Annotated in this window: 84 protein-coding genes and 1 other annotated feature; of the genes, 7 read left to right on the forward strand and 77 right to left on the reverse strand. The window is 47.5% G+C overall.

The genetic code is table 11. The features are described from left to right. Positions 1-108: 108 nt before the first annotated feature. From GX019_02715 to pcrA, 7 genes are all read right to left on the reverse strand, one after another. Positions 109-642, reverse strand: a complete 534-nt coding sequence (locus tag GX019_02715) for an SPOR domain-containing protein (GenBank protein ID HHT36069.1) — start codon at positions 640-642, stop codon at positions 109-111. A gap of 45 nt (positions 643-687) precedes the next feature. Beyond that, a complete protein-coding gene (locus GX019_02720) occupies positions 688-1,977 on the reverse strand; it encodes a bifunctional folylpolyglutamate synthase/dihydrofolate synthase (protein HHT36070.1) in 1,290 nt (429 codons plus the stop codon). Then, the gene (locus GX019_02725) at positions 1,970-4,621 is read right to left on the reverse strand and encodes a valine--tRNA ligase (GenBank protein HHT36071.1); all 2,652 of its coding nucleotides are present in this window, start codon (positions 4,619-4,621) and stop codon (positions 1,970-1,972) included. Before GX019_02725 ends, GX019_02720 begins: the two co-directional genes overlap by 8 nt. A 38-nt stretch (positions 4,622-4,659) precedes the next feature. Continuing rightward, positions 4,660-4,889, reverse strand: a binding site (T-box leader). Between the two features lie 47 nt (positions 4,890-4,936). After that, positions 4,937-5,377: a transcriptional repressor gene (locus GX019_02730; protein HHT36072.1), complete on the reverse strand. Its 441-nt coding sequence runs from the start codon at positions 5,375-5,377 to the stop codon at positions 4,937-4,939. 26 nt (positions 5,378-5,403) lie between these two features. Next, complete coding sequence (locus GX019_02735; protein HHT36073.1) at positions 5,404-6,210, reverse strand: hypothetical protein; 807 nt, start codon at positions 6,208-6,210, stop codon at positions 5,404-5,406. Between the two features lie 45 nt (positions 6,211-6,255). Continuing rightward, a complete protein-coding gene (gene ligA, locus GX019_02740) occupies positions 6,256-8,256 on the reverse strand; it encodes an NAD-dependent DNA ligase LigA (protein ID HHT36074.1) in 2,001 nt (666 codons plus the stop codon). Between the two features lie 19 nt (positions 8,257-8,275). Continuing rightward, positions 8,276-10,417 (reverse strand): DNA helicase PcrA, encoded by a 2,142-nt coding sequence (pcrA, locus tag GX019_02745; GenBank protein ID HHT36075.1) that lies wholly within the window; start codon positions 10,415-10,417, stop codon positions 8,276-8,278. Between the two features lie 286 nt (positions 10,418-10,703). Here pcrA and GX019_02750 point away from each other — a divergent pair, with 286 nt between their 5' ends. Further along, positions 10,704-11,333, forward strand: a complete 630-nt coding sequence (locus GX019_02750) for a hypothetical protein (GenBank protein HHT36076.1) — start codon at positions 10,704-10,706, stop codon at positions 11,331-11,333. A 34-nt stretch (positions 11,334-11,367) separates the two neighbouring features. Here the strand turns inward: GX019_02750 and GX019_02755 are convergent, their stop codons facing one another. The 18 genes from GX019_02755 to GX019_02840 form a co-directional block, all read right to left on the reverse strand. Beyond that, positions 11,368-12,024, reverse strand: coding sequence for a bifunctional phosphoribosyl-AMP cyclohydrolase/phosphoribosyl-ATP diphosphatase HisIE (locus GX019_02755; GenBank protein HHT36077.1), 657 nt, complete (start codon positions 12,022-12,024; stop codon positions 11,368-11,370). Between the two features lie 2 nt (positions 12,025-12,026). Beyond that, positions 12,027-12,749, reverse strand: coding sequence for a 1-(5-phosphoribosyl)-5-[(5-phosphoribosylamino)methylideneamino]imidazole-4-carboxamide isomerase (hisA, locus tag GX019_02760; protein ID HHT36078.1), 723 nt, complete (start codon positions 12,747-12,749; stop codon positions 12,027-12,029). A 19-nt stretch (positions 12,750-12,768) separates the two neighbouring features. Beyond that, the gene (gene hisB, locus GX019_02765; protein ID HHT36079.1) at positions 12,769-13,368 is read right to left on the reverse strand and encodes an imidazoleglycerol-phosphate dehydratase HisB; all 600 of its coding nucleotides are present in this window, start codon (positions 13,366-13,368) and stop codon (positions 12,769-12,771) included. Continuing rightward, positions 13,361-14,728, reverse strand: a complete 1,368-nt coding sequence (hisD, locus tag GX019_02770) for a histidinol dehydrogenase (protein ID HHT36080.1) — start codon at positions 14,726-14,728, stop codon at positions 13,361-13,363. The genes hisB and hisD overlap by 8 nt, the downstream gene beginning before the upstream one ends. Then, entirely contained in the window at positions 14,715-15,359 is a 645-nt protein-coding gene (locus GX019_02775; GenBank protein ID HHT36081.1) for an ATP phosphoribosyltransferase, read from the reverse strand. The genes hisD and GX019_02775 overlap by 14 nt, the downstream gene beginning before the upstream one ends. After that, positions 15,353-16,561 carry an ATP phosphoribosyltransferase regulatory subunit gene (hisZ, locus tag GX019_02780; protein ID HHT36082.1) on the reverse strand — a complete coding sequence of 403 codons (1,209 nt, stop codon included), beginning with the start codon at positions 16,559-16,561 and terminating at the stop codon, positions 15,353-15,355. Before hisZ ends, GX019_02775 begins: the two co-directional genes overlap by 7 nt. A gap of 12 nt (positions 16,562-16,573) precedes the next feature. Beyond that, positions 16,574-18,007: a glutamine-hydrolyzing GMP synthase gene (guaA, locus tag GX019_02785; GenBank protein ID HHT36083.1), complete on the reverse strand. Its 1,434-nt coding sequence runs from the start codon at positions 18,005-18,007 to the stop codon at positions 16,574-16,576. A gap of 6 nt (positions 18,008-18,013) precedes the next feature. Next, positions 18,014-18,553, reverse strand: a complete 540-nt coding sequence (gene hpt, locus GX019_02790; protein ID HHT36084.1) for a hypoxanthine phosphoribosyltransferase — start codon at positions 18,551-18,553, stop codon at positions 18,014-18,016. Between the two features lie 143 nt (positions 18,554-18,696). Then, entirely contained in the window at positions 18,697-20,313 is a 1,617-nt protein-coding gene (gene groL, locus GX019_02795) for a chaperonin GroEL (protein ID HHT36085.1), read from the reverse strand. Between the two features lie 25 nt (positions 20,314-20,338). Then, positions 20,339-20,626 carry a co-chaperone GroES gene (locus GX019_02800; GenBank protein ID HHT36086.1) on the reverse strand — a complete coding sequence of 96 codons (288 nt, stop codon included), beginning with the start codon at positions 20,624-20,626 and terminating at the stop codon, positions 20,339-20,341. A 233-nt stretch (positions 20,627-20,859) separates the two neighbouring features. Beyond that, positions 20,860-21,879, reverse strand: a complete 1,020-nt coding sequence (gene tsaD, locus GX019_02805; GenBank protein ID HHT36087.1) for a tRNA (adenosine(37)-N6)-threonylcarbamoyltransferase complex transferase subunit TsaD — start codon at positions 21,877-21,879, stop codon at positions 20,860-20,862. Then, entirely contained in the window at positions 21,845-22,345 is a 501-nt protein-coding gene (gene rimI / locus GX019_02810; GenBank protein HHT36088.1) for a ribosomal protein S18-alanine N-acetyltransferase, read from the reverse strand. The genes tsaD and rimI overlap by 35 nt, the downstream gene beginning before the upstream one ends. Further along, positions 22,329-23,030: a tRNA (adenosine(37)-N6)-threonylcarbamoyltransferase complex dimerization subunit type 1 TsaB gene (gene tsaB / locus GX019_02815; protein HHT36089.1), complete on the reverse strand. Its 702-nt coding sequence runs from the start codon at positions 23,028-23,030 to the stop codon at positions 22,329-22,331. The genes rimI and tsaB overlap by 17 nt, the downstream gene beginning before the upstream one ends. Further along, positions 23,027-23,491 (reverse strand): tRNA (adenosine(37)-N6)-threonylcarbamoyltransferase complex ATPase subunit type 1 TsaE, encoded by a 465-nt coding sequence (gene tsaE, locus GX019_02820; GenBank protein ID HHT36090.1) that lies wholly within the window; start codon positions 23,489-23,491, stop codon positions 23,027-23,029. Before tsaE ends, tsaB begins: the two co-directional genes overlap by 4 nt. Next, positions 23,488-24,510: an asparaginase gene (locus tag GX019_02825; protein HHT36091.1), complete on the reverse strand. Its 1,023-nt coding sequence runs from the start codon at positions 24,508-24,510 to the stop codon at positions 23,488-23,490. Before GX019_02825 ends, tsaE begins: the two co-directional genes overlap by 4 nt. Positions 24,511-24,534: 24 nt before the next feature. Beyond that, positions 24,535-25,251, reverse strand: coding sequence for a gamma-glutamyl-gamma-aminobutyrate hydrolase family protein (locus tag GX019_02830; protein ID HHT36092.1), 717 nt, complete (start codon positions 25,249-25,251; stop codon positions 24,535-24,537). Between the two features lie 45 nt (positions 25,252-25,296). Then, on the reverse strand, positions 25,297-25,683 hold the full coding sequence (locus GX019_02835; GenBank protein ID HHT36093.1) for a type II toxin-antitoxin system PemK/MazF family toxin: 387 nt from the start codon (positions 25,681-25,683) through the stop codon (positions 25,297-25,299). Next, complete coding sequence (locus GX019_02840; protein ID HHT36094.1) at positions 25,655-25,924, reverse strand: CopG family transcriptional regulator; 270 nt, start codon at positions 25,922-25,924, stop codon at positions 25,655-25,657. Before GX019_02840 ends, GX019_02835 begins: the two co-directional genes overlap by 29 nt. A 185-nt stretch (positions 25,925-26,109) precedes the next feature. Between GX019_02840 and GX019_02845 the strand changes: the two genes are divergently transcribed. Next, positions 26,110-26,811, forward strand: coding sequence for a helix-turn-helix transcriptional regulator (locus tag GX019_02845; GenBank protein HHT36095.1), 702 nt, complete (start codon positions 26,110-26,112; stop codon positions 26,809-26,811). A 78-nt stretch (positions 26,812-26,889) separates the two neighbouring features. Here the strand turns inward: GX019_02845 and GX019_02850 are convergent, their stop codons facing one another. The 6 genes from GX019_02850 to GX019_02875 form a co-directional block, all read right to left on the reverse strand. Then, on the reverse strand, positions 26,890-28,047 hold the full coding sequence (locus GX019_02850) for an ABC transporter ATP-binding protein (protein HHT36096.1): 1,158 nt from the start codon (positions 28,045-28,047) through the stop codon (positions 26,890-26,892). Positions 28,048-28,507: 460 nt separating this feature from the next. Further along, on the reverse strand, positions 28,508-29,830 hold the full coding sequence (locus GX019_02855) for a hypothetical protein (GenBank protein ID HHT36097.1): 1,323 nt from the start codon (positions 29,828-29,830) through the stop codon (positions 28,508-28,510). A 488-nt stretch (positions 29,831-30,318) separates the two neighbouring features. Beyond that, the gene (locus GX019_02860; protein ID HHT36098.1) at positions 30,319-31,137 is read right to left on the reverse strand and encodes an HAD family phosphatase; all 819 of its coding nucleotides are present in this window, start codon (positions 31,135-31,137) and stop codon (positions 30,319-30,321) included. A 29-nt stretch (positions 31,138-31,166) separates the two neighbouring features. Further along, on the reverse strand, positions 31,167-31,514 hold the full coding sequence (locus tag GX019_02865) for a hypothetical protein (protein ID HHT36099.1): 348 nt from the start codon (positions 31,512-31,514) through the stop codon (positions 31,167-31,169). Further along, positions 31,501-32,673: a DUF4097 family beta strand repeat protein gene (locus GX019_02870; protein HHT36100.1), complete on the reverse strand. Its 1,173-nt coding sequence runs from the start codon at positions 32,671-32,673 to the stop codon at positions 31,501-31,503. Before GX019_02870 ends, GX019_02865 begins: the two co-directional genes overlap by 14 nt. Positions 32,674-32,688: 15 nt before the next feature. Beyond that, a complete protein-coding gene (locus GX019_02875; protein ID HHT36101.1) occupies positions 32,689-33,054 on the reverse strand; it encodes a DUF2089 domain-containing protein in 366 nt (121 codons plus the stop codon). A 192-nt stretch (positions 33,055-33,246) separates the two neighbouring features. Between GX019_02875 and GX019_02880 the strand changes: the two genes are divergently transcribed. Continuing rightward, a complete protein-coding gene (locus GX019_02880; protein HHT36102.1) occupies positions 33,247-35,100 on the forward strand; it encodes a S8 family serine peptidase in 1,854 nt (617 codons plus the stop codon). A 23-nt stretch (positions 35,101-35,123) separates the two neighbouring features. Then, positions 35,124-35,885: a hypothetical protein gene (locus GX019_02885; GenBank protein HHT36103.1), complete on the forward strand. Its 762-nt coding sequence runs from the start codon at positions 35,124-35,126 to the stop codon at positions 35,883-35,885. A 44-nt stretch (positions 35,886-35,929) separates the two neighbouring features. Here the strand turns inward: GX019_02885 and uvrC are convergent, their stop codons facing one another. From uvrC to uvrB, 3 genes are read right to left on the reverse strand one after another with little or no spacing between them, the layout of a single operon-like run. Beyond that, complete coding sequence (uvrC, locus tag GX019_02890) at positions 35,930-37,768, reverse strand: excinuclease ABC subunit UvrC (protein ID HHT36104.1); 1,839 nt, start codon at positions 37,766-37,768, stop codon at positions 35,930-35,932. Next, a complete protein-coding gene (gene uvrA, locus GX019_02895; GenBank protein ID HHT36105.1) occupies positions 37,746-40,601 on the reverse strand; it encodes an excinuclease ABC subunit UvrA in 2,856 nt (951 codons plus the stop codon). The genes uvrC and uvrA overlap by 23 nt, the downstream gene beginning before the upstream one ends. Then, complete coding sequence (uvrB, locus tag GX019_02900; protein ID HHT36106.1) at positions 40,598-42,589, reverse strand: excinuclease ABC subunit UvrB; 1,992 nt, start codon at positions 42,587-42,589, stop codon at positions 40,598-40,600. The genes uvrA and uvrB overlap by 4 nt, the downstream gene beginning before the upstream one ends. Before the next feature lie 159 nt (positions 42,590-42,748). Between uvrB and GX019_02905 the strand changes: the two genes are divergently transcribed. Then, a complete protein-coding gene (locus tag GX019_02905; protein ID HHT36107.1) occupies positions 42,749-43,225 on the forward strand; it encodes an inorganic diphosphatase in 477 nt (158 codons plus the stop codon). Here the strand turns inward: GX019_02905 and GX019_02910 are convergent. The 40 genes from GX019_02910 to GX019_03105 form a co-directional block, all read right to left on the reverse strand. Next, the gene (locus GX019_02910) at positions 43,194-44,435 is read right to left on the reverse strand and encodes a divergent polysaccharide deacetylase family protein (protein HHT36108.1); all 1,242 of its coding nucleotides are present in this window, start codon (positions 44,433-44,435) and stop codon (positions 43,194-43,196) included. The two genes, GX019_02905 and GX019_02910, sit on opposite strands and share 32 nt — an antisense overlap. Positions 44,436-44,440: 5 nt before the next feature. Further along, a complete protein-coding gene (locus GX019_02915) occupies positions 44,441-45,694 on the reverse strand; it encodes a PDZ domain-containing protein (protein HHT36109.1) in 1,254 nt (417 codons plus the stop codon). A gap of 48 nt (positions 45,695-45,742) precedes the next feature. Then, positions 45,743-46,948 carry a S41 family peptidase gene (locus GX019_02920; protein ID HHT36110.1) on the reverse strand — a complete coding sequence of 402 codons (1,206 nt, stop codon included), beginning with the start codon at positions 46,946-46,948 and terminating at the stop codon, positions 45,743-45,745. A gap of 113 nt (positions 46,949-47,061) precedes the next feature. Then, complete coding sequence (locus GX019_02925; protein ID HHT36111.1) at positions 47,062-48,174, reverse strand: peptidoglycan DD-metalloendopeptidase family protein; 1,113 nt, start codon at positions 48,172-48,174, stop codon at positions 47,062-47,064. After that, entirely contained in the window at positions 48,162-48,683 is a 522-nt protein-coding gene (locus GX019_02930; GenBank protein HHT36112.1) for a hypothetical protein, read from the reverse strand. Before GX019_02930 ends, GX019_02925 begins: the two co-directional genes overlap by 13 nt. A 109-nt stretch (positions 48,684-48,792) precedes the next feature. Then, positions 48,793-49,635 (reverse strand): YitT family protein, encoded by an 843-nt coding sequence (locus GX019_02935; GenBank protein ID HHT36113.1) that lies wholly within the window; start codon positions 49,633-49,635, stop codon positions 48,793-48,795. Further along, on the reverse strand, positions 49,628-50,374 hold the full coding sequence (locus GX019_02940; protein ID HHT36114.1) for a WecB/TagA/CpsF family glycosyltransferase: 747 nt from the start codon (positions 50,372-50,374) through the stop codon (positions 49,628-49,630). The genes GX019_02935 and GX019_02940 overlap by 8 nt, the downstream gene beginning before the upstream one ends. Before the next feature lie 12 nt (positions 50,375-50,386). Continuing rightward, the gene (csaB, locus tag GX019_02945) at positions 50,387-51,460 is read right to left on the reverse strand and encodes a polysaccharide pyruvyl transferase CsaB (GenBank protein ID HHT36115.1); all 1,074 of its coding nucleotides are present in this window, start codon (positions 51,458-51,460) and stop codon (positions 50,387-50,389) included. Next, entirely contained in the window at positions 51,418-53,064 is a 1,647-nt protein-coding gene (locus GX019_02950; GenBank protein HHT36116.1) for a hypothetical protein, read from the reverse strand. Before GX019_02950 ends, csaB begins: the two co-directional genes overlap by 43 nt. 2 nt (positions 53,065-53,066) lie before the next feature. Beyond that, positions 53,067-53,756, reverse strand: a complete 690-nt coding sequence (locus tag GX019_02955; GenBank protein ID HHT36117.1) for a DUF2993 domain-containing protein — start codon at positions 53,754-53,756, stop codon at positions 53,067-53,069. A 24-nt stretch (positions 53,757-53,780) separates the two neighbouring features. Next, positions 53,781-54,809, reverse strand: a complete 1,029-nt coding sequence (locus tag GX019_02960) for a peptide chain release factor 2 (GenBank protein ID HHT36118.1) — start codon at positions 54,807-54,809, stop codon at positions 53,781-53,783. Between the two features lie 88 nt (positions 54,810-54,897). After that, positions 54,898-57,420, reverse strand: a complete 2,523-nt coding sequence (secA, locus tag GX019_02965) for a preprotein translocase subunit SecA (GenBank protein HHT36119.1) — start codon at positions 57,418-57,420, stop codon at positions 54,898-54,900. A 22-nt stretch (positions 57,421-57,442) separates the two neighbouring features. Then, on the reverse strand, positions 57,443-58,570 hold the full coding sequence (locus tag GX019_02970) for a hypothetical protein (protein ID HHT36120.1): 1,128 nt from the start codon (positions 58,568-58,570) through the stop codon (positions 57,443-57,445). A gap of 15 nt (positions 58,571-58,585) precedes the next feature. Further along, positions 58,586-59,140, reverse strand: a complete 555-nt coding sequence (gene raiA, locus GX019_02975) for a ribosome-associated translation inhibitor RaiA (GenBank protein ID HHT36121.1) — start codon at positions 59,138-59,140, stop codon at positions 58,586-58,588. 142 nt (positions 59,141-59,282) lie between these two features. Beyond that, entirely contained in the window at positions 59,283-59,480 is a 198-nt protein-coding gene (locus GX019_02980) for a cold-shock protein (GenBank protein ID HHT36122.1), read from the reverse strand. Between the two features lie 127 nt (positions 59,481-59,607). Next, positions 59,608-60,111, reverse strand: a complete 504-nt coding sequence (locus tag GX019_02985; protein HHT36123.1) for a hypothetical protein — start codon at positions 60,109-60,111, stop codon at positions 59,608-59,610. After that, positions 60,108-60,476, reverse strand: coding sequence for a flagellar export chaperone FliS (gene fliS / locus GX019_02990; protein HHT36124.1), 369 nt, complete (start codon positions 60,474-60,476; stop codon positions 60,108-60,110). The genes GX019_02985 and fliS overlap by 4 nt, the downstream gene beginning before the upstream one ends. A 15-nt stretch (positions 60,477-60,491) precedes the next feature. After that, positions 60,492-60,875 (reverse strand): flagellar protein FlaG, encoded by a 384-nt coding sequence (locus tag GX019_02995; GenBank protein ID HHT36125.1) that lies wholly within the window; start codon positions 60,873-60,875, stop codon positions 60,492-60,494. Between the two features lie 16 nt (positions 60,876-60,891). Further along, positions 60,892-61,155: a carbon storage regulator CsrA gene (gene csrA, locus GX019_03000; GenBank protein ID HHT36126.1), complete on the reverse strand. Its 264-nt coding sequence runs from the start codon at positions 61,153-61,155 to the stop codon at positions 60,892-60,894. A gap of 55 nt (positions 61,156-61,210) precedes the next feature. Then, the gene (locus tag GX019_03005) at positions 61,211-61,675 is read right to left on the reverse strand and encodes a flagellar assembly protein FliW (GenBank protein ID HHT36127.1); all 465 of its coding nucleotides are present in this window, start codon (positions 61,673-61,675) and stop codon (positions 61,211-61,213) included. A gap of 6 nt (positions 61,676-61,681) precedes the next feature. After that, on the reverse strand, positions 61,682-62,188 hold the full coding sequence (locus GX019_03010; GenBank protein ID HHT36128.1) for a hypothetical protein: 507 nt from the start codon (positions 62,186-62,188) through the stop codon (positions 61,682-61,684). A 12-nt stretch (positions 62,189-62,200) separates the two neighbouring features. Further along, positions 62,201-63,148, reverse strand: a complete 948-nt coding sequence (flgL, locus tag GX019_03015; protein ID HHT36129.1) for a flagellar hook-associated protein FlgL — start codon at positions 63,146-63,148, stop codon at positions 62,201-62,203. A gap of 14 nt (positions 63,149-63,162) precedes the next feature. Further along, entirely contained in the window at positions 63,163-64,617 is a 1,455-nt protein-coding gene (flgK, locus tag GX019_03020) for a flagellar hook-associated protein FlgK (protein HHT36130.1), read from the reverse strand. 4 nt (positions 64,618-64,621) lie between these two features. Continuing rightward, positions 64,622-65,068, reverse strand: a complete 447-nt coding sequence (locus GX019_03025; GenBank protein HHT36131.1) for a flagellar protein FlgN — start codon at positions 65,066-65,068, stop codon at positions 64,622-64,624. Between the two features lies 1 nt (position 65,069). Continuing rightward, on the reverse strand, positions 65,070-65,345 hold the full coding sequence (locus GX019_03030) for a flagellar biosynthesis anti-sigma factor FlgM (GenBank protein HHT36132.1): 276 nt from the start codon (positions 65,343-65,345) through the stop codon (positions 65,070-65,072). A gap of 61 nt (positions 65,346-65,406) precedes the next feature. Beyond that, entirely contained in the window at positions 65,407-65,799 is a 393-nt protein-coding gene (locus GX019_03035; GenBank protein ID HHT36133.1) for a hypothetical protein, read from the reverse strand. Positions 65,800-65,819: 20 nt separating this feature from the next. Next, entirely contained in the window at positions 65,820-66,470 is a 651-nt protein-coding gene (locus GX019_03040; GenBank protein ID HHT36134.1) for a ComF family protein, read from the reverse strand. Then, positions 66,467-68,215, reverse strand: a complete 1,749-nt coding sequence (locus tag GX019_03045; GenBank protein HHT36135.1) for a DEAD/DEAH box helicase family protein — start codon at positions 68,213-68,215, stop codon at positions 66,467-66,469. The genes GX019_03040 and GX019_03045 overlap by 4 nt, the downstream gene beginning before the upstream one ends. Before the next feature lie 108 nt (positions 68,216-68,323). Beyond that, complete coding sequence (locus tag GX019_03050) at positions 68,324-68,620, reverse strand: response regulator transcription factor (GenBank protein ID HHT36136.1); 297 nt, start codon at positions 68,618-68,620, stop codon at positions 68,324-68,326. Between the two features lie 35 nt (positions 68,621-68,655). After that, positions 68,656-69,000, reverse strand: a complete 345-nt coding sequence (locus GX019_03055; protein HHT36137.1) for a DUF192 domain-containing protein — start codon at positions 68,998-69,000, stop codon at positions 68,656-68,658. Between the two features lie 27 nt (positions 69,001-69,027). Further along, positions 69,028-69,909 carry a type II secretion system F family protein gene (locus GX019_03060; GenBank protein HHT36138.1) on the reverse strand — a complete coding sequence of 294 codons (882 nt, stop codon included), beginning with the start codon at positions 69,907-69,909 and terminating at the stop codon, positions 69,028-69,030. 10 nt (positions 69,910-69,919) lie between these two features. Continuing rightward, the gene (locus GX019_03065) at positions 69,920-70,813 is read right to left on the reverse strand and encodes a secretion system protein (protein HHT36139.1); all 894 of its coding nucleotides are present in this window, start codon (positions 70,811-70,813) and stop codon (positions 69,920-69,922) included. 98 nt (positions 70,814-70,911) lie between these two features. After that, complete coding sequence (locus tag GX019_03070) at positions 70,912-72,231, reverse strand: CpaF family protein (GenBank protein ID HHT36140.1); 1,320 nt, start codon at positions 72,229-72,231, stop codon at positions 70,912-70,914. Between the two features lie 4 nt (positions 72,232-72,235). After that, positions 72,236-73,420: a MinD/ParA family protein gene (locus GX019_03075; protein ID HHT36141.1), complete on the reverse strand. Its 1,185-nt coding sequence runs from the start codon at positions 73,418-73,420 to the stop codon at positions 72,236-72,238. Next, positions 73,407-75,812: a BON domain-containing protein gene (locus GX019_03080; GenBank protein ID HHT36142.1), complete on the reverse strand. Its 2,406-nt coding sequence runs from the start codon at positions 75,810-75,812 to the stop codon at positions 73,407-73,409. Before GX019_03080 ends, GX019_03075 begins: the two co-directional genes overlap by 14 nt. Then, on the reverse strand, positions 75,802-76,683 hold the full coding sequence (cpaB, locus tag GX019_03085; protein HHT36143.1) for a Flp pilus assembly protein CpaB: 882 nt from the start codon (positions 76,681-76,683) through the stop codon (positions 75,802-75,804). The genes GX019_03080 and cpaB overlap by 11 nt, the downstream gene beginning before the upstream one ends. Positions 76,684-76,701: 18 nt before the next feature. Next, entirely contained in the window at positions 76,702-77,604 is a 903-nt protein-coding gene (locus tag GX019_03090) for a pilus assembly protein (GenBank protein HHT36144.1), read from the reverse strand. Positions 77,605-77,614: 10 nt separating this feature from the next. Beyond that, a complete protein-coding gene (locus tag GX019_03095; GenBank protein ID HHT36145.1) occupies positions 77,615-78,004 on the reverse strand; it encodes a pilus assembly protein in 390 nt (129 codons plus the stop codon). Between the two features lie 15 nt (positions 78,005-78,019). Beyond that, positions 78,020-78,538, reverse strand: a complete 519-nt coding sequence (locus tag GX019_03100; GenBank protein HHT36146.1) for a prepilin peptidase — start codon at positions 78,536-78,538, stop codon at positions 78,020-78,022. A gap of 101 nt (positions 78,539-78,639) precedes the next feature. Further along, the gene (locus GX019_03105; GenBank protein ID HHT36147.1) at positions 78,640-78,822 is read right to left on the reverse strand and encodes a Flp family type IVb pilin; all 183 of its coding nucleotides are present in this window, start codon (positions 78,820-78,822) and stop codon (positions 78,640-78,642) included. Between the two features lie 158 nt (positions 78,823-78,980). Here GX019_03105 and GX019_03110 point away from each other — a divergent pair, with 158 nt between their 5' ends. After that, positions 78,981-79,691 carry an HD domain-containing protein gene (locus GX019_03110; protein ID HHT36148.1) on the forward strand — a complete coding sequence of 237 codons (711 nt, stop codon included), beginning with the start codon at positions 78,981-78,983 and terminating at the stop codon, positions 79,689-79,691. Here the strand turns inward: GX019_03110 and GX019_03115 are convergent. Together GX019_03115 and GX019_03120 are read right to left on the reverse strand one after the other, a co-directional pair. Continuing rightward, positions 79,688-80,371, reverse strand: a complete 684-nt coding sequence (locus GX019_03115) for a response regulator transcription factor (GenBank protein ID HHT36149.1) — start codon at positions 80,369-80,371, stop codon at positions 79,688-79,690. The two genes, GX019_03110 and GX019_03115, sit on opposite strands and share 4 nt — an antisense overlap. Further along, a complete protein-coding gene (locus tag GX019_03120; protein HHT36150.1) occupies positions 80,355-81,536 on the reverse strand; it encodes a histidine kinase in 1,182 nt (393 codons plus the stop codon). Before GX019_03120 ends, GX019_03115 begins: the two co-directional genes overlap by 17 nt. Before the next feature lie 246 nt (positions 81,537-81,782). On the opposite strand from GX019_03120, the gene GX019_03125 reads away from it, so the two are divergent. After that, positions 81,783-82,580 carry a hypothetical protein gene (locus GX019_03125; GenBank protein ID HHT36151.1) on the forward strand — a complete coding sequence of 266 codons (798 nt, stop codon included), beginning with the start codon at positions 81,783-81,785 and terminating at the stop codon, positions 82,578-82,580. A gap of 44 nt (positions 82,581-82,624) precedes the next feature. Here the strand turns inward: GX019_03125 and GX019_03130 are convergent, their stop codons facing one another. Next, complete coding sequence (locus GX019_03130) at positions 82,625-83,311, reverse strand: hypothetical protein (GenBank protein HHT36152.1); 687 nt, start codon at positions 83,309-83,311, stop codon at positions 82,625-82,627. Positions 83,312-83,435: the final 124 nt, after the last annotated feature.

Consider the following 83,435-nt stretch of genomic DNA (forward strand, 5'->3'; position numbering starts at 1 on the left):
TGCACCGCATTTGATACATTCCTCACTAATTACATGAGCCATGTTCTCCCCTCCTTGTCCCCTACTAAATCTAACCATCGTTAAATCTATCACACCACTATATGGTTGTCAAGGACGAATTACTGCTGCTTCGAACCCCTCTGCCTTCAGCTCATTGGCATACCGCTCCGCGTTTTCTAAAGTAGAGAAAGCTCCGGTCTGCACCCGATAAGGCGGTCCGGGCGTGATAAATGCCTCAAACCCCGCATCCCTCAGCAGCGCCACCTGCGCCTCCGCGTTGCTTAAGTGATTAAACACTCCGGCCTGCACCCGATAAAACCCGCCAGCCTGGCTGGAAGCTGTCTGTGCCGGCGGAGATTCGGTCTGGGAGGACTGGGTTTGCCCACCCACAGCCGTATCTGCACCCGTTTGAGAGTTAGGCAGTTCTAAGTTCTCCAGCTGACTGTTAATAGAATGGTTCAAAGCATCCATTTGGTTCTGGCTGACCGATGTAAATGGACTGTTCAGCCATTCCAGCGCATATTGACCAAGCAGATAACCAACAAATATGCAGATTACACTCACTGAAATCAATGAAATCACAAAAGATAGACCTTCACCTGCAAAAAAACCGCGCCGTTTTTTACTTTGCTTGCGTCCCATTTTACCTGCCTCCTTGCCAAAACCAGACTGATTGCACTGTATTATTTAGGTTTTTATCGACGGATGTCCTCTATTTTCCTTCAGAACAGCAGCTTGAAGATCGCCAATTAAATATAACGAGCCGCAGACACAAACTGGATCATATTCAAAAATAGTATTAGGCAGATCTGCAAATGCGATTATTTGGGCTTCAATCCCGCGGTCCGCAGCGTAATCCCTTAATTCAGCAGCAGATTTAGCTCCTAATCTGCTGTTTTCAGACTCGGTAAACAGTATCCGCTCCGCAAGCGGCAGTAAAGGATCAATAATACTCGGATTTTTATCAGCCGACATACCAATTACAAAAGTAAGCTTGCGGTGGACTAACTCATCCAAAGCATCTGCCAAGGCTAGAAAGCTCTCTCGGTTATGGGCACCATCAAAGATAACCAGCGGTTCCCGGGAAACAGTCTGCAGCCGTCCCGGCCACTGAGCTGCGGCTAATCCGTTTCTAATCAACTTTGGATTTAACCTCAACCCTCTTTCCCCAAGCACCTGCAGAGCTAAAAGCGCAGCAGCTGCATTGACTAACTGATGCCTGCCCAAAAGCTGAACCGAAAATGGATGGGAGTCCAATGCCGGATAGATTAACTCTCCGCCAAAAAGATTCCATTTATGAGGCTGCCAGTCCACGTCCTTAAGACTGAAATAAGGTGCTTCCTGGTCAGCGGCTGCTGCTTGCAGCACTCGCTCCACTTCGGGAAGCTGTTCACTAACACAAACAGGCACCCTGCCCTTAATAATCCCAGCCTTTTCGCGAGCAACATCAGCCAGTGTTGGTCCCAGGCGATCCACATGATCATGTCCAACCGGTGTAATCACACTGATTTCCGGATGCAGGATATTGGTAGCGTCAAAACGGCCGCCCAATCCTACTTCAATAACGGCCCAGTCAACATTTTGGGCGGAAAAATACAGAAAAGCAGTTGCCGCAGCGCCTTCAAACATTGTAAAAGTACCGTATTCAGGAAACTCAGCCTCTATTTTGCTCATGAGCTCATTCACTTCAGCGCTGATTGCTGCGAGTTCTTCCGCCGAAATCAAATCGCCGTTAATCCGAAACCGCTCTCGGTAATCTACAAGATGGGGTGATGTAAACAAACCAACGCGATATCCGTGATGCTCAAGCACGCTGGCTAAGTAAGCAGCTGTGGAGCCTTTGCCATTCGTTCCGCCAATGTGAATAGAGCGAAATTGGCGGTGAGGATCACCGAGCCTTGAACACAGCTCGGTGATCCGTTCTAATCCTAGATGAGCGCTGAAGCGCTGCTTTTGAAACAGATTATCTTTATTCACTGACAATCTCCTTATACATTGCAGTAAGTTTTGCAACTGTATCGGCAAGCAGGGCCAGCTTCTCCCTTTCTTTCTGCACAACCGCTTCCGGCGCCTTGTTAACAAAGCCGGGATTGCTGAGTTTCTTCTCAGCCCGCTCCAACTCCTGCTTGGCTTTCGCCAATTCTTTTTCAATCCGCTCAGCTTCCGCTTCCAGATCGACCATTCCGGCTAAAGGCAGATAAATCTCAACCCCGTCGGTTACTGCAGCAGCGCTCCGCGCCGGCTTTACGCCTGCTACCCCGATTTCCACCTCATCCAATCCTGCCAGAGTCTGCAGATATTGGACATTGTCCTTAAGAATCTGCTGCAGGGCTGGATCGGTCTGGAAAATCGCGGTAATTTTGCGTCCCGGCGGCACCTGCTTCTCACTGCGGATGGTGCGGATTTCGGTAATAACGTTCATCAGAACTTGCATAGTCTTTTCAGTTTCTTCATCTCTATAACCAGTTTCAACCGGCCAGGGAGCCAGCATAATAGTTTCTCCAGTCATCGGCAGCTTCTGCCAGATCTCTTCGGTAATAAACGGCATATACGGATGCAGCAGCTGCATGGTGTTTTTGAACACATACCATAACGTGTACTGGGATGCATAGCGGGCTTCTTCTCCCTGTCTGCCGTAAAGCCGCGGTTTTACCCACTCAATATACCAGTCGCAGAGTTCGCTCCAAATGAAGTCGTAGAGCACGCGAGCTCCCTCACCGATATCATAGCGCTCGAGATGGCGGGTAACCTCCTCAGCAGCGTGCTGATAGCGGCTTAAAATCCACTTATCTGCAACTGATAAACCTGACTCAGGTTTACCCTGCCCCGGATCAAAATCCTCAAGATTCATCAGCGCAAAACGGGCTGCATTCCAAATCTTATTGGCAAAATTGCGGTAAGCCTCTACTTTTTCCGGAATGAAGCGGAGGTCATTACCGGGAGCGACCCCGATCACAAGGTTAAATCTGAGCGCGTCGGCGCCGTACTCCTCGATCACCTTGAGTGGATCGACACCGTTTCCGAGGGACTTACTCATTTTCCGCCCCTGCTCATCTCGCACCAAGCCGTGGATCAGGACATCTTCAAATGGCCTCTCGCCCATAAATTCTAAGCCCATAAAGATCATGCGGGCAACCCAAAATGGAATAATGTCGAATCCTGTTACTAATACACTTGTCGGATAGAAATGCTTCAATTCGGGGGTTTCGTCTGGCCAACCTAAAGTTGAAAACGGCCACAGTGCTGACGAAAACCAGGTATCTAAAACATCCGGATCCTGCTCAATATCCTTGGAACCGCATTTGCGGCATTCTGCAGGATCTTCAACTGCTGCAAAACTCTCGCCGCAGTCTCCACAGTACCAAACCGGAATGCGGTGGCCCCACCACAGCTGGCGGGAAATGCACCAGTCTCGGATATTCTCCATCCAGTTCAAATAGTTTTTGCTGAACCGTTCCGGAACGAACTTGATATCACCATTCTTGACTGCTTCAATTGCCGGCTCAGCCAACGGCTTCATTTTCACAAACCACTGTTTAGAAACCAGGGGCTCAACCACTGTACCGCAGCGGTAGCATTCACCGACAGCATGGACATGGTCCTTGATTTCAACCAGCAGTCCCAGCTTCTCTAAGTCCTCAACAACCAGCTTGCGGCAGGCGTAGCGATCCATACCGGCGTACTTGCCTGCTGCTTTGGTCATGTGAGCGTCCAGTCCGATCACAACTACCTGCTCCAGATTATGGCGCAGTCCGATTTCAAAGTCATTCGGATCGTGAGCCGGGGTAATCTTAACCATACCGGAACCAAAGCTTGGATCGACATAATCATCAGCGATAATCGGAACTTCGCGGTCAACCAGCGGTACGATTACCATTTTACCGATGATGTCCTTGTACCGTGGATCATCTGGATTTACCGCGACAGCAGTATCCCCCAGCAGGGTTTCCGGTCTGGTTGTAGCGATTTCAATATGTCCGCTGCCGTCAGCAAAAGGATATTTAATGTAATAAAGTTTGCCGGCATCTTCTTCATGATCAACTTCAATATCAGATAATGTCGTACTGCAGTTTGGACACCAGTTTACACTATAGTTACCCTGATAGATCAAGCCTTTTTCATAGAGGCGAACAAAAACTTCGCGCACAGCTCGGGAGCATCCTTCATCCATAGTAAAGCGTTCCCGATCCCAATCTGCAGACGAACCGAGCTTCTTCAGCTGAGTAATGATGCGGCTGCCGTACTTTTCTTTCCAATCCCAGACACGCTTTAGAAACTCTTCGCGGCCTAAATCATGGCGGGTGAGTCCTTCGGTTTTTCTGATATGGTCCTCTACCCGTGCCTGAGTAGCAATACCGGCATGGTCTGTGCCGGGAATCCAGAGGGCATTGTAGCCCTGCATCCGCTTCCAGCGGATTAAAATATCCTGATAAGTTTCATCCAAAGCATGACCCATATGCAGCTCACCGGTAACATTCGGCGGCGGGATCACGATACAAAACGGTTCTTTATCCGGTTCAACTTCAGCGTGAAAATAGCCATTTTTTTCCCAATGCTGATACCACTTGTCTTCTACTTCCTGCGGATTGTAAGTTTTCGCAAGCGTTTTGGTTTCACTCATCCTTGTTCAACTCCTTCTAAAAAATAAAACCTTTCCATCCAAAGGACGAAAAGGTTATTTCGCGGTACCACCTTTATTCTCAAGCAGCACAAAAAAGCTGTTGAGCTCTTAATAGGCATAACGCGCCTGAAACGGCCGGAACTACTTGTAACTTCATCCCGACAGCTCACGAGCGACCTTCGCCAGCCCATACTTAGGAAATCTTCCACCAAATGATTTCCCTCTCTGCAAGCGGTACACAGCTACTCCTCTCGATCATCGCCTTTAACTTTTAAATCGCTAACATCGTACACCAATAGCAGCAAATTGTCAATATTACTTTTTCCTCTTCCTGCACTTCCTGCAGTAACCAAAAATCCGCAGACTGTGGTCAACTATTTCAAAATCCCGTTCTTTAGCGATCTTTGCTTCCAGTTTTTCCAGCAGGTCATCGTTAAACTCACTGATTTCTCCGCATTCCAGACAGATTAAATGATGATGGTAATGCTCTTCTTCTTTGCGCCCAAGCTCATAGCGGCTCTGTCCGTCACCATACTCGAAGCGGTATATAATACTGAGCTTCTCCAAAAGTTCTAAGGTTCGGTAGACCGTCGCCAAACCGATATCAGGCACAATTTTTTTTGTCATCATAAAAACATCTTCTGCGCGCAGATGGGCGTCTGTATTGTCGAGCAGGACCTGCACAACAGCTTCTCTCTGCGGAGTCAAGCGCAGATCATTAGCTTCCAGCTGCTCCCGAATCTCCGATAAACTCATGTGCCTATCCATAACACACCCCTTTGTTAAAAGCGAGAATAATAAAAGAGACACATGGCCACTGCCACAACTGCAAACAGCAAGAGCTGTACTCCCCAATAGCCTATGCTCCGTTTAGGCTTTTGTGTTTGAGGCGAATTAGCATGCCCAAGGCTCCACAGAGCAACCAATAAAATTCCAAGCAAAGGATAGAGCCAAAAGGCGGTTCGACTGCTTCCCTCCGATACGAACAGGAGCAGCCAGTGCAGCCAAACTGAAAGCGCTGCCGCTGCCACAAAAACCTGTCCCTCAAAACGCTGTGCCCGGCGTACCTGCACAATAATAAACCGGATTAAATAATACCCTAAAGCTGTGTATAAAGGCAGCGGATGGAGCTGAAACTCCCCCAGCCGTACCGCCCAGGGAACAGCGGCAGCTGTGCCAAACACATTCGAGCCTAAAGCCGCAAATAGTTTAATCCAAATTACGCCCGGTGTGATTGCATCCAAGAAATTCAAACCGAATATACCTTTGTGATAAGCAGACAACAGACCGTAAACCGCTGCGCAGACGAATCCGAATCCCAGATCAACACCAGTCGACAGTTCTGTTAGTATCTTCCATGGTCTTAATAAAGCTCCTGCTCCATACTGTCCCCATAAGACTGCAAATCTGCCTGCGGCAAAAAATACGAAAGCAGTACCCAAAATAAAGTCGAACATATTGGACCAGCCAATTCCTCGACGCCTGCCTGCTTTCAGGGCTGATGTTGCCCCAAATAATAACCCTATACTTGTGAAAAAGCCATACACATATACTGGCATTCCGGCAAAATAGAACAGGACATTATCCACAGCTATCACCCATCCTTCTGCCTAATTAGTTCCCTGTAACGAGGATTAGTTCCTGCCTGTCTGCTGGACAAGTTCTAAAAACTGCTGTTCATTTAGGACAGGTATTCCCAGTTCTTGAGCTTTGGTCAATTTAGATCCTGCTTTTTCACCGGCAACCACATAAGTGGTTTTCTTGCTGACACTGCCGGTAACATCAGCGCCAAGACTGCGCAGTGTTTCCTCCGCCTCTTTACGGCTGAAATTCTCCAGTTTTCCAGTTACTACAAATGTTTGGCCTGCCAGCGGCTGGGATCCGGATGTTTGAGCTTGGACCATGTTAACACCGGCATCCTGGAGTCGGTCAATCAGCTGATTGTTTTCAGGCTTGCTGAAATACTCCACGACACTGCCAGCAATTCTTTCGCCCACAGCATCAATGGTTATTAATTCCTCATAAGCAGCGTTTCTAAGCCGATCCATAGTTCCAAAATGCGCCGCTAACTCGCGGGCAACCTCGCTGCCGACAAAGCGGATCCCTAAGGCAAATACAAGATTGGCCAGCGGTCGGGTTTTGCTGTCCTCAATCGCATTCAGCAAGTTTTCTGCAGATTTGGGTCCGAACCGCTCCAACTTTATCAGCTGCTCATAGCGAAGCTGATAAAAATCCGCTGGGTTCTCAACTAAACCGGCATCAATCAGCTGCTGAATCACTGCCGGTCCTAAGCCTTCAATATTCATTGCTCCACGGGAAGCATAGTGAATCAGGCGCTCATAGGCTTGAGCCGGGCAGGCAGAGTTTACACAGCGCACTGCCGCTTCCCCCTCAGTACGCTGCAGCTTTTCTTCACAAACCGGACAGAATTCAGGCATGGCAAAAACCTGCTCATTACCTGTGCGCCGCTCCGGTAGAGACCGGACGATCTCCGGAATCACATCGCCAGCTTTCTGAATCACAACATAGTCTCCGATGCGGATATCTTTCGTTTTCACATAATCCTCATTGTGGAGAGCTGCCCGGCTGACAGTCGAGCCGGCAACCAACGTAGGTGTCAAGATCGCCAGCGGTGTCACTGCACCGGTCCGTCCAACGTTAACCTCAATATCTAAAACTTGAGCTACTGCCTGTTCCGCCGGAAACTTATAAGCAATCGCCCAGCGAGGACTCTTAGCAGTTGATCCCAATTCAGCCTGCACCGCCAGACTGTTTACCTTGACGACAATGCCGTCAATTTCAAAAGGCAGTTCGGCACGTTTTTCGGTCCAATGTTCAATGAATTCCCAGACCTCATCGATAGAGGCGCAGTGTTTAATGTAAGGGCTGACCTTAAACCCCAGATCTTTCAGCCATTCGATACTTTCTAGGTGAGTAGTAATCTGCTCGCTATCTACTGATCCTATGCCGTAAACATAAATGTCCAATTTGCGGCCGGCGGTCACTTTAGGATCGAGCTGGCGCACTGATCCCGCAGCCGCATTGCGGGGATTAGCAAATAGAGACTCGCCTTGTTCAGCTCTGGCTTGATTCAAAGCCTCATAAGCTTGTTTGGGCATATAAACTTCGCCCCGAACTTCCAGATCAACAGGCTGGCGCAGTTTTAGCGGTATCGAACGAATGGTGCGCAGGTTTTGGGTTATATCTTCACCTACCTGCCCATCACCGCGGGTGGCTCCGCGTACGAAGATTCCGTTCTCATAAGTGAGAGCAACCGCTAGACCATCAAACTTAAGCTCACAAGCATAGTCCACCCCTGCACCAGCCCAGCGCTCTACCCTTCTGCCAAAATCTTCTAGTTCATCTTTATTGAAAGCATTGCTGAGGCTTAACAGCGGTGTTTGATGCTGAACCTGGGCAAAGCCTCCCACAACAGCATGTCCAACTCTTTGAGTAGGCGAATCGGGCGTTACTGTTTCGGGGTATTTTTCCTCAAGCTCAATCAGCTCGCGCATCAGCTGGTCAAACTCGCTATCGGAAATCACCGGATCATCTAACACATAATAGCGGTAATTATGGTAGTTCAGCTGCTCGCGCAGTTCTGCAATGCGCTTTAGATCAACATCTTTTCCCATAAAGAAACCTCCCGCCAGATTAAATCTTTTCAATCGGGGCAATGCTCGCCGCAAACTGCTTGATCCCATGATCTGCAAAAGCGATCTTGATTATGTCACCGGATACAGCCAAGACCTGACCTTCGCCAAACCGCTGATGACGAATGCGATCTCCAACTTCATAAGCCACGGATCCAATTGTCTGGTTGGAAACTGATCCGGTCGATCGGCGGCGCTGAAAAACTGCTCCCCGGTCATCAACTTGTTCCAGCAGCTCTTCCGGAATCTCTTTTACAAATAGCGAAATTGGGTTGGAACTGACGCTGCCAAATAAGGTGCGGTTTTCGGCGCAGGTTAAATATATCGCTTCTTCTGCCCTAGTTAAGCCAACATAGGCTAACCGCCGTTCTTCCTCGATCTGGCCTGGCTCCCAGATTGAACGGGCGCTGGGAAATACCCCATCTTCCATTCCCACCATAAACACCACCGGAAATTCCAAACCTTTAGCCGCATGCAGTGTCATCATACTGACAGCATCTGCGTCTTGATCATAGTTATCTACATCAGACATTAAGGCTAACTGCTCAAGAAAGAGACTGAGATCACGGTTTTCCTCGTTCTCATCGAACTGTTTGGTAACAGTGAGAAACTCATTTAAGTTCTCTAGACGTGTTTCAGCCTCAATTGTCTGTTCGGCATTGAGCATCTGTTTATAGCCGGTATCGAACAAAATTCTTTCCACAATACTGGTCACAGGCTCGCCATCAAGCTCCCGCTTCCAAACTGCAAACATCTCCCTAAACTCAATCAAACTCTGCCGATATTTTCCCGTAATATTATCTACCGAGTCAATCTGCTCTAAAGTCTCATACAGGCTTAGGCCGTTGACCTGAGCATAGTCTTCTAATTTAGCAACTGTTGTAGGACCAATCCCCCGCTTCGGCACATTAATAATTCGCTTGAAACTGAAATTATCGGCTGGATTTGCTAACAGCCGCAGGTAGGCGACGAGATCCTTAATCTCTTTGCGGTCATAAAACCGCAGCCCTGCTACAATCCGGTAAGGCAAGCCCCGACGCACAAATTCTTCCTCAATTATCCGAGATTGGGCATGAGTGCGGTACAAAATCGTAAAATCCTGATACTGCCGTTGATCCGCCTGCACCTGGCTGGTAATAACATTGGCGATAAAAGCAGCTTCCTGCCGCTCATCATAAGCCTGGTAAAACTTGATTCGTTCACCATCACCATTATTGGTAAAAAGGTTTTTGCCTTTCCGCTCCGTATTATTGGCGATTAAATGGTTGGCTGCAGTCAGGATATTTTGGGTTGAGCGGTAATTCTGCTCTAAGCGAATCACTCTGGCATTAGGAAAATCCCGCTCAAACTCTAAGATATTGCGGATGTCCGCACCTCTAAAGGCGTAAATGGACTGGTCGTCATCACCAACAACGCAGAGGTTCTGATGCTCTGCTGCCAGCAGATTAACGAGCTGATACTGGGCATGGTTGGTATCTTGATACTCATCAACAAGGATATAGCGGAACCGGTCCTGATAATAAGCGCAGACTTCGGGAAAAGTCCGGAACAGCTCCACTGTTTTCATAATCAGGTCATCGAAATCAAAGGCATTGTTATCAATCAAAGTCTGCTGATATCTTTGATAGACCCGACTGACCTGCCGCTCCCAGAAATCCATGGCTTTTGCATCAAATTCTTCTGGACCCAATAGCTCGTTTTTGGCACTGCTGATCGCTGACAGCATTGCCCTGGGGTCAAATCGCTTCGGATCGAGGTTCAGCTCCTTCAGGATTTCCCGGATCACCACTAATTGATCCGCAGAATCAAAAATCTGGAAGTTGGATTGATAGCCAAGCTTATCCCCATGACTTCTCAATATCCGGACACAGGTCGAGTGGAAGGTGCTGACCCAGATACCTTTCGCTATGCCTCCCACCAGCTGCTCGATGCGCTCTTTCATTTCCTGAGCCGCTTTATTAGTAAAAGTTACCGCTAAAATCTGATCCGGCCTTACACCGAAGTGCTTGATCAGATATGCAATTCTAAAAGTTAAAACCCTGGTTTTTCCGCTTCCGGCACCAGCGATAACCAATAAAGGTCCGCTGCCGTGAGTCACAGCTTCCTGCTGTCTCGGATTCAGGGTATCCAGTAAATCCATCATATTCCCCTTTCATATTCCCCACTGTTCTTGCTCTCCAAAGCATTACCAGCAATCTCCTAGAGGTTTTAGCTGGGCAGATATAAAATTAAGATCATGTCATAAATTTTTACAGCTTTGGAAGGAAGTGAACATGTTGGGAAAGAAGCACTTGTTATTTTTCATACTTATCTGTGTTGTTTCGTTGACGGGCTGCACCCTATTTGGTGTATCAGGTCCCACTCTGCCTAACACCGGTGGTGATGATAGCGGAGGAGAAACCGGCTCTGATTACGGCACTCTAGCCGGAATGGTCTATCATGCCGGTTTCAGCGATGCAAAACTGCAGGCAGGCCAGGTAGAAATTGACGGCAGGACTGTTCCGATCAAAAACGGTGTTTATGAAATCGAAAATCTGCCGAACGGAACATATACGATGCGGGTTACCAAACAGTGGTACAAGCCTGCAGAAATTCAAGTAGTTGTCCAGGGAGCGACTATCCAAAATGTAGAAATGATTCCAGATCTTACATTCAATGAACTGGATCTTTTTGCCCGGCTTGTCCATTCTGAATCTCAAGGAGAAATTGAAACCGGTCAAATTGCTGTGGCTGCCACAGTCCTCAATCGGGTACTTCACCCTGATTATCCAAACACTATTTCCGGAGTAATCAATGAAGTAACCATTGTGAATGGTGTTAAGTACTACCAATACGAACCGGTCCTTAACGGCCGCATCAATCTGCCCGCCGGAACAACCGCTAAAAATGCAGTAAAATATGCTTTGGCAGGAGTGGACCCCACTTACGGCGCAACTGGTTTCTTTGCCCATAAACTGGTTCCCCAGTATAACAGCAGTGGCAGAAGAGCCTGGGTATGGGAACAGTGGGATAAGGACCCTTATAAAATCCGCATTGGCAACCACAGTTTCTTTAGATAAATGCCACAGGTATGGGCTGTCCTCTTAGGGCAGCCTATTTTCTCCGCGATTCTAACTCCTGCCAGATCTGATCTAATGCCACATTCTTTTCTACCAGCAAGACCAGCAGGTGATACAGTAAATCGCTCACCTCATAAATCAGCTCGCCGGGATCGGCATTTTTCGCTCCGATAATAACCTCAGCCGTTTCTTCCCCGACTTTTTTCAGGATCTTATCAATACCCTTTTCAAATAAATAATTGGTATAAGAGCCGCCTTGAGGATTACGCTTGCGGTCTTCAATTAAAGCATACAGCTGATGCAGGATCTGTGAGTTGTATACAGCTGCTGGGTCAAAAGTCCGTTCATGCTGCTCCCTGTTTGCCGCTGCCTGCACCGGATAATGAAAGCAGGAGCGATAGCCTTCATGGCAGGCACCGGGACCAACTTGATCAACAGTAATCAAAAGACTGTCATAATCGCAGTCAGCTGTGACTTCCACTACCTGCTGCACATGCCCGGATGTTTCCCCTTTCTGCCACAGTTGTTTGCGGCTGCGGCTGTAAAACCAGGTTAATCCGGTAGACAAGGTTTTATCAAGAGCTTCTTGATTCATATAAGCAAGCATTAAAACCTGACCGCTGCGATCCTGAATTATTGCCGGTATCAATCCGTTTTGATCAAACTTTAATTTTTGCTTCACTTTCGTCACCTCTAACTGCGGGCAGCCGCAACTGCTTCTGCCAAATCAATTTGATTTGTATACAAGGCCTTGCCGATAATTACTGCATAAACCCCATAGGATGAAAGGCTGCGCAGATTGCGAATGTCATCAAGCGATGATACTCCTCCCGATGCAACGATTTTGATTCCTGCTTGTCCCACTTCTTTTAAAGCATCCAAATTAGGACCAGTCAGCATCCCATCCCGCGCAATATCTGTATAAATAATCTCCTCAACTCCAAGAGTTTTCATCCGTTCAATAAGCTCCAGAGCCGGAACAGTAGTAGTTTCCAGCCAGCCTTTAACTGCCACCATACCATTGCGGGCATCGATGCCCACCACAATCCGCTCTCCATATTTGGCAATCGCCTGTTTAAACCAATCCGGTTCATCTAATACAGCTGTTCCTAATACCGCTCTGGCTGCTCCCGCAGCAAAAGCAGCTTCTACAGCCGATAGGTTCCTGAGTCCTCCTCCCAATTCAATCGGGATCGACACCGCACCGGCAATTCTTTCGATCACATCCAGATTCTGAGGAAAGCCATCGCGGGCTCCGTCCAGATCGACTATGTGCAGCATTTCAGCGCCGGCATCGGCAAAAGCCCGAGCTGTTTGGACAGGGTCCGAGCTGTAGACAGTTTTTTTCGCATAGTCGCCCTGCTCTAGGCGGACGCATTCTCCATTGATTAAGTCAATAGCGGGTATAATCAGCATCTGCATTTCGCTCCTATTTCTATAAATCCAATTTTCCTTTGGTCGAGAGGACTCTTTCCTCATCTGTAAGCATTACTGCTTGGCGCAGCGCGTGAGCCAGCGCTTTAAACAGCGCTTCAATAATGTGATGGCTGTTTGTTCCAGCCAGCTGCCGCGCATGCAGCGTCAACCCGGCATTTACAGCAAATGCGCGCAAAAACTCTTCGACGAGACAGGTATCAAACTGGCCTACCCGTTCCTGCGGCAGCTCAAGATTGTGAGCTAAAAACCCGCGCCCGCTGATATCCATCACTGCGTGAACGAGCGCTTCATCCATAGGAATACACGCATCTCCGTAGCGGGCAATACCTGCGCCATCACCGATACACTGCCGCAGCGCCTGCCCCAAGCAGATACCGACATCCTCCACTGTATGATGTCCGTCCACCTGCAGGTCTCCGGCGCAGGTCACCACCAAGTCAAATCCGCTGTGGCGGGCTAACGCTGTAAGCATATGATCGAAAAAACCGATTCCAGTATTGATCTGATAAACACCGGTTCCGTCCAGATTCAGCTCAATCCTAATATCCGTTTCTTTTGTTGTCCGGGTAAATTTTGCCGCTCTTACCGCTTTATTCATGCTTGTCACCCGCCTCCAAATCTTGCAGCCGGATTCTAATCGCGTTACCGTGGGCTGTTAAACCTTCCCGATCAGCAATCTCCACTGCTTGCGGTCCAAATTTCTTCAAGCCCGCTTCTGAGTAATAAATAACGCTGGATTTTTTCACAAAATCATTGGTTGTCAATGGAGAGGCAAAACGGGCTGTACCGTTTGTGGGCAGAATATGATTAGGACCAGCGATATAATCACCAACCGGTTCCGCCGCATATTTACCGAGGAAGATAGCCCCTGCGTGCTTGATTCTGCCTACTAACTCCCACGGGTTTTCGACCAGCAGTTCCAAATGCTCAGGCGCAAATACATTTGCAAGCTCAACTGCTTGATTCAGGTTCTCAGTAATAACAATTAGCCCCCAGTTTTCCAGGGCAACTGCTGCAATATCAGACGTATCGAGCGAACTCAGCTGCATTTCAATCTCATCTTGCACAGCAGCGGCATATGCTTCACTGGTTGTAATTAGGGCCGCTGAGGCTTCCCAATCGTGTTCTGCCTGGGACAAAAGATCCGCAGCCGCATAAGCAGCCGGCACTGAACCGTCGGCAATTACTAAAATCTCACTGGGTCCGGCCAAGGCTTCGATCCCAACGCGGCCGTAAACCATCTTCTTGGCCAAGGTAACAAACAAATTACCCGGTCCCACTATTTTATCGACCCGCGGCACTGTTTCTGTGCCGTAGGCTAATGCTCCAATTGCCTGTGCACCGCCGGCTTTCAGCACCGCATTTACTCCGCAGCGTTTAGCAGCTACCAAAAGGTGCGGATCAATCTCTCCGTTCCGCAGCGGTGTAGCCATAATTATCTCGCTAACCCCTGCAACTCGGGCGGGAACCGCGCTCATCACCACCGAAGAAATCAAGGGCGCATTGCCGCCGGGAACATAGATGCCAACTCGGTCTAGGGGAGTAACCTTCTGGCCGAGAATAATGCCATCGGCTTCGGGAGCAAACCAGCTGTTCTCCACTTGTTTCTGATGGTACTTTCTCACATTGATTATGGCTGTATCTAGAGCTTCGAGAAACTGGGGACTAACCATCGTTTCTGCCTGCTCAAACTCGTGCTTTCCGACAAAAAGCTGCTCTGAGGTTAATTTTTGCCCATCAATTTTATCTATGTAGCGCAGCAGTCCCGCATCGCCTTCCCGTTTAATATCACCCAGAATTACAGCTACCGATTCTTGAGGAGTCAGCGCTTTTCCAAAAATCTGCTTAGTGCGCTCCATCCCCGCCGGATTAACCGGCACCTCATCTAGATCCGGGCGAACCACCAGTTCCCGAACTGCTTCCAAAGATGGAAAATCTTTGACATTAACGATGCGCATTTTCAATCACTCCTTCAAGCGCGCCAACCAGCTCAACAATGGCTTCCCGCTTAGTTTTCAAACTGATCCGGTTAGCAATCAACCGCGCAGTACTCTCCATAATTGTATCCAGCACCACCAAACCGTTTTCAACCAAGGTGCGCCCTGTTTCAGTAATATCCACTACTGCCTCGCTTAAACCAACAATCGGTCCTAACTCTATTGAACCGTTCAGGGGAATGATCTCTACTTGAATCCCATGACTGTTGAAAAACTGATTGGCAGTATTGGGATATTTGCTGGCTACACGGCTGTTAAAATCTAGTTCCCGCACACTGGTAATATTGAGACTTTCGGGAACTGCTACAACCAGCTTGCAGTACCCGTATTTTAAATCCAACAGCTCGGCTACATCTTTATCGCTCTCGGTTAAGGTATCCTTGCCCACAACACCCAAATCGGCAGCTCCATATTCCACATAAGTGGGCACATCAGCCGGTTTGGCGAGAATAAACTGTAATCCGGCTGCGGGAACATCAATCACAAGCTTACGGGTTTCCTGCAGCAGAGCATCGCAGTCGTACCCAGCTTTGCTTAGGAGTTCGAGAAAGGAATCTAATAACCTTCCTTTGGCTACCGCTATACTTAACATCCCCCAGCCCCCTCACAACCAGCTGGCATAATAGTATGAACAGCGCCAGCTTCGACAATAACTACCCTGCTGTATCCCTTTTGCTGGGCGTATTCGATGGCATCAGTCTCAGAAAGACACTGAACATCCACCTCAACTCGTGTTTTCCTGCTTCTTTCGGCTGCCGCAAATCTCAAAGCATCGGGCCAGGAGCGAGGCAGAACCAGGATTCCATTTGGTGCGGTATCACAACGCTGACCCTGATTCTCCAGCACCAGCATTAAACGCTCTAACCCGAGAGCAAAACCTACCGCCGGCAGACCGCTGCCGAAGCGATTTCCGAGCTGATCATAGCGTCCTCCGCTGCAGATAGTAAAGCCAAGACTTGGCACATATCCTTCTAAAACCATGCCGGTATAATAATCAAGTGATTTGACGATGCTGAGGTCAATATAAATCTGATCCCTGAGACCATAGGCATCAAGATATGAGTATATTTCTTTTAAATTGGCAACTGCGCTGCGGGCTCGGGGATTTTCCGTGCTGTAATAGGCCTGTTCTAAAAGGGACTCCCGACCCCGAAAATGCGGCAGTTTGAGAAGCAGTTTTTTAGTCTGCTCTGACAGATCGCTTTCAGCTGTTAAAGCTTTCAGCCCGACTAAATCTTTTTTAAGCAGAAGCTGCCAAAAGCGCTTTCGCAGCGACTCCAACTCACATTCTTCCAGAATGCCGTGGATATACCCGGTGTGTCCTAAATCCAAGTTAAAGTTGTTTACTCCCAGTTCATTGAAAACAGTAACTGCCAAAGCCGCAGCTTCTGCATCTGCTGCTGGTGAGCTGCTGCCGATTAATTCCACGCCGGCTTGATAAAATTCACGCTGAAAACCGACCTGGACATCATCATAACGAAACACATTGGCCAGATAGCTGAGGCGGAGCGGCTTTGGTTCATCTTTCAGCCGAGTTGCCACCATTCGGGCAATGGGAGTTGTTAAATCCGGACGCAGCACCAGCAGCTCGCCATTGTGATCAAAAAACCGATACGTCTGCTGAGTTTCAGCCCCGTTTTGAACTAAAACATCGTGGAATTCAAAAGTAGGGGAAATCACTTCCTGATATCCCCACTTATTAAACACGGTCCTAATTTTCTGTTCTAACTCTAATTTCCACTCTGCATCTGCCGGTAGAAAATCCTTTACACCCCGCGGTGTCCGCAGATCCATCCATCCCGCCTCCTATTCCCATTCAATGGTTGCCGGTGGCTTGGAGCTAATATCGTAAACCACACGATTCACGCCCTTAACTTCCCGCAGAATTCGGGAGCTGACCCGCTCAAGGAGATCATACGGCAGACGGACCCAGTCTGCAGCCATACCATCAACACTATTAACCGCCCGTAAAGCAACCACATGGTCATAAGTGCGATCCTCTTGATCCATACCCACCGTTCTCGTATCGGTCAGCACAGCCAGCGCCTGCCAGACTCTGCCATACCATCCGGAATTCCGAAGTTCTTCAATAAAAATCGCATCTGCTTCGCGCAGTATCTCTAACTTAGCTTCAGTGATCTCACCGATGACTCGGACCGCTAAGCCTGGTCCTGGGAAAGGATGGCGCATCACAATCGAATCAGGCAGACCCAGCTGTCTGGCAACCATCCTCACTTCATCCTTAAAAAGCTGTCGCAGCGGTTCGATCAGCTCGAAATTGAGATCGTCCGGAAGACCGCCTACATTGTGATGCGATTTAATCACTGCGCCTTCACCAATCCCGCTCTCAATTACATCTGGATAAAGCGTACCCTGCACTAAAAAATCAACGCTGCCGAGTTTTTTTGCTTCTTCCTCAAAAACCCGGATGAATTCGGTACCAATAATCTTGCGTTTGGTTTCAGGATCGGCTACACCTTTCAGTTTCGCCAGGAACCGCTCACCTGCATCGACTGCAACAAGATTTAAATCAAATTCCCTGCTGAAAAGATCCACAACCTGCTGCACTTCGTTTTTCCGCATCAAACCGTTATCCACGAAGATGCAGGTCAGCTGAGAACCGATTGCTTTATGAACTAATACTGCAGCTGCTGAAGAATCGATACCACCACTTAAGCCGCAGACAACTTTTTTATCCCCAACCTGAGTGCGGATTGACTCAATCATCGAGTCAACAAAGCGATCCATGGTCCAGGTTTGCGTGCAGCCGCAGATGCGCAGCACAAAATTCTCAATAATTCTAGCTCCTAAATCTGTTTCCACAGCGGCGGGCTCCAGCTGCACCCCATACAGCTTGCGTTCCCGATCCTCCAGCGCGGCAAACGACTCATCTTCGTTTAACTCACTGCAATCCCAAAATAGTTCTGACTGCAGGTCTGCAGTTGTTGTAACACTGTCACCCAGCTGTACAGCCATCAATTCCATACCTAGACCAAGGCCCAAAATCGGGATATTCAGCTCATACAGCTCGGGTTTAAGCTCCATTCTGTCCAGCGCATCCGGAGTTGATACTCCCGATAGGATAATTCCCAGCGGTTTTTTATCAGCAATCTCCTTTACATCGGTATTCCAAGGCAGAATTTCACTGTAAACCTGGAAACTGCGAACTTTCCTGGCTAGATCCTGACTATAATGGGTTCCAAAATCCAGGACTAAAATCGTTTCCATATCAGTCACCATCCTATTTTAACTATCCTGATACGCAGAAGGAGAGAGAATCGCCACATAAGGCAGCGAGCGGTACTGCTCCGCGTAGTCAATACCATAACCCACTACAAACTCATCGGGAATGGTAAAGCCGAGATAATCCGCCCGCTCATCTACCTGGCGCCGATCCGGCTTATCCAATAGAGCGCAGACCTTAAGGCTTGCCGGATTGCGGGATAAGAGATTATTTTTTAAGTAATTCAGCGTTAAGCCTGTATCCACAATGTCTTCCACAATCAAAACATGCCGTCCCTCGATTGGCAGATCCAAATCTTTAAGGATGCGAACTGCGCCGGAAGTTTGGTAAGAACTGCCGTAACTGGAAACTGCCATAAAGTCAACATTGATCGGAATCGAAACCTTTCTAATTAGGTCGGAAAAGAAGCAGATGGCCCCTTTTAAAATGCCGACTAAAACCAAATCTTTTCCTTGATAATCTTGAGATATCTGGGCACCCAGCTCCGCAACGCGGCTGCTTATCTGCTCTTCACTCAATAAAATTTCTTGAATCGGATTCATACGCACACTCCTTGAATCATCTTATAACTAAGTATTGTTCGCTAACATCACAGATATTTCCTTTATAATTAGTGTTAACATAACGCAAAAAGGGAACCCTGCACAGTTACAGGATTCCCTTTTACTTTACCTAATACTTGGTCTTACATCATGCCGGGGCCCATTCCGCCTTCTGGCATCGGAGGAGTGGGTTCAGGTTTGTCGGCAATCAGAGTTTCAGTGGTTAACAGCATGCCTGCAATTGAAGCTGCATGCTGCAGTGCACTGCGAGTTACTTTAGCTGGATCGATGATACCTTTTTCTACCATGTTGACAAATTGCATGCTGACTGCGTCAAAGCCGATTCCCTCTTCAGCTTCTTTAACTTTCTCAACAATGATAGCGCCTTCGACACCGGCGTTGTTAGCAATCTGCTTGAGCGGAGCTTCTAAAGCTTTGCGGACAAGCTGAACACCGGTCATGACATCGCCTTCAGCTTCAACATTATCCAGAGCCTTGATGCAGTCGATCAGCATTGTTCCGCCACCGGCTACAATACCTTCTTCTACTGCAGCTCTTGTTGCTGACAGTGCGTCTTCAATGCGGTATTTCTTTTCTTTCAATTCGGTTTCAGTAGCTGCGCCGACTTGAATTACCGCAACACCACCGGCAAGTTTAGCTAAGCGCTCCTGCAGTTTTTCACGATCATAATCAGAGGTAGTTTCTTCAATCTCGTTGCGGATTTGATTGATTCTAGCTTGGATAGCATCGGTTGAACCTTTACCGTCAACGATAGTTGTATCTTCTTTAGTGATTCTAACTTGGCGAGCAGAACCAAGCATATCGACAGTGGTGTTTTCGAGTTTGAGGCCTAAATCTTCAGAGATTACCTGTCCACCAGTTACTGTGGCGATATCTCCGAGCATTGCCTTGCGGCGATCACCAAATCCAGGAGCCTTCACAGCAGCTACCTGCAGGGTACCGCGCAGTTTGTTAACGATCAAGGTTGCTAAAGCTTCACCTTCAACATCCTCTGCAATAATCAACAGCGGCTTGTTAACTTGGATTGTCTTTTCTAAAATTGGGAGAATATCAGCTACAGCACTGATCTTTCTGTCGGTGATTAAAATATTGGGCTCATCTAATACCACTTCCATCCGGTCGCTATCTGTTACCATGTAGTGTGATACATAGCCGCGGTCAAACTGCATACCTTCAACAACTTCCAGAGTGGTACCGATGGAGTTGGATTCCTCGACGGTAATAACTCCGTCTTTGCCCACTTTTTCCATTGCGTCAGCGATCAGATCGCCAATTTCTTTGTCATCAGCAGAAATAGATGCAACTTGAGCAATAGCTTCTTTAGTTTCTACCGGTTTGGCTACTTTTTCAATCTTATCAACAGCAATTGCTACCGCCTGATCAATACCGCGCTTGAGGAACATCGGATTAGCACCAGCTGCAACGTTTTTCAATCCTTCACGGATCATTGCTTGGGCCAGTACAGTAGCTGTAGTTGTTCCGTCACCAGCAACGTCATTGGTCTTAGTAGCAACTTCTTTTACTAATTGGGCTCCCATGTTTTCAAACGGATCTTCTAATTCGATCTCACGGGCAATGGTAACACCGTCATTGGTAATAGTGGGAGAACCATATTTTTTCTCCAATACAACGTTTCTGCCTTTAGGGCCTAAAGTCACTTTAACAGCATCAGCTAAAGCGTTAACACCTTGCTCAAGCTTCTTTCTACCGTCTTCACCGAATAGTAAATCTTTTGCCATTCTGCGTCACCTTCCTTTTACTAAATTATCCAAGTACTGCTAACAGATCTGATTCTTTAACGATCAGATATTCTTCACCTTGGTACTTAACTTCAGTACCTGCGTATTTTGCAAAAATTACTGTGTCGCCAACATTTACATTAACGGGAATCAATTCACCTTTGTCATTATGTTTACCAGGACCTACTGCTAAAACTTTGCCCTGCTGAGGCTTTTCTTTCGCGTTATCTGGCAGGAAAATACCGCTTTGAGTCTTTTCTTCAGCCTCTAACACTTTAAGTATTACTCGGTCACCTAATGGTTTGAGATTCATTTGTAGTACCTCCTTTTGAATATCGTATATCGCTAGCAGTTATTAGCACTCGATAATGGTGAGTGCTAACCAACTCCTATGATATAAAACCGGCTTTCCAAATGCAAATATGATCTTTGAGCGAAAAAACCAATTTTCGTCATTTATTGGCATCCTTGTGTTTATATCTTCTATTTGCTCGATATTACTTTCTTTTCCTATTATAACCATAATCTGGATCGCCTATACAGTGCTTATTCTAACTGCAGATTGGGAAATGCGTTCAAATCCCAACCATGGGCATGGCCAGCTGCGTACTTAAAATGCCCGGCACTGGCTATCATCGCTGCATTATCTGTGCACAGAACCGGAGGCGGAACCAAAACTCCTATGCCTAAAGGATCTGCCAGCGTTCTTACCTTTTCTCTTAAGCTGCTGTTAGCTGCTACTCCTCCAGAGAGAATGATCTGCTTTGCGCCTTTTTCTTTGGCCGCCCTAATCACTTTAGCAGAAAGGACGTCCACAATTGCCCATTGAAAACTAGCAGCAAAATCCGGCAGATTAATCTCCTCACCCATCTGCCTGGCGCGGTTAATATAGTTTAAGGCAGCAGTTTTTAAGCCGCTGAAGCTGAAGTCAAATGTATCTTCCCCACCCAGACCCCGGGGAAAATCAATGGCACCACGGTTTCCCGCTTTGGCTAATCTGTCAATCTGAGGACCTCCGGGATAAGGCAGACCCAGCACTCTTGCAATTTTATCAAAAGCCTCACCGGCGGCATCATCACGTGTTCGACCTAAAATTTCGTAATGACCGAACTCGGGAATGTGAAGCAGATCGGTATGCCCTCCGGATGCTGTTAAGCAGATAAAAGGCGGTTCCAGATCGGGTTCGGCCAGGATGTTGGCATAAATGTGGCCTTCAATATGATTGACACCAACGAGTGGCTTGCCCAGCGCAAACGCTAAGGATTTTGCCGCCTGCAGGCCTACTAATAGACCGCCAACAAGACCGGGACCGTAAGTCACGGCAATCACATCGATATCTTCCAGCTTTACACCGGCATCGAGCAGAGCTTGGTCGATAACCGGAAAAATGGCTTCAATATGTTTCCGCGCCGCAATCTCCGGAACTACACCGCCGAATCGCTGGTGCAGATCGATCTGGGATGCGATGACATTCGATAGAATATACTTTCCATCAGCGATGACCGCAGCCGCAGTTTCATCACAGCTTGTTTCAATTCCCAGTGTCAGTATTCTCTTCAAACTCATCAGACTTCAATTCCTTCCACATAATCAGCGCATCTTCACCATCATCCAAGTAATACTTTGGACGGATGCCGGCATCTTCAAAGCCCAGCTTCCGATATAGTGCCTGGGCACGGTAATTGGATACACGCACTTCCAGAGTCATTCTCCGCACTCCAAGACCATAAGCCAGCTGAGCCATCTCTTTAATGAGCCTGGTCCCGATCCCCTGCCGGCGCCATGCCGGATGCACCGCCACATTAGTAATATGTCCTTCGTCAAGAATAACCCACATGCCGATATAACCCACTACCTGTTCTTGGCTGCGGATTACCAAATAGCGGGCACAGTCATTCTGGGTAATCTCTGCAATAAAAGCCTGCATCGACCATGGCGTGGAAAAAGAATGGCGTTCAATTACCTGAACTCCGGGTATATCACTGATTTTCATTGTATCAATCGAAAGCTGAATATCATCTTCCGGTTTCATGTTCTTTCTCCGCTTTATCAAATTGATACTCGGCACTGCTTTTACGCATATAAAAAGGCAGGACTTCGTACCACTCTAGTGTTTTTCCCTGTTTAAACCGCTCTAAACCTAAACCGGCAGCGCTGCTCGGCCGCAGCTGCAGTTCCTGATCAGCAGGAATAACTGCCTGCTCGATCTCACTCAGCTCTTCCCGGTAAACCAAGGCACCGGGACCAGTTATTAAAACTGGTTCGGAAACCGAGTTAAGCTTATCCACTAAATCGCTGACTTTCCAGTTTACTGCTTCTGATTCTGGTTTGCCGCCTCGAAAAGCCTGAGTAAAGACCTCTCTGCGCCGGGCATCAATTAACGGATACATCAGGTGCGGATAAATGCGATACTGCCAGGCAAGGGCTTCCATGGCTGTTACCGCAACAATCGGTTTACTCATGGCATAGGCAAACCCTTTGATAGTAGCCAAACCAACCCGAAGCCCCGTAAAAGAACCGGGTCCGGTTACTACCGCAAAAGCGCTGATATCCTCCAGAGCTGTCCCGGTATCACTTAAAATGCGTTCAATTGTAGGAATGATCAGTTCAGAATGGCCGTTGTGGATTGTAAGCAGATACTCAGCTATCAGACCTGCCTCACTTACCAAGGCTGCACCGCCAATACTGCCAGAAGTATCTATTCCCATAATCATCATGCTTGTACCACCACTTTTAGCTCCGAAACCAGCTGTTCATAACGCTGTCCGTGAGCTGTAAAGATAAATTCCCGCTGATCTTCAGCGGTTTTCCTGATTTCTATCTGCAGATACTCAAGGGGCAGATACTCCTGTACAGTATTTCCCCACTCGATCAAACAGACTCCGCTGCCATAAAAGTACTCATCATAACCAATATCCTCTAACTCATGGGGTTCAATGCGGTATACATCAAAATGATAGACTGGCAGCCTGCCGTCATATTGATTGATTAAAGTAAAAGTGGGACTGGTAATCAGGGTTTCATCAATGCCCAGTCCGATACCGACACCTTTAACAAACTGAGTTTTACCTGCGCCCAAGTCTCCTTCAAGACTGATTACATCGCCTGGCTGGAGCAAACGGGCTGTTGTTTCTCCTAAAGCTTGGGTTGCTTGAGGTGAACCTGCAGTATATCTCACTTGTCGACAATCCTCTCAAATTTAGCTTCTGATAAATCCGCCACAATCTCCCCTACCACTCGACCGCGATGATTGCGGACCAGCTGGGGACGATAAGCTTCTAAGATATTGCTGTCACCAATATAGCCTAGTTTATCCAAAATGGCAAGCAAAACTGCGGCCACAGCCCTGCTGCTGCCATCTTCAATTTTAAGAGCCAAACCCCAGCCGCGATCCGGCAGTGCCAAGCAGTAGACCGCTTCCGCACCAGATTTAGCAACCAATTTATATTGTAAATAAGCACGCATTAAGTCCGCTGTCAATTCTCCCGTTCCTGCCGTTAAAATGGGATAGCTGCGCATCGCTTCGGTAATTCTTTGAACAGCCCCAGCTCGCTCTGGGCTTAATCCACTGGGATCAGCCAAACGTGCCCAAGCCAACGCCATATTATAGATAGAAAAACCAAAAACCGGTACTCCGCAGCCGTCAATACCCAGAGCGATCTGTTCCCGCTCAACACCGCAGAAATCACTAATATAACTTAACACCAGCTGCTGCAGGGGATGATCTATTTCGATATAATTGTTCAAATCCCAATGATGATACATGGATAAAGCCAGCATCCCGGCGTGTTTGCCTGAGCAGTTGTTGTAGAGCTGGTTTGGTTTTTCTCCTGCTTGGATCAGTGCTTGCAGTGACTTCTGGTCCCGCGGCGGATGAACTCCGCACTGGAGAGCATGATGATCTAAGCCGAGCTTGTTTAAAATGCTGGTTACTGTCTGAATATGCTCCGGTTCACCACTGTGGGAGGCGCACATCACCGCTAGCTCTGCATCAGTAAAGCCAAAACGGTCTGCGGCTCCTGATTCCACAATCGGAAGGGCTTGAATCGGTTTGGCTGCAGAGCGAAAAAAAGTCTTTAAATATGGATCACCTTGGCTGGCAGCGATTCTGCCTTGAGCATCTACGATAACCCAACTGCCTCTGTGAACACTTTCCACAATTTGGCTGCGATATACTTTTGCCACAACACTTGCCATTATTTTCCACCTTTCCCGGATCAATTAAGTCTTTGGTCTTCCCATAGCAGCTGCTGTAAAATGATCAAATAAAGACTGCATTTTTGCATCATGACTGGTCATCAGCTCCGGATGCCACTGCACACCGATAACAAAACTGTGCTTGGTACTTTCGATTGCTTCAATTACTCCATCGCTAGCTCTGGCAGTAACTCTTAATCCGGGTGCTGCCTGCTCCACAGCCTGGTGATGAAATGAGTTGACACGGACAACCTCAGTCCCAAAAATCTGAGCTAAAAGGCTGCCTTGTTCGATCGAAACTGCATGAGTAGGATACCACTTTGGCGCCTGCTGCTGATGTTTGATAGGCTGGGAAACAAATGATTCAATATCCTGAATCAAACTTCCCCCGCAGGCTACGTTCAAGACCTGGCAGCCGCGACAAATTGCCAAAATCGGAAGGTTTCTTGCCAGCGCACCGCGAATCATAGTAATATCGAGTTCATCCCACCAAGGATTAATTATACCACTTTTTGGATGCGATTCCTGATTATAATGTTTGGCATCAACATCAATTCCTCCCGGAACTAACAGAGCATCAATTCGATCCAGGATCTGCTCCAGCTTAGCCCTATCCAGGTAGGGGACTAGAATCGGAATACCTCCAGCGGCGGTAATGCCGTGGATATAAGGTCCGTTTACATAAAATCTTTCCGGGTCACTCCATTGATGACCGCAGGTAATACCAATAAGTGGATTCATGGTCAGCTTCCTCCAAAAAAAGCACTCAACTTTACAGTGAGTGCTTTAGATATCAACCAAACCAAGGCTGATCATAATGGCTCGATCAATTTCGCTCATTATTTCTTCATCTAAATGTGCAATTTTTTCCTTTAAACGGCGTTTATCAATGGTGCGGACTTGCTCCAGCAGAATTACTGAGTCTTTGTCGAGATTAAATTCCGCTGCCGAGAGTTCCACATGAGTTGGCAGCTTACCCTTCTTAATCTGAGATGTTATTGCTGCGATAATTGTAGTAGGACTATATTTATTTCCGATATTATTCTGCAGGATCAGTACAGGGCGAACACCGCCTTGCTCAGAACCAATTACTGGATTCAAATTAGCATAAAATATATCACCGCGCCTTACCGTTTGGTGCACATTATTCAGCCTCCGCCAACTGACGTTCATATTGGTCAAGCAGTTGATCATCGGATCCTTCTTCAGCTAAGAGTAGGTTAATGGCTGCCATGCTTTGATACCCGTCTTTGAGCTGTTCCCGCAGCACAGAGCGTTTCTTGTGCAGAATGTACATCTGGACGGCTTCGCAAATAAACTGGCTGCGATTACCGTTGCTTTCCTGCACAACCTGATCTACTTCTTCTAATAATTTATTCGGTACAGATATCATTATTCGTTTATTCTGAGCCAAAACAGTTCACCTCTTAAATGAATAGTAATCCGAATGAACCAATCTCATTATAACCTGGTAAAAATTAGTTTGTCAATCAACGCAACATTTGCTCTTATCCATAATTTATGGTAATCTATGGGTAGAACACCGGTTTGTTTCCATAATTGCCGGAAAAGCAATTCTTGAAAAGAAGGTGTTAGAATATGATTGGCAATAATATCCGTATGCGGAGAAAAAAACTTAGACTCAGTCAGGAAGCTTTAGCCCAAGGAGACTGGACCCGCAGTTACATCAGTCAGATCGAGCGCGGCCGTATTCAACCATCCATCGACACACTAACCAAAATCGCCATCAAACTCGACACTACTGTCGCCGAGCTTATTGGCGATCAAACACTAGTGCACCAAGCTAAAGCGGCAGTTTTATATCCTGACATCTGCAAGCAATACCTAGATCAACTGCCAGAAACACCTACTACTATATTTCTTGATCAGTTAACAAATTCCCTGCTCACTAACAATAACCTTGATTTCCAATTGCCGCCAAATCCTGAACTTTATTATCTAACTGCTAGGGTACTCATTTTCCAGAAAAAATATCCATCAGCTGTGAAGTTACTGCAAAAGGCACTCAAACTCTTCGATGTATTTTGGCGGATCTTGTTCATGCGCAAATTATACTTTGTGTACCAGCAGCTTAATGACCAAGAAGGAATGGAAAGTGTTAAAGCCGAGCTCGGCCAAGCCTTAGCATCACTTGACAGCACTGACGACCTGAAGTCTAAACTGGCCCAGGAGTTGAAATTCGAATCAGATCCGGTGCGTATCACTCATCTGTCTAACTTTATCCTTGCTATCGAATTCGGAGAGGATTTCATAGAAGCCATAAAACTGGCGAACTCATAATTAAATTAGGCTGTATAAAAACTCAAAGAGGGACGAATAATTCGTCCCTCTGTTATTTTCATTTTTAATTGTGCCGGCTTATCTTAAGCGTACGTTTTCTTTACGCAGGGTTCTCTCAGTTTCTTTGTCAAACAGATGGCACTTAGCCATGTTAATGGCAACCTTGTGCGGTTCACCGCTGACAGCCTCTGTCTGAGCGTCAACGCGAGCAATTAACTGTGGAATCTCTTCGTCTAATGACAGATAGAGGAATGTTTCAGCACCCATCGGCTCAATTACGTCTACGTTGGCAATAAAGCTGTTAACAGCTTCAGCGCCTTCGCCTGCCTGCGCCTTCCATACATTGAAGTCTTCGATATCTTCTGGACGGATACCGAAAATAATTTCTTTCTCAACGTACGCATCTAAGTTGTCAAAGTATGCAACACGCTCAGCTGGAATTTCCAGTTTAACGCGGCCTTCAATAGTTTCAACAAAGTAGCGGCCATCTTCGCGTGTTAAAATCATATTAATGAAGTTCATGGGTGGACTGCCGATAAATCCGCCTACAAACACATTGTCTGGATGATTATAAATAACCAGCGGACTGGCAACTTGTTGGATGAATCCGTCACGCATAACTACAATCCGGTCACCCATGGTCATGGCTTCGGTTTGGTCGTGAGTAACATATACGATAGTTGCCTGCAGACTCTGATGGAGTTTGCTCAACTCAGCTCTCATCTGTACGCGGAGCTTAGCGTCCAAGTTGGACAGCGGTTCGTCCATCAAGAATACTTTTGGCTCCCGTACAATCGCTCTACCTACAGCAACACGCTGGCGCTGACCACCAGACAGCTGCTTCGGTTTGCGGTCAAGCAGGTTTTCGATACCTAACATGCGGGCAGCTTCTTTTACCCGACGATCAATTTCAGTCTTAGGGAATTTGCGAAGCTTCAAACCAAACGCCATATTATTGTAAACATCCATGTGTGGATACAAGGCGTAGTTTTGGAATACCATTGCGATGTCCCTATCTTTTGGAGGCACGTCATTAACAACTGTATCTCCAATACTGATAGTTCCTTCAGTGATTTCTTCAAGGCCTGCAATCATCCGCAGCGTAGTGGTTTTTCCACATCCGGATGGACCTACTAATACCATAAACTCTCTATCTTTAACTTCTAAATCAACATCGTTTACTGCTATTACGTTACCAAAGCGCTTGGTAACACCATTCAGCAATACTCTGGCCATTAATTGCCCTCCTCTATATCAAAATTTAGCACTTGGCTTGTAGTGAGATATAATGATTTTTAAGACCTAAAAGCCACCTCCTAGAATTATAACATCTTATCGTTCATTTTTCATGGTTAATTTTAGAGAGATTACACTGAGAGATTAAACCAATTGGCACAAAGCCAAAAAAACCTCCGCTTATTTTCAGTTAATGCCGACTATATATGCTGAAACAGACATACAAAGAGTATCTCTCCTATTTTGACTATTCCACAACCACAATAAATATCCTTCTTTTAATTAATATATTTTTAAAAACTTTTTAAAGCCCCGTGCTAGCTATAGGCAGACCTATTTTTAATATTCACCAAAACCATCCTAATTCCTGCCTAAAATCCGCACAAGATTTTTGGATCCTCAATTTTAAAGCGGTCTGCCCTAAGACAGACCGCTTTATCACAGACATTTCGACTAAATGCTAGAATTTAACAGCAATACCTGCTTTAGCAGTAGTACCGGTTTTGATAGATTCATCAGCAAATTTACCACCAACGTGGGTGATGCTCAAGCCGATACCGTTAGGTGCATCGTATGCAGCGCCAACTTCATAACCAATTGTTTCAAGGTCAGAAATTGTAACTTCGCTGTTAAGTTCAAGTCCTTTAACTGCAGGAATTAAGCCCAGTTTAGTGTCAGCACCTACAGTGTGGATCAAGCCGTTACCAGGTGTCCATTCACCATTGTATTTAGCTGTAACATCTAAACCGTCAATTACTGCGAATGCTCGATCGACTGCTAGATTTGTGCTTTGAGTTTTAATACCTTCGTTAACTGCTAATACTGTTTCAACATTAACGTTGAATCCTTCTACATTGGTTGCTGCGGATAATACAGCTTCATCAAACATCTGATCATAGTCAGCTGCTAACTGAATACCAGAGTGCTCAGCAGCGATACCTGCGTAGAAACCGCTGTCTCTGCGGCTGTCTTCATGAATCCAGTTCTGGCCGCGATCTTTCTTAGCTTTATCAGCGATATATGCCGGTTTCCATTCTTCAGAAATAGCTTTGTAACCACCGTGAACGCTTACGTTATCCATTACTTGATACTGAGCGCCAACAGCTAACATATGGTGAATAGGTCTTTCTTCGCCCTCTTCAACGTCTTCCAGATCTAATTGTGCTGCAACTGAACCACCAAGTACAAGGTCTTTCATCGGACGAACTGCACCGTCAACTACCATGTGAAGTGAATCCCAGTCATAGATAACTGCAGTACCAGCCGCCAGATTGTCCATGCTCATGTCAGCGCGGATACCCTGGATCGATTTGTGTTCTTCAGTAGGAATACCATAGAAACCATTAACTGCAACTGGACCAATGTTCATGCCGCTGACACTGATACCATATTGATTTTTAACTGTGCTGAATGGGCCATAGTCAATGTCAAGGCTGCCGAAGCGAGTAGTTGCTTCAGGTCCGCCGTGCCAGAATGAACCATCAGTTTCGATATAAGCTTTCTTCAGAACAAGATTGTTTGCATCTAATTTCAGGTCTAAACCTTGGCTGTTTTTATCGCCAATACCAAATTCAACAACTGCTCTGGTTTTGTCATCTGCTGTGTCTAAACCGAAGTTCAGATTCAGCTCAGAAGTCGGTTTAGTTGTGATTGTGCCATCTAAATCTCTGTGCCACTCCAGATTTGTTTTCAAGGAACCATCAAAGTTGATACCGGCTGCGAAAACAGATCCGGATACTGCTAATACAAGAGCTAATGTTAAAGCAATAATAGATTTTCTCATTTGGAATATTATCCCCCTTAAATCTGTTAAATCATTTTCATTTAAGCTTTGTCTTTTAGAAAAAACACTTGAATTTACGATGTCTAAGTCCGAATGAAAGAAGCATTGCCTGTGAGTATCCATGTTTCCTCATTGTCAATGTTCCTTCTGCTGCTTTGACTGGAACAGTGAGTTCAGCGACTAGACATGTCTTGCTGCATCATTCTCACTCCGTTTCTCGGTCTGCTTACCGGGGGACTGTCACCTCCTTTCTTGGTCTGCCGAAAAAAAGAGTCGAATGCGCAACACTAACTAACATAAGTTAGCCAAGCTGCAATGAAAACTTGTTCATTACAACTACGCTATAAATATTCTCTTTCTTGGACATAAGTCCTGCTAGAAAGCTTAATGAACTTTTTCCCATTTCTGGAAAGCTCTGCAGTAAATATGCAGTCCGAAAATAAAAATCGGAACCGGTAGCTCTCCTTGACCGATTCCGACCAAATTGTTTACGATGTTACCTTATCTAAGATAAATCGATTGAGGGCGTAAGCCACTCCCGCTTCATTGTTAGTCTTGGTTACAAAGTCGGCAGCCTCCCGCACATGCTGCGCTGCATTGGCCATGGCCACTCCAATTCCAGCCCACTTTATCATCTGCAGATCATTACCTCCATCTCCAATGGCCATCACTTCATCAGATTTTAGTCCCAGAGATTCTGCTAGTTTGGCTAGAGCTTTGCCCTTAGTAGCATCTAAATGGGTCATCTCAACATAGCGCTTTTTAGAGCGCGTGACCTGAGCAGCGGCGCCAAACTCAGCCTGCATTATTGGGAGATTCTCGCCGAAATTTTCGTCGTCCCCTACAATTAATAGCTTGGAAATAGGCTTATGCCCATCTGCAACAAATTCATAAAGATCTCCCACAGGCTGCGCCTTGATGCCGATCATGCTCTCGTAATACTTAACATTGGCGTTGATTTTCTCTACATAAAGCTCATCGTTGTAATAGGCGTTCAGCGTCCAGTCACGCTCCTGGCAGAATCTAATTATTGCTAGGGCGGTGGATTCTTCTAATGGGGTGTGCGAAACCAGTTCCCCGTTAATCCGGCGCACCATGGCACCGTTATAGCTGATCATCATCTGCTCCGGACGCATTCCCATCGCTTCAGCAAACGGCTTGGCACTGCAGAACATTCTTCCGGTGGCAATAATAACTTCCGCGCCAAGCTCGCGGACGCGCTCAATTGCTTCCATATTTTCCTGCGGTATCTCATGATTATCGTTGATCAGCGTATCATCCAAGTCCAATGCGACTAATTTAATCATATCGATCTCCTTTGTGCTCCAATTCTGATTTATTCTAGACTGATTTCGATCCTGCGATCGCTGTCTTTTTGTTCTACTTCGATTAATTGACCCACTGCTCCTGCTTCGATCTGAGCGAGGATCAAGTCAATATCAATCTGAACCTGGAGATCTTTTGGGATGAAACGCCAAAACATACCGGCTAAATTAACTGGTATCTTTAAATTAGTAGTTTCTTTACCTTGTTCACTGATCTTCACCAATACTTTTTGGGCTTTCCTTACTCGACTCTGCTCCGCTGCCTCAATAGCTTCTAACAGCTTTACACTTTCCGCAACATTGATTTTCCCAGCACTCAGCATCTCCAAAACCTGAATTTGTTCTTTATTCAGAGCCATGTTTTTCCCTTTCATGCCCGATGTAAATCGATCCGGTGCTGGTGCGAGTATTTACTGAAATCATTTTTCCAGTTCCAGAATCATCAGCTACCTGACCGATTACTGCGTGGCGTCCCCCACTTCTATATTCCTGCTCTGTTTGAAAATTAGCCAACCCGATATTGACTCGACCCATGGCGGCAGCCGCATCTACTTTTACAGCCATATTGGGCATCTGCGGCAGCAGGCAGCGAACTCCGCCATTAACAGTGCTGATCTGCACTTCGCTCTGAACATGGGCAAAAGTAAGCGGCACTACTTTTACTGAACCGTTCACGGTATCGCAATCGATCTTAGGACTGCTGCCTACAAAAGTAATTGATCCATTTGCGCAGCGCTGTCTGACATCCTCGCCTTCAACATAATCGAGGACATTTGCACCATTGCTGGTTGTAGTGTGAATCGCATCAGCCTTGGTCTGTTTTACAGTTATCGAACCATTAACTGTATTGACTTGAACTGTATTTGCCAGCAGATTAATTATTCTGCATCTGCCGTTGGTTGATTTTAGGTTTACGAGATAAGGATTTTTCCGCGGTACAGAGAGATGATAAGATACGCTGGTATCGCTCTGCTCATGTACATCGATCACCAGGCTGTCTACAGCTGTTCCTGTCTCAGGCAGATCGATGCGAATCAGCTTATCCAGAGCCTGGTCCCGTTCCTTAGCTTTTACCTTTTGGGTAACCACTAATTTAACGGCATCCTGATCCCAGCCCTCAACAATAATTGAGCCGTTTACGTTTTTTAATGTAATGGGAATTTCCGGGAGATCCGGCACAAAGGTACCCTCGTATTCTTGGCTGAACTCATGGACTTCATTGGCAATATTGTTAAGGAAGGGAATTTTTGAAAGCAGACGCGGCAGATTGGACAGCTGCTCGCTCAATCCTGATTCTTCGAGCTTCATTTCAATGGAACTGCCTAGTCGCTCGACAGCCCGCTCGATTTTTTGACTGAACTCCTGCCCCTGCTTTTCGATTCGGCGCCATGTGTCATCAGTTTTATCCTGTTTAACCGGTTCTTCTACCTCCATTGCCTCCAGCAGTTCAACTGCTTCTTGAGCAGTAATCCTGCCGCTTTCAACCATTTTTAATATCAGCAAACGCTCATCGTGCATTATCCTGATACCCTCCTACTTTTTTAATAGCCGAATAGCCTCTTCAGCTGTAATTTCACCATCGTTAAGAGCCTTAAGAATGTCCTTTCGCTGTGATTCACTCTCAGCATATTCCACTCGATAACCTAAAGCTTCAATAATCTGATCCAAGCGGCTGCGGACCGTTGGGTAGGAAATGCCTAATAATCGCTCTACTTCCTTAATATTACCCCGTGATGCTAGAAAAACTTCAATAAACTCCCGCTGCTCGGTAGTCAGCTGACAGAATTTGCAGGGAGCAAACCGCCCCTCCAAACTTGTATCACAGCTTTGACAGTGCATTTTTACAATATCCATACCGCTTCCACAAATTGGACAACTGCTTACCACAGACCTCTTCAAAATTAAAACACCACCTCAATTATTCTAATCAGCATCATCGTTTTATCCTTCTACCTTAATAATATAAACTTAAGACTTAAATATGTCAAGTTTTTCCTCGATATTATTAATCTGGAACAGAGGGAAAAAGCGGACAGGGATAGTAAATAATATGACGAATATATAATCGATGTGAACAACGGAGGAAACTTTATGAAGAAACTACTGATCTTGCTGGTAATCCTGTTAACCGGCTGCCTCGGCAGCCAGCAGGCTCAGCATGTAACTCTCACGGGAGTGATTTATCATCATGACACAGCTATTCCCATAGTTGGTGCCGACATAACCATCAGAACCGGAAATCGAATTCTCAGCACCAGAACCGAGCTAGACGGCACCTTTGCCATCCAAATCCGGACAAAAAACAGTTCTATAAAGCTAATCGTGGAGCATCCTGAATATTATCCATTAGAGGGGAACATCCGCCTTAAACCGGGAATGCAGGAACACATAGTATTAGAGCTGGAACCAAAAAGAATAGAGCGCACTTTAATGGCCGGCATAATCGATTACGCCCTTCCGGAGCTGCACATCGCTGGGAGAGGATTAGCAGCAGCCTTAGATTCTAGCTCAGCTCTCTATCCTGTTGAAGCAGAGCTGACAGAAATCTTGGTTGAACCATATACATACAGTGAAGCCGAGGCAGCGGCCATTGCCGAATCACTGGGAGCTGAATCATACCGGCTTTACCCTGCTCCCAGACTGATTGTCCTGACGAAACCGGCAGGTACAGCCATCGATGAGTTTCTTGCTGCAGCCAGAAACCATCCTTTGATCCTGCATGCCGACTTAAATCTATCAATTTCAACCGCAGCTCAAACAGCCCTGACTTTGATTCCTAACGACCCTTATTACGACAAGCAGTGGAACCTAGCAGCAATCTATCTGCCCCATGCTTGGCAGCGGATCCATGAACAGCCGAACCAGCGTCCGATTCGAATCGCCGTGCTTGATTCCTTAATCGATACGAATCATCCGGATTTAAAACAGAATCTCAATCTAACAGACGCATACAACGCTGTTAAGCAGAGTAAAACAGTCAGCGACTACGCAGGTCGGCTGAATAATCAAGAGCATACTCTGCTCAGCCACGGCACACACGTATGCGGTATTATTGCAGCTGTTACCGACAACCACGCAGGAGTAGCTGGTACTGCTTGGGGAATTAATGTCGAGGTTATCCCCATCGTGGTTTTGAATGAAGACAGCGGCACTATCAGCGATTTAATCGCAGGGATCTATCAGGCTGTAGAACTGGATGTGGACATAATTAACATGAGTTTTGCCATTACCGATCCCTTCTTTGAGCCTGATCATAAGCATCCACTCACGAAAGCGGTTAACGCGGCAGCCGAACGCGGTATTCTCATGGCGGCAGCAGCCGGAAATTACGCCAGACTGCTGTATCCGGCCAAGTATCCCCAGGTGGTTGCTGTCGGTGCTGTGGCTCATGATTACTCAATTCCCGATTACTCGGCTTACCCGGCTGCTGATCAAGTGACGATCTTTGCTCCGGGTGGAACGAAATCAGAACAGATTTTCAGCACCGACTTAAGCACCGGTGGCAGCGGATACGCCTATGCCCACGGCACTTCCATGGCTGCCCCTCACGCTGCTGGAGCAGCGGCTTTAATTAAGGCCACCGACCCCAACATAACCAGCGGCGAAATAGAACAGCTATTATGGGAAACGGGAATAATTATTGACCATGAACAGCCGCAGAAGCGCTTGATCAACACATATGCCGCAGTAACTCGCACACCGATTGCCAATGCTGTCATTACCTTCCGAGATCTGGATTCGGCTTCTAAATTCAGCGCGGTTCCCGACCCAAACCGCTATTTCTACCAGTTCCTGCCTTCCGGAACATATCTTTTGACTGCACATATTGATGCGGATCAAAATCAAAAATTGAACTCAGGAGATTGGTACTTTGAGCAGGAAATCACTGTCGAAGCAGGTCAGCACAGCAGTGATCTAGAAATACTTTTGCAGATTTATCCATAAGATTATCGAGGAGGTATTTGTCTATGAAAAAAACTATGTTCATTATGCTGATCAGTTTACTGCTGATTTCAGCGACCGTATCAGCCCAAGTAAATCACCGGATTACATTTGGAGCCGATATCCAGATCAATGCGCTCACCTTTAATCCTTTTTTTAAGCCATCGGAAGAAGGGAGCAAAAACTCCAAACAATTCAACACCTGGCAGCTGATGCTGTCCGGAAAAATTGAACCGGCAGCAGACTTACTGCTTTTGTTTGATCACGGATTCGGCTGGGCTAACCAATTTAACAACACTTTTGAAAACGATGAGTCAATAACCAACAATGTTACTAAAGCTGCGCTGATGTATCAGTTCTATAACGATACTAATCTGCAGATTTACGGCGGACTCGGGTATAATTTTGTTCGCTACAACTTCCATAACCTAATCTACCATGACGATGCGCTGAAAAAGAATGCTAAGCTGGATGGAAGTGGTTTTTTGGCCGCTTCCCAAGTTAATTTCATTGTTGCCGACAATCTGACTATCAAAGCTAACATTGAAGCTGCACCTTTTTATACCTGGGTGTATGAAGCAACTGAAAGCGGTGACGACATCAAACGAGGCTCTGCTTATTTCTACCGCCTGACCGCTGAGTACGATATCAATCATGCATGGTCTGCCAAGATTGGCTACAGCGGCAGCCGGTCCAATACCAGCGAATTTACTTTGAATGACTACACTGTGCCTGAGATTACCTTCACCCAAGGCGGTCTCCAAGTGGGAGCAACTTATAAATTCTAACTGTGATCAAATACACCCCTGCTCATGTGAACAGGGGTGTATCTTTATTTATCATGCATAAACTGGTAGATTTCCTCGGCCAATTTTTGATTAATACCTTCCACTTCGCAGAGCTCCTCTACACTAGCTTCCCGAATTCGCTTGGCTGTGCCGAAGTGCTTCAGCAGAGCCTGCTTGCGTTTAGGACCAACTCCAGGAATGGAATCTAGGACAGATCTCCGGGTCGCTTTGCTCCGCAGGTGGCGATGATAGGCCAGAGCAAAGCGGTGAGCCTCATCCCTTATCCGCTGCAGCAGATATAATCCCTGCGATTCTCGGGGCAGGATGATTGGTTCAGACTGGCCTTCTACATAAACTTCCTCATTTTTCTCTGCTAAACTGATAAAAGGGATCGCCAGCCCTAGTTCATCCCGGACTTTAAGCGCAGAGCTGAGCTGACCTTTGCCGCCATCGATCAGAACCAATTCGGGAAAATCGCTGAATTTATCACCTTCAACTTCACCTTTTTGTTCCCGCAATCCCCTGGTAAATCTGCGCCGGATTACTTCTTCCATCGCCTGATAATCGTTAGGTGCCCCTTCTACTCCTTGAATTTTAAAGCGGCGGTATTGATCATTGGCAGCTCGGCCGTCAATAACCACAACCATCGAGGCTACTACCTGACTGCCTTGAAGATTGGAAATATCGAATGCTTCGATCCGCTGCGGCGGCTCAGCTAGATCCAGAAGATGAGCCAGCTCCCACAAACCACGGGATATCTCCTTTTCTTTCCGCTCAGCCTGCGAGCGGGCAACATCTAAGACCATCTGAGCATTTTCAGTAACCATATCAACCAGAGCTTTTTTGTCACCCCGCTTGGGATGACGAAAGTAGACCCTGCTGCCGCGGCGGTCTGACAGCCACTCGCTCAGCAGATCAGCTTCTGTTAATTCCTCACCAGTGAGCACTTCTTTCGGAATCACTGACTGTTCATAGTAATACTGCTTTACAAATGCGGTTAAGATCTCACCCGGCTCCTCATCGATCCTGCAGTCAAGCATAAAGTGCTCACGGCCGATCAGTTTGCCTCCACGGATAAAGAAAACTTGAACGCAGGCTAGATCACCGGCGCGGGCAAACCCAAAGACATCCTGATCAATCTCATCTGCGGAAACAATTTTCTGCTTTTCCACGATCAGCTCTAAAGCCTGGATCCGATCCCTGATCCGCGCAGCGAGTTCGAAGTTGAGTTCTTTACTTGCTGCAAGCATTTTTTCCCGCAGCGAAGGAATCAGCCTTTCATGCCGACCCTCCAGAAATAAGCACACTTCATCGACAATTTTCTGATAGTCCTGCTTGCTGATCAAGCCAGCACAGGGTCCGGCGCATCTGCCGATGTGGTAGTTTAGACAGGGGCGGTCCCGCTGGCCTTCCTTGATGGTCTTATTGCAGGTGCGGATCTGAAACAGCCTGCGCAGCACCTTGATCGTGCTGCGCACTGCCGAAACATTGGTATAAGGTCCATAATAGCGGGCACCATCAGGCAATCTCTTCCGCACGAGAAGTACCCGGGGAAAATCCTCATTAACGGTTACCTTAATATATGGATAAGTTTTATCATCTTTTAAACGCACATTAAACCAAGGAGAGTGCTGTTTTATCAAGTTGTTTTCTAAAATCAGCGCCTCAATCTCAGAATCAGTGATGATATAGTCCAAATCGGCTATATGCTCTACCAGGATTTTGGTCTTAGGAGACTGATGGCGGGACTGCTGAAAATAGGATCTGACGCGGTTGCGCAGATTAACTGCTTTACCTACGTAAATGATGTCGCCATCCTGAGACTTCATCAGGTAAACCCCTGGTTTAGTAGGCAGATGATCAAGCTTGGCTTGTAAGTCCATAAATCTCCCTTCTTCTATCTATATCTAAAACCGCTTTCAAAAAATGTCCGGTGTAAGAATCAGGAGTTTCAGCCACCTCTTCCGGAGTTCCTGCGGCAATAACCGTACCTCCGCGGTCGCCGCCTTCAGGTCCAAGATCGATGATATAATCTGCAGTTTTAATTACATCAAGATTATGCTCAATCACGATCACGGTGTCACCGGCATCCACTAAGCGCTGGAGCACTTCCAACAGCTTGCGAATATCTTCAAAATGGAGCCCAGTAGTGGGTTCATCAAGGATATACAAAGTTTTACCGTTGCTGCGGCGGCTCAGTTCGGTTGCCAGCTTCACCCGCTGCGCTTCCCCTCCGGACAGCTGAGTCGCCGGCTGTCCCAATTTGATATATCCCAATCCAACGTCTTTAAGAGTCTGCAGTTTGCGGTGAATTTTTGGGATTGATTCGAACAGCTCCAAAGCTTCCTCAACTGTCAAATCTAATACGTCCGCAATTGACTTGCCTTTATAGCGCACTTCCAATGTTTCCCGGTTATAGCGGCTGCCTTTGCACACTTCGCAGGGAACATAAACATCAGGAAGGAAATGCATTTCAATCTTGATAATTCCATCACCCCGGCAGGCCTCGCACCGACCGCCCTTAACATTAAAGGAAAATCTTCCCGGCTTATAACCGCGAATTTTTGCCTCAGGAGTCATTGAGAACAGCTCCCGAATATAATCAAAGGTTCCGGTGTAAGTCGCCGGATTTGAGCGCGGTGTGCGGCCAATCGGAGCCTGATCGATATTAATAATCTTATCCAGATTCTCGATACCTTCAATCCGCTCGTGAGCACCTGCTTTCTGAGCACTGCGGTGAAGGTCATGAGCCAGCTGTTTATGCAGAATCTCATTAATTAAAGTACTCTTACCCGAGCCAGAGACCCCGGTAACGCAGATAAACAAACCGAGCGGAAACTCTACATCTATATTCTTCAAGTTGTTTTCTCTCGCGCCGATTATCTTAACCGACTTGCCGTTTGGCTGACGTCTAGCTTTGGGAACCGGGATCTGCTTCCGCCCAGACAGATACTGCCCGGTTAACGAGCTCTCTGATTTGCAGATTGCCTCATAATCCCCAGCTGCAACGATTTTACCACCATGAGCACCCGCCCCGGGTCCAATATCGATAATCCAGTCGGCAGCCTGCATCGTTTCTTCATCGTGCTCCACCACAATCAAGGTGTTGCCTAAATCCCGCAGATGCTTCAGTGTTTCCAGCAGGCGCTGGTTATCGCGCTGGTGAAGTCCGATGCTCGGTTCATCCAAAATATACAGCACGCCGGTTAAGCTGGAGCCGATCTGCGTAGCCAGCCGAATCCGCTGCGCTTCTCCTCCTGATAAAGTAGCAGCAGCCCGATCCAAGGTCAGGTAATCAAGGCCGACATTATCCAGAAAGCTCAACCGCTCCTTAATTTCCTTAATTACTCGGCGCCCGATCATCAGGTCGTTTTCGGATAGATCAAGTGCTGCAAAAAACGCCAGGCTGTCTCTGACTGAGAGGGCACTCACTTCCATAATATTCTTGTCACCCACGGTTACCCCTAACACTTCAGGACGCAGTCTCCGACCCCTGCAGGCAGTGCAGGTTCGCTCGCTCATAAACTGTTCTAATTCCTGCCGAGCCCAATCCGAACCACTTTCCCGATAGCGTCTGTTTAAGAAGGGGATCAAACCTTCATAGTCTGCGTGATAGGTCTTGGTCCGTTCATGGCGGTTTGTATACACGAACTTAACTTGCTCCGGTGCACCATTTAGTAAAACATCAAGCTGCTCCTCCGGCAGCTCTTTGAGGGGCTGATCCGGATCAATTCCGTATTCGCGGCACACGGCATCAAGCATTGCGGCCAGCCACTGGCTGCGGCTGGTGCGCCATGGAATCAAGCCGCCTTCGTTTAAGGAAAGATCATAATCAACGATCAAATCAGGATCAATTTCTAACCTGCTGCCCAGTCCATCGCATTCCGGACAGGCTCCATAGGGACTGTTAAACGAGAACATCCGCGGTGTAAGCTCTTCCATGGAAATACCACATTCGATGCAGGCAAAATGCTCGCTGAACAGCATTTCTTCCTGCCCAATCACATCAATAACCACAATTCCTTGCCCGTACTGCAGCGCAGTTTCGATCGAATCGGTAAGGCGGCTGCGGATATCGGAGCGGATTACAATTCGGTCAACCACGATCTCAATGGTATGCTTCTTATTTTTGTCCAGATTAAGCTCATCGGTAACCTCATGCAGCTCCCCATCAACTCTGATGCGCACAAAACCGTCCTTGCGGATATCTTCGATCACTCGCTTATGCTCGCCCTTGCGGCCTCTGATTACCGGGGCCAGCACTTGAATGCGGGTTCGTTCTTCTAAAGCGAGCACCTGATCAACAATCTGCTCTATTGTCTGCCGGCTGATTGGTTGGCCGCAGTTGGGACAGTGGGGCTTGCCGATTCTGGCATACAGCAGCCGCAGATAATCATAAATCTCAGTAATAGTTCCCACCGTTGAGCGGGGATTGCGGCTGGTGGTTTTCTGATCGATCGAAATCGCGGGTGACAAACCCTCAATGTAATCTACATCCGGCTTGTCCATTTGACCTAAAAACTGGCGCGCATACGCCGATAAAGACTCAACATAGCGTCTCTGACCTTCAGCATAGATGGTGTCAAAAGCCAGCGAAGATTTACCTGAGCCGGATAATCCGGTTATAACAACTAATTTATTGCGCGGAATCTCTACGTCAATATTGCGCAGATTATGCTGCCGCGCTCCCCTAACTATAATCTTATCGATACTCAATCAAGTAACCCCGCTTCCTGCCGTAATTCTTTAATTTGATCTCGCAGTTGGGCTGCCAATTCAAATTCCAACTCGTTAGCTGCCTGGAACATCTGTTTCTCCAAATCTTTAATATATCCTACTATATCTTTAATGGTTTTTTGATCAAGCTCAGCCTCAAGCTGATAGTCCGCTTCCTTTTCAGCAGCTCTAACTGCTTGAACAATATCAGTGATTTCTTTTTTAATCGTCTCCGGAGTAATACCGTGTTTACGGTTGTGCTCCATCTGCAGCTGCCGCCTGCGGTTTGTCTCGGAAATGGCTGCTTCCATAGAATTAGTAATTGTATCGGCATACATGATTACCCTGCCATTCACATTCCGGGCAGCCCTGCCGATCGTTTGTATCAGCGAGCGTTCCGAACGCAGGAATCCTTCTTTATCAGCATCCAAAATAGCAACCAAAGATACCTCAGGCAGATCCAAACCTTCCCGCAGGAGATTGATGCCAATCAACACATCAAACTCACCGACCCGCAGATCTCTGAGAATCTCGATCCGGTCCAATGTTTCAATATCGGAGTGGAGATAGCGAACTTTAATCCCCATCTCCGCGAAATAATCCGTCAGGTCTTCCGCCATTTTCTTGGTTAGGGTGGTAACCAGCACCCGTTCACCACGGTCAATTGTCTTTTGAATTTCTTCCAGCAGATCATCAATTTGGCCTTTAACCGGGCGCACGTGAATTTCCGGATCCACCAGTCCTGTTGGCCGAATAATCTGCTCAACCCGCTGCTCCTCATGCTCCATTTCATAGGGACCGGGTGTTGCGGAAACGAAAACAATCTGATTAATATGGGATTCAAATTCAGGAAATGTCAGCGGACGGTTGTCCAGTGCCGAAGGCAGGCGGAATCCATGTTTTACAAGCGTTTCTTTGCGCGAGCGGTCACCGTGGTACATTCCCCGAATTTGCGGTAAAGTAACATGTGATTCATCAACAAACATAAGATAATCTTTTGGAAAGTAGTCTAAAAGAGTGGAGGGCATCTGTCCGGGAGCCCTTCCTGAAAGATGCCGGGAATAGTTTTCGATACCCTGACAAAAACCCATCTGCTCCAGCATCTCCAGATCATAGCGGGTGCGCTGCTCCAATCGCTGCGCCTCCAGAAGCTTATTCTCTGACTTCAGTAAAGCCAGCTGTTCTTCCAGCTCCGCTTCAATCGATTTAATCGCCCGCTTCATCTTGTCCTCAGATGTAACGAAGTGCGATGCTGGATAGATTGTTACATCATCATTTTCCGCCAGTACTTCACCGGTGATGGGATCCAGCTCCAAAATGCGGTCAACCTCATCTCCAAACAGTTCAATTCTGATAACATTATCACTGGAAGCGGGAATTATTTCAATCACATCACCGCGGACGCGGAAAGTCCCCCGCTGGAATCCAATATCATTCCGCTCGTACTGAATTCCTACCAGGCGTCTGAGAATATGATCCCGATCGCGGAACTCACCGCTTTTCAAGGATAGGGTTAATCCGGTGTAATCCTCCGGAGAACCCAAGCCATAGATGCAGGATACGCTGGCGACAATTATGACATCCCGCCGCTCAAACAAAGCACTGGTGGCTGCGTGGCGAAGGCGGTCTATCTCCTCATTAATAGATGCATCCTTTTCAATATAGGTATCACTCTGGGGCACATACGCCTCTGGCTGATAATAATCGTAATAGCTGACAAAATAGTGCACAGCATTATGGGGAAAAAACTCCCGAAACTCATTGCACAGCTGCGCAGCTAAAGTTTTATTATGAGCAATGATTAGAGTCGGTTTCTGTACCTTCTCAATTACTTTTGCCATTGTAAAGGTTTTCCCCGAACCGGTAACTCCTAACAGAGTCTGAGCCCTGAGACCGCGGTCAATTCCATCACTCAGCTGCGCTATGGCTTTAGGCTGATCCCCTGCTGGATCAAACGGAGAAACTACCTTGAACGGTTTTGCTTTCATTGTCTGCGTTCACCTCATTATGCGGTTTGCATACCGCAGTGAAAATCGTTTATAATAACTTCATCCAGATACTCCATCGCATTACGCCTATTTTAAGCTCGTAATGATTATTATTATACCAAATATGAGAGGACGATTCCATTGCGTGAAATCTTAGTTATGGTAGAAATACCGAAAGGAAGCCGAAATAAGTATGAATATAATCCGGATGACGGCCTATTCTACCTAGATCGGATGTTATTCTCAGCTGTACATTATCCTGCCGACTATGGTTTTATTCCCAACACCCTGGCAGAAGATGGCGATCCCTTAGATGCTCTAGTTTTAGTAGGAGAAGCAACTTTTCCAGGGTGCATGATCCGCTCCAAGCCGGTTGGCGTGTTTGATATGTGGGACGAAAAAGGTCCGGATAAAAAAATTCTTTGTGTACCTGTTCAGGATCCACAGTGGAATTGGGTCGAGGATCTTAATGATGTTCCCGAGCACCTGCTCCATGAAGTAACCCATTTTTTCCAGGTATACAAAGAATTAGAGAAAAAGAAAACCAAGATCGGCAACTGGCACTGCCGCGAAACCGCCATTAGAATCATTGAAGAATCGATTGCTAGGTACCGGGATAATCAGCCGGTTGAGTGACTGCCTCACCGGCAGTCATCTCAGTTTCAGCGGCTTGCCCCTTCTCTGGATTAATCAACAGCTGAGATACGGGCACCAAATCAATGCCTGCAGCAGCAAACTCCGGAATCATTTCCCAAACTGCTACAGCAGTAGCGGAGCGAACGTGTCCAATCGCAATTGCCGAACCATCCCGAACAGCCCTCTTCATTATCTGCCGAAGCTGCTGTTTAACTGCTTCAACTTCGTTGACATTATCGATAAACAGATTATTCACCGCATAAGGAAGACCCACCGCGACAGCTGCCTGATCAGCCACCGATAAGGGAGTCGTAGAGCTGTCCAGAAAATAAAGTCCATGGTCTTTGATAACCTCCAAAACAATCCCCATTGTTTCGGCGTCAGCCGTAACTTTTGAACCCATATGATTATTCACGCCGGCAATCATCGGCAGATGAGCAATATTATCCCGCATGCGCTGCTGGATTTCTTCAGCTGCCATTGAAGTTAAGATGCCGCCTTCACCTAAATCCAGGTGGCTGTTTAGCGCTTCCATCGGCTGATGCAGAATTACCTCATGACCATGGGCAGCTGCCCGTTCCGCCAGCCGCACAGACTGAGGCAGATAAGGAATAATTGCTGTAGTAAGAGGAAAAGGATACTGTAAAAAAGCCTCTGCATAAACCGAGGAATAACCCCAATCATCAATCACTATGGCCAGTTTTGGCTTGTTATCTGCTAGTTGGATGCGGGGATTCATCTGGTTGATCTTCAGTTCAAACCCATGTCCTCCATCTGACAAGTACACCTTGGCTGTCATTTCTTCTTCATCATATTCCGTCTGAAAGGCCCAACCATGCTCTGCCCACAGCTTTGTTTCCAAACTGATGATCAAGTCATAGAGAGCATTTTCGCTCGCAGTTGGAACAATAAGATACTCAGCCCGCCTTGCATCCGAATCCAAGCTGGAATCCAGCACTAAATAACCGTGCAGTTCAAACACAGCCGCGGCACTGGCCAGCTTGTCCTCCATTTCTAGAAATGGATCGAGAGTTTCCGGCTCCTCGAGAACAATGCTGTTCGCATCTCCGGACCCAACCGGCGTTTCCGCAGCCGATTTACTCATGGCCACCCACACAGCCGCAGTGCTGATCAGACAAATACTGACAACTATCAAGATCGAAGTGCTGAAGGAACGCCCAATCTGTTTGCCCTGTATATTCTGCTCCATCTTTCTCACCCCTTAAACTTCTGCCGCAGATGTTTCAGCATCCGGTTAAACCACGGTTCACGCATTACCATGTAAACAGGTTGATTTGGCTGCGGGGCAGGAATAAACCCAAGCGGTGGAATCTTTCCTTTAAAGTTGATTACCCGCGGTGGACTCTTGTCAATCACATTCTGCACTGTCAGCTTCGGGTCAATAACCCAGGGACCGATTTCTGCGATTAAATGCTGCGGACTTTCTATTCGAACATCATTAACCTGAAGAATTACATCACCCGTTGCTAACCCCATTTTAGCAGCCGGAGAATTTGGATACACATCCAAAACCATTACGCCGTTCGTATAGGTAAAGACAGAGCTGCGGCGTTTCTCCCGCTCCTGCCCAAACCTGATCACCCATTCATGGCCTAAAGGGGCAAACAGCACTGGAATAAACTCTAAATACCTGTATTTATCTGCCACCAGCGTCAGCCCCAACAGCACAATACTGTATAAAAATAGATTTCTGGCCGAATAAGCGGTTTTTTCTTCCGGCAGACTCGAAATTGCGATATCGCTGTAGCCAAGCCCGGCAAAGATCGGCGACAGTCTAAATACCAGAGTAAATCCTGCCGGAACCAAAAGTTCTGGTTTTAAAAGCGGCCACCAATCCGGCATCATAATGCCTGTTTCTAAAGCACTGCTTAATTCTACCGCCGCCAACACCGTAATAAATGGCAGCGGCCAAAAACGCTGCAGACTGAATCCGCCAACAACTTTACCCTCGCTGTTTTGAACGTACAGGGGCATGGGGTTGCGGGGTCCGTTCAGGAATATCAGCAGCGCTTCCACCAAGTGCAGTACTGCCACTAATCCCATGATCGAAGTTACACTAACCTTTGGAAATCCGAAGATCAGGTAGAAAAGGCTGACCAATCCGCCTGCATAGGCAAAGCAGAGAAAACGCGGATTAAAAATCATCAGCGCCAGCGCTGTCAGCCACACAAACGCTATTCCTGTCGTAGACAAACTGATACCCAGCGATACAAAGATGATGCTGGCAACGATTCCGCCCAGCAGACCATAGCCTAAACTGATCAGCGACTCTTTCAAAGGGCTGCCCCTATTCAATCCAAACATCCGCCGCTGCAGAATGTACACTCGGCGGTATTGGCTGTAGATAATAACGCCCAGAACTGCTAAGATCATCAGATAAATCGGATCAAACAGGATATAAGGCAGTACCCGGAAAATCAATGCAATTATTTCAGGTAAATTGCCCACTAGTCTAACCTCCATCTATAAAAAGCCCCGGAGAAATCCGGGGACTAATTATTCTCCATTGATTTGACTGCGAATGATTTCCAGCGCTTTGTCAAGCTGCACATCTACTTCTGCTTCATCAAAGTAAATTGCAACCTCCTCTTCCTCGCTGATTTCAATCACATAATCAGGTTCAATGCCTACTTCATTGATGTCATGTCCTCCAGCGGTCAGATACACCTGTTCAGTTAAACTGATCGCACCACCACCGCGAAGCGGTACAATTGACTGCACTAAACCTTTGCCAAAGGTGGTGGTTCCCACCAGCACCGCCAAATCATGATCCCTAAGCGCTCCGGCAACAATCTCTGATGCGCTGGCACTGGAACCATTGATCAGCACTACCATCGGAATCGGATTCCTGGTATTCTCGGCAGAGGCTGTAAAACTGTGACGGTTTCCGTCCCGATCTTCCAAATGCACAATGGGACCGGTATGAATAAACTCATCAGCTACCTGCAGTGCTGCGCTCAGAGTTCCTCCAGGATTAAACCGCAGATCTAAAATCAGTCCGGCCATACCTTCCGCTTCCAGCTGGTCCAGCGCTGTTCTCAACTCGGAATAAGTTCGGTCTGAAAAATTGGTTAACTGAATATATCCAATCCCCGGTTCAAGCATCTCCGTCCGCTCGATCGAGTTAACAGAAATAAGGTCCCGGACAATAGAAACATCGAGAATTTCTTCATCCCTTTGAATAGTAATAGTCACTTCTGTGCCCGGCTCTCCCCGCATTAAGCTTGCCGCTTCATCAGTAGTCATATAGTTAGTGTCGCGATCTTCAATCTTTATGATCCGATCATTGCCGCGCAAGCCTGCCTGTTCACCGGGAGTGCCTTTGATGGGAGAAATGATTGTTAACTGCTCATCGCGAATTCCGATCACAATTCCAATACCGCCAAACACACCGGATGTATCACTCATCAAACTCTCATAGGCGTGCTGATCCATATAACGCGTATACGGGTCTTCGAGCGCTTTAGCCAGCATTCCTCTGATACTGCCCGTTTCCGCATAAGCGCTGAGCAGGTCGGATACCTCTACCGGTTTATAAAACCGTGACCTGACCAGTGTTACGATTTCCAGCAAACTGCCGGCATCATCGGTTACTACTGCGGACTCGGTCCCCACACCAATACTTGGGAAGACTGAACCATACAAAAATGCTGCTAATAACAAGAGTACGGCTGTTGATAAGACTAATACTCTGCGCTTCACCGGATCACCGCCTTTTTCTACTATTTCTATTCTGGTCCTCTGTCTCAATATTACAGTTCACATCTTCATATGATTTCTCAATGAAACCGTCGAATTCCTGCAAAGTCAAAAAGTTAACTCAACCAAATCCATGGATCAACATGTTCTTGATGCTGGCGGACCTCAAAATGTAGATGAGGACCGGTGCTGAATCCGGTAGAACCGACTAAAGCAACAGCATCTCCGGCGCGGACTATATCTCCCGGTTTAACCAGCAGCTTAGAGGCATGGGCATAAAGTGTAGACAAGCCCTCCCCATGATCAATAACCACTGTCAATCCATAGCCATTGGCATCTTCGCTGAGAACTACCGTGCCATCAGCTGCAGCCCGAATCGGGACTCCAGCATTGACCGCCAAGTCGATCCCGGTATGGAAACGCTCTTCCTCATAGATGGGATGAAAGCGCATGCCATAATCAGAGGACACAACTCCCTTTTCATCCAGCGGCCACACAAACTCCGAAAAGCCAACGCTGTCCCGCACCTGTTTCTCCAACTGCCAGGCGCGACTTTCTTCTCGATATATCTTTCGCGTTAATTCCGAGATTTGCTGCCGGATAGCGGCATTATCCTTCTTTTTATCCGATAGCTCGCTGCCGGCACTTTTCAGTTCAGCTTCTAACCTACTCAATCTGGCCTGCAGCTCTGCTTGCTCCGCCATCAGAGCGGTCAGCTGCTTCTGACCCTGCTGGTTCTTTCGCTGCTCCGTTTTGTGGGTATCTGCAGCTGCTCGGTACTCTTCAGCGCTTTTATAAAGCAGGTAATCCAAGAACAATCCAGCATTTGGATTAACCGGCTGGCCTTTTCTTAAAGCTGAATCAGCACTTCTGCTCAACTTGGCAAGTTGTTCTTGAGACCGCCGGCTGTGAATCTCTGCGGATTTACCTCTGGCAGCAAGCTTTTCTTCAAGATCGGCACGCTCCGCAGCCGCTTGATTAATCGCTTCCAGAATCTCCGCCTGCTCTGTCTTGAAAGCATCATACTGTTTTTGCTGCTGATCAAGTTCGCGAGCTGTTTGCTCCACCTTGGTCTCCAGCTCAGCCAGCTCTGCCTGCATCTTCTCAATCTGAGCCTTTGATTCAACGTAAGACTCCCGAATAACCGTAGGATTATCCCCATCTGCAGCCGCAGCCATCCCGGTAAATGCAGTAAATACTACTAATAATAAAACAATTAGGCGGCGCATTGATTCCCACGCCTCCTAAACAATCTAACACCATGAATACCTGCTATGGCAGCAGCAACACTGAAAACCAGCACCATTAAGCCATAAATTCGCTGTAATGCTGCGCTAAAACCAGCAAGCTGAGCAGCGGTTTCGCCATGGTACGCAACATATTCCACACCGGCAAGTTCCTGAACCGCTTCAGCAGCTGACGCTCCGGATTGTGGCTCAATGCTGACATCAAGATAATGCGGCATTGGTTCCGCTTCCGGCCAGGGATGACCTAGGGCCGCTTCAAACTCAGCCGCTGCCTGCTCGGCATCGAAAACTGTCACCGCAGCAACACCATCTACTGCTCTAACTGCAGATGCGATTCTGTCAAGATCTGCACCGTGTTCAGGAAATACCCGCATAATGCTGCTTTCAATCACCGCAGCATGGAGTTCGCGCACAGAAAAAATTAAGCCGGCAGTTAGGACACACAGCAATACAAACACTGCCAGCAGTGGAATGCCCTTATTATAAGTCATAATTAAACTCCCTCCACTAACTTATGTTAGTTATGGTATCGGACATTCCCATTATAGACCAATCTAGGGCAATAAACAAGGTTTCAGGGCTGGCAATAACTCGTATTCCTTACATTCTTTTGAAGCCTTCCCCAAGTACCTCATGAACATCGCTGATAACTACAAACGCATTGGGATCAATTTCCTTGACAAGCTCCCGCAGACTCTGGATCTCGGAGCGAGAAACAATCACATACAAAACTTCGCGTTCAGCTCCAGTATACATTCCTTTGCCAAACAGCGCAGTTGCTCCCCGTTCGAGCTTAGTGAGAATCATCTGGCCAACTTCTTCTGTATGATCGGTGATGATCAATGCTGCCTTAGCATAACTCTGTCCTTCCTGAACTACATCGATTGCTTTCGTGGTGACAAATACGGCTAACAGCGCGTATAAAGCCAGTTCCGGTCCAAAGACAAAAGCGGCCAGGGCAATCACAAATCCGTCCACAAATAAAAGTGCTCGCCCAACTGATGTAGGGAAAAATCTAGCAATCAACTGGGCTGCCATATCAGTTCCACCGGTGCTGCCTCCAAAGCGGAAAGTGATCCCCAGTCCCACACCGGTAATCACACCTCCATACACCGCCGATAAAAGAGGATCCGAGGTCAGGGGCACCGCCCACCGCTGAAACAAGTCAACTAAGAGCGAGAGTGTGACTGTGCCGACAAAGGTCTTAGCACCATAAACCGTTCCCAGAATCCTGATTCCGGCAATGAATAAAGGGATGTTTAAAGCCAGCATGGTCAGACCTACCGGGAAATTAAACAAATGATACGCTACAGTGGACAACCCGCTGACGCCGCCTGCAGCAATCCGGCTCGGGATTAAAAACCAGCTCAGCCCAAACGCGGTAATGACCACACCAAAGAGTACGCCAAAATATTCCCGCAGTTTTTGAACGAATTTACCCATTCGCAGGCTTACCTCCTGAAAATAACCTTTCAAACAGCACCCATAAAGCAAACTGAGGTAACGCTGCCGCCCGTCCTACACGCGATGGCTGCTGGAGGATGCGATACAGCCATTCCAAACCAAACCTCCGCATCCACCGCGGCGCGCGGCGAACGGTTCCGGCTAGAATATCAAAGCTGCCCCCCACTCCCATTGCTACCGGTACCCCTAGTGAGGCAAGGTGAGCTGCCGCAAACTTTTCCTGTTTAGGCACTCCCAGCGCTACGAAGAGTATGTCCGGCCGGGAAGCTTTTATCTTTTCTAGCACTCCGTTCAGATCCTCCTGCTTAAAATACCCATGATGAGTGCCGACAATGTTGATACCATTATATTCCTCAGCTATTCTATTGGCAGCCTGCTCTGCTACCCCCGGTGCTGCTCCCAGCAGAAAGACCCGCCATCCGCGGGTGGAGCTTTCTGCCAGCATGGCCTGCATTAATTCAACGCCGGGTACCCGTTCCGGTAGCGGCTGTTTGAGAATTCTGCCTGCCCAGATCACGCCGATTCCGTCAGGAACAACCAGATCTGCCCTCTCGATAATCTCGTAAAGCAGTGGATCCCTGTTAGCAGCTACGATCATCTCTGAGTTAGCAGTGACTACTAAATGCGGTTTAGGCTGCTTAATCATTGCGGCAATCTCGGCAACCGCCTCATCCATGGTAACTTGATCAATTTTTACTCCCAAGATGCTGCTTTTCATACTCGTCCCCCATTATTTATTCCTTACAGCTGCAGCGAGTACATCGCGGTTTTTTTTGCTTAAAGTCCGCATCAGCTCCACACGTTCAGCTAACCGCCGGAGATAATCATCACGGTCAGCGCGCACCTGAACTAGTTCGGCTGTCAGATCTTGATCCGGCTGTGGTGAAGATACTTTAATGCCTAATTGAGAGCTCACAGCTGCAACTTTCGGATCATAACAGAGTCCCAGAGGAGCGCTGCCCCCCAGTGCCGCAAAAATCAAGCCATGAAGCCGCATCGAAACACAGATCTCAGCAGCAGACATTAAACGAAATGCGCTGTTCCAGTCCTCAGCAATTATAAATTCAAGTTCAGGTATCTCCTGCTGCAGTTTCCGACCAATTTCCGCATCACCCGGACCTAAGGCAGCAAATCGGACATCGAGGTTGAGCCCGCTTTTCCAGCTGTTAATTAAATCCACCCACCGGTAAAAATCTGCCTGCAAAGTAGGATAAGGCCGCAGGTTAATAGTTAATCCTGGTGCAGTTGCGCGGTGGTCCAGCTGCAGGTTAAAAACCGGATCGGCTGCGGTAATAATTAGGCTCTCATCCAACCCCCAGTCCTGCAGAAGCTGCGCACTTCCCGCATCCCGAACAGAAATCCCGTGCACACGGCTGAACACTGATTTGATCCAGCGCTGATACACTCGGCTGCTGACCGGGCCTATTCCCTGGCCATAGATGACAACTTTGCATCCAAAGCTTAGTGCGAGTTGAATAATGAGCAGATAATAGGGAACTGTGCGCCAGCTGGTGCTGTCCTGCAGCAGCGAACCCCCACCGCTGATCAGCAGCCTGCTGCGGCGTACAGCTCTGACAATTGCGGGAAAATTAGAGCGGGGCACCGCGCTGACCTTGTGCAGAGCCGCCGTTTCTTCCGGATTGCCGGAAAGCACTGTAATTTCGCTGGGATCAACACCCAATGAGACTAAATCAGAGCACAAAGCCGCTAAAACAGCTTCATCACCGCTGTTGCCGCAGCCGTAATACCCGGAAATAAGAATCATCCGCTGCTCACCTTTGTTCCTTTCTGATAGACCAGCCACAGCACCCATCCTACTGCATATCCGATAACAAGACCGTTAACTGTGCGGATAGCGCTGATAATAATCGGTGTGTGGATGTGGGTAAATGTATTGACCAGGGATAACTGCCCAATTACTGCTAAACCCATTAAAATTGGATTGCGGTTCTTAGATGCCAGCAGCAGAACCAGCGCTGGGTGCCCGATAAATATCTCCTTAAAGCGGGGTCTAACGGTAAAAAACTGCTCCAAGGCTTCCCGCAGACCGATTTCAAACTGAGGTATTGGCAGTTTAAAGTTGGCAGTCCGCAGAATATATACTGCTCCAACCGCACCAACAACCGCCAGCATCAGCAGATATTTTACCGGCACCGATGTCTGATACAACTCCGATACCACCTGTCTAAATTCCCGCCAAGATCGAAACGGCAGTCTATCCCTTAAATATCCGGTGACAAAAACTAAAAACACAGGGGCCAAATGCATCAGCTTCACTCCACGAAACTCGGTCAGCTTAACCAAGAAGGATGTGCCGCTGAGAATACCGATGATCAAAATCAAGCCAATAAAAGACCACGCTGTTGTTCGTAGATAAAGCTGGATTGTTGAGCCATCATCATGATTCCGCACCACTGCTAAGGTTGGAAAAACCACTGCTGCTGTCAGCGCCAGCAGCTGCTGACCTAGCACGGGAGCTCTGCTCAGAATGAACCAGGAACCGATACCGCTGATCAAAAGCAGGACAACTATCCACTCTGGCTCTAATGTCATCCAGTGCTGTAGAAGCAGCAATGCCCCGGCTATAATGCCTAACCCGACGATCCACAAGTGCAGATGGGGTGTCTGCCAGGAACTGAATGGAACAGCTTTACCAATCTTGTATCCCTTAGCATGCAGATCCGCAGTCAAGCTTCTGATCAAGGTAACTGTTTGCTCCCAGCCATCTACTCCGGTTAACGGACGCAGATACAGAACACGGACATTGCGTTCCCGCACCGCTCGGACAAATCGGGTCAGAATCCGATCAAACTCCAGATTTTCAAGCTCCTTAGCGCTGATACCATGAACGCGAATCAGCCGATCTGCATCTACAGCCTGTTCAATCCCCGACACACTGGTAAACTCCACCAAACCTACATTTCCATCATAGTCAGGTGGTAGGTTAGGTGCCGAACCGACATTAAAGATCACTATATGGGGCGTTAAGTCCGCTAATTTATCTGCTGTGGAAATATCCAAAACCTGGTTCTTCTCAAGCCGCGGGATTATCCTCATGCCTGCGGCAGAAACTGCAGCGATTTCATCAGGATTAAATCCCATCGGCTCAGCCAATAGCTGAACCAGATCGCCACCTGATGCGCTTGCAGATGCAGCATGATCATATCCCAAGGCGATCTTTTCACCCAAAGTCCATTCTGTTAAAGCAATGCTTTCTATTCCCAGACTTCTTAATTCTGACAGCAGGGCAGCCGCCGGAAACTCAGGTGAAATAAACTGACTGAAGTCGCTGAAACCAGCGACTAATTCTACCGTATTATTCTCCCGTTCCAGATGAAGCCTTTGATAACCGACTGCGACAGCACCGGCCAAAGCTACTGCGATCAGCAAAATCAATGTACGCTTCATAATCAAGCCCCGCTTCCATAAAGTTCAATCCGATCTTCTTTGATCCTGATTTCATCCAGCTGGATCGGAATCGGCAGATCACCGAGATCGATCTGCAGCGTATACGCCTCACTAACTAGTTCTAGCAGCAGCGAGGGAACCCTTGTATCTTCAATCAGAAAATCAACCGGCATAATCACTATCTGGGCTGGATCAATAATCTGCAGTTCGGTCAGCAGACTCACACTCCAGCTGATCTGCCATAACTCCACCGTACCATTTAGGGCAGCCTGGTTTTCCCGCAGATCGATTGTAAACAGCTGGTTGCGATCCAGTCGCTCCCAAAAATACTGGTTCAAACCGGCTTCAGATAAAATCAGCTCCGCGTGGAGCTCTTCTGCTCCCAAATAAGCAAAATCTCCATTCTGCAGCAACCGCTGGACATCAATGGCCGCATCTCTGCTCGAAAGCTCAAAGGCTGCTATCGGCAGGCCATTTAGATTCCAGTTTCTACCGTAGATGCTGATAGACGCAAATCTGCCAAAGAGAAGTTCCCATCCGAATCTAGTTTGAATCTTTATTTGAGACTCGCCGCCCAACTCTGCTTCCAAATACTCAACAACAGTCTTTTCAAACAAACCGGGCAGCACAATCCGCGGCAGCAAAAGTACTGCAGTCAGAATCAGCACCCAAATAATCACCCTTGGTCGCACAATTCTATCCCCTTGGCAGCATAATTATTTTGCTTTCAGATAAGCCTCGATAAAGCGGTCAATCTCTCCATCCATTACCGCGTCTACATCGCCCATTTCTGCGTTGGTGCGGTGATCCTTAACCATCGTATATGGGCAGAATACATAGGAGCGAATTTGATTGCCCCAAGCGATCTCCTGCTGCTCGCCTTTGAGTTCAGCCAGCTTCTGCTGCTGTTCTGCCAGTTGGCGCTCCATCAGCCGCGCTCTTAGGATTTTCATAGCTGACTCCCTGTTTTGGTGCTGTGAGCGTTCGGTCTGGCACTGTACCACGATACCGGTGGGAATATGGGTAATTCTGATCGCTGAGTCGGTTTTATTAACATGCTGTCCTCCGGCCCCGCTGGCCCGGTAAGTATCGACCCGCAGATCCGCTGGATCAATTTCCAGCTCAATATCATCATCAATTTCCGGCATCACTTCTACCGATGCAAATGAGGTGTGGCGCCTGCCGGAAGCATCAAAAGGCGAGATCCGCACCAGTCGGTGCACACCTTTTTCAGCCTGCAGATATCCATAGGCATAAGGTCCGGAAATCAAGAGTGTAGCGCTCTTAATGCCGGCTTCATCTCCAGCAAGCAGATCTAATATCTCAACCGCATATCCGCGGGATTCCGCCCAGCGGGTGTACATCCTGAGCAGCATTTCTGCCCAATCCTGGCTTTCGGTACCACCTGCGCCAGGATGGATGGTAAGAATCGCATTGTGTCCATCATACTCTCCATCCAGCATAGCATGCAGCTCCAGCTGACTTACCGCTTCATCCAGTGCGCTGACCCCATTCATCAGTTCCTGTTCCAATCCGGAGTCCGGCTCGTCTTCAGTCAGTTCCAAGATAACCTGCAGGTCTTGAAGCTGTTGATCGACCTGCTCCCAAGCCTCCACTGCCTGTTTCAACTGCTTCAGCGTCTGCACCTGTTTTTGAGCAGCATCAGCCTGATCCCAAAATCCAGGCTGCGCCATAATCTGATTTAATTCCTCAATCTGATCGCGCTTCTGATCTACGTCAAAGATACTCCCTCAGCTCATTGATTTTTGTTTCTAACTGTTCTAACCGAACTTCATATTCCCTGCGATCTAACAGCATTTATATTCACTCCTTCTACTTTCCACAGCATTTTTTATATTTTTTACCACTGCCGCACGGACATGGATCATTTCGGCCAATTTTCTGAACAGTCCGGGGTGTGCGCGGACGACTATCCTCACTGTCGCGGTTGGTCCGCATCTGCCGCATCTGCCGCATCCGCTGTTCAGCTTCTTCCTCTGCATCCTGCCGATCTACCAGACGAACTCTAAACAGCATTCGCACGCAGTCTTCTTGGATGCTCTGCACCATTCTGTTGAACATCTCATATGCTTCAAATCTATACTCCATCAGTGGATCGCGCTGTCCATAAGCCCTTAAGCCAATACCTTCCTTGAGACTCTCCATGTCGCTTAAGTGCTCCATCCACTTGCGATCGATAATCTGCAGCAATACTAAATATTCAATTCTGCGCATAGTCTCAGCGCCGAATTCTTGCTCCCGCTCTTGATAAGCCGCCAGTGCTAATCTCCCAAGCTCAGCAGCTATTTCCTCAGCCTTCATCCCCGCCAGATCCTCTTTGGTCAGCGGCAGTGGCTTGGTCGTAATATCCTGATAGCGGGCGATTAATCCATCCAAGTTCCATTCTTCTACTGCAAGTTTTTCGTCTGCATATTCCTCAGTTATGTGCTTAAACGCATTAGTAAATACGGTTTCAATATACTCTTGAATATTAGTACCCAGCAGAACTGTGCGGCGCTGCTCATAGATAAGTTCGCGCTGCTGGTTGAGAACATTGTCGTATTCCAGAACCTGCTTGCGGGCTTCAAAATTGCGGTTTTCCACTTTTTTCTGGGCATTTTCAATGGCTCTGCTGATCTGGGAATGCTCAATTGGCTGATCATCTTCCCAACCGAGGCGCTCCATTAAGCCGCTGATCATTTCACTGCCAAAAAGCCGCATCAGATCATCTTCCATAGACACATAGAAGCGGGAAGAACCCGGGTCACCCTGACGTCCCGAGCGGCCGCGGAGCTGATTGTCAATCCGCCGCGACTCATGGCGTTCGGTACCGATCACATGCAGTCCGCCCAGTTTTGCCACACCTTCACCTAAAACAATATCTGTACCGCGTCCAGCCATGTTAGTAGCAATTGTTACTGCTCCTGGCTGACCGGCGTTTTTAATAATCTCCGCCTCCAGCTCATGATACTTAGCGTTTAAGACTTGATGAGGGATGCCGATTTTTTTCAGCATTCTGCTCAGTTCTTCCGACCGCTCGATGGAAATTGTTCCCACCAGCACCGGCTGGCCTTTCTTATGCTTCTCTTCAATCTCCCTAACCACGGCAGCAAACTTAGCTGCGGTCGTTTTATAGACCAGATCAGGATGATCGATCCTAATCATTGGTTTATTGGTGGGAATAACCACTACATCCATGCCGTAAATCCGCCGGAACTCTTCTTCCTCAGTTTCCGCTGTACCGGTCATGCCCGCCAGCTTATCATACATCCGAAAATAGTTCTGAAATGTAATCGAAGCCAGGGTTTTGCTCTCCTGGGCAACCCGAACATTCTCCTTTGCCTCAATCGCTTGGTGCAGGCCGTCTGAATAGCGGCGCCCCGGCATTAAGCGGCCGGTGAATTCGTCAACAATTATTACCTCTCCGTCCTTAACAACATAATCCCGATCCCGCTTAAACAGTGTATAGGCTTTGAGGGCTTGAATTAAATAGTGATTTAAGGCAAAGTGGCGATCATCGAATAGGTTATCGATGCCAAGCATTTTTTCTACTTTGGCAACGCCTGCTTCTGTCATAGCCGCTGTGCGCAGTTTTTCATCCACTGTGTAGTCAACTTCATTCTGCAGCCGCGGCACAATTTGCGCAAACTGCACATAGTGTCCTGCCGATTCTTCACCTATGCCGGAAATAATCAGAGGGGTACGCGCTTCATCGATTAAAATCGAGTCTACCTCGTCAACAATAGCATAATTCAGCCCGCGCTGAACCAATTGCTCCGGAGCTTGAGCCATATTATCCCGAAGGTAGTCAAAACCAAACTCATTGTTGGTTCCGTAGGTAATATCGCATCGGTATGCTTCTGACCGCTCGTCAAACTCCTTCTCATGCACAATTACGCCAACTGACATGCCGAGAAAGCGGTAAATCTGCCCCATCCACTCCGCATCGCGCTTGGCTAAGTAATCGTTTACTGTAACGACATGCACTCCTTTTCCAGTCAGGGCATTTAAATACACTGGCAGTGTAGCCGCGAGAGTTTTACCTTCGCCGGTTTTCATTTCCGCAATCCGTCCCTGATGGAGCACAATTCCGCCCATCAGCTGCACATCATAATGGCGCTGACCAATAGTGCGTTTACCTGCCTCCCGCACCACAGCAAAAGCTTCGGGAAGAAGCTCATCTAAGCTTTCGCCAGCATTCAATCGCTGCTTGAACTCATCTGTCTTTGCTCTCAGTTCAGCATCAGAAAGGGTTTCCATTTCAGGTTCTAAACTGTTAATCCGCTCAACTACTGTCATTAACCGTGTTATCTCTCTTTTACTGCTGTCAAAAATCTTCTTAAACAATCCGAGCATCCGATAGTCATCCTTTCTTAATTTATACCGATGCTGCATTGTGCCCGGCGATGTAACTAGCATCAAGCAGCGCCCATAGTCCTCCTGTCACTAAAGAGTGGCCGCCAAGCATTATCGGTATCGGCGCACTGCAGGCCGCCGCCGTGAACTCCCTCAGTCCGGGGTGGGATATCTGGTCAACCATGCCTAAATCAGAATAAAACCGATCACTCTGCGATAAGTCCCAGTTCCAATGGGCAAACATGATTCTGGAATCAAGCACAGCTCCATGGCTGATTTGGCCGAGGAATCTAAAAAACTGCTCATAACCATAGGAAACCATCATTTCTCCAAATAGAGACTGTGCCTCTCCTCGCACATCCCTTCCCAGCGCTTTCATACCTCGTTCCTCCGAGTAGAGCCGGATGCGGCAGCGGGTCAGCTCATCGAGAAGTTTAAACAAGGAGGAATTAACCCGGCCGTAAACCAGCAGTTCACCGTGAAAATCTCCCATCACTTGTTTTATTTTATCACATCGAGTCAGATCGATATCCATTTCCGCCACAGCCCGCTTGGTGTGTTCACCCACATGGGGGTGGCATGCTAAAATCATCAGATCACTTGGTGTATCAATATCAAACTGCAGACCGAGAGAACGCTGCAGGGGAATAAATCTGAGATCCGCCTGCTGCACCAGAAGCTGCGGCAGCGTATTATCAATTGCAGGCAGATCAACTTCTGCGAGCGCTGACCCAGGAGATAATCCGACCAGGTCAGCTGAGTAATAGTTGTTAGCAGTTACGACTCGATCGTGCTGTTCCAGCAGTCTGCGGATATTCCTGAGTTCATAAGCAGAAATAAGGGGAGCTGCCGCTCCCCCCATGTATAAAACCTTGTTCAACTTTCTCTGTTTTACAACTCTGAGCAGTTCTTTCCCAAAGTGAAACTCCTCTGTCACCTGTGGGTGAAACTCAATTTCTACTGGATATCCTGACGCTGCTTCTGCTAAATCTTGATAGGAGGTCATGATTACTATCCGCTCAAAGCCAGCCGCTTGAGCCTTGCAAATCTGATCAATTACTATTGCTTTTCGCACCCGGCGCATCATTTCTTCTGGTTCGCTGGATACGGATCCACCCTCGAAAATAACTAAGGTTACAGAAGAGTCCATGTACTAACCTACTTTCTACTCAGGTTCTATCAGTCCGTAGTTGCCATCGCGGCGTTTATAAACTACATTGATTTCATCATCGTCAGCATTGGTGAAAACAAAGAAGTCATGTCCCAGAAGCTCCATCTGCATGATCGCTTCCTCCACACTCATCGGCTTATAGTCAAAACGCTTAATCTTTACCACCCTAAACTCCCGCTCAAGGTTTTCGGGAGAGCGCAATCCATCATCAACAGGAGGAGCGATTTCACTGATCTTTGGCCCTTGAAGTTTTCTGTGAATTCTGGTTTTAAACTTGTTCCACTGACGTTCGATTTTATCAACGGCTTCATCAATCGAATTGTACATATCGTCGGTGCGGCCTTCACCCCGAAGGACCAAACCTCTAAACTCTATTGTTAACTCAGCAATATGAACTTCTCTTTCCGTCCGCATCATCATCTCAGCAAGCGATTCATAGTCACCATTGGCAGCGGTAATAAACTTTTCGAACTTGGTGATCTTCTTTTCGGCATAAGCACGTAAAGCGGGAGTAATTTCGAGATTCTTACTTTTGACGACGATTTTCATTGCAGCCATCTTGTTCACTCCTCTTTATTGATCTTACTTGCTATTATTATAATTCCAGCTGCTCCAAAAAAATCCTTCCTGAGAAGATTTCACCGGAAAATAAAAGAACCAAGTTGCCTTGGTTCCTATCAGCTGTTTCAGTTTACAATTTCACAACGTTAGAAGCTTGCGGTCCTCTTTCTCCTTCAACAATGTCAAATTCAACGACTTGTCCTTCTTCTAATGTTTTGAATCCGTCTTCCTGGATTGCTGAGAAGTGTACAAAAACGTCTCCACCATCTTCTCTCTCGATGAATCCATAGCCCTTCTCAGCGTTAAACCATTTTACTCTGCCTTGCATTAAACACATTCCTCCTAAAAAATGATACCGGTATACCTTACCGATTATCTCTACACTAACACACTTTGCTAACATTTGTCAAGGAATTTGAAATATCTTTAGTAATTTTAAGATATTTGCATAAGGATTAACGCTTAATATCAATATCGCTATCCTCGTCCTTAATCTTGATCATTTTTTCATAGGCTTTTTTCCCAGCGCTATTTTTGCGCTCACCCTGGATCTTGTTTACCTGATCGGCGTAACTTCTCAGCATCGATTCGTGGATCCTCTCCTGCTGTTCAAGAATCTCCAGCTGCTTGATCAGCTGTTTGATCTCATGTTTTAATCTGACCACCAGATCGCGGCTGTCTCTTTCGATAAGATCCATCAGCTGGCTCAGAGAAAATGATTCAAGCTGATAAAAACGAATAATAAAATCCTGGCTTTTACCGATCGCTTCCTGACACCGTGTGACGTCAACCATTATTTCTTCTTTTTCTCTCAGAATATCAAGGAGCGATTCCATATCGCCCTGGTCGATCAGGAGCGCTTCTTCATCGCCAAATTGGGCAATGCTGCGGTAATGCTCCGTCAATTGCTGGTAGTTGGCGATCAGCTCGGTAAATTTTTCCTTGATCTCCGGACTCAAGCTTGCTCCACCACCTCATGCCACATGTCCCGCAGTTCAGTTAAGAGCTTGATGGCCTGCTGGATCAAAACCGGATCCTTGTTGACATTTGCTTGAATCAAAAGTTGATTGATAAATGTGTAGAGCTGGTATAAATTCTGCGCTATCTCGCCAACATCCATGTTTAAAGCGGATATTAACTCTGTCATAATATCCTGAGCCCTTACTAATTTATTGTGGGCACCGGCAATATCAGATTCGTCAATGCAGTTGATTGCCTGATTGGCAAAACGAATTGCTCCATCAAAAAGCATCACGATCAAATCACCGTTTGATGCGGTATTAACTTTCACATTTTTATAAGCCTGTAAAGCATATGAATTCATTCCTGCGGCTCCCCCCTAAGCGCGATGGTCAACCAGCAGCCCAATCATGTCCATAATTGCAGCGATCATATCCAAGACTCTTTCGGGCGGAATCTCCCTGATCACCTCTTCCTTAGCATGGTCGGAGCGGTCAATCACTTTTACCATAATTCGATTGGTATCCTCATGGATTGAAAACTCTAACCCCCGGTCAAAGATTCTCATGGTCTTGTTGAGATTCTCTACTGCATCGTACAGCTGCTCCTGATCAATTTGGGTTTTATCACCCTGAACCCCGTGTTGGTTTACCCCACTCTGCTGCTCAACACGATGTCTTTCAACCACATCCTGATTCTGATTGTTAGGTTTCACCATCTGCATTTGCTGATTACTTTTGATGGCGAAATCAGTTCGAATCATTTACGCCTCACCGTCCTTAATCAGATTTCGAGTTTTTGACAGAATTCCCCGGCGAATTGTGCAGCAGTTGGCTTAATTGATCTACATTGAAATGTTTCGATAGTACAGCCCGCTTGTTTTCCTGCTGAATATCTGCATAAATCTCTTCGCGATGAACACTAACATCTTTAGGTGCTTCGATGCCCAGCTTAACCTGATCACCGCGCACATCTACTACAATGATTTTTATATCATCGCCAATAATGATGCTCTCGTTGATTTTCCTAGTCAGTACAAGCATCTGGTGTCCCTCCCTGGACTATAGCTTTCCCGGAAATGCTCTATTTAGACTTGTCCTACTCAGCTGCCTGTTTAGCTGCTAAAAATGAAGAGCGCTGCAGTTCTGCCAGGACATTATGTCTAATGCTATACAAACCATCCATTAAAACAACCTGTTTAGCCAGCTTTGTCTTCCGATTAATCACTAACGGCGCTTGCAGATTAGCTGTCATTTCCGAGACGTCTTCAGGGACTGTAACAATTACAAAAACCTGCCCATCCTTAGAATCCTCAAAACCCAGCTGCTTGACATGCTGGGGCTCAAGTTTCACTTGATAGTCATGGCGCAGAAGCTCCGGCATCATAATCACAAAACAAAGCCAAGGTTCTTCAACAGATTGCAGGAAACAGAACATGCTCTCCGGCTGCTCAACAATCACAAATTGATGATAATCTTCAAAACCCAAAATTCCCTCGGGAAAATCGATTATCTGCTCAGGGTCAACTTCCAATGTACCAAAGCGTGTGGTTTCAATTTTCACCCTCGGTCACCCTTTAACATCGAATTTACTGCCTCTTTCAAAACGGACTTTAACTCCGCCATCGATCCAATCGACCTTTGGCGGATAAACTGCAATATCAATCATCGTCCCACCCTGCTGCCACTCCATGTTAAGCTCATAGGAGCTCTTGATCCTTGGTCTGGACTTTGGCGCATAATCCACGTTGATTTCAGGAATTTCTCTAAACAGCTGCTCTTTCGCCAGCTGTGCTGCGGTATTCTGCAGTGTCATTTCGCGCGCAAAGCGATCTCCCTCCTGGGCTCTCCGGGCTGTACCGCTTAGAACAGCTTCATTGCCCGCAGATGCTGCAGTGCGCACCAGATGATTTAAATCACCCATGCCCAACTCATTCAGGGCATCCTGCTGATCAATCTCGATAACCGGTCCATCATATTTAAATTCGAAATTGCCAACCTGCTGTCTAATTTGAGTCTGAGGCCAGTAGTAACTGATCAGAACCTGGGGATATTTCGTACTGATCGATAGGTGCATTGGCTTCATCCCCTATCTGAGAAAATCTACCAATGTCGGTTGAATAATCCTGGCTCCTACAGACAAGGCGATCCGATAAGCGTTCTCCTCGCTCTTCAGCATCATAATCGTCTCTGCAACATCTATATCCTGTGTACCACTTAAGAGCTTGTTAAAGTTTACTTCTAAATCCTTAAGCCTTTCTTCTGCCAATTCGATGCGGTTCAGCTTAGCACCGACTTCAGCCCGAGTGGCTAAAACACCATCCAGCGCAGCCTCCAATGCCTCTAAATGCTCGGCGCCCAGTTTGTCTGTCATTCCCTGGTCTAAATCATTAATTAGCTCTGACAGCGCGCCGAAGATCGGCATAAACAGCTGGTCCTCTGCCTCGCCGTCAGTATTGATGCTGGTCCTGATTATATTGATATCAATAACTGAGTTGGCTCCGATTTCTACCTTCAGCTCACTGGAATTCTGGATTGAGCTGCCGCCGTGATAAGCAATTCGGTAATAACCAGGGTCTGCCGGATCAGTGCTGGCCCGCTGATAGGGAACAGTAGTACTTTTTTGACCGGCAAACACATATTTGCCGCTGTGCGTTGAGTTGGATAACTGGAGCAGGTTATCGAAAAGTTGCTCCAATTCTCGCTGGATCGCTGCCCGATCATCTCCACTGAGTGTATCATTGGCAGCATATACAGACAGTTCTTTTGCCCTGTGCAGCACACTGGTTGTTGATGCCAGCACAGTATCTATCGACTGCAGCCATGAAGATGCAGTATCAACATTCTTCAACAGTTGATTGTTTTCGGTCAGTGAAGTTCGCAGTTCCAAAACATTAATCACCGCAGCCGGATCATCAGATGGTTTTAGAACGCGCTTGCCGCTGGCCAACTGCTGCTGATAGCGGTCAAGCCTGCCTAAACCGGCATTTAAATGCCGAAGCATGTTGTTTGTCAATGTATTATTAGTAACCCGCACCGCTTACCCTCCTTCTACCTGCCGAACAAGCCAAGGCGGTTGACAATTATCTCTAAGATCTGATCCATGGTTGTCATAAACCTGGCGGCGGATGCATAGGCATGCTGAAAGCGAATCATATCCGCCATTTCTTCATCCAGATTTACACCGGACACTGATTCCCGCATATTCTCCAAGTGATTCACCAGTGCTTCGCCATTTTTTACCATCGAAGTGCCTTCTAAAGCGTCGACGCCGATTTTTGCAATCAAGGCGTTAAATGACTGAGCAATGGTGATTTCCCTGCCGACCATCGGATTGTTCCGGAGCTGGGCAAGGGCTAAAGCGATTTCACCGTTACCGACTACGGTCTCCCCATTTTCCTGCCGGGAGCTGGCAGCAATTTCTCTTGCATCTTGCAGGGCAACTCTTATGCTAAGACTGGGATCATCTTCAGCAGTAACATTCCAAGAACCATCGACCGTTACAAAAAACGGCCTGCCGGTCCCGCCTTCCAGATCATAGCCCTGCATGTGGATTGAATTCACATTATGCATAAAGTCTGCTGTCCACTGATTAAGCTCTGTAATATAATCCTGGATATAATCATCGCGGAAATTCAAGATTCCTGCCAACTCGCCTTTATTAAACTCAGCCTTGGAGTTGGCTCCTTCCCACACTACTTCAACTCGATCATATTGAGGTATTATTGGGTCGTTAGATGAAACTACTTTCAGTTCAAAAACTTCCGTTCTCTGAACTAAAGTGGCCCCGCTGATGCTGACTGTAACTGAACCATACGTATCGGTTACAACTTCGATATTAGTAAGCTCCGACAGTTCCTGCAGCAGTTGGTCGCGCTGATCCAGCAGATCGTTGGGCTGGTAGCCAGCGGCGTTCACCTTTACAATCTGGCGGTTTAAATCTGCGATCCGCTGCGCATAAGAATTAATCTCGCTGACCTTAACCTGCACGAGATTATTCATATTATCTCGCAGTTTTCCAAGCTGGAACCGGACGTGCTGTACAGCTTCCGCCAAAACTTCGGCTCGCTGCAGCACCACGGAACGCACCGCTTCGTTTTCCGGACTTAAGCTTAAGTCCTGAAGTGAATCCCAGTACAGCTCTAAAGCATGATGAATACCATTGTCGGATGGTTCGTTAAAAATCAGTTCTACCTGCTCCAAACCATCGCTGATCGTCTGCCAATAGTTAACATTGTGCTGCTCCTGCCGCAGCCGCATCTCCACAAAGTCATCACGCATACGAGTAATCTGAGCCACTTCCACCCCAGTTCCCAGCATACCATTAGCAGGATTATGGGTAAATTGAGGTATGGGATACGGCATGCTGGGATTGTGAACCGCTACCTGACGGGAATATCCCTTCGTATTTGCATTGGCGATATTCTGGCCGACAGTGTCTAATGACATCTGCTGTGCCTGTAGGGCGCGGCGTGCAATTTCTATCCCACTGAATGTTGTTCGCATAATGCTACACCTTTCGATCAATAATGGATTTTTTCACAGTACGCGTGCCTGGTTTCGCATAGGTTAAGGGGGTTTCATCCACCAACAAGTTGAGGCTGTATTGAATAAAGGCCAGGGATTCCGCGATCAGCAGCTGATTAAGCTCATTAATTTCCTGAAGCTGGTGATATTTGCTTTTCAGCTGGTTTATTCTGTCTGCCAAATCCTGCTCATCGGTTGTTTCCAGCCACTGAGCTAGACTTTGACCAGACGCAATCACATCAAATAACTGACAGCGTTCCTCCTCAGCCTGCTCCAGACTTGTCAGCAGTTCACGTTCTTGCTCAACAACAGCAGTCAGCTGTTCGGTGTCGGAGATTATGGACTGTTTTTTAAGTCCACTCTCAATCAACCGATCTATTAGCACAGTTTCCCGCTCAATAACCTCTCTAAAAGCATCGATAACCTGCATTTTATAACCTCTGTCTGTAATATTTAATAATGCTTGCGGCTATGTCTTCGCCTTTAACATGGTATGTTCCCGATGAAACAGCGCTTTTCAGTTCCTCAGCTCTGGTGCTTACTTCTGCTGTTGTGGCTTGCTGTAAAATAGCCTGCAGCTGTTTACCCTCGCTGGAAAGGGTCACTTTATCACCGTACTCCGCTTTCTTATCGCGGGTTCTCTCAATTTTGGTCTGTTCATTATAGATTCTGCTGATGCGCTGCACCGATTTATTTGAGATATACATCCTGTACTCCCCCCTTATCCCAATTATCGGTCAAATTGTCTCGGTTCTTTAGTCTAATCGACTATTTATTGCGTTTCTGTTTTTCCATGTACTCCAAAAGATGCATCTTCGCCCTCTTATCGAAACTGTCAAGTGGTGGCGCTGTTTTATCGGATAGATCCTGCTCGCACTTGCCGCAGATGCGTCCTGAAGAAATCTCAACGCCGCAGATCTGGCAGTGGACAACCGCATCGACAGGTATAATTCTAAGGCGCCCTTCATCAATAAATTCCCTTACTCGCTCCCACGCTACTTCGGTTTCGTTTACAACCTCTTGGATCGTAGCTTTTGGATTCTGGCGCAGATACTGTTTTACTTTATCGAACTGCTCACTGCGATTTTTTGTGCAGCTCGGACACAGTTTATTAACCGCATGAACAAACACTTGGTTGCATTCTATACAATTGCGAAGCACAGCAACTCCTCCTTTACCTTTCAGCCGCTTTTGGCTAAAAAAAGTCCGATAGGGATACCACGGCAGCGGGCTATTAAGTCAGCTAGCGAAAAAAATGTTGCTCCGGTAGTAAAGATATCGTCAATAATGAGAAAATGTTTACCTTTGACTAGAGTGGGATCACTAAGTGAAAACGCATTCTGCAAGTTTTTAAAGCGCTGCGGTGGCGAGAGTAAACTTTGGGGTTCGGTTGGTTTATGGCGAAAGGCTTCATAAGTAGGGCGCCGCCAAACGCGGTTGATTCCTTCAGCCAAGGCTTCGGCCTGATTAAAGCCTCTCTTGTGAAGACGATCAATATGCAGTGGAACGGGCAGAAAATAATCAATTACTGCCAGTCCAGCTTCTTCTTTGGCGGCCAATCCTAAAACCTCTCCTAAGGCCACCGCTATTTGATACTGGTTTTGATATTTGACCTGATATAGAAGCTGCTGCAGATAATCATGATAATAGCAGAGGACATAACCCTCATAGCGACTTAAGTTTAATTTTTGAAAATCAGGATTTATTCTCTGTACACAGTCACGGCAGATCGGCAGTCCATCTGGCAGAACCCTTGTCCGGCAGAGCGGACAAAGCGGTGGTGTTGGGTAGAGCAATTCAGATAATTCCCGAAGCCATACTCTCAGACTCATCGGGACTCCACCCCTTTTAATAAACCCTGCTCTGCCGCCTGCCTGTTTAAGTAGGTAATTCGTTTTTGAGCGGTTTTCATTGCATCAGTAATTCTGCCGCCGATAAACCAGACTTCTCCATCAGGATGCTCTGCCTTCCTGCCGGCTCTGCCTGCCATCTGGATTAAAGAATTGGAGTCGAAAAGAACATGATCGCTGTAAAGCACCATGACCTGGACATCTGCCAAAGTGATCCCCCGCTCCATAATTGAAGTGGCTGCCATCACCTGGTATTCCCCAGATGCAAAGTCTGCTATTTTTTGATCCCGCTGGGGATCAGCCGCCCAACTGCCGCAGACCCTGCGGTTCAGGACAGCTGCTAGTACTTTGGTCAGCTGCTTAACTGCCTGAACCGTCGGAGCAAAAATCAGCCATGGCGACTGATTGCTCTCAATAATGGAGACAACCTGCTCTGGCAGACCCTTATCAGCTAATTGGTTTAATTCAGGTAATTTTATTTTTAAGAATCGAGGTTCCGGCAGCGGCCATCCATGATAGCGAGCCGGAATTGTAATCACCGCGCTTGTGCGTAAGCTTCGGGGAGTTGCTGTCATTTCCACCAATTTACCATCAGCAGTCAGTGAACGTTTAATGGCAAAACGCAGCATCTCGCTCCCGTGATAGGGAAAGGCATCCACTTCATCTAAAACGACCAGATCAAAACAGCGGTAAAACCGCAGCGCTTGATGGGTTGTAGCAATTGTCAGCTGACCCTGCTGCTGCCAGGGCTGTCCGCCATAATGAACTGCGATTTCAGTATCTGGGAACGCTTTCCTTAATCGCTCTGCAAGCTCCCGCACTACATCACGGCGGGGGATTGCAAACATGACCTTACTGCCGCGGCTGAGCGCGGTTTGAATGGCTGCAAAAGTAACCTCTGTTTTTCCTGCACCGCAGGCTGCCCACACCAAGACTTTTTTCTTGTCGCTGTGGATAAAGTCCACAAGTTCACTGCTGGCCCGCCGCTGAGCAGGAGTAAGCTCAAAGTCTAAATGCAGTTTAGGTAATTGCTGAAAATCATCTGCGGGCACTAAAGGACCAGCACGCTCCGGTTTATCCAGAACCCATAATCTTGTGCAGCCGCGAACTGGTCCCAAAGAATCACAGGTGGTGCAGATCGGACAATCCGGCCGCCCGCAGAAGGGACAGGGCCGTACTTCTGTAACTGAGGAATTGCAGCGCATACAGCGGGCTTCTCCCCAGGAGGTTTTAGTCACGCCCGGAAAGCACTCAATTACTCCCATGCGCAAACCCCAATCTAAAACCCTCCGGATGTCTGCAGGCCACCAACCGCTGGCTCTAAGAGCCTGTTCCAAAAGATTATCCGGAAGCAGGCGACCGTCGAGAAGCAGCTTGAGTTCGCTGAGCAGCTCCAATCTCTGCTCCTCATCCAACCGCCACTGCTCGTAGATCGATTCAGGAACTTCAACCGGATAACCCGGATAAGCCAAACCTAATCTGCGCCGCACCAACCAAACTACTGCACTCGGCCAGGCAAACTTCTTCCAAACCCAGTTTAAACGCCCGCGCATCACTTCAATCTGACTGCGCATGAAAAAGACCTCATCAGCCGCAAGAGGTGGGGTAAGAGCATAAACTCTTCCGCGCCCATCATGATCTGGTTTGAACCAGCGCGGTTCCTCACAAATATGAAATTTTAACTCGGTTTCAGGAGTCAGTCGCACTAATAGTTGCAATTTTGCCATAAATCTTCCTCCGAAACCTCTTCTCTTGGGTGCATACTATTCATTCGCCATTCTGCCATTTTTACCCTGCAAAAAACAGAAAACGACTCTTACGAGCCGTTTTTCTGATTAGTCAAGCTTAACTAACCCATGCCGGACAGCCAACAAAGCAATCTGCGTGCGGTCATCCATCTCCAGCTTGTGGTAGATGTTGCTGACATGGTTTTTAACAGTGTGCTTGCTGATGTGCAGACACGCAGCAATCTCATTGTTATTGTAACCCCGCGCTACCAGTGACAGAACTTCTTTTTCTCTTGGCGTCAATAAGTCCAGCAATTTTGCTTTGTCATTGGCTTCCTCCCCGGGAGGCGGACAATTCTGTTTACGATTATTAGCAGACACAACATGACCCCCCGTCTGTTTCATCTGTTGGTCAGTACATCGTATTCACAGCTAGAGCGTTATGTTCTAGTACTCAGGAGGAGGTCCCCTAATTCTGTGCAAGAATGGGAAACGGTTCCTATCGGCAGTTCTAAGACCCAGCGAGCACCAGCCACATAGGGACCACACCTGCCGGGGACAAGCTCATGGATCTTCATGACGCGGTTGGATTGATCCAAATACAGAACTTCCACTGCTATCCGCATCCCAAACCCATGCACCATACTGCAGGGAATCAGCAGCAGACCTTCTCCCCTGCAAAGCTCAGCAGCACCCAGCAGTCCCTTCAGGCGGAGCAGAAAAGTATCAGCTATTCGGATCTCTGTTCCTAAACATGTGCCTTTAGTGGCATTGAGAATCTGAATCTTTTTCATTATAATCACCCGAAAAAATTAGAAAACTGCAAGAAACTGCAGAACAGCCGGTCCCAACAGCACAATAAATAGCGAGGGAAATACCAGTGTTACTAAAGGCAGCAGCATCTTGATCGGTGCTTTCATCGCCTCTTCTTCAGCTTTCTGCCGCCGCTGTCTTCGGATTTCCTGCGCTTGAATTCTCAGCACTTTACTGATACTCACGCCCAGCTGATCTGCCTGGACAACCGCAGCGGCAAAATTTTGGAGATACAGGACACCGGTGCGTTCACCTAAATCTCGGAGAGCGTCCCGGCGTGCTTTTCCAATCCGCATTTCAGACAGCATCCGCCGCAGCTCATCAGCTAACGGACCTTCCTTTTTTTCGACCACCTTGGCAACGGCTGCATCAAATCCCAGACCAGCCTCAACGCTTACTGTAAGAAGATCCAGCAGATCTGGCACAGCCAGAGAAACAGCTATCTGTCTTGCCTTAATCTTCTGGCGGAGATACAAGTCTGGAATAACCCAAGCCGAAGCGGTAAACACAAACACGTGCATAAAAGTAGGAGAGAGCATAACTACAGCCGCCGCTGTTAGGCCGGTAATGGTCAGCTTAAGTACCATGAACTCTTGAGCCTTCAATCCGCCCGGATTACCCGCTAAAACCAGCTGCCGGTTGAGCTTTTCCCATCTCCGATCCTGTTTTTTTACTGAAAACAAACTAGCAAGCCTAGTTAAAGTTCTTCTTATCAGCCCTACTTCGCCCACGGTTTGGTCGACTGCTTTCTGCTCTTCACCTACTATCCCGTACAGCTTTATACGCTCGGCTTCCGCCTCGGCTAGCTGCCGCTGCCGATAAGCGGAATAAACAGCTAAACTGATCGAGAGAAAAACTAACCCTGAAATCCATAAAGCCACGTGAATCCTCCTACACCCGAATATTGACAATCCTGCGGATTAAAAAAGCAGCGGCTGCCTGTCCTCCTAAACCAACAATCAGCATTGCCCTGCCCAGCGGTTCCGAGAATAAAGGGCGGATATAATCAGGATTGAGCAGGTAAATAAAAATGGTAAGTGCAAAGGGCAGAGCGGAAATCACCAGACCGGATATGCGTCCTTGAGCCGTTAGTGTGCTGATTTCTCCTTTGATGCGGATCCTTTCCCTAATGGTACCAGCGATCGAATCTAAGATCTCCGAAAGATTACCCCCTACCTGCCTCTGAATCAAGACTGCGGTCACTACCAATTCTAAGTCATCACTTACTACACGCTTAACCAAATTTTCCAGCGCAAATTCTGTGTCTGCTCCCAAACTCATTTCCTTGTTGACCAGAGCAAACTCCTCCGCCAGAGGCGGTTCAGACTCCCGGGCGATCAGCTCAACAGCTTGAAAAAAACTGCAGCCCGCTTTCAAAGAATTGGCAATTGCAGCTAATACCTCTGGCAGCTGCTGCTCTACCTGTTTGCTCCGCTGACTCTGTCTCCATCTTACATAAACCGAAGGCGCTAATGCCGCCAATACTGCCAGGAGCAGACACTGCTCCAAACTCACGCTAAATCCCAGCAAAACTAAGGGCGAGAAACCAAGCAGGGCATTCAAAATCAGGAATTCTCCGGCTGACAGCGAAATTCCAGCCCTGACCAGTTCTAAGGCCAGCTGCCGTGACGGCTTGATATTCAGCTTTTGATTAATCTGTCCCAACAGCCGCTGAACTCTAGTTAACAGCTCGTCTTCATCTGATTCATCTTCTGCGTATCCATTTAAGCCGTGCTGAGGCATCAACTCATAAATGCGGCGGTCGAGCAGATGTTTTTGCTGCAATCTTCCAGCAGCAGCAAAGCAGATAAGAACTACAGCACAGAACACTAAAGCTGCGCAAAATAAAGGCATCAATATGCTCACCCCGATCATGCTGCTCATTAAATGAATAAGTTAATCGGCAGCTGAATTCCATTATCCGCAATTTTCTCGGCACACCGCGGTCTGATTCCAGTCGGCCGCAGCACTCCCCGCTCAAAAACAAAGATATCCTGCATAGTGATTACCTCACCTTCAATTCCCTGGACCTCAGTAATCTGAGTAATCTTCCGAGACCCATCTTTTAACCGAGCCTGCTGGATAATCAGATCAATTGCCGATGCAATCTGCTCCCGGATTGCCCGCACCGGCAGATCCACACCAGCCATCAGAACCATGGTTTCCAGCCGCGCGAGCATATCCCGAGGACTGTTGGCATGGCCGGTGGTCATGGAACCATCATGCCCGGTATTCATTGCCTGAAGCATATCCAGAGCTTCACCGCCCCGAACTTCACCAATGACAATCCGATCCGGGCGCATTCGCAGGGAGTTGCGCACCAAATCTCGGATTGCCACTGCCCCCCTCCCCTCAATATTAGGAGGACGGCTCTCCAGCGAAACAACATGAGTCTGCCTGAGCTGCAGCTCAGCTGCGTCTTCGATGGTAATAATCCGTTCTTCCGCCGGAATGAACGAAGACAGCACATTTAGCAGTGTTGTCTTTCCACTTCCGGTTCCCCCGGAAACCACGATATTTAATCTAGCCTTGACGCAGGCCTCGATGAACTCAGCCATCTCTAGCGTGAGGGTGCCGAAGTTAATTAGGTCTTCTATTGTTAGGGGATCGGCTGCAAACTTCCGGATTGTAATCGTTGGACCGTTGAGCGCTAACGGCGGAATAATCGCGTTGACACGGGAACCATCAGGCAGCCGTGCATCCACCATGGGACTGCTTTCATCAATTCGTCTTCCCAGCGGTGCAACGATTTTATCGATAATATGCAGCACATGCTCATGGTCACGAAAAGTAATGTCTGTCAGCTCTAATCGTCCGCTCCGCTCAACAAAAACTTGCTTAGGTCCATTTACCATGACCTCCGAAATATCCGGATTGAGAATCAAGGAATTAATCGGCCCAAAGCCGGTAACCTCGTCAATAATATCCTGGAGCAGCTGTAGGTTCTCAGCGCGGGACAAGTTCGCCTGCTCTTCATGGATAACCCGCTGAACAACCTGCTCAACCTTGGTTTTTAATTCTTGGTTTTTATCATTCTGGTCGGCGCTTTTCAGCAGTTTACTGTCAATTTCACTTACCAGCTGCTCATGAATGCGGCCTTTGAGGACAATTAAAGGATCGCGTGGGTTGGTACTCCCGGAACTTGCCGGCTGATTCTGGCCAGCTTGATCTTTATGCCGTTCTAGTCGTGCCAATAATGACATATGATCATCCTTTTCTTGTGAACAGCGTGCCGGCAAACGGCAGCATTTTTTTTGGTTCATAAATACCTAATATATCCTTACTCATCTGTTCTAAAGCGCGTCCCAGTTTTGACCGGGGATTTAAGTCCACAATCGGAATGCCCTGCACACAGGCTTGATAAGCAAGTCTCGGATCATAAGGCAGCGCCCGCCAAACCGGATAATTGAGATGGCTGCTGAACTGTTCCAGCCGAATTCCCTCAGCACCAACCTTGTTAGCAGTTACTTTAACTTTCGCTGCCAAATTCAGTTTCGCTAAAACATCTAAACAGCGGCGGATGTTTTTTAGATTAGCTAAGTCAGGTGTTCCCGCAAGCAGGATATGGTCTGCTGTTTCAAGAGCTTGCAGAGTCGTTTCTTGGAAAAACTGGGGTGTGTCGATCACAATAAAATCAGCAAGGGATTTTAACTCTTTTAAAATCTGAGCGATATGTTCAGCGGTAATTAACTCTCCTTCTTCAGGAACCTCCGGGGCTGCGAGAATTCTAAGACCTGGTCCAGCTTCAAGCAGATAATCTACAGCCGCAGGGCAGCCATCAGCGAACCAGTCAGAAATAGAGTGTTGGACGGCAAGATCCAGCATCAGCGGCACATCGCCAAACTGCAGATCAAAATCGACAAGGATCACTTCGTGATTCTGCTTGGCTAAGGCAGCCGCAAGATTGACGGCAATCGTAGTCTTCCCTACTCCCCCTTTGGCGCTGAAAACTGCGATTGTCTCCGCACTGCGCGTTGGTTTTTCCACTATCTCATGGCGACTGCGCCGGGCGCATTCCAGCTGCCAAACGCGGTTGATAGTATTAATCAGCTCATCGCCGCTGAAGGGCTTAGTTAGATAATCTCTAGCGCCTGCTGCCATCGCTCGGCGCAGATACTCCTGCTCTTCCTGCACACTGATTACAATGGTCAAGCATTCAGGAGCTGCTTGATAAATCTGCTCGGCTGCGCTGATACCATCCAATCCGGGCATGTTGATGTCCATTAAGATGCAGTCTGGCTTGAGATCTCGCGCCACTTCCACCGCTTCGCTGCCATCAGCTGCTTCACCGATAACCGCGATATTATCTGCAAAAGCCAGCAGCTTTCTAATATTGCTCCTAGTTTCAGCTGTATCATCAACAATCACTACTCTGATCTTATCTGGTTCCATCACCACTCACTCCCTCGCTTACAATCCATGGGGTGACGAACACCGTCAGTTCAGTCTGCCTCTCCTGAAACTCTGAGCTGCGAAACAAAGCTCCGATTATCGGCAGATCACCCAGAATCGGAATCTTTTTGATCTGGTTGTTCTCTTCATGCTGAATCAAACCGCCAATCACTGCAGTGGAACCGTGCTTTAAATTCACCACCGTTTCTGTCCGCCGTGTTCGTAAAGGAGGCATTGATGTTTGAAGCCGCGCGCTGGTCTGCCAATCAAGACTGCTGACTTCGGGCTTAATCTGAATCCGAATCTGTTCATCAGCAATAAATGGCAGAATCTCAAGTTTTACCCCATAGACAATCCATTCAATCGTCTGCTGGTCACCCACTTGTACTAGAACCGGAATCTCGCCTCCTGCTAAAAACTCAGCCGGCTCTCCTGACAGGGTAAGCAGACTGGGCGCAGCCAACAGTTTAGCCTTCCCCTCCTCTTCTAGGGCTGATAGTCTAGCTCCTAATAAATGTGAACGGTTCATCTGCCAGCTGCCGATATGCGCAACTTCTTCGAAGGAAATTACATTGGCAAACAGCTGTCCTTCAACTAAACTGCCCCATTCCACACCAAACTGTTCTCCTGCGCTGCGATCAAGCTCAACAACATGTACCTGCAGCAGCACCTGCTCCGGCTCAAGAATAGTCAGGAGATCAATAACATCACCATAAAGTTCAGCCACCTGAAGAACCCGGCTGTGTTCCCGCGAGTTTTGAACCGTTCCTTCCAGGACAAGTTTTTCACCAACAGCCGTTACCTTTACATCCGGAAGATCCAAATGCCGGACTAATTCCTCAGCCGAACTGATCTGACCCGGCTGGGGATACTGCAGAAAACTAATTACCGGCTGATAGAATACTTCTGCCAGGCGCTCCGCCCGCTCTTTAGCCTTTTGATCAGGAACAAGTCCTTCCAGCACAATGGTGCCATGATAATACCGCACACTAATACCCGGCTCCCGAAGGGCGGAAGCAATGTCAGCAACCAAATCTGCTTCAAACACATGCTCATTCCCACTGTCCAGAATAATCGGCGGGTGCTGCACCCGCACCAAATCGATCACCTGATCACTGAATGCCTGCCCGATCGCCAGAGCTCTGGTTTTTGCAAACTCATCTTCAGCTGTACCTTCTAAGAAAAGAGTGCTCCCAATCCAATGGGGGTGAATATCAGTGCCGGCAAGTAGAGTGTTCAGCAGCTCCCGATCCGGCTCATCCACCTCTCCAGCGGGAGTGGGAGTAGGATTCTCTTCGGCCATTTCCACAGTAATCAAGTCAATCACCGGCAGATCGGATACTGCTGCCAGCTTCACTGCCCGCTCTTTTTCCCACAAGTTTACAGCTCTGCCTTCGAGAACTAGATGTCCATAGACGATCTCCAAAGTAATTTCGGGGCTGCCGATCAACCTATTCATTTGGCTTAAGAGCGTCTCTTCGTCTGATTCCAGATCATCGACATCCAGTGGTTCAACCTCTGGAGACCGCTCCTGCACCCTGATTAAGTCTACCACCGGCAGACCATAAGCTTCTGCGATAGCACAGGCTCGCCGCCGGTGGTACTCATCAGCAGCACTTCCTTCCAAGAAAATTGTCTCTCCCACAGCATAAACATGAACGTTATCATCGAGTAATGCTTGAATTTGCTCTGCAAAATCCGCAGGTCCCGGCTCAGTCACCTCCGCTGCCGTGGATTCCGGTACAGGGTCGGCGTTTCCTACCTTAAGCAGATCAAGAACCTGCAGACCAAAAGCGTCAGCTGTGCGGTAAGCCAGTGCCCGTACGCCCTCATCGTCAATCTGCCCTTCAAAAATGGCGGTGTTGTTGAAGATTGTCAGCTTGATTTCAGGTGGAAGTAAGCGGCGCAGTTCTCTTTCTAACGAGTTTTCTTCCGAAACATAGAGCAGGCTGATTACCGAGTCACTGTAAGCCTCTGCCAGTTTTTCCGCCCGCTTGAGGTCTTGTTCGGTGCGCACCCGTCCTTCTAAAACCAGATACTGGTCGGCAAACCAGGCTGAAACCTCCGGAAGATTTAAGGCAGTCAGGAATTCTTTGGTTAATGTGCCGTCATCTGCTGCCACACGCAGCTGATATATCTGCTGGGAATTAGCAGTCCAAAGATGCAGAGATGTGCTTCCGGTTTGAAGTGGATTAAGCAGGACTTGACCGGAATCAATCACCCCTACATCAACAATTGTGGGATCTCCCACAGCTGCTCGAGTTAAGTTCGGTACGTACAGAACCCGACTGTGACCCTGGATTAACACCAGCTGCTGCGCTCCGCATCCAGCTCCATGACCGAAAAGCATCAGCAGTATAAGAACAGCAACCACTTTTTTCCTATTTATCAACCAGGATCACCTCCCGCTCTGTACCTCTAAAGATCTCTATTTTAATGTCATTACTGGTTTTACCTGAAGATATATCCCCAGTCGACTGCTGGGATTTCTGGGGTTTGACTGCCGATACCGCCTCGGATTGTGTCTTAGACGAAACTTCCCTGCGCGACTCTAATTCTGTTCCATGCGCGCTGTAAGCTAATGGCTGCAGATCATAGGCGCTCGTTCCCTGTTTGGAAGCAATCCCTACAGCTTCCGGCGGTCGCAGAGACAACCGAATCGCTCCCAGGGACTCAGCAAGCACCAGCTGCTCGGCCTGATTTGGGCTGAGGGCAAAAGTCACACTCGTGCTGATAACCGCCGCCGGTTCAATATCGCTGGTCATATCCTGGGAAATTGCCAGCACCATTACATTCTGCAGAACTGTTGTGGTGATGGGAGGTTCATTGGCAAAAGTAGCGAGCACATCAACTCGATCGCCAGGTTTGATAAAACCTGCCACCCCTATCACTTCATTGACCGCAACAGTCACTGCCCGCTTGTCTTTGGGGATATTGTAGGCTAAGCCGGGAACTGCTCCCTTGGGGAGCAAGCGGCTCCACAGTACCTGTTCTCCGGCGACAATGTCTGCTGCAGTTATTCTGCCCTGCAGATCCTGAAGCTGCTGCACAGCATCGGGATGCAGGCTTTCCTTTGGAATCTTTTTCCATGCCAGCATACTCGCCCTAATTTCTGTGTTGGCAGAAATTTTCGTGTTAGCTACTACTACATCCACCATCTCCACATGCTGTTTCGCTTCTATCCCGGATAAATAATTGTAAGTTAGTAGTGCTGAAATCAATCCTAAGCCGATGGCAATAAACAGCAGAACTTTATTTTTCAATTCCCCAATCCCCCAATCTTACTGGACCAATCGATAGGCAAGCAGTCCGTAGTTTACGCCGGATCCGATTTCTCCATCAATCAGATGCTCAACAAATCTACCGCGAATCACCGCGCGGTTGCCTTGAGCCTCCACATCTTCTAAATAAAAAGCAGCAAAGCCAACGATTGTTACCAAGGATCGGCCGTTAACATCGAGGCTGTCGATCACTGGAACGACCGCAATGCGAGCAGTGTTTTCATACCAAGGCTGACCCGGCACGTCCGGAGCCTGGCTTAAGCGGTATTCAATCCCCTGGCGCGTCGGCCCCGCCATATTGCCCGGTTCGGTGTAGACACGGTCACCCACCCGCAGCATTCCCTGATATCCATATTTAAGATTATTGAGGTAGGTATTGGCACCAGTACCTCCCAAGGCCAAAACGCCAAAGTTGCCCTGGTATTTCTGTCCGGAATGGGCATCGGATTTTAATTCATAGGTTTTCCCGAATTCAAAATCACTCCAGGGCACTCCAACCGGAATTACACCGCTGCATCCAATCACAGGTCCGATCACCGCCACTGCTCTGGCTGCGACTGTACGATGTTTGAATCCAAGCAAACTGAGAAAAGATAAGCTGACCTGTCTGCGCGCCTGAGCTCCAATGAGGTGGTTTTCGTTTCCGATCTCTACCTGGAGTTCATCTGATTGCAAATCATTAGCCCAACCATACTCATAGGCCCTAGCCAGAGCTAAATTCGGCTGCAGCGGCAGTTCCTGCACTCCCGCTAACACCGCTGCATCAACAGCTCTGGAAAGCTTTACCTGCTCCATAAAGATCTGGCCGACATCAATAACCAGCCCGAGCAGTCCTAAAAACGCGGTCATCCCAACCGCAGCCAGCACTAAAACTACTCCCCGTTCGTTTTTTAATCTACGCATTTCAGATCCCTCACTCTACCCGCATAACAGTAGTACACTGAATCGGCAGTGGATTAGGAAGGACGGTGCTTAAAGGAGTAATCAGGGGTAATTGGACCTTTACCTGCACCGAAATTGGTTCCCGCCTTACACGCATAGATTGATTTGGATCAATGGAAACCACAATCGGCACTCCACCAACTGCTGCCAGCGATTCATTTACCGCCAGATAAATCTGGTCATCGGTCCTGCCCAGAGCTCCCATCCGCGCTCCCTCGCGGCTGGCATGTGCGATTAGAATGTAGGTGTAGCCAATGCGGGAAAACTCGATTATGCCGAAGATAATCAGAAAGAGAACTAATACCGTTACGGCCAGCTCAACAAGGGCTTGTCCATCCTGCTTAGACCTAAGCTGAAGCATATTAGGCATCCTCCTCTAAACCAGCGGACCGATAAATACAGCGGCTGCTGCTCCTAACCCGATGGCAATTCCATAGGGGAAGCCCCATTCCTTGCCTGAAGCAGTGGTGTGAAGCGGAGGTGCCACCGCCTTAGCTCCTGAAGCTAAAGCTGCTGCGCGATAACTGATCGCCATCAGAGACTGCAGTAGGTTTCTGCGCCTGATTAGAATTACCACTGCCCAAATCCCACCGATTACTGCTCCGTACAAAAATGCGGAAAATGCAAATCCAGCTCCAAGCATACTGCCGATTCCTGCCAGAAACTTCACATCGCCCCCGCCAATACCACCTGAACTGTAGGGAATAATCAGCAGTAGTAGTCCAGTGATAATTCCCACCAGAGACATTCCTAATCCTGACCAGCCGCTCTGCCAAGAATTAATGACAGAACCTAATAAGACCAAAGAAAACGTAATGAAATTAGGGATCCTGCGATAGCGGCCATCAAAGTAGCAGACCATAACAACTGCCGTCAGCAAAACTGCATTATGCATCATGAAACCTCCTGATAATGGACAAAAACGGCAGCCTGGGGGGCGGGGTAATGGCTGCCGCTTTTGTCAAAACTGGTTTGGTTGTTGTTAAACTTTTTCTGTTAATCGGATGTTCCGCCTACTTCTTCAGTAATCCTGCCAAATATTCCAGATACTCCTTCTCCTAGAAGTTTGAGTGCTCCGATTACTAAGATAGCTATCAGCGCAAGGATTAATCCATATTCCACCATACCTTGTCCACTATCATCCAATAACAGCTGTTTTAGTTGAGCCAGCAAACTCATTACCTCCTCACACATTTTCCCGTGCTTCTGGCTGGGTTGTTAATGCAATCTTAACATGGAATTACCCTGAATTTAATCCGTCGTTTTTCCCAATTTTTTAGGACTATAGCCTTGAATTCGATTCTGCGTTATAATAGAAAAAATCAAGGAGGGATTCGATGATCACTTTACAGGACATCCGCAGTAATCCTTGTTTTCAATTAATGATTGATCGAGCCTGTGACTACCTATTAGCAAGAGGCTATACAGAACACGGCGTCAGACATGTCACTTATGTTGCTAAAACTACTGCCTATATTCTGGCTGAACTCGGTTTTGACTCTCGAACGGTTGAACTGGGCGCAATAGCTGGCTATCTCCACGATGTGGGCAATATGCACAACAGAAAATACCACGGCATAACCGGGGCTAACCTGGTTTACACCGAGCTGAGGGCGCTGGGCATGGACTTAGGCGAAATATGCGATATCACTACTGCCATTGCTAATCATGAAGAAGAAATTGGCGCTCCCGTCACTCCTATCACCGCAGCACTGATCATCGCCGACAAGAGCGATGCCCACCGCACTAGGGTCCACCGCACGTTTCCAGCGCGGGAGGAAAAGGGATCAGAAATTCACAACCGCGTGAATCTGGCGGTCATCGATTCGAGAGTGGTGGTCGATGCCCAAGCAAAAACAATTACACTCGACATCGACTTCGATCAAACGTCATGCCAAATAATGGACTACTTTGAGATCTACCTTGCCCGCATGGAAATGTGTAAGCAGGCCGCAGATAGACTGGGCTGCCGGTTCCGACTGGTAATCAATGATTTAGAACTTTTAGGTCCGCTGCATCAAACCGAAACAAAAAAAGCCGGGGCTTAGACCCTGGCTTTTACAATTCCATGCTGGACTGCGTAAACTGCTGCCTGCGTTCGATCGGCAACATCAAGTTTCCGCAGGAGATTAGTAACGTGGTTTTTAACTGTTTTTTCGCTGATAAACAGATGCTCCGCGCACTCTTTATTGCTCATGCCGTCGACAATGCACTGCAGCACTTCCAACTCCCTGCGGGTTAAGTTCTGAGCACCCGCATCATTCAATGCTGCGTAATAATCAATGCCCGACTGCTGCTGCTTTAACTCATGAAACTTAACCATTACCTTTTCCATTAAATTGGACGGGAAAAATGACACTCCTTCGTCCGCATTTTTTATTGCGCGCACCAAGTTCTGCAGCTCGCTGTCTTTCAGAACATATCCTTTCGCTCCCGCCCTAATCATTTCAGCTATGTATTCCTCATCGTCATGAATCGTCAGTGCCAGAATCGGAATACCGTATCTAGCGGAAATCTGGCGGGTTGCCTCTATCCCATTAAGTTTTGGCATATTAATATCCATTAAGATTACATCAGGTCTGATTTCACCGGCTAGTCGAACTGCATCAATGCCGTTCTCTGCCTGCCCTACGATTTCGATCCCGTCAGTCATCTCCAACAGTTTAACTAATCCTGTGCGCAGCAGTGAATGGTCATCAGCAATCAACACTTTAATTGTCTGGTTCATGGCGTTCACTCCCATTTCCTTTCAGCGGAATCATGATGCTGATCCGCGTACCTGCACCAACGGCGGAACGGATCGAGAACTTACCACCCAGGAGCTGCGTCCTCTCCCGCATCCCGTACAGACCGAAATGATCCCCGCTGGTTAGCCGTTTAGTGAGAGAATCCATATCAAAACCAACTCCATCATCTTCTATTACAGCATTAATCTGATCAGGTAGAAACTCTAGTTTAATCTTAAGGTGTGCGGCTTTGGCATGCTTGCGGCTGTTGTTAATTGCCTCTTGAATCACACGAAAAACTGCTATTTCCACTGCTGAATCCAATCTGCACTCCTGTCCGATCAACAGTAGATCAAATTCCATGTCGGACTGCTTTTGGGCTTCCTCGATTAAACGCTTCACTGCAGGAATTAAGCCCAAATCATCGAGAACCATTGGTCTCAAGTTATGGATAATCTTGCGAATTTCATTCAGTCCAACTACTACAGCTGATTTTAAATCCTGGAGTTCAAGGAGCAGCTCATCATCACGGTCTGCGTTAAACAGGCGCTCGCATATTTCTGCTTTCAGCACCACATTTGCCAAGTCCTGGGCAGGACCATCGTGAATTTCTCGAGCAACGCGTTTACGCTCATCTTCCTGCATCTTGATGATCTTCTGTCCCAGCTGATATCTAACCTGAATACCCTCAAGCTGTTCATATATTCCCGCTAGATTACCTCTGAGAAACTCTAAAGCAATATCCATCTGCGATACAGAGTTCTCGGCTTTCTCCACCAGCCGAGAGATATGGACTAAGGCCTGCTCCTGCTGCATCCGCTGCTTCTGAAGATTTTTCTCCCGCTCACGGGCAGCTGCCAAGGATTCTCGCAGCTGATCCGCCTGCTGGTAAATAACGCGTCTGGTTTCTTCACCATAGCGGCTGAAATTGCGGCTGACGTCAGCTAAACGCATCCGGAGAACCCGGAATTCTCTCTCCAGCTCTTCTACCTGCTCTATTGTTGAATTAATCTCATGCTTCAGTTCTTCAACTGCAAAAGAGATGCGGTTGAATTCAGTCTGCGCTGCTTCAACAATTTCGTACATCTGATGCTTGCTGTCATGCAAAACATCGACTGTATGATTTAGGATTTCTTCGATTCTTTTCGGATCTAATTCGCTATGCAACCCAACAGCCTCCCGGCTTAATATCGATGTATAATATATTTCCTCACTATCTGCGGGTTTCCCTTCCAAAATAGGATGTAAGACCCAGAGGTCCCAAAAAAATAGGACTTTCGACATATAACAATACCGAATTTTATAGGTTATAATTACCCTATGGGGCGGAGAAAGGGGAAAATAATGTTCCGCTCAAAATCACTAGTTTTAATAATTGTATCTGTTTGCTTAGGACTTAGCGGCTGTTATCGCGTGAAGCCAGAACCAGTTCCTACCTCAAAGATCATTGACCAGCAGATTGAAGAGTTGGAGGCTGCCTTAAACGACCTAGACTTCGAGAAACTGCAGGAACTGCTGGCGGAGCATTTGATTCTGGATTGGGAGTCAATCAACAGTTCAGATCTGGAAAAAGTCGCAGCTTTTATCGGAGATTACGATGAAATAGAGACTGCTGTTCTCACAGAAATCAGCCGCTCAATTTTAGAAGGCAGGATCATAATCGATGCTGAACTTTACCTGGAGCTTATAAAAAATCATGAAAAGCTTCAAGAAACCAAAAACCTTAGTATCGTTTTTGAAAATCTCGGTACGAAGTGGACTGGAGACATGTGGTTGATCACAAGCATTATTTCTTATAACTCAGGAGAGTACCAATATCAAAATCCGGCAGCAGACCCTGATGAGCTGCTTGATCGCTTAGCAGAAAACCTGCTCAACAAAACCTTTTACAATCTTCCCGATTTATTGGCCTTCACGGTAGTTGCGACCCACGGTACAACCGTAAACTATTACCGGAACAATCAACAGTTCATTGCCCTGCTGGCAAATGACATGCAGGAGCTTGAACTATCCGACCTCAGATTATTAAATCGTCACTACACGATTGAATCTTCAGCGATTCAGGCTGCTGCCGATTTAACTGCTGCGATCAAAATTGACGGACAGTGGGTGGACAAGTCAGTTGCGGTAACTTTTACCTTGGTTGAAATTCCAGGAGGACTTGTTATCAATCGCATATCTTACCCACCAAATTTTTTCGGTTTGCTGTAAAATAACTACAGCCCGGTTCTCAAAAGGAGAACCGGGCTGTTTGCTTATGGTTTCAGCACAATTTCACAATGCAGACCGCCGCTTCTGATTACTATTTGTTCAGCTGTGGGATCGATGTCCAGAATAAACTGCCGCTCAGACTCAGCAAGCAGCAGACGAGGAGCTATGGATTTCCGTTCAACAACCTCCCCGTTTTGATAAACTTCGATCTCTCCGCCGAAATAGGCATGGCATGGATTAGAATTAGTAACGCTTATCTGCCAGCCGGATCTAGAACGGTTAAGCAGTTCAGCTTCCAGCGGTTTTTGAGGTACAGCTGTACTCAGCGCAAATAGAACTGCAACATGTGTCTGAATCACGGTTTCAGTGGAACTTATAAACAAAACAGGTGAAATTGATGTGAAGTCATGCTTATTCACAGTTACTGTGATTCTCTCGCTTGATTCCGGCTGCAGCAGACAAACTCGTTCGGAAACGCTTAAGTAATCTCGAGCGCGATCATCTTCTGCAGTCAGTTCCACTGTACCGTCTGTTTGAAGTGTATACCAACCCCAGTCTAAATTAACAATCTGGGGTTTTGGACCTGGGTTAAATAGGGTTATCTCAAATTGAGTTCCCTTGCTAACCCGATACTCATCGACAACCACCGGAGATACAACAATCGCAGCTTGGACACTGCCGCAGCATAAAAGTAATACTGCGGCAGCAATAAGTGGGGTCGATTTTATCATACTTGTGGAACCAGTGTCACCTTGATCTCTGTTGTGTATGTTCCCGGTGGATCTCTGAAGTCTCCCTCCAACTTCAGCGGTATGGATACCCTCACTCCGCTGCTGTCAGTTGGAGGATGGTTAA

The sequence above is a fragment of the Bacillota bacterium genome, assembly GCA_012837335.1.
Taxonomy (GTDB): Bacteria; Bacillota; Limnochordia; order Darwinibacteriales; family DTU012; genus DTU012.

Coding starts and splice junctions, on each gene's coding strand:
- GX019_02715 (HHT36069.1), bottom strand. CDS start 642: ATGGGACGCAAGCAAAGTAAAAAACGGCGCGGTTTTTTTGCAGGTGAA.
- GX019_02725 (HHT36071.1), bottom strand. CDS start 4,621: ATGAGTGAAACCAAAACGCTTGCGAAAACTTACAATCCGCAGGAAGTA.
- GX019_02730 (HHT36072.1), bottom strand. CDS start 5,377: ATGAGTTTATCGGAGATTCGGGAGCAGCTGGAAGCTAATGATCTGCGC.
- ligA (HHT36074.1), bottom strand. CDS start 8,256: ATGGGAAAAGATGTTGATCTAAAGCGCATTGCAGAACTGCGCGAGCAG.
- pcrA (HHT36075.1), bottom strand. CDS start 10,417: ATGATGGATTTACTGGATACCCTGAATCCGAGACAGCAGGAAGCTGTG.
- GX019_02750 (HHT36076.1), top strand. CDS start 10,704: ATGGTCTATCATGCCGGTTTCAGCGATGCAAAACTGCAGGCAGGCCAG.
- hisA (HHT36078.1), bottom strand. CDS start 12,749: ATGCTGATTATACCCGCTATTGACTTAATCAATGGAGAATGCGTCCGC.
- hisB (HHT36079.1), bottom strand. CDS start 13,368: ATGAATAAAGCGGTAAGAGCGGCAAAATTTACCCGGACAACAAAAGAA.
- hisD (HHT36080.1), bottom strand. CDS start 14,728: ATGCGCATCGTTAATGTCAAAGATTTTCCATCTTTGGAAGCAGTTCGG.
- GX019_02775 (HHT36081.1), bottom strand. CDS start 15,359: ATGTTAAGTATAGCGGTAGCCAAAGGAAGGTTATTAGATTCCTTTCTC.
- hisZ (HHT36082.1), bottom strand. CDS start 16,561: ATGGATCTGCGGACACCGCGGGGTGTAAAGGATTTTCTACCGGCAGAT.
- guaA (HHT36083.1), bottom strand. CDS start 18,007: ATGGTGACTGATATGGAAACGATTTTAGTCCTGGATTTTGGAACCCAT.
- hpt (HHT36084.1), bottom strand. CDS start 18,553: ATGAATCCGATTCAAGAAATTTTATTGAGTGAAGAGCAGATAAGCAGC.
- groL (HHT36085.1), bottom strand. CDS start 20,313: ATGGCAAAAGATTTACTATTCGGTGAAGACGGTAGAAAGAAGCTTGAG.
- GX019_02800 (HHT36086.1), bottom strand. CDS start 20,626: ATGAATCTCAAACCATTAGGTGACCGAGTAATACTTAAAGTGTTAGAG.
- tsaD (HHT36087.1), bottom strand. CDS start 21,879: ATGAGTTTGAAGAGAATACTGACACTGGGAATTGAAACAAGCTGTGAT.
- rimI (HHT36088.1), bottom strand. CDS start 22,345: ATGAAACCGGAAGATGATATTCAGCTTTCGATTGATACAATGAAAATC.
- tsaB (HHT36089.1), bottom strand. CDS start 23,030: ATGATGATTATGGGAATAGATACTTCTGGCAGTATTGGCGGTGCAGCC.
- GX019_02825 (HHT36091.1), bottom strand. CDS start 24,510: ATGGCAAGTGTTGTGGCAAAAGTATATCGCAGCCAAATTGTGGAAAGT.
- GX019_02830 (HHT36092.1), bottom strand. CDS start 25,251: ATGAATCCACTTATTGGTATTACCTGCGGTCATCAATGGAGTGACCCG.
- GX019_02835 (HHT36093.1), bottom strand. CDS start 25,683: ATGAACGTCAGTTGGCGGAGGCTGAATAATGTGCACCAAACGGTAAGG.
- GX019_02845 (HHT36095.1), top strand. CDS start 26,110: ATGATTGGCAATAATATCCGTATGCGGAGAAAAAAACTTAGACTCAGT.
- GX019_02850 (HHT36096.1), bottom strand. CDS start 28,047: ATGGCCAGAGTATTGCTGAATGGTGTTACCAAGCGCTTTGGTAACGTA.
- GX019_02855 (HHT36097.1), bottom strand. CDS start 29,830: ATGAGAAAATCTATTATTGCTTTAACATTAGCTCTTGTATTAGCAGTA.
- GX019_02860 (HHT36098.1), bottom strand. CDS start 31,137: ATGATTAAATTAGTCGCATTGGACTTGGATGATACGCTGATCAACGAT.
- GX019_02865 (HHT36099.1), bottom strand. CDS start 31,514: ATGGCTCTGAATAAAGAACAAATTCAGGTTTTGGAGATGCTGAGTGCT.
- GX019_02870 (HHT36100.1), bottom strand. CDS start 32,673: ATGCACGATGAGCGTTTGCTGATATTAAAAATGGTTGAAAGCGGCAGG.
- GX019_02880 (HHT36102.1), top strand. CDS start 33,247: ATGAAGAAACTACTGATCTTGCTGGTAATCCTGTTAACCGGCTGCCTC.
- GX019_02885 (HHT36103.1), top strand. CDS start 35,124: ATGAAAAAAACTATGTTCATTATGCTGATCAGTTTACTGCTGATTTCA.
- uvrC (HHT36104.1), bottom strand. CDS start 37,768: ATGGACTTACAAGCCAAGCTTGATCATCTGCCTACTAAACCAGGGGTT.
- uvrB (HHT36106.1), bottom strand. CDS start 42,589: ATGAAAGCAAAACCGTTCAAGGTAGTTTCTCCGTTTGATCCAGCAGGG.
- GX019_02905 (HHT36107.1), top strand. CDS start 42,749: ATGGTAGAAATACCGAAAGGAAGCCGAAATAAGTATGAATATAATCCG.
- GX019_02910 (HHT36108.1), bottom strand. CDS start 44,435: ATGGAGCAGAATATACAGGGCAAACAGATTGGGCGTTCCTTCAGCACT.
- GX019_02925 (HHT36111.1), bottom strand. CDS start 48,174: ATGCGCCGCCTAATTGTTTTATTATTAGTAGTATTTACTGCATTTACC.
- GX019_02930 (HHT36112.1), bottom strand. CDS start 48,683: ATGACTTATAATAAGGGCATTCCACTGCTGGCAGTGTTTGTATTGCTG.
- GX019_02935 (HHT36113.1), bottom strand. CDS start 49,635: ATGGGTAAATTCGTTCAAAAACTGCGGGAATATTTTGGCGTACTCTTT.
- GX019_02940 (HHT36114.1), bottom strand. CDS start 50,374: ATGAAAAGCAGCATCTTGGGAGTAAAAATTGATCAAGTTACCATGGAT.
- GX019_02950 (HHT36116.1), bottom strand. CDS start 53,064: ATGAAGCGTACATTGATTTTGCTGATCGCAGTAGCTTTGGCCGGTGCT.
- secA (HHT36119.1), bottom strand. CDS start 57,420: ATGCTCGGATTGTTTAAGAAGATTTTTGACAGCAGTAAAAGAGAGATA.
- GX019_02970 (HHT36120.1), bottom strand. CDS start 58,570: ATGGACTCTTCTGTAACCTTAGTTATTTTCGAGGGTGGATCCGTATCC.
- raiA (HHT36121.1), bottom strand. CDS start 59,140: ATGAAAATCGTCGTCAAAAGTAAGAATCTCGAAATTACTCCCGCTTTA.
- GX019_02980 (HHT36122.1), bottom strand. CDS start 59,480: ATGCAAGGCAGAGTAAAATGGTTTAACGCTGAGAAGGGCTATGGATTC.
- fliS (HHT36124.1), bottom strand. CDS start 60,476: ATGAATTCATATGCTTTACAGGCTTATAAAAATGTGAAAGTTAATACC.
- GX019_02995 (HHT36125.1), bottom strand. CDS start 60,875: ATGATTCGAACTGATTTCGCCATCAAAAGTAATCAGCAAATGCAGATG.
- csrA (HHT36126.1), bottom strand. CDS start 61,155: ATGCTTGTACTGACTAGGAAAATCAACGAGAGCATCATTATTGGCGAT.
- GX019_03010 (HHT36128.1), bottom strand. CDS start 62,188: ATGCACCTATCGATCAGTACGAAATATCCCCAGGTTCTGATCAGTTAC.
- flgK (HHT36130.1), bottom strand. CDS start 64,617: ATGCGAACAACATTCAGTGGGATAGAAATTGCACGCCGCGCCCTACAG.
- GX019_03025 (HHT36131.1), bottom strand. CDS start 65,068: ATGCAGGTTATCGATGCTTTTAGAGAGGTTATTGAGCGGGAAACTGTG.
- GX019_03030 (HHT36132.1), bottom strand. CDS start 65,345: ATGTATATCTCAAATAAATCGGTGCAGCGCATCAGCAGAATCTATAAT.
- GX019_03040 (HHT36134.1), bottom strand. CDS start 66,470: ATGAGTCTGAGAGTATGGCTTCGGGAATTATCTGAATTGCTCTACCCA.
- GX019_03045 (HHT36135.1), bottom strand. CDS start 68,215: ATGGCAAAATTGCAACTATTAGTGCGACTGACTCCTGAAACCGAGTTA.
- GX019_03050 (HHT36136.1), bottom strand. CDS start 68,620: ATGAAACAGACGGGGGGTCATGTTGTGTCTGCTAATAATCGTAAACAG.
- GX019_03070 (HHT36140.1), bottom strand. CDS start 72,231: ATGTCATTATTGGCACGACTAGAACGGCATAAAGATCAAGCTGGCCAG.
- GX019_03075 (HHT36141.1), bottom strand. CDS start 73,420: ATGGAACCAGATAAGATCAGAGTAGTGATTGTTGATGATACAGCTGAA.
- GX019_03090 (HHT36144.1), bottom strand. CDS start 77,604: ATGCGTAGATTAAAAAACGAACGGGGAGTAGTTTTAGTGCTGGCTGCG.
- GX019_03095 (HHT36145.1), bottom strand. CDS start 78,004: ATGCTTCAGCTTAGGTCTAAGCAGGATGGACAAGCCCTTGTTGAGCTG.
- GX019_03100 (HHT36146.1), bottom strand. CDS start 78,538: ATGCATAATGCAGTTTTGCTGACGGCAGTTGTTATGGTCTGCTACTTT.
- GX019_03105 (HHT36147.1), bottom strand. CDS start 78,822: ATGAGTTTGCTGGCTCAACTAAAACAGCTGTTATTGGATGATAGTGGA.
- GX019_03110 (HHT36148.1), top strand. CDS start 78,981: ATGATCACTTTACAGGACATCCGCAGTAATCCTTGTTTTCAATTAATG.
- GX019_03115 (HHT36149.1), bottom strand. CDS start 80,371: ATGAACCAGACAATTAAAGTGTTGATTGCTGATGACCATTCACTGCTG.
- GX019_03130 (HHT36152.1), bottom strand. CDS start 83,311: ATGATAAAATCGACCCCACTTATTGCTGCCGCAGTATTACTTTTATGC.